105 protein-coding genes and 1 pseudogene (2 of these 106 running past the window's edge) are annotated in these 115,035 nt (G+C 62.6%); 54 read left to right on the forward strand and 52 right to left on the reverse strand.

Annotated features, from left to right (window positions below):
- A protein-coding gene (locus V1294_RS32440) for an alpha/beta fold hydrolase (protein ID WP_334502940.1) crosses the window boundary here: on the forward strand, positions 1–1,053 show its 3' portion. The gene continues 12 nt to the left of window position 1, outside the view; 1,053 of the gene's 1,065 nt are visible here — the last part of the coding sequence; its start codon lies beyond the left edge, outside the window; the stop codon is at positions 1,051–1,053.
- Between the two features lie 42 nt (positions 1,054–1,095).
- Here the strand turns inward: V1294_RS32440 and V1294_RS32445 are convergent, their stop codons facing one another.
- Positions 1,096–1,743, reverse strand: a complete 648-nt coding sequence (locus V1294_RS32445) for a hypothetical protein (protein WP_334502942.1) — start codon at positions 1,741–1,743, stop codon at positions 1,096–1,098.
- A 374-nt stretch (positions 1,744–2,117) separates the two neighbouring features.
- On the opposite strand from V1294_RS32445, the gene V1294_RS32450 reads away from it, so the two are divergent.
- Entirely contained in the window at positions 2,118–2,471 is a 354-nt protein-coding gene (locus V1294_RS32450) for a hypothetical protein (protein ID WP_108518874.1), read from the forward strand.
- Between the two features lie 64 nt (positions 2,472–2,535).
- Complete coding sequence (locus tag V1294_RS32455; RefSeq protein WP_334502944.1) at positions 2,536–3,138, forward strand: MSMEG_1061 family FMN-dependent PPOX-type flavoprotein; 603 nt, start codon at positions 2,536–2,538, stop codon at positions 3,136–3,138.
- A gap of 192 nt (positions 3,139–3,330) precedes the next feature.
- Here the strand turns inward: V1294_RS32455 and bfr are convergent, their stop codons facing one another.
- The 3 genes from bfr to V1294_RS32470 all read right to left on the reverse strand — a co-directional run bounded on the left by bfr (position 3,331) and on the right by V1294_RS32470 (position 4,711).
- Positions 3,331–3,816, reverse strand: coding sequence for a bacterioferritin (gene bfr / locus V1294_RS32460; protein WP_334484493.1), 486 nt, complete (start codon positions 3,814–3,816; stop codon positions 3,331–3,333).
- Positions 3,817–3,955: 139 nt separating this feature from the next.
- Positions 3,956–4,231 (reverse strand): (2Fe-2S)-binding protein, encoded by a 276-nt coding sequence (locus tag V1294_RS32465; protein WP_334484497.1) that lies wholly within the window; start codon positions 4,229–4,231, stop codon positions 3,956–3,958.
- A 183-nt stretch (positions 4,232–4,414) separates the two neighbouring features.
- A complete protein-coding gene (locus V1294_RS32470; protein WP_334502946.1) occupies positions 4,415–4,711 on the reverse strand; it encodes a hypothetical protein in 297 nt (98 codons plus the stop codon).
- A gap of 173 nt (positions 4,712–4,884) precedes the next feature.
- Between V1294_RS32470 and V1294_RS32475 the strand changes: the two genes are divergently transcribed.
- Both V1294_RS32475 and V1294_RS32480 read left to right on the forward strand, forming a co-directional pair.
- A complete protein-coding gene (locus V1294_RS32475; protein ID WP_334484503.1) occupies positions 4,885–5,196 on the forward strand; it encodes a hypothetical protein in 312 nt (103 codons plus the stop codon).
- A gap of 230 nt (positions 5,197–5,426) precedes the next feature.
- Positions 5,427–5,699 (forward strand): hypothetical protein, encoded by a 273-nt coding sequence (locus V1294_RS32480; RefSeq protein WP_057853001.1) that lies wholly within the window; start codon positions 5,427–5,429, stop codon positions 5,697–5,699.
- Positions 5,700–5,781: 82 nt separating this feature from the next.
- On the opposite strand, the gene V1294_RS32485 is transcribed toward V1294_RS32480, so the two are convergent.
- From V1294_RS32485 to ettA, 4 genes are all read right to left on the reverse strand, one after another.
- The gene (locus tag V1294_RS32485) at positions 5,782–6,129 is read right to left on the reverse strand and encodes a YunG family protein (protein WP_334502948.1); all 348 of its coding nucleotides are present in this window, start codon (positions 6,127–6,129) and stop codon (positions 5,782–5,784) included.
- 43 nt (positions 6,130–6,172) lie between these two features.
- Positions 6,173–7,366 carry a lytic murein transglycosylase gene (locus V1294_RS32490; RefSeq protein WP_334489907.1) on the reverse strand — a complete coding sequence of 398 codons (1,194 nt, stop codon included), beginning with the start codon at positions 7,364–7,366 and terminating at the stop codon, positions 6,173–6,175.
- A gap of 73 nt (positions 7,367–7,439) precedes the next feature.
- Positions 7,440–8,030 carry a TIGR00645 family protein gene (locus tag V1294_RS32495; RefSeq protein WP_334441771.1) on the reverse strand — a complete coding sequence of 197 codons (591 nt, stop codon included), beginning with the start codon at positions 8,028–8,030 and terminating at the stop codon, positions 7,440–7,442.
- A 474-nt stretch (positions 8,031–8,504) separates the two neighbouring features.
- A complete protein-coding gene (gene ettA, locus V1294_RS32500; protein WP_334502951.1) occupies positions 8,505–10,154 on the reverse strand; it encodes an energy-dependent translational throttle protein EttA in 1,650 nt (549 codons plus the stop codon).
- A gap of 250 nt (positions 10,155–10,404) precedes the next feature.
- On the opposite strand from ettA, the gene V1294_RS32505 reads away from it, so the two are divergent.
- Positions 10,405–10,599, forward strand: a complete 195-nt coding sequence (locus V1294_RS32505; protein WP_190241936.1) for a hypothetical protein — start codon at positions 10,405–10,407, stop codon at positions 10,597–10,599.
- Positions 10,600–10,724: 125 nt separating this feature from the next.
- Positions 10,725–11,684, forward strand: a complete 960-nt coding sequence (locus V1294_RS32510) for a D-2-hydroxyacid dehydrogenase family protein (RefSeq protein WP_334502953.1) — start codon at positions 10,725–10,727, stop codon at positions 11,682–11,684.
- Between the two features lie 107 nt (positions 11,685–11,791).
- Here the strand turns inward: V1294_RS32510 and V1294_RS32515 are convergent, their stop codons facing one another.
- Both V1294_RS32515 and V1294_RS32520 read right to left on the reverse strand, forming a co-directional pair.
- Positions 11,792–12,757, reverse strand: a complete 966-nt coding sequence (locus V1294_RS32515; protein WP_334502955.1) for an NAD-dependent epimerase/dehydratase family protein — start codon at positions 12,755–12,757, stop codon at positions 11,792–11,794.
- 194 nt (positions 12,758–12,951) lie between these two features.
- A complete protein-coding gene (locus tag V1294_RS32520; RefSeq protein ID WP_334502957.1) occupies positions 12,952–14,250 on the reverse strand; it encodes a L,D-transpeptidase in 1,299 nt (432 codons plus the stop codon).
- A gap of 346 nt (positions 14,251–14,596) precedes the next feature.
- On the opposite strand from V1294_RS32520, the gene V1294_RS32525 reads away from it, so the two are divergent.
- The gene (locus V1294_RS32525) at positions 14,597–15,403 is read left to right on the forward strand and encodes a hypothetical protein (protein ID WP_334502959.1); all 807 of its coding nucleotides are present in this window, start codon (positions 14,597–14,599) and stop codon (positions 15,401–15,403) included.
- A 12-nt stretch (positions 15,404–15,415) separates the two neighbouring features.
- Here the strand turns inward: V1294_RS32525 and sseA are convergent, their stop codons facing one another.
- The 3 genes from sseA to V1294_RS32540 form a co-directional block, all read right to left on the reverse strand.
- The gene (gene sseA / locus V1294_RS32530; protein WP_334502961.1) at positions 15,416–16,270 is read right to left on the reverse strand and encodes a 3-mercaptopyruvate sulfurtransferase; all 855 of its coding nucleotides are present in this window, start codon (positions 16,268–16,270) and stop codon (positions 15,416–15,418) included.
- A 155-nt stretch (positions 16,271–16,425) separates the two neighbouring features.
- The gene (locus V1294_RS32535; protein ID WP_247784199.1) at positions 16,426–16,839 is read right to left on the reverse strand and encodes a rhodanese-like domain-containing protein; all 414 of its coding nucleotides are present in this window, start codon (positions 16,837–16,839) and stop codon (positions 16,426–16,428) included.
- A gap of 148 nt (positions 16,840–16,987) precedes the next feature.
- On the reverse strand, positions 16,988–18,163 hold the full coding sequence (locus tag V1294_RS32540) for a vWA domain-containing protein (RefSeq protein WP_334502964.1): 1,176 nt from the start codon (positions 18,161–18,163) through the stop codon (positions 16,988–16,990).
- A gap of 141 nt (positions 18,164–18,304) precedes the next feature.
- On the opposite strand from V1294_RS32540, the gene V1294_RS32545 reads away from it, so the two are divergent.
- The 3 genes from V1294_RS32545 (at position 18,305) to V1294_RS32555 (ending at position 21,074) form a co-directional block, all read left to right on the forward strand.
- On the forward strand, positions 18,305–18,547 hold the full coding sequence (locus V1294_RS32545; protein ID WP_334484533.1) for a GlsB/YeaQ/YmgE family stress response membrane protein: 243 nt from the start codon (positions 18,305–18,307) through the stop codon (positions 18,545–18,547).
- Positions 18,548–18,646: 99 nt separating this feature from the next.
- Positions 18,647–19,489 (forward strand): AAA family ATPase, encoded by an 843-nt coding sequence (locus V1294_RS32550; RefSeq protein ID WP_334502966.1) that lies wholly within the window; start codon positions 18,647–18,649, stop codon positions 19,487–19,489.
- An 82-nt stretch (positions 19,490–19,571) separates the two neighbouring features.
- Positions 19,572–21,074 (forward strand): flavin-containing monooxygenase, encoded by a 1,503-nt coding sequence (locus V1294_RS32555; protein ID WP_334502967.1) that lies wholly within the window; start codon positions 19,572–19,574, stop codon positions 21,072–21,074.
- 50 nt (positions 21,075–21,124) lie between these two features.
- On the opposite strand, the gene V1294_RS32560 is transcribed toward V1294_RS32555, so the two are convergent.
- A complete protein-coding gene (locus V1294_RS32560; RefSeq protein ID WP_334502968.1) occupies positions 21,125–22,141 on the reverse strand; it encodes a methyltransferase in 1,017 nt (338 codons plus the stop codon).
- Between the two features lie 306 nt (positions 22,142–22,447).
- Between V1294_RS32560 and V1294_RS32565 the strand changes: the two genes are divergently transcribed.
- The 4 genes from V1294_RS32565 to V1294_RS32580 all read left to right on the forward strand — a co-directional run bounded on the left by V1294_RS32565 (position 22,448) and on the right by V1294_RS32580 (position 26,158).
- Positions 22,448–23,497: an aromatic ring-hydroxylating dioxygenase subunit alpha gene (locus V1294_RS32565; RefSeq protein WP_334502969.1), complete on the forward strand. Its 1,050-nt coding sequence runs from the start codon at positions 22,448–22,450 to the stop codon at positions 23,495–23,497.
- Positions 23,498–23,501: 4 nt separating this feature from the next.
- Entirely contained in the window at positions 23,502–24,254 is a 753-nt protein-coding gene (locus V1294_RS32570) for a GntR family transcriptional regulator (RefSeq protein WP_334502970.1), read from the forward strand.
- A gap of 10 nt (positions 24,255–24,264) precedes the next feature.
- Positions 24,265–25,251, forward strand: coding sequence for a PDR/VanB family oxidoreductase (locus V1294_RS32575; protein ID WP_334502973.1), 987 nt, complete (start codon positions 24,265–24,267; stop codon positions 25,249–25,251).
- Positions 25,252–25,663: 412 nt separating this feature from the next.
- Positions 25,664–26,158 carry a septal ring lytic transglycosylase RlpA family protein gene (locus V1294_RS32580; protein WP_334484557.1) on the forward strand — a complete coding sequence of 165 codons (495 nt, stop codon included), beginning with the start codon at positions 25,664–25,666 and terminating at the stop codon, positions 26,156–26,158.
- An 89-nt stretch (positions 26,159–26,247) separates the two neighbouring features.
- On the opposite strand, the gene V1294_RS32585 is transcribed toward V1294_RS32580, so the two are convergent.
- The 3 genes from V1294_RS32585 to V1294_RS32595 form a co-directional block, all read right to left on the reverse strand.
- Entirely contained in the window at positions 26,248–26,607 is a 360-nt protein-coding gene (locus V1294_RS32585) for a hypothetical protein (protein WP_334502975.1), read from the reverse strand.
- A gap of 346 nt (positions 26,608–26,953) precedes the next feature.
- The gene (locus tag V1294_RS32590; protein WP_334502977.1) at positions 26,954–27,250 is read right to left on the reverse strand and encodes an HU family DNA-binding protein; all 297 of its coding nucleotides are present in this window, start codon (positions 27,248–27,250) and stop codon (positions 26,954–26,956) included.
- A gap of 348 nt (positions 27,251–27,598) precedes the next feature.
- Positions 27,599–28,510 carry a LysR family transcriptional regulator gene (locus tag V1294_RS32595; protein WP_334502979.1) on the reverse strand — a complete coding sequence of 304 codons (912 nt, stop codon included), beginning with the start codon at positions 28,508–28,510 and terminating at the stop codon, positions 27,599–27,601.
- A gap of 70 nt (positions 28,511–28,580) precedes the next feature.
- Here V1294_RS32595 and V1294_RS32600 point away from each other — a divergent pair, with 70 nt between their 5' ends.
- From V1294_RS32600 to V1294_RS32615, 4 genes are read left to right on the forward strand one after another with little or no spacing between them, the layout of a single operon-like run.
- Positions 28,581–29,210 (forward strand): HAD-IA family hydrolase, encoded by a 630-nt coding sequence (locus V1294_RS32600; RefSeq protein WP_334443971.1) that lies wholly within the window; start codon positions 28,581–28,583, stop codon positions 29,208–29,210.
- An 8-nt stretch (positions 29,211–29,218) separates the two neighbouring features.
- Positions 29,219–30,181: a tripartite tricarboxylate transporter substrate-binding protein gene (locus tag V1294_RS32605; RefSeq protein ID WP_334502982.1), complete on the forward strand. Its 963-nt coding sequence runs from the start codon at positions 29,219–29,221 to the stop codon at positions 30,179–30,181.
- 2 nt (positions 30,182–30,183) lie between these two features.
- A complete protein-coding gene (locus V1294_RS32610; RefSeq protein ID WP_334373502.1) occupies positions 30,184–31,317 on the forward strand; it encodes a DSD1 family PLP-dependent enzyme in 1,134 nt (377 codons plus the stop codon).
- Complete coding sequence (locus V1294_RS32615; RefSeq protein WP_334373500.1) at positions 31,307–31,699, forward strand: RidA family protein; 393 nt, start codon at positions 31,307–31,309, stop codon at positions 31,697–31,699. Before V1294_RS32610 ends, V1294_RS32615 begins: the two co-directional genes overlap by 11 nt.
- Positions 31,700–31,917: 218 nt before the next feature.
- Here V1294_RS32615 and V1294_RS32620 read toward each other — a convergent pair whose 3' ends face one another.
- The 4 genes from V1294_RS32620 to V1294_RS32635 all read right to left on the reverse strand — a co-directional run bounded on the left by V1294_RS32620 (position 31,918) and on the right by V1294_RS32635 (position 36,204).
- Entirely contained in the window at positions 31,918–33,561 is a 1,644-nt protein-coding gene (locus V1294_RS32620) for a GMC family oxidoreductase (RefSeq protein ID WP_334502984.1), read from the reverse strand.
- Between the two features lie 24 nt (positions 33,562–33,585).
- Positions 33,586–34,179: a GNAT family N-acetyltransferase gene (locus V1294_RS32625; RefSeq protein ID WP_334502986.1), complete on the reverse strand. Its 594-nt coding sequence runs from the start codon at positions 34,177–34,179 to the stop codon at positions 33,586–33,588.
- Between the two features lie 113 nt (positions 34,180–34,292).
- Positions 34,293–35,219, reverse strand: coding sequence for an SMP-30/gluconolactonase/LRE family protein (locus V1294_RS32630; protein WP_334502988.1), 927 nt, complete (start codon positions 35,217–35,219; stop codon positions 34,293–34,295).
- A 148-nt stretch (positions 35,220–35,367) separates the two neighbouring features.
- Positions 35,368–36,204 (reverse strand): AraC family transcriptional regulator, encoded by an 837-nt coding sequence (locus V1294_RS32635; RefSeq protein WP_334502991.1) that lies wholly within the window; start codon positions 36,202–36,204, stop codon positions 35,368–35,370.
- Positions 36,205–36,323: 119 nt separating this feature from the next.
- Here V1294_RS32635 and V1294_RS32640 point away from each other — a divergent pair, with 119 nt between their 5' ends.
- Entirely contained in the window at positions 36,324–37,430 is a 1,107-nt protein-coding gene (locus V1294_RS32640) for a mandelate racemase/muconate lactonizing enzyme family protein (RefSeq protein WP_334502993.1), read from the forward strand.
- A 16-nt stretch (positions 37,431–37,446) separates the two neighbouring features.
- On the opposite strand, the gene V1294_RS32645 is transcribed toward V1294_RS32640, so the two are convergent.
- A complete protein-coding gene (locus V1294_RS32645) occupies positions 37,447–37,839 on the reverse strand; it encodes a hypothetical protein (protein WP_442895400.1) in 393 nt (130 codons plus the stop codon).
- A gap of 181 nt (positions 37,840–38,020) precedes the next feature.
- Between V1294_RS32645 and V1294_RS32650 the strand changes: the two genes are divergently transcribed.
- Positions 38,021–38,236: a hypothetical protein gene (locus tag V1294_RS32650; protein WP_334484585.1), complete on the forward strand. Its 216-nt coding sequence runs from the start codon at positions 38,021–38,023 to the stop codon at positions 38,234–38,236.
- A 103-nt stretch (positions 38,237–38,339) separates the two neighbouring features.
- Here V1294_RS32650 and V1294_RS32655 read toward each other — a convergent pair whose 3' ends face one another.
- The 3 genes from V1294_RS32655 to V1294_RS32665 all read right to left on the reverse strand — a co-directional run bounded on the left by V1294_RS32655 (position 38,340) and on the right by V1294_RS32665 (position 39,878).
- Positions 38,340–38,477 carry a hypothetical protein gene (locus V1294_RS32655; protein ID WP_334484588.1) on the reverse strand — a complete coding sequence of 46 codons (138 nt, stop codon included), beginning with the start codon at positions 38,475–38,477 and terminating at the stop codon, positions 38,340–38,342.
- A gap of 5 nt (positions 38,478–38,482) precedes the next feature.
- Positions 38,483–38,917 (reverse strand): cupin domain-containing protein, encoded by a 435-nt coding sequence (locus V1294_RS32660; RefSeq protein ID WP_108518933.1) that lies wholly within the window; start codon positions 38,915–38,917, stop codon positions 38,483–38,485.
- A gap of 307 nt (positions 38,918–39,224) precedes the next feature.
- Positions 39,225–39,878, reverse strand: coding sequence for a glutathione S-transferase family protein (locus tag V1294_RS32665; RefSeq protein WP_334502995.1), 654 nt, complete (start codon positions 39,876–39,878; stop codon positions 39,225–39,227).
- A 176-nt stretch (positions 39,879–40,054) separates the two neighbouring features.
- Between V1294_RS32665 and V1294_RS32670 the strand changes: the two genes are divergently transcribed.
- Complete coding sequence (locus V1294_RS32670; RefSeq protein ID WP_334502998.1) at positions 40,055–41,278, forward strand: polyhydroxyalkanoate depolymerase; 1,224 nt, start codon at positions 40,055–40,057, stop codon at positions 41,276–41,278.
- Between the two features lie 217 nt (positions 41,279–41,495).
- Positions 41,496–42,290, forward strand: a complete 795-nt coding sequence (locus V1294_RS32675; protein WP_334503001.1) for a substrate-binding domain-containing protein — start codon at positions 41,496–41,498, stop codon at positions 42,288–42,290.
- Positions 42,291–42,383: 93 nt separating this feature from the next.
- On the opposite strand, the gene V1294_RS32680 is transcribed toward V1294_RS32675, so the two are convergent.
- Both V1294_RS32680 and V1294_RS32685 read right to left on the reverse strand, forming a co-directional pair.
- On the reverse strand, positions 42,384–44,120 hold the full coding sequence (locus V1294_RS32680) for a bifunctional protein-serine/threonine kinase/phosphatase (protein ID WP_334503003.1): 1,737 nt from the start codon (positions 44,118–44,120) through the stop codon (positions 42,384–42,386).
- 62 nt (positions 44,121–44,182) lie between these two features.
- Positions 44,183–45,034 carry a formate/nitrite transporter family protein gene (locus V1294_RS32685; RefSeq protein ID WP_108518943.1) on the reverse strand — a complete coding sequence of 284 codons (852 nt, stop codon included), beginning with the start codon at positions 45,032–45,034 and terminating at the stop codon, positions 44,183–44,185.
- 611 nt (positions 45,035–45,645) lie between these two features.
- On the opposite strand from V1294_RS32685, the gene V1294_RS32690 reads away from it, so the two are divergent.
- Positions 45,646–45,999, forward strand: coding sequence for a cupin domain-containing protein (locus tag V1294_RS32690; protein ID WP_334484603.1), 354 nt, complete (start codon positions 45,646–45,648; stop codon positions 45,997–45,999).
- A 477-nt stretch (positions 46,000–46,476) separates the two neighbouring features.
- On the opposite strand, the gene V1294_RS32695 is transcribed toward V1294_RS32690, so the two are convergent.
- The 5 genes from V1294_RS32695 to V1294_RS32715 form a co-directional block, all read right to left on the reverse strand.
- On the reverse strand, positions 46,477–46,866 hold the full coding sequence (locus V1294_RS32695) for a hypothetical protein (protein ID WP_334503005.1): 390 nt from the start codon (positions 46,864–46,866) through the stop codon (positions 46,477–46,479).
- A gap of 640 nt (positions 46,867–47,506) precedes the next feature.
- A complete protein-coding gene (locus V1294_RS32700; RefSeq protein ID WP_334504914.1) occupies positions 47,507–48,253 on the reverse strand; it encodes a transporter substrate-binding domain-containing protein in 747 nt (248 codons plus the stop codon).
- Positions 48,254–48,365: 112 nt separating this feature from the next.
- On the reverse strand, positions 48,366–49,142 hold the full coding sequence (locus V1294_RS32705) for an OmpA family protein (protein ID WP_334503007.1): 777 nt from the start codon (positions 49,140–49,142) through the stop codon (positions 48,366–48,368).
- Complete coding sequence (locus tag V1294_RS32710; protein ID WP_334484613.1) at positions 49,031–49,450, reverse strand: hypothetical protein; 420 nt, start codon at positions 49,448–49,450, stop codon at positions 49,031–49,033. Before V1294_RS32710 ends, V1294_RS32705 begins: the two co-directional genes overlap by 112 nt.
- A 295-nt stretch (positions 49,451–49,745) precedes the next feature.
- Entirely contained in the window at positions 49,746–50,927 is a 1,182-nt protein-coding gene (locus tag V1294_RS32715) for an MFS transporter (protein WP_334503009.1), read from the reverse strand.
- Between the two features lie 68 nt (positions 50,928–50,995).
- Here V1294_RS32715 and V1294_RS32720 point away from each other — a divergent pair, with 68 nt between their 5' ends.
- The 3 genes from V1294_RS32720 to V1294_RS32730 all read left to right on the forward strand — a co-directional run bounded on the left by V1294_RS32720 (position 50,996) and on the right by V1294_RS32730 (position 54,442).
- Positions 50,996–51,796, forward strand: a complete 801-nt coding sequence (locus V1294_RS32720) for an AraC family transcriptional regulator (protein WP_334503012.1) — start codon at positions 50,996–50,998, stop codon at positions 51,794–51,796.
- A 115-nt stretch (positions 51,797–51,911) separates the two neighbouring features.
- Entirely contained in the window at positions 51,912–53,264 is a 1,353-nt protein-coding gene (locus tag V1294_RS32725; protein ID WP_334503015.1) for a malonyl-CoA decarboxylase, read from the forward strand.
- A 44-nt stretch (positions 53,265–53,308) separates the two neighbouring features.
- Positions 53,309–54,442, forward strand: coding sequence for a DUF418 domain-containing protein (locus V1294_RS32730; RefSeq protein ID WP_334503018.1), 1,134 nt, complete (start codon positions 53,309–53,311; stop codon positions 54,440–54,442).
- An 8-nt stretch (positions 54,443–54,450) separates the two neighbouring features.
- On the opposite strand, the gene serA is transcribed toward V1294_RS32730, so the two are convergent.
- From serA to V1294_RS32770, 8 genes are all read right to left on the reverse strand, one after another.
- Positions 54,451–55,710, reverse strand: a complete 1,260-nt coding sequence (gene serA / locus V1294_RS32735; protein ID WP_334503021.1) for a phosphoglycerate dehydrogenase — start codon at positions 55,708–55,710, stop codon at positions 54,451–54,453.
- A gap of 61 nt (positions 55,711–55,771) precedes the next feature.
- A complete protein-coding gene (locus V1294_RS32740; RefSeq protein ID WP_334503024.1) occupies positions 55,772–56,941 on the reverse strand; it encodes a mandelate racemase/muconate lactonizing enzyme family protein in 1,170 nt (389 codons plus the stop codon).
- Positions 56,942–57,100: 159 nt separating this feature from the next.
- Positions 57,101–57,370: a DUF3297 family protein gene (locus V1294_RS32745; protein WP_247784168.1), complete on the reverse strand. Its 270-nt coding sequence runs from the start codon at positions 57,368–57,370 to the stop codon at positions 57,101–57,103.
- On the reverse strand, positions 57,367–57,843 hold the full coding sequence (locus V1294_RS32750) for a glutathione peroxidase (protein ID WP_334503025.1): 477 nt from the start codon (positions 57,841–57,843) through the stop codon (positions 57,367–57,369). Before V1294_RS32750 ends, V1294_RS32745 begins: the two co-directional genes overlap by 4 nt.
- Before the next feature lie 15 nt (positions 57,844–57,858).
- Positions 57,859–59,250: an amidase family protein gene (locus V1294_RS32755; protein WP_334503027.1), complete on the reverse strand. Its 1,392-nt coding sequence runs from the start codon at positions 59,248–59,250 to the stop codon at positions 57,859–57,861.
- A gap of 136 nt (positions 59,251–59,386) precedes the next feature.
- Positions 59,387–59,953, reverse strand: a complete 567-nt coding sequence (locus tag V1294_RS32760) for a c-type cytochrome (RefSeq protein WP_334484639.1) — start codon at positions 59,951–59,953, stop codon at positions 59,387–59,389.
- A 79-nt stretch (positions 59,954–60,032) separates the two neighbouring features.
- Positions 60,033–61,313 carry a PQQ-dependent sugar dehydrogenase gene (locus tag V1294_RS32765; protein ID WP_334503029.1) on the reverse strand — a complete coding sequence of 427 codons (1,281 nt, stop codon included), beginning with the start codon at positions 61,311–61,313 and terminating at the stop codon, positions 60,033–60,035.
- Between the two features lie 177 nt (positions 61,314–61,490).
- A complete protein-coding gene (locus V1294_RS32770) occupies positions 61,491–61,748 on the reverse strand; it encodes a DUF6894 family protein (protein WP_334484643.1) in 258 nt (85 codons plus the stop codon).
- Between the two features lie 308 nt (positions 61,749–62,056).
- Here V1294_RS32770 and pqqA point away from each other — a divergent pair, with 308 nt between their 5' ends.
- From pqqA to V1294_RS32825, 11 genes and pseudogenes are all read left to right on the forward strand, one after another.
- On the forward strand, positions 62,057–62,137 hold the full coding sequence (pqqA, locus tag V1294_RS32775; RefSeq protein WP_035635412.1) for a pyrroloquinoline quinone precursor peptide PqqA: 81 nt from the start codon (positions 62,057–62,059) through the stop codon (positions 62,135–62,137).
- A gap of 146 nt (positions 62,138–62,283) precedes the next feature.
- The gene (pqqB, locus tag V1294_RS32780; RefSeq protein WP_334503032.1) at positions 62,284–63,213 is read left to right on the forward strand and encodes a pyrroloquinoline quinone biosynthesis protein PqqB; all 930 of its coding nucleotides are present in this window, start codon (positions 62,284–62,286) and stop codon (positions 63,211–63,213) included.
- 20 nt (positions 63,214–63,233) lie between these two features.
- A complete protein-coding gene (gene pqqC, locus V1294_RS32785; RefSeq protein WP_108519174.1) occupies positions 63,234–63,989 on the forward strand; it encodes a pyrroloquinoline-quinone synthase PqqC in 756 nt (251 codons plus the stop codon).
- Between the two features lie 6 nt (positions 63,990–63,995).
- The gene (pqqD, locus tag V1294_RS32790) at positions 63,996–64,307 is read left to right on the forward strand and encodes a pyrroloquinoline quinone biosynthesis peptide chaperone PqqD (protein ID WP_334503034.1); all 312 of its coding nucleotides are present in this window, start codon (positions 63,996–63,998) and stop codon (positions 64,305–64,307) included.
- The gene (gene pqqE / locus V1294_RS32795; protein WP_334503036.1) at positions 64,304–65,512 is read left to right on the forward strand and encodes a pyrroloquinoline quinone biosynthesis protein PqqE; all 1,209 of its coding nucleotides are present in this window, start codon (positions 64,304–64,306) and stop codon (positions 65,510–65,512) included. The genes pqqD and pqqE overlap by 4 nt, the downstream gene beginning before the upstream one ends.
- A complete protein-coding gene (gene pip, locus V1294_RS32800) occupies positions 65,502–66,488 on the forward strand; it encodes a prolyl aminopeptidase (protein ID WP_334503038.1) in 987 nt (328 codons plus the stop codon). Before pqqE ends, pip begins: the two co-directional genes overlap by 11 nt.
- An 11-nt stretch (positions 66,489–66,499) precedes the next feature.
- Positions 66,500–67,162 carry a hypothetical protein gene (locus tag V1294_RS32805; protein ID WP_334503040.1) on the forward strand — a complete coding sequence of 221 codons (663 nt, stop codon included), beginning with the start codon at positions 66,500–66,502 and terminating at the stop codon, positions 67,160–67,162.
- 24 nt (positions 67,163–67,186) lie between these two features.
- Positions 67,187–68,386 carry a chromate efflux transporter gene (chrA, locus tag V1294_RS32810; protein WP_334503042.1) on the forward strand — a complete coding sequence of 400 codons (1,200 nt, stop codon included), beginning with the start codon at positions 67,187–67,189 and terminating at the stop codon, positions 68,384–68,386.
- A 287-nt stretch (positions 68,387–68,673) separates the two neighbouring features.
- A complete protein-coding gene (locus tag V1294_RS32815; protein WP_334503044.1) occupies positions 68,674–70,473 on the forward strand; it encodes an FAD-dependent oxidoreductase in 1,800 nt (599 codons plus the stop codon).
- Positions 70,443–72,293 carry a 2-oxoacid:acceptor oxidoreductase subunit alpha gene (locus tag V1294_RS32820; RefSeq protein WP_334484659.1) on the forward strand — a complete coding sequence of 617 codons (1,851 nt, stop codon included), beginning with the start codon at positions 70,443–70,445 and terminating at the stop codon, positions 72,291–72,293. The genes V1294_RS32815 and V1294_RS32820 overlap by 31 nt, the downstream gene beginning before the upstream one ends.
- Positions 72,290–73,346 (forward strand): annotated as a pseudogene (locus V1294_RS32825) (2-oxoacid:ferredoxin oxidoreductase subunit beta). Before V1294_RS32820 ends, V1294_RS32825 begins: the two are co-directional and overlap by 4 nt.
- Before the next feature lie 211 nt (positions 73,347–73,557).
- Here the strand turns inward: V1294_RS32825 and V1294_RS32830 are convergent.
- Genes V1294_RS32830 through V1294_RS32840 form a run of 3 tightly spaced genes read right to left on the reverse strand, consistent with a single transcriptional unit; the run spans position 73,558 to position 78,335 of the window.
- On the reverse strand, positions 73,558–75,102 hold the full coding sequence (locus V1294_RS32830) for a SpoVR family protein (RefSeq protein WP_334503046.1): 1,545 nt from the start codon (positions 75,100–75,102) through the stop codon (positions 73,558–73,560).
- Complete coding sequence (locus V1294_RS32835) at positions 75,099–76,379, reverse strand: YeaH/YhbH family protein (protein WP_334503048.1); 1,281 nt, start codon at positions 76,377–76,379, stop codon at positions 75,099–75,101. Before V1294_RS32835 ends, V1294_RS32830 begins: the two co-directional genes overlap by 4 nt.
- Positions 76,380–76,391: 12 nt before the next feature.
- Positions 76,392–78,335 (reverse strand): PrkA family serine protein kinase, encoded by a 1,944-nt coding sequence (locus tag V1294_RS32840; protein WP_334484671.1) that lies wholly within the window; start codon positions 78,333–78,335, stop codon positions 76,392–76,394.
- 503 nt (positions 78,336–78,838) lie between these two features.
- Between V1294_RS32840 and V1294_RS32845 the strand changes: the two genes are divergently transcribed.
- Both V1294_RS32845 and V1294_RS32850 read left to right on the forward strand, forming a co-directional pair.
- The gene (locus tag V1294_RS32845) at positions 78,839–79,444 is read left to right on the forward strand and encodes a hypothetical protein (RefSeq protein ID WP_334503051.1); all 606 of its coding nucleotides are present in this window, start codon (positions 78,839–78,841) and stop codon (positions 79,442–79,444) included.
- Positions 79,445–79,517: 73 nt separating this feature from the next.
- Complete coding sequence (locus V1294_RS32850; RefSeq protein ID WP_334503052.1) at positions 79,518–79,967, forward strand: DsrE family protein; 450 nt, start codon at positions 79,518–79,520, stop codon at positions 79,965–79,967.
- 51 nt (positions 79,968–80,018) lie between these two features.
- Here V1294_RS32850 and V1294_RS32855 read toward each other — a convergent pair whose 3' ends face one another.
- Positions 80,019–80,282, reverse strand: coding sequence for a hypothetical protein (locus V1294_RS32855; RefSeq protein WP_334503053.1), 264 nt, complete (start codon positions 80,280–80,282; stop codon positions 80,019–80,021).
- A 248-nt stretch (positions 80,283–80,530) separates the two neighbouring features.
- Between V1294_RS32855 and V1294_RS32860 the strand changes: the two genes are divergently transcribed.
- From V1294_RS32860 to V1294_RS32885, 6 genes are read left to right on the forward strand one after another with little or no spacing between them, the layout of a single operon-like run.
- A complete protein-coding gene (locus tag V1294_RS32860) occupies positions 80,531–83,377 on the forward strand; it encodes a bifunctional transaldolase/phosoglucose isomerase (protein ID WP_334503055.1) in 2,847 nt (948 codons plus the stop codon).
- Between the two features lie 12 nt (positions 83,378–83,389).
- Positions 83,390–84,385, forward strand: coding sequence for a phosphogluconate dehydrogenase (NAD(+)-dependent, decarboxylating) (gnd, locus tag V1294_RS32865; RefSeq protein ID WP_334503057.1), 996 nt, complete (start codon positions 83,390–83,392; stop codon positions 84,383–84,385).
- Between the two features lie 6 nt (positions 84,386–84,391).
- Entirely contained in the window at positions 84,392–85,903 is a 1,512-nt protein-coding gene (gene zwf, locus V1294_RS32870) for a glucose-6-phosphate dehydrogenase (protein ID WP_334503059.1), read from the forward strand.
- A gap of 3 nt (positions 85,904–85,906) precedes the next feature.
- Positions 85,907–86,662: a 6-phosphogluconolactonase gene (gene pgl, locus V1294_RS32875; RefSeq protein ID WP_334503061.1), complete on the forward strand. Its 756-nt coding sequence runs from the start codon at positions 85,907–85,909 to the stop codon at positions 86,660–86,662.
- A gap of 22 nt (positions 86,663–86,684) precedes the next feature.
- Positions 86,685–87,173: a gluconokinase gene (locus tag V1294_RS32880; protein WP_334489919.1), complete on the forward strand. Its 489-nt coding sequence runs from the start codon at positions 86,685–86,687 to the stop codon at positions 87,171–87,173.
- A complete protein-coding gene (locus V1294_RS32885) occupies positions 87,170–87,973 on the forward strand; it encodes a Cof-type HAD-IIB family hydrolase (RefSeq protein WP_334503064.1) in 804 nt (267 codons plus the stop codon). Before V1294_RS32880 ends, V1294_RS32885 begins: the two co-directional genes overlap by 4 nt.
- 445 nt (positions 87,974–88,418) lie before the next feature.
- On the opposite strand, the gene V1294_RS32890 is transcribed toward V1294_RS32885, so the two are convergent.
- Entirely contained in the window at positions 88,419–90,218 is a 1,800-nt protein-coding gene (locus V1294_RS32890; protein ID WP_334503066.1) for a glycoside hydrolase family 15 protein, read from the reverse strand.
- Positions 90,219–90,235: 17 nt separating this feature from the next.
- Positions 90,236–92,185 (reverse strand): 4-alpha-glucanotransferase, encoded by a 1,950-nt coding sequence (gene malQ / locus V1294_RS32895; protein WP_334503068.1) that lies wholly within the window; start codon positions 92,183–92,185, stop codon positions 90,236–90,238.
- A gap of 315 nt (positions 92,186–92,500) precedes the next feature.
- On the opposite strand from malQ, the gene treS reads away from it, so the two are divergent.
- Genes treS through treY form a run of 5 tightly spaced genes read left to right on the forward strand, consistent with a single transcriptional unit; the run spans position 92,501 to position 104,547 of the window.
- Positions 92,501–95,776: a maltose alpha-D-glucosyltransferase gene (treS, locus tag V1294_RS32900; RefSeq protein WP_334503070.1), complete on the forward strand. Its 3,276-nt coding sequence runs from the start codon at positions 92,501–92,503 to the stop codon at positions 95,774–95,776.
- Positions 95,773–97,920 carry a 1,4-alpha-glucan branching protein GlgB gene (gene glgB / locus V1294_RS32905; protein WP_334484689.1) on the forward strand — a complete coding sequence of 716 codons (2,148 nt, stop codon included), beginning with the start codon at positions 95,773–95,775 and terminating at the stop codon, positions 97,918–97,920. Before treS ends, glgB begins: the two co-directional genes overlap by 4 nt.
- A 3-nt stretch (positions 97,921–97,923) precedes the next feature.
- A complete protein-coding gene (glgX, locus tag V1294_RS32910) occupies positions 97,924–99,999 on the forward strand; it encodes a glycogen debranching protein GlgX (RefSeq protein WP_334503072.1) in 2,076 nt (691 codons plus the stop codon).
- Positions 99,996–101,753 (forward strand): malto-oligosyltrehalose trehalohydrolase, encoded by a 1,758-nt coding sequence (treZ, locus tag V1294_RS32915; RefSeq protein ID WP_334503074.1) that lies wholly within the window; start codon positions 99,996–99,998, stop codon positions 101,751–101,753. The genes glgX and treZ overlap by 4 nt, the downstream gene beginning before the upstream one ends.
- A gap of 4 nt (positions 101,754–101,757) precedes the next feature.
- Positions 101,758–104,547, forward strand: a complete 2,790-nt coding sequence (gene treY / locus V1294_RS32920; protein ID WP_334503076.1) for a malto-oligosyltrehalose synthase — start codon at positions 101,758–101,760, stop codon at positions 104,545–104,547.
- A 70-nt stretch (positions 104,548–104,617) separates the two neighbouring features.
- Here the strand turns inward: treY and V1294_RS32925 are convergent, their stop codons facing one another.
- The gene (locus V1294_RS32925; RefSeq protein ID WP_212420724.1) at positions 104,618–104,929 is read right to left on the reverse strand and encodes a polyhydroxyalkanoic acid system family protein; all 312 of its coding nucleotides are present in this window, start codon (positions 104,927–104,929) and stop codon (positions 104,618–104,620) included.
- Between the two features lie 165 nt (positions 104,930–105,094).
- Between V1294_RS32925 and V1294_RS32930 the strand changes: the two genes are divergently transcribed.
- Entirely contained in the window at positions 105,095–105,259 is a 165-nt protein-coding gene (locus V1294_RS32930; protein ID WP_082649702.1) for a DUF3309 family protein, read from the forward strand.
- A gap of 106 nt (positions 105,260–105,365) precedes the next feature.
- On the opposite strand, the gene ligD is transcribed toward V1294_RS32930, so the two are convergent.
- Positions 105,366–108,011: a DNA ligase D gene (ligD, locus tag V1294_RS32935; RefSeq protein ID WP_334503080.1), complete on the reverse strand. Its 2,646-nt coding sequence runs from the start codon at positions 108,009–108,011 to the stop codon at positions 105,366–105,368.
- A gap of 101 nt (positions 108,012–108,112) precedes the next feature.
- On the opposite strand from ligD, the gene ku reads away from it, so the two are divergent.
- On the forward strand, positions 108,113–108,997 hold the full coding sequence (ku, locus tag V1294_RS32940; protein ID WP_334503082.1) for a non-homologous end joining protein Ku: 885 nt from the start codon (positions 108,113–108,115) through the stop codon (positions 108,995–108,997).
- 87 nt (positions 108,998–109,084) lie between these two features.
- Here ku and V1294_RS32945 read toward each other — a convergent pair whose 3' ends face one another.
- Positions 109,085–109,294, reverse strand: a complete 210-nt coding sequence (locus V1294_RS32945; protein ID WP_334503083.1) for a DUF6496 domain-containing protein — start codon at positions 109,292–109,294, stop codon at positions 109,085–109,087.
- 177 nt (positions 109,295–109,471) lie between these two features.
- Between V1294_RS32945 and V1294_RS32950 the strand changes: the two genes are divergently transcribed.
- Positions 109,472–111,079 carry an AMP-binding protein gene (locus V1294_RS32950; protein ID WP_334503084.1) on the forward strand — a complete coding sequence of 536 codons (1,608 nt, stop codon included), beginning with the start codon at positions 109,472–109,474 and terminating at the stop codon, positions 111,077–111,079.
- Positions 111,080–111,086: 7 nt separating this feature from the next.
- On the opposite strand, the gene V1294_RS32955 is transcribed toward V1294_RS32950, so the two are convergent.
- From V1294_RS32955 to V1294_RS32965, 3 genes are all read right to left on the reverse strand, one after another.
- A complete protein-coding gene (locus tag V1294_RS32955) occupies positions 111,087–111,692 on the reverse strand; it encodes a pyridoxamine 5'-phosphate oxidase family protein (RefSeq protein WP_334503085.1) in 606 nt (201 codons plus the stop codon).
- A 151-nt stretch (positions 111,693–111,843) separates the two neighbouring features.
- Positions 111,844–112,533: a response regulator gene (locus tag V1294_RS32960; RefSeq protein WP_108519043.1), complete on the reverse strand. Its 690-nt coding sequence runs from the start codon at positions 112,531–112,533 to the stop codon at positions 111,844–111,846.
- Positions 112,530–115,035, reverse strand: the 3' portion of a protein-coding gene (locus tag V1294_RS32965) for a sensor histidine kinase KdpD (RefSeq protein ID WP_334503086.1). It continues 209 nt past the right edge of the window; 2,506 of the gene's 2,715 nt are visible here — the last part of the coding sequence; its start codon lies beyond the right edge, outside the window — the gene reads right to left on this strand; its stop codon occupies positions 112,530–112,532. Before V1294_RS32965 ends, V1294_RS32960 begins: the two co-directional genes overlap by 4 nt.

The following is a 115,035-nucleotide window of genomic DNA, read 5'->3' on the forward strand; positions in this document are numbered from 1 at the left end:
CACGCCGCCTTGTCGGCCGCCGCACTGGCCCTGACCTCCATCACCGCTTTCGCCGCAGACTATCCCGCGCCGAAACAGGGCGAGTGGATCGCCAAGGATTTCAAATTCCACTCCGGCGAGACGATGCCGGAGCTGCGGCTGCACTACACCACGATCGGCGAGCCGACCGGACAGCCGGTGCTGGTGCTGCACGGCTCGGGCGGCTCGGCCGCCAGCATGCTGACACCGGGTTTTGGCGGCGAATTGTTCGGTCCCGGCCAGCCGCTCGATGCCGCGAAATATTACATCATCATTCCTGATGGTCTCGGCCACGGCAAATCGTCAAAGCCCTCCGACGGCATGAAGACCGCATTTCCGAAATACAATTACGAGGACATGGTCGACGCGCAGTATCGCCTGGTCAAGGAAGGTCTCGGCGTCAAACATCTGCGGCTCGTGATCGGAAATTCGATGGGCGGCATGCACACCTGGATCTGGGGCGGCAAATATCCGCAATTCATGGACGCGCTGGTGCCGATGGCGTCGCAGCCGACCGAGATGGCGGCGCGCAACTGGATGCTGCGGCGGATGATGCTGGAGACGATCAAGAACGATCCCGACTACGTCAGCGGCAACTACATCACCCAGCCGCGCATGATGAAATACGCCATCAACGCCTATGGCATCGCGACCGGCGGCGGCACGCTGGCCTATCAGGCGCTGGCGCCGACGGCGGCAAAGGCCGACAAGATGGTCGACGACCGGCTGGCCACCGCCATCACCGCCGATGCCAACGACTTCATCTACCAGTGGGAAGCCTCGCATGATTACAATCCTGCGCCGTCGCTGGAGAAGATCGAGGCCACGCTGCTCTTGATCAATGCCGCCGACGACGAGCGCAACCCGCCGGAAACCGGCGTGACGGATGCCGCGCTGAAGCGCATCAAGAACGGCCGCTTGTTCCTGATCCCTGCCTCGAGCGAAACGCGCGGCCATCTCACGACGGGCAATGCGAAATTCTACAAGAAGCAGGTGGAGGAGCTGCTGCAGACCGCGCCGCAGCGTGCGATGTGAACCGGCACGCGCATTGAAGCGAGCACGCGATCCAATCGTCCGTCATCTCCGAAACTGGGGGCAGCTACCCCATGGGACGTTGCGCGCGAGATTTTTGTCGGGACTACCTTTCAGCCCGGCGTGCAGAACGTTTACTGCCTGCAATTCGTATCGGTCGGTGGCGAGATCATGCGAAAAGATCACGTCAATGGTCGCGTACCACCATATCAGGCAAAGAACACACGCAGGTGCGAACCGAACCTGGGGCAAGAAGTATTTGAAGTAAACGTGCGAAGCGGCGCTACCGATGTCCGGCACTTCTAGAGTATGGACGTATTCAGCGCCCATGCTGCGCATAACGGCATGGCCCGAAGCCAGTTGGCGATTAATGGACGCATCGGGTCCAGCAAGCTCTCTGACATGTGAGAGAAGCTGATCATTTACATTGCTGTTGAAAGATGCCGTCGGGCCCCGAAATCCCGCGTCCGACGGCCAAAATACTCCATTGGACAGACCAGGCCATACCGTCCAGCGTTGCGCGCCGGCTCGCGTCAATATGTTCTGGTATTCATCACCGCTAATCGAACCGATGCTGCATTTCTCCAGCCCGAAGCGTTCGGTAAAGCTGAAAGCCCAGAGCAGGACGGGGAGTGCAAACAGCAATCCCACGGGTGAAAGCAGGCCTATCGCAATCTTCGGGTTCGTGCCCAATACGTTTCCAATCGTGGTGATGACCGTGGAGCGGCTCCTTCCACCAACCACAGGCGGCGAGACCGTAGTTTGGCAGCTTGCTGCGCCTGGTAATCACCACGAATCCACACGCAAGATCGATTCCACGTTCATGCTGCCCTTATTTCAAGGCAGCAATCCGTTCGATACGACTGTTGAGCCAGCCGTGGCTCGCATCAAGCCTCTGTACGGGACGGCCAGCCAGAAGTCCTGATTTCGCACCGCATCAATTTGGGAACGACCCCATCGCATATTATTTGAGCGCGCGTCCGCAAGCGGAGTCCGGTTGAATTGTCCGCGATACGATTCGTGGGTCGCATGCTCGCGAGGACAACGGCAACACAGCGGAGGACCGGATGCGGAGACTCGCGCAGTTCGTTTTGATCGCCTTTCTGCCGATGCTGGCCAGCACAGCGCTCGCCGTCGACCGGGGCCAGTTCGGCCATGTGCCGCCTGATATCCGCGCCTGGTTCAAGAGCGTGATCGCGCCGAACGGCGTGCCCTGCTGCGACGAGTCGGACGGACATCGCACCAGCTACGACGTTCGCGGTGGCGCCTATTGGGTTCCGATCGAGGGCCAATGGATGCAGGTGCCCGAGCGCGCGGTCATTCGCGACCAGGGTAACCCGATCGGCGAAGCCGTGGTGTGGTACGTGCATCACCGCGGCAGCATCATCATCAGCTGCTTCGTGCCGGCGGACGCGGTCTAGATTCTCTCAAGATGACGCCCGCGACGCGGGATGATAATCTCACCGAAAGCCTGAGGAGCCGCCCGTGACCGATTTTTCCGCCAGCGACCTCGCCACGATCTACCCCGCGCCCTCACCGCGCGTCATCGCAAAGGCGCGGCCGGAGATCGACGTCCATGCGAAAAAATTCATCGGCATGTCGCCGTTCTGCGTGCTGGCCACGTCAGGCGCGGACGGCAGCGTCGATGCATCGCCGCGCGGCGGCAATCCCGGCTTCATCCATGTCGCGGGACCGAACCTGCTCTTGATGCCGGATCGCTCGGGCAACAACCGCATCGACAGTTTTCGCAACATCGTCGAGGGAAGTGGCTTCGTGCAGCTGATCTTCTTCGTGCCGGGGATCGACGAGACGCTGCGCGTCGGCGGCAAGGGCAAAGTGTCCGCGGAGGCGGAGCTGATCGCCTCGATGGTGGAGTTCGGCAAACCGCCGCGCGCGGTGCTGCGCATCGAGGTCAGGGAAGCTTACTTCCACTGCGGCAAGGCGCTGATGCGCTCGAAATTGTGGGGAGGTGAGCGGGTCGAGCGATCGGTGATGCCGAGCATCGGCGAAGTGATCCACGACCAGACAGGTCTTGGCGAGCGCGAAAGCCAGGACGTGATTTACGAGCACTACAAGACGCAGCTTTAGAGAAATTGCCGAGATCGAATCACCCTCCCCTGGAGGGGGAGGGTCGACGCTCATGAAATGAGCGGCGGGGTGGGGTGACGGTCTCTCCACATCCAACAGTGCCCGAGTGGAGAGATCACCCCACCCCGTCTCGCATTTCGCTTCGCTCCATACGAGCCGACCCTCCCCCTCCAGGGGAGGGTAAGGAGGAGCTCAGTCCCCGTTCTCCAAGCCGCCGACATGCTTCTGTGTGTAGAGATCAAGCCCGATGCGCTTGATCAAATCGAGTTGGGTTTCGAGGAAATCGATGTGATGTTCCTCATCCTTCATCACGCTCTCGAACAGATCGCGCGAGACGTAATCCTTGACGCCATGGCAATAGGTCGCGGCTTCCTGATAGAGCGTGCGCGCGGTCATCTCGGTTGCAAGATCGCATTCGATGATCTCCTGAACGTTCTGGCCGATGCGCAAGGGATCGAGCACCTGCATGTTGGGGAAGCCGTCGAGGAACAGGATCCGGTCGGTGAACTTGTCGGCGTGCTCCATCTCCTCGATGGATTCCTTGCGCCAGACCTTGGCCATTTCCAAGAGACCCCAATTGTTCAGGAGCCGGTAATGCAGCCAGTATTGGTTAATCGCGGTGAGCTCGCTGCGCAGGCCCTTGTTGAGATAATCGATGACTTTGGGATCGCCCTGCATGGTCCACTCCGGTTTTCCCAGGCCAAACCCGGCCTGACACTGCATTTAGAACGCTTCTAAATGAGTTTAGTGCCGAGAGCAACCGTTCCGCCAAAAAAGCGGTGGGAACGGCGGAAAATCAGTGGATTCGGAGGGGTTTTCAGCAGGCCGCGAGCGCGAAGGCCGGGGCAGTATCCTGCGCGGGCTCGTCATTGGCCGCGTGGCGGCTGTGCGGGCAACCGGAGCAGCATTCCTTGGCGCAGGCGCCGAGGGCTTCGTCGATGATGGCCTTGATCGTGCGCGCGCACCGGCCGCATTCGGCGCTGCAGCCGAGGCAACCGTAAATCTGTTTCGGATTGCGCGGCAGGTCCGAGGATGCACTTACGGCATTACGGACATCGTGGTCGCTCAAAACATTGCAGGAACAGACGATCATGAAACGGAAAGAACCCTAGTGTGATGCGACCTCATCGATATTTAAGAGCGCGACGAGATGCAAAAGGAAAAGCCGCATTTTCAAGCAATTCCAAACTGATGCCGGGGATACACTGGAATGAATCTAAACAGGCGTCGTTGCGGTAGGTCACACTGGCACTGATTTACCGGCAGGTTTTCGGCGTCAATCGCCACCACTGCCACTGCCGCCGCTGCCGCCGCCGTCGCCACCGCCTCCTCCACTGTCGCCGCTGGAATCGCTGGACGAGGTGGAACTATCCGACGAAGAATTGTCGCTGCCGAACCATGAAAGCAGGTTCCAGCCGCCACCGCCGGAACTGTCGCCCGAGCCTATGCCGGAAGCGTCGCCGCCGTGCTCTCGCGCCTGGTTCTTGCGGTTTTGCACCCGACTCATGAGCAAGTAGCAGATCAGCGACGTCCCGCCGACCGCCACCATGAATGCCGTCATTCCGCTCGTCATTGTGTCCTGCGTTCAGGGCTGATGAAGAACCTTTGGTATCTCCGCACCGCGATTTGCCGGTTCGTCCCATTTTCGTCGCCCCGGACGCGCAGGCCGTTCATTGATCATTCAAGCGAAATGTGGAACTTTTGCCGAGACAAAACGTCCTTGCTCCCCACGAGAAAGGTGAGGCCATGAAGAAGACATTGATGGCGCTCGGCGCCGCCGCCGCATTGACCGTTTCGGCCGTAGCGATCCCCGCTCCCGCCCAGGCGCAGCGCGGCGTTGCAGCGGGCGTCGCCGCCGGATTGATCGGTGGCGCCATCGTCGGCGGCGCGATTGCTTCGCAGAACGGCTACTATTACGGCCCGGGCTATTACGGGCCCGGCTACGGCGGCCCGGCCTATGTCGTCGATCCCGGCTACGGCGAATCCTGCATCTGGCAGCGGCAGCGGTTCTGGGATGGTTACGGCTGGCGGGTCCGCAACGTCAGGGTTTGCGATTAGCACCCGTTCATCTTCATTAAATTAGCGCGCCACATCCCGGAACGGCGCCGGTTTCCGGGATGCATGCCGTTTCCGGCCCGAAAAAGACCGCTTTTTCCGGTCACGCTTCAGGCACGTTTACTTTCGATTGACCCATGTGCGCTTTTTTAGCGAAGCGGCAGTTCGAAAACGGCGTGTGAGTCATCCCTAAACCCGGCGCTCGATGGCGCCACCCCAGGAGAGCCCAGGACATGAAGAAGACATTTGCTGCCTTGGTCGCGGTCGCAACGATTGCCGGTTCGCTAGCCTCGACACCCGCAAGCGCACAGCGCGGCGTTGCCGCTGGCGTGGCGGCCGGCTTGCTCGGCGGCGCGATCATCGGTGGCGCGATCGCCTCCAGCCGCCCGGCCTACGGTGGTCCGGTATACGTGGAAGAAGCGCCCTACCCGGCGTGCCGGATGGTTCGCGAGCGCTTCTGGGACGGCTATGACTGGCGCTATCGCCGCGTCGAGGTCTGCAACTGATCTGATCGCTTGGCGCGCAAGCCGCGCGTCTTGATCGAAAGCCCGGCCGATATCTCGGCCGGGCTTTTTCTTTGCCGTGGCGTCAAACGACGCCCGTCACCCTGCTCTTCAGCAACTCGTATTGCTGCTGCGAACAATCGCCCAGCGCCTCGTCCCGGTTGCTCGGGATATCGTCGTAACCAATGGGGCTGTCGAATTGACTCATCGTGAAGTCTACGCGCCTTCCGTCAATCCGGTTGTAGAAATGGCAGGCGCCGTTGACATCGGTTTTCAGGATTTCGCCACCGAGCTTGTCATGCACGACGAGCGCTGTCACGCCGCACTGTCCGCATGCCGGATTGTCCGGCTGCCAGCGGCTGCTGGTCTCGATCGACCACGACCGCCGGAGTTGCTGATAGAAATCGACGAGAAGCGCACTGCCAGCGGTCATCGGCACCTCGAATTCGGTCGCCCTTATTCGTGAATGATACGCCCTAGCGCCCGGCACTCATAGAGCGCAGCACCGCTTCGCTCGGCCAGCAATCGACCTTGAGGCCGGCGGACTTCTGATACGCGCCGAGCGCCGCACGGGTCTGCATGCCCGCCTTGCCGTCGAGCTTGTCCTTGTAGAGGCCGATGCGCGTCAGATGACGCTGCATCGCCTCGACATCGGCGGAGCGCAACTGCGTCGAGGCGGACCATGGTGTGGCGAACGGCTGCGGGCTCGTCATGCGGTCGGCGAGATGGCCGACGAACAGCACATACAAGTCGGAGAAATTATATTCCTTGATGACGAAGTAGTTCTTCGTGGTCAGGAATGCCGGGCCGTAGATGCCCTCCACCTGCAACAGCGAGGCCGGCTGCGCCTGCTCCGCCGCGCTCAGCTTTTGTCCGCGCACCGGCACAAAACCCGCACGCAGCCATTCGGCGATCGGCTTCGTCACCTCGGGCACGCCCATGGTGCAATCGACATTGGCGGGCGCCTTCACCTCATAGGCCCAGCGAACGCCCGGCTGCCAGCCCTTGTTGACGAGCTGCTGCGCGGCTGCGGCCAGCGCGTCCGGCACCGAATGCCAGATGTCGACCCGGCCGTCGCCGTCGAGATCGACGCCGTGCTTGTAGTATTCCGACGGCAGGAACTGGGTGTACCCGGTGGCGCCGGCCCAGGACGAGCGGAAGTCTTTGCGCGCCACTGCGCCCTCGCCGAGAAGCTTCAGCGCCAGGATGAATTCACTCCGGTATTGATCCTTGCGTCGCCCGACATAGGCCTGCGTGGCGACGACGCGCAGCGTGTCGTAAGGCAGACGGTAGCGGCCATAGTCCGTCTCGCGGCCCCAGATCGCGAGCACGATGCTTGAAGGAACGCCGAAACGCTTTTCGATCTCGGTGAGCGCCGCGCGATGCTTCTGCATCAGCTTCTGCCCTTCGGCTGCGAGCCGCGCGATGGAAGCTTCCTTCACGTAATCGGCCGGCACCTGCACGAACTCGGCCTGCGACGGTGCGCCGGTGGCGGGCCGGCCAGGCAGCAAAAGATCGGGCAATTTGTAATCGGGCTCGAGCCCGCGCGTCTCGGCATCGAACGTCGCGCGCGACACGCCGGCCGCCTGCGCCTCCGGCCACAGCGAGGCAATGAACTGGGTAAAATCGGCGTCGGCGGCGCGGGCCGGACGCATCGCGCCTGGCGTCATCGCTGCCAGTATCAGAACCGCGGCTATCAACCTCTGTCGCAAACCGGAATCCTGTCGATCGACACGTCACCCATCAATGCGAGACGGCCTGTTTGGCATGCTCGGTGGAAACATTCGACAATCTGTCGACATAGGCAATGCCGATCGCCGACAGAATGAAAACCGTGTGGATGATGGTCTGCCACATCACCCCGGTTTCGGTGTAGCCGCTCTTGCCCGAGGCCAATCCACCGGCCTCGATGAAGGTACGCAACAGATGGATCGACGAGATGCCGATGATGGCCATCGCGAGCTTGATCTTGAGCACGCTGGCGTTGACGTGGCTGAGCCATTCCGGCTGGTCGGGATGTCCTTCCAGATTGAGACGGGAGACGAAGGTCTCGTAGCCGCCAACGATCACCATCACCAGCAGGTTGGAAATCATCACCACATCGATCAGGCCCAGCACCGCCAGCATGATCTGCTGCTCGCTGAAATCGAAGGCGTGGGCGAACAAGTGCCACAACTCCTTCAGAAACAGCACCACATAGACGCCCTGCGCGACGATCAGGCCAAGATAGAGCGGCAGTTGCAGCCAGCGGGAGCTGAAGATCAGCAGCGGGACCGGACGCAATGCCTTCCTCTGAGCTTTGGGCGGCAAGGGTGTTTCGGGAGTAAGGGACATTCAGGAGGGCTCGCTTGCGGAGGATTCGAATTGCGGAAGGAGGTCTATATCTACGCAATCTGACCGCGCTGTGAAGCGACAACTGGCCGCAGCGCATGTTACAGGATGGTCAGGTTATTCCGAGCTTCAAGGCAAAATAGCGGTCTTGCACGCCCCAGCGCGAAAAGTTTGCCCAAGCCTGATGTCGCGATCGAGAAGCATGCGCTGTCAGCACGGTGAGAGCAACGATCGGCGTCTACCCGGCCCATCCGTTCACAGCTACGTTCAGCGAGAAGCAGGATAGGCTAAGTGCAGGCAGTCTATCAGCAGGTCGTCCCTGCGAACGCAGGGACCCATAGCCACCGAACGCAGATGCGTTAGAAGGCATTAGCAATTGCTGCCATATCGATAGATCACGCGGTATGGGTCCCTGCGTTCGCAGGGACGACACTTGTTACGCCGCCGCAGCCCAAGCGCATCGGCCAATGCCTGAAATCACCGCGTCAGCTTCTTATACTTCACGCGGTGCGGGATGATGCTGTCCTGGCCGAGCCGGCGCATCTTGTCTTTCTCATAGTCCTGGAAGTTGCCCTCGAACCATTCGACATGGCTGTCGCCTTCAAAGGACAGGATGTGCGTCGCGATACGGTCGAGGAACCAGCGGTCATGGCTGATGATGACGGCGCAGCCGGCAAAGTCCTCCAGCGCCTCTTCCAGCGCGCGCAGGGTGTCGACGTCGAGGTCGTTGGTCGGTTCGTCGAGCAGCAGCACGTTGGCGCCGGATTTGAGCATCTTGGCCAGATGCACGCGGTTGCGCTCGCCGCCTGACAACGCGCCCACCTTCTTCTGCTGGTCGGCGCCCTTGAAGTTGAACGAGGAGCAATAGCCGCGCGAGTTCACCTCGCGCTTGCCGAGCAGGATCAATTCGTTGCCGCCGGAAATCTCTTCCCAAACGTTCTTCTTGCCGTCGAGATTATCGCGCGACTGATCGACGTAACCGAGGTGCACGCTCTCGCCGACCGTGATGGTGCCCTGGTCCGGCTTCTCCTGCCCGGTGATCATCCGGAACAGCGTGGTCTTGCCGGCGCCGTTCGGGCCGATCACGCCGACGATGCCGCCCGGCGGCAGCTTGAAAGTGAGATTCTCGATCAGCACGCGATCGCCGAAGCTCTTGTAGAGCCCTTCGAAGTCGACGACGTTCTGGCCCAGGCGCTCGGCGACGGGAATCGTGATCTGCGCGGTCGTGGTCTGCTTCTCGCTCGCCTGCTTCAACAAATCTTCATAGCGCTGATAGCGCGCCTTGGACTTGGCCTGGCGCGCTTTCGGCGAGGACGCGATCCACTCCTGCTCGCGGGCGAGCGTCTTCTGGTGCGCGGCATCCTCGCGGCCTTCCTGCTCGAGGCGCTTCTGCTTCTGCACCAGCCAGGACGAGTAATTGCCCTCGTAGGGAATGCCCTTGCCGCGATCGAGTTCGAGGATCCACCCCGTGACATTGTCGAGGAAGTAGCGGTCGTGGGTCACGATCAGGATCGCGCCGGGATAGTTGCGCAAATGGCCTTCCAGCCACGACACGGATTCGGCGTCGAGATGGTTGGTCGGCTCATCCAGCAGCAACAGCTCCGGCTGGTCGAGCAGCAGCTTGCAGAGCGCGACGCGACGGCGCTCGCCGCCCGAAAGCTTGGTCACATCGGCATCGTCGGGCGGGCAGCGCAGCGCGTCCATCGCCTGGTCGACCTTGCTGTCGAGATCCCAGAGGCCCGCGGCCTCGATCTCATCCTGCAGCTTGGTCATCTCGTCGGCGGTCTCATCCGAATAGTTCATCGCCAGTTCGTTGTAGCGATCGAGGATCGCCTTCTTCTTGGCGACGCCCTCCATGACGTTCTCGCGAACCGACTTGGAAGGATCGAGATGCGGCTCCTGCTCGAGATAGCCGACGCGGGCGCCCTCGGCGACCCAGGCCTCGCCATTATACTCCTTGTCGAGGCCGGCCATGATCTTGAGCAGCGTCGACTTGCCGGAGCCGTTGACGCCGAGCACGCCGATCTTGGCGTCGGGGTAGAACGACAGATGGACGTTATCGAGCACCTTCCGGGTCGGGTAGCTCTTGGTCAGACCTTGCATGAAATAGACGAACTGGCGCGCCATCGAGAGCCCTTAGAATCGTTGGATTTTGCGGAAATTTGCTGCCGCTGATGTAGCGGCGTGGCCCCGAAAGGGCAACCGCGGGAACCCGTTTTCCATCCGTTCACCACGGATGAATACGGGTTGGACACCATGTGGGCCGAGATCCCGACAATTGAAACTATCTTTTAATAAATCAGGCGAAAACTCGTTTTCAGGCGCCGAATAAGGCGTTTACGCGGCCAGCCGCCGCGACTGAAAAAGGGCCCGCGTCATGGCTACGATCAGCTCGGCATCCCTGCACGCCCCGGCGAACAGCCGCGACGGACTGGAAAAACCCTTCGCAGAACTCCGCGCCTTCTTGCGCCAGTTCATCGCCAAAGCGTTCGATCCCTACCGGCCGGAACTGCACTATATGCGCGGCCCGGGCCCGGCCTGGCGCGCCAAGCATCCCGGCCGTTCGAACTGAGCTATCCGGTTATTTGAGGCAGCCCCGCATTTAAGTCCGCTTGCGCCATCTCTGATTGCGCGCAACCATGGCGACTTCCCCGACGGCCGCTTCCGGCCGTCATCCTCGCCACCAACGGACCTCCCATGACGCGGCTGCGCTGTGCAATCCTCGACGACTATCTCAATGTGGCGCTCTCGGTCGCCGACTGGTCCAAAGTATCCGACCGCGTCGACGTCACGGTGTTCAACCAGCCGTTTGCGACCGCCGAAGTCGCGGCCAGTGCACTTAGGGATTTCGAGATCGTCTGCGCGATGCGCGAACGCACGCCGTTTCCGCGCACCATGTTTGCCGCGCTGCCCAACCTGAAACTCCTGATCACCTCCGGCATGCGTAATGCCGCCATCGATATGGAAGCCGCCAAGGACCACAACGTGATGCTATGCGGCACGCAATGGGGCCGTGACCCGACCGCGCCGCTGACCATGGGCCTGATCCTGGAACTGACGCGCAATATCGGCCGCGAAAACGCCCGCATGCATGCCGGCGAGCCCTTGCAGAAATTCGTCGGCATGGAGATCGAGGGCCGGACGCTCGGGGTGATCGGCCTCGGCAAGCTCGGCACCAAGGTGTCGAAACTGGCGCAGGCCTTCGGCATGAACGTGATCGCCTGGAGTCCGAACCTGACACCGGAGAAGTGCCAGGAAGCCGGCGTGACCTACGCCAGCAAGGAAGAGCTGTTCTCGACCGCCGACATCGTCACCATCCATGTGGTGCTGAGCCAGCGCTCGCGCGGGCTGGTCGGGCGTGACGACCTCGCGCGGATGAAGCCGACCGCCTACCTCGTCAACACCGCGCGCGGACCGATCGTCGACGAAGGCGCGCTGCTGGAGGCGCTGACGCAAAGGAAGATCGCGGGCGCCGGCGTCGACGTGTTCTCGGTCGAGCCGCTGCCGGTCGACCATCCGTTCCGCAAGCTCGACAACATGGTGCTGACGCCGCATCTCGGCTACGTCACCGGGGACAGTTTTCGAAACCACTATCAGCAGATGGTCGAGGGCATCGACGCCTGGTTCAAGGGCGAGCCGAAGCAGCGGCTGGCGTAGAGCCTTTCGGTTCTGATTGCATCAGAACCGAGCTCTAGCTTCTTGTTTTGACGCGTTTTCTTGACGCGAACCGGCGTCCACTTCGCTCGAAAACGCTATTGCCGCGCTCAGGCCGCATGTTGCGTGGTGGCCCGGCTCGCGACCTCCGCAAATCCCTGGCGCCACGACGGATGCGCCGGCCGCCAGCCCAGCTCCCGCCTGGCCTTGGCGTTGGAGCCTCCTCGCACCTCGGTCATCATCGAAACCAGGTGCTCGCCGGCGAACAACCGGCCAAGCCAGGCCGGCACGCGTATCGGCGGCCTGGCTCCGACCAGGGTGGCAAGGGCGGGCAGCCATTCGCTGACTTCAGCCGGCTCATCGTCGACGATGTTGTAGATGTTGCCGGGCTCGCCGCGCTCGACGGCGGCAACGGTAGCGGCGGCCGCATCATCGACGTGGATGAACGACCACTGTCCGCCACCGCCGCCGATCAGCGGCACGCGCCGGCGGCGCAACTGGTCGATCATCGCGCGCGAGAGCATCCCGGTGTCCGGGCCGTAGAATGATCCATATCGCAGGACAATCCCCTCAGGGTTCGCCGAGCCGGTGACGGCGTCCTCCAGATGCCGGATCGCTTGCAGGGTGCGGTGCAGCTCCTCCGGCGGATCGGGATCCAGCGCATCGGCCTCCGTCTTGACCTGTTCGCCGCCGCGGCCGTAGGTCCAGCCGCAGAAGCTCTGGGCGATGAAACGTTTCACCCCGGCTTCGCGGGCGGCCGCCAACAGGAAATCGGTGCCTTCCGTGCGCAACCGGTTGGTGGTGGCGAAGGCACGATCGAAATGCCGGATGTCCGTGACATCAGCCAGATCGGTCATCTGGTCGATGATGATGTCGGGCCTCGCCGCGATCACGGTGTCGAGAATGGCCGGCGCGTCGAGCCCATTGGCGATCGCAGGTTCCGCGCCCATCCGTTTGATGATCACGGCCTTCGCCGGCGTTCGCGTTGTGCCGACGACGGAATGACCGGCTGCAATGAGCTGCGGAACGAGCTGAAGGCCGACAGCGCCGGTGGCGCCCGCAACAAGAATTCGCATGGCGTGATCCTCATATTCGTTGCGACCGAGCGGCAGGTAGTCGGAGCGAATGTGAAATCAAGCGTGCGAATGTGGCGGCGGTGTAAATCTGTGCGAGCCGGAACTCAGATCAGCCGGGGCCGATTGCACCTCGTACCCCAACAAAAAAGGCGCGCTCTCGGCGCGCCTCAGATGCTTGTTCGACGACCGCCCGATCAGCGAATCGTGACCGGCGCGGGCAGCGGTGGCACCACCGTCGTCGGCTGCTGCGCGCCGGGAACAGGCGCCAGTTGGGCCTGAGAAGCCGGTCCCGGGGCTGCTGCGGCAGCCGGGCCAGCGGACGGCGACGGGGCGGCCGACGCGCTCGCGGTGTTGGCGGGCGGCGCCCCTCCTGGCATCACCACCACGCGGGTGCCGACCTTGGCGCGCTCGAACAGATCCGAGACGTCCTCGTTCAGCATGCCGATGCAGCCCGAGGAGACGAACTTGCCGATCGTCGAGGGCTGGTTGGTGCCGTGGATGCGGTAAATGGTCGAACCGAGATACATCGCCCGCGCGCCGAGCGGATTGCCGGGGCCGCCGGCCATGAAGCGCGGCAGATAGGGCTGACGCTCGATCATCTCGGTCGGCGGATGCCAATCCGGCCACTCGGCCTTGCGGCTGATCTTCTGCACGCCGTTCCAGGTAAAACCGTCGCGCCCGACGCGGACGCCGTAGCGGATCGCGCGGCCGCCACCAAGCACGTAATAGAGGTGGGTGTTCGAGGTATCGACGACTATGGTGCCCGCGGGCTCCTTGGTCGCAAAGGCCACTTCCTGACGGCGCAGGTGCGCCGGAAGCTGCGCAGGGCCCACTTCCGGCTGCTCTTCCGGCGGCAGCGCAGCGAGCTGCACCGGCCTGCCGTCGGCGCCAACCGAAGGCTGCTGCGGTTGCGGGAGCGCGCCGGTAGCGCCGGGCGCCGGTGCGCCGCCGACCGATCCCGGCGGGCGCAGGCCAGCACGGTCGTCGTTCGGATAGACGATGCCGGCGCCGGGAATGCGGCTGTCGCCGCGATCCGAATAGGCCGGCTGCTGCTGACCGGGCGGGCGGTCCGCATAAATCACCGGCGGCGGACCGGCCGGGCGGCCGTAACGCGGATCGTCGGGCGAAAGGATCGGGCCAGTCGGCGTCGGGGCGCCGCGGTCAGAATAAACAGGCGCGCCGCGGTCCGAATAGACCGGGGCGGCGGCCGGACGGCCATAGCGCGGATCGCTGGGTGACAGCACCGGGCCGGGCGGCGGCAACGCGGCCGCGTTCTGACCGTCCGGCGCGTCGTCATCATCAAGTGCGTCGAAATCGGGTTCGCCGGGGCGGCGGCGTTCATCAGTCGCATAGCCACCGGGAACATACGGTCCCGGAGCCGTCGAATAGACCTGACCTTGGGCGGGATAGCCCTGCTGCGCATGGGCGAGCGAAGTACCCGCCAAGCCAGCGGCCATGGCGGCACAAATCGTCAGAATGCGGTTATTCATCATCGCCTTTTTATAGACCCCAAGCCCCACCGGACGGTTAACGGCAGATGACGGAAGATAGCGGCACATTCAAGACAAGTCCGCGAAATTCGGCCCGTTCCAGTCATTTGTGATCGCCGCCCGGCTGCGGCACAGATGCCTCAGCGCGCCGGAAATCGCCATTGTGGATGGTCAGCGACTTCAGACTGAAGATTTTGCAACAAAAAGCCACCGGGCACTGAGATACTCTCAAATCGGCCTGATTCGCGCGCACGCACGCGCGCATCACGAATCAGGCCACACAGTGGTCACCGCGTTCCCCTGGCAATCAATAACCCTCCAGCGATCAAGGAGGGTGGAACTCGAGTCCATGCTTCCCGGCTTTCGTTTCCTGTTCACCGCCATCGTCCTATCGATGTCGGTCCTGGTTTTTGGGCTTGGCGCCGCCGCCCTGTTGCGCTCCGCGCATGAGGAATTTGCCAACCTTCCCTCGCGGCGGGCGACGCCCGAGCCGATGTTTGCCCGACTGAATGACGGCCCGCCGCCGACGCTGGCGCTGCTGCGGGTCGATCCGCCAGTCGCGGAGAAGCCGGCGGAGAATGTCCCCGCCGCAGTTCCGGCAGCAGCCCCGGACGTCCCGGCGCCGGCCGGACAGGCCCTCGACGCCAGTCCGGCGGAGCCCGAGAAACTGGCAGCCGTGAGTCCGGCTGAGCCGATGCAGGTTGAAGCGGCAAAGCCGGAAGACCAGGCGCAGGAGGCAAGCGCGGAGGCATCGGCAGCTCCGGCCCCTGCGGCGGCCGGAACCGAGGCGCCCGTGGCCAATGCGGAAGTGAAGATCGCCGCCATCGCCGCAACACCGGAACCTGCCGCGGCCACTCCGCCTGCAACTTCGCCGGAGCCGGCAGCGAATATCCCGTCGTTCGAAGGCAGTATCGCCAGGACCCTGATCGCGACGCTCGGCGGTCCCGCCGTCCTCATCGATGAAAAGACATCGACCACGGAAGCGAAGCCGGACCGCAGCGCCGGCCAGAAGAGAGCCGCAGAGCGGGCCCGGGAACGGCGGCGGATTGCTGCAGCACGCCGCGCGCGCATCGCGCGTGAGGCAACGCTGACCCTGCAGCAGCAACAACCCAATCCGTTCTTCCCGCCGCTCCCGGTGACGCGCGCGACAAGGTAGCTTCTGGGTTGGTCAGGCCGGACCGGTCGCGACCGGCGGACCATCCGCCGCGCCCCACTCCGTCCATGAGCCGTCATAGAGCGCCGGGTTCTCGACGCCGAGGCGATAGAGCGCCAGCGTCAGCACGGCGGCGCTGACACCGGAGCCGCAACTGGTCACGATCGGTGCGTCGAGCTTCACGCCGGCGCCCGAGAACGCCGCGCGCAATTCGTCCAGCGATTTCATCGTGCCGGTCGCGGCATCGAACAGGTGGTTGTAGGGCAGGCTGAGACTGCCCGGGATATGCCCGGAGCGAAGGCCCGCCCGCGGCTCGGCCACCTTTCCCTGATAGCGCTCGTTGGCGCGCGCATCGATCACCTGCTCGGCCCGGCTGGCGAGATTGGCGATGAGCTGCTGCATGCTGCGCGTGCGCCGCGCGTCGAACGTCGCCTTGAAGGTCGCGGGCTTCGGCGTCACCTCACCGTTCTCGACCTTGCGGCCCTCGGCGACCCACTTCTTCAGGCCGCCATTGAGTATGCGCACGTCCTTGCCGAACGACAGGAACATCCACCACACCCGGGGTGCGGCGACCCAGCCGCCGGAATCGTAGAGCACAACCGTGTCGTCATTGCCGATCCCGAGTCCGCCGACGTCGCGGCCGAACTGTTCAGCGGAAGGAAACATGTGCGGCAGCGGGTTGGAATGATCGGACACCGCGTCGACGTCGAAGAACACCGCGCCCGGGATATGCGCGGCGAGATAATCGTCTTTCGGCAGCGGCAGCACGCCCGGCATCTTGAACGAGGCGTCGATCACCTTGACGTCGGGATCATTCAGGTGCGCGGCGAGCCATTCGGTGGAGACGAGCGGGTCGGTGGTGGTGGGCATCAGTGCAAATTCCTTGCGGTCATTCCGGGATGGTCCGAAGGACCAGACCTCAGATGCGCAATTGCGCATCGGGGAATCTCGAGATTCTTTGATGTACAATTGTACATCATAGTTCGATGCTGCGCATCGCCCCGGAATGACTGTGGTTGGGGTATTCACCCCTTCTTCTTCGGCTCCCACTTCTCGACCGGGCCGCCGGCGTCGCGCCAGGCGGCGAAACCGCCGCCCATATGGGCGACCGGCTTCAGGCCCATGTCCTGCGCGGTCTTGGCCGCGAGCGCCGAGCGAAGTCCGCCGGCGCAGTGGAAGATGAACTTCTTGTCTTCTTGGAAGATCGGCTTGGCATAGGGGCTTTGCGGATCGATCCAGAATTCAAGCATGCCGCGCGTGCAGGAGAAGGCGCCGGGGATCTTGCCCTCGCGTTCGATCTCGCGGGGGTCGCGGATATCGACGATGACGACGCCCGGGTCCTGCGCGGCCTTGATGGCATCCGCCGCGCTGACGGTCTCGATCGCGGCATTGGCTTCGTCGATCAGGGATTTGATCCCGCGGTGAATGGTCTGGGGCATTGATTGCACCTTTCGTTTTTCTTGCCGTCATTCCGGGGCGATGCGGAGCATCGAACTACGATGTGCAATAGCACATCGGAGAATCTCGATCGAGTGAAGTAACCTCTAGATTCCGGGTCGCTTCGCGCCCCGGAATGACGGCGATGGCCTACCGCACCAACTCCTTCATCGCGCCTTCGAGGCCTTCGATCGTGATCGGGTACATGCGCTCCGAAAGCAGCCGGCGGATGATAGTGGTGGATTCCGAATAGTCCCAGTGCTTCTGCGCCACCGGATTGAGCCACACGGTGTGCGGATAGGTGCGCGTGATGCGCTCCAGCCAGACCGAGCCGGCCTCCTCATTGACGTGCTCGACCGAGCCGCCCGGCACCATGATCTCGTAAGGCGACATCGAGGCGTCACCGACGAACACCACCTTGTAGTCGTGCGGATACTTATGCAGCACGTCCCAGGTCGGCGTGCGGTCGGTGAAGCGGCGCTTGTTCTGCTTCCAGACGCCTTCATAGAGGCAGTTGTGGAAGTAGAAATACTCCATGTGCTTGAATTCGGACTTCGCCGCCGAGAACAGCTCCTCGACCTGCTCGATATGCGAATCCATCGAGCCGCCGATATCGAAGAACACCAAAACCTTCACCGCATTGCGACGCTCGGGGCGCATGTGGACGTCGAGATAGCCGTGGTTGGCGGTCTCCCTGATCGTGGTGTCCAGATCGAGCTCGTCGGGCGCGCCGGTGCGGGCGAACTTGCGCAAGCGCCGCAGCGCGATCTTGATGTTGCGGATGCCGAGCTCGACATTGCCGTCGAGGTCTTTGAACTCGCGCTTGTCCCACACCTTCACGGCGCGGTTGTTGCGGTTCTTCTCCTGCCCGATTCTTACGCCTTCGGGATTGTAGCCATGGGCGCCGAACGGCGAGGTGCCGGCGGTACCGATCCACTTGTTACCGCCCTGGTGGCGGCCCTTCTGTTCCTCAAGGCGCTTGCGAAGCGTTTCCATGAGCTTGTCCCAGCCCATCGCCTCGATCTGCTTCTTCTCTTCCTCGGTGAGGTATTTTTCGGCGAGCTTCTTCAGCCACTCGGCGGGAATGTCCGCCTTCTCCATCGCATCCAGCAGGCTTTCCAGCCCCTTGAACACGGTGCCGAAGACGCGGTCGAACTTGTCGAGGTTACGCTCGTCCTTCACCAGGGCGGCGCGGGAGAGATAGTAGAAATTCTCGACCGTCTGATCGGCGAGGTCGGCGTCGAGCGCCTCCATCAGCGTCAGATATTCACGCAGGGTCACCGGGACCTGCGCGTCGCGCAGCGATGTGAAGAATTGCAGGAACATGGGATACAGATTGCCCGCCGGACCGCACACGTCAAGAGCCGGCGCACGTCAAGGGCCGGCGCATAGCTGTCAGACCTAGACCGGGAGGCTTTTTCAATTACAATTGAGCCATAAACGGCTTATTCCGGCAGGGGAAATTCAATGGGCATCATTGCGGCACTGATCATCGGCGGTATCGCGGGCTGGCTTGCCGGACTGATCGTGCGCGGCGCCGGCTTCGGGCTGATCGGCAATATCGTGGTCGGCATCATCGGCGCGCTGCTGGCGAGCTGGCTGCTGCCGCAACTCGGCGTCAGTCTCGGCGCCGGCTGGGTCCGTGACATCATCAACGCCACCATCGGCGCGGTGATCATTCTGGTCATCCTGTCGCTGATCAGACGCTGAGGATAGCCCCTCAACTCCAATCGCGACCGCCAGACCGGCGGTCGTTTACTGTTCAGGCCGCGAGCGGCCCAAGAACGAAGCAACAAGGCAAACGGATAGATGAAATTTACCGGCACCAAGGACTATGTCGCCACCGACGACCTCAAGGTCGCCGTCAACGCCTCGATCGTGCTCGAGCGCCCGCTGCTGATCAAGGGCGAGCCCGGCACTGGCAAGACCGTGCTGGCGGAGGAAGTCGCCAAAGCGCTCGGCGCACCACTGCTGACCTGGCACATCAAGTCCACCACCAAGGCGCAGCAGGGCCTGTACGAATACGACGCGGTGTCGCGCCTGCGCGACAGCCAACTCGGCGATCCCCGGGTTTCCGACATCTCGAACTACATCAAGCGCGGCAAATTGTGGGACGCCTTCACTCACGAGAAGCGCCCGGTGCTTCTGATCGACGAAATCGACAAGGCCGACATCGAATTTCCCAACGACCTGTTGCTCGAGCTCGATCGCATGGAGTTCTTCGTCTACGAGACCGGCGAGAACATCAAGGCGAGCCTGCGCCCGATCGTGATGATCACCTCGAACAACGAGAAGGAACTGCCGGACGCGTTCCTGCGCCGCTGCTTCTTCCACTACATCAAGTTCCCCGATGCCGACACCATGGGCCGGATCGTCGACGTGCACTTCCCCGGCATCAAGAAGCGCCTGGTGGAAGAGGCGCTGCGGATCTTCTTCGAGGTGCGCGAAGTGCCGGGCCTGAAGAAGAAGCCCTCGACGTCCGAACTGCTCGATTGGCTCAAGCTGCTCTTGAACGAGGACATCACCCCGGAAATGCTCAGGGAGCGCGACCCGCGCAAGCTGATCCCGCCGCTGCATGGCGCCCTGCTCAAGAATGAACAGGACGTGCACCTGTTCGAGCGGCTGGCGTTCCTCAGCCGCCGCGAAGTGTAATTCGCTGACGACTACGGCGCCAGAACCCCAAGGTTCTGGCGTTTTGCTTTCAAAACACAACAAACCAAAAAGAACAGGGAAGATGAACGTTCAAACCCAGATCGACAGGGCTTCGCCCCGCGCCTCAGCGCATTTCGACGTCCTGATCGCCGGCGCCGGGATTTCGGGCGTTGGGGCTGCCTATCACCTCACCACGCAATGCCCGGGAACGAGCTTCGTCGCGCTGGAAGCGCAAAAGACTTTTGGCGGCACCTGGACCACGCATCGCTATCCGGGCATTCGCTCCGACAGCGACCTGCATACGTTCGGCTACCGCTTCAAGCCATGGACATCAGCGCCGATCGCAAGCGCCGCCGAAATCCTGAAATACATGGGCGAGGTGATCGAGGAGAACGATCTCGCGCCTCACATCCGCTATCAGCACACCATCACCTCCGCGAAATGGTCGAGTGAGGAAAACCTCTGGACCATCGAAGCCACCCGCACCGACACCGGCGAGCAGTTGCGCTTCACCACTAATTTCTTCTGGATGTGCCAGGGCTATTACCGCCACACCGAGGGCTACACGCCGGAGTGGAAGGACATGGCCAGGTTCAAGGGCCGCATCGTCCATCCGCAGAAATGGCCTGAAGACCTCGACTACAAGAACAAGCGCATGATCGTGATCGGCTCGGGTGCCACGGCGGCGACGCTGATCCCGGCGCTGGCGGGCGATTGCGCGCATGTCACGATGCTGCAGCGTTCGCCGACCTATTTCCGCACCGGGCGCAATGCGATCGAAATCGCCGAGGAGCTGCGGAAACTGCAGGTCGACGAGACCTGGATCCACGAAATCACGCGGCGAAAAATCCTGTTCGATCAGGACGCCTTCACGCGCAAGACGTTCGCGGAGCCGGAAGCGGCCAAGAAGGATCTGCTGTCGGCGGTCGAAGCCTATCTCGGCAAGGACTACGACATCGCGACCCACTTCACGCCAAAGTACCGGCCGTGGCGGCAGCGCATCGCGTTCATCCCGGACGGCAACCTGTTCCAGGGCATCAAGTCCGGCAAGGCCTCCGTCGTCACCGACGAGATCGACCGCTTCACCGAAAAGGGCATTTTGCTGAAATCCGGCAAGGAGCTTGAAGCCGACATCATCGTGACAGCGACCGGCTTCAACCTCTGCGCCAATGGCGACATCGAATTCGCCATCGACGGCAAGCCGCTCGACTTCGCCGACACCGTGACCTATCGCGGCATGATGTTCACCGGCGTGCCGAACCTGGTCTGGGTGTTCGGCTATTTCCGCGCCAGCTGGACGCTGCGCGTCGACCTGGTCGCCGATTTCGTCTGCCGGCTGCTCACGCACATGAAGGAGACCGGCGCGAAAAAGGTGACGCCGGCGTTGCGTCCCGAAGACCACAACATGCCGCTGTTGCCCTGGATCGATCCGGAGAACTTCAATCCCGGCTACATGATGCGCGGCATGCATCTGCTGCCCAAGCGCGGCGAAAAGCCGGAATGGCAGCACAACCAGGATTACTGGGCCGAGAAGGACGAATTCCCGGCCATTGATCTGAAGGACAAGGCGTTCGTTTACGGCTAGGTACGCCGCCTGACGCCGAGTGACGGGAACAGCCCGTCACTCGGCAGGCCTCAACGAGGACGCGCCTCGATCAGGTTGAAGCGGCCGGCTGAATAAGTCGTGACCAGATCGAAGCCGCTTCGGTCGAGCAATTCGCGATACTGCGCTTTGGTGCGCTCGAGCCCTCCGGGCCCGCGCAGCATGTTCAGATCGCTCAACGCCTGCTCCCTGTCCTCATCCGCCGTGGTGGGCGTCTCCGGCATCAGCCGTTCCACCAGCAGCAGCTTGCCGCTGTCAGGCAGCGCCTTGCGACAGTTTTGCAGGATCGCGACACTGCGCGCATCGTCCCAGTCGTGAATAATGCTCTTGAGGATGATCGCATCTGCGATCGCCGGCACCGCCTCGAAGAAATCGCCGGCGGCGAATTCCGCGCGGTCACCGACGCCGGTCTGCCTGAGATGCTTGCTTGCGGCCTCGGCGCACCTCGGAAGGTCGAAAACAGTTCCGCGCAGTTTCCGGTTTTGCTGTGCGATGGCGCCGAGCAATTCGCCGGATCCGCCGCCGACGTCCATCAGATGGCGTATCCCGCTGAAATCGTAGGCGCGAAGGACATCCGGCGTTACCAGCCGCGTGAGCTCGGTCATCGCAGCATTGAACTTGTCGACGATTTCAGGTGTTCGACCCATCAGCTCGAAAGTGTTGGCAAGGCCCTGCAATTCCGCTGCGGTCTTGCCGGTCATCACGGATTCAAGCATTCCGCTCCAGGCTTTTGAAATCATCTCGCCTTCAAAGATTGCCCAGCCCTTGAACGATTGCTCGGCGGCGCTGTCGAGGCAGGATCCCACTTCCGTCAATGCGTAGCGATCTTCGCCGCTACGCGAGCATATGCCGATGGTAGAGAGTGCGGTCAGCAGACGTCCAAGCGCCCGTTCATCCGCGCCGGTTGCCTTGGCGAGCTTGCCAAGCGTCTGCGGCCCGTCCCGCAGCAACTCGGCGAGCCCGAGCCTGGCCGCGACATAGATCACCGCCGTGACACGGTGCGATTGGATCAAATCGAAAAGCCTGAGGGCCGATACTTGCGATGACATCGTGCCTCCTTTTGCCGTTGCAGATTCGAATGTGATCTCCCCGCGGGATTTGCCGAGCGCTGCCCGGAACTGGATTGGCGCTGCGGCTTTCGCCGGCCATTGCCAGTGCGAGGGCGGGAGTTATTCGCTCCGACGACGCCTTGCACGCTCGGCCGTGGAAGGGTGACGGCTAACCGGAGCTGGCGAAATGAGATAATTCACAGGATATCTGTATACTTTAAAGGTGTTATAGTACATCTACAATGGTAAATTTGCCACTTCTAGCCGGTTACTGTATACATCCTGCACTTAACAGGGAGTGCAGCCATGCCATCCTCGTTCCCGCTCAATGCCTGGTACGCCGCCGCCTGGGACGTCGATCTCAAGCACGCGCTGTTTCCGCGCACGATCTGCGGCAAGCATGTCGTGATGTACCGCCAGTCCGACGGGCGGGTGTGTGCGCTGGAAGACGCCTGCTGGCACCGGCTGGTGCCGCTGTCGAAGGGACGGCTCGACGGCGACACGGTCGTCTGCGGCTATCACGGGCTGAAATTCAACGCGCAGGGCCGCTGCACCTACATGCCCTCGCAGGACACCATCAATCCTTCGGCCTGCGTGCGCGCCTATCCCGTGGTGGAACGGCATCGCTTCATCTGGCTGTGGATGGGCGATCCGGCGCTGGCTGACCCTGCGCTGGTGCCGGACATGCACTGGAACGACGATCCGGCCTGGGCCGGCGACGGCAAGACCATTCATGTGAAATGCGACTACCGTCTCGTGGTCGACAATCTGATGGACCTGACCCACGAGGCTTTCGTGCATGGCTCCAGCATCGGCAATGACCACGTCGCCGAAGCCCCGTTCGACGTGACCCATGGCGACAAGACCGTAACCGTGACGCGCTGGATGCGCGGCATCGACGCGCCGCCGTTCTGGGCGGCGCAACTGGGCAAGCCCGGCCCGGTCGACCGCTGGCAGATCATAAACTTCCAGGCGCCCGGCACCGTCAACATCGACGTCGGCGTGGCCCCCGCCGGCACCGGTGCGCCGGAGGGCGACCGCTCGCAGGGCGTCAACGGCTTTGTGCTCAACACCATGACGCCGGAAACCGACACCACGTGCCACTATTTCTGGGCATTCGTCCGCAATTACCGGACATCAGAGCAGAAGCTGACCACCGAAATCCGCGAGGGCGTTGCCAATATCTTCCACGAGGATGAAATCATCCTCGAAGCGCAGCAGCGCGCGATGGACGAAAATCCGGACCGCACCTTCTACAACCTCAACATCGACGCCGGCGCGATGTGGGCGCGGCGCGTGATCGACCGCATGGTCGCGCGCGAAACCGGACCGCATACCGCGCAAGCCGCGGAGTGAGGTCATGAGCGAACGCGACGCCGAGCGCTCCGTCTCGCAGACCGTGCGCGCGCAACTCGCGCTGCGCGACATGATCCTGTCCGGGCGGCTGCGCCCGGGCGAGCGCATCTCCGAGCTGCAGGCGGTCGAGATCACGGGCGTCTCCCGGACGCCGGTGCGGCTGGCGCTGGTGCGGCTGGAAGACGAAGGCCTGCTGCAGGCGATCCCCTCCGGCGGCTTCATGGTGAAGGCGTTTACCGAACGCGACATTCTGGATTCGATCGAACTGCGCGGTACGCTGGAAGGCCTCGCCGCCCGCTTTGCGGCCGAGCGCGGCGTCAGCGCACGCAGCCTCGAGCCCTTGAAGGAATGCCTGGGCGATCTCGACCAACTGGTGCGGCAGGATCCGATCTCGGTCGAAGCCTTTTCCGCCTATGTGACCATGAACGCGCGCTTTCACGCCCTGCTCAACGAACTCTCCACCAGCGCGCCGCTGATCCGCGAGATCGATCGCGTCTCCGCGCTGCCGTTCGCCTCGCCCAGCGCCTTCGTGATGGCGCAGTCGGCGTTGCCGGAAGCGCATCAGATCCTGCTGCTCGGGCAGGATCATCATCGTATCGTGGTCGACGCCATCGAGAACCGCGAGGGCGCGCGCGCCGAAGCCGTGATGCGCGAGCATTCGCGGCTTGCCGCGCGCAATCTGCGGCTCGCGATCCGAAACCGCACGCATCTCGAACTGATGCCTGCGCTCGCCTTGCTCAAATCGTCAGCCGAATAGGAAAGCGCCCATGCGTTTTGCCGAGCAATGGAGCTGGTGCACCGTCGAAGCCGTCTGCGACGTGACGCCCACGATCCGCGAATTCAGACTGCGCCCCGAGAACGGCCGCGTGCCGCCCTACCCGGCCGGCAGCCATATCGGCGTCACCGTGCTGATCGACGGACAGCCCGCGCGCCGTTCCTATTCGCTGGTGGAGAACAGCGATCCCGGCACCTATCGGATCGCGGTCCGGCTGGCGCCGGACAGCCGCGGCGGCTCACGCGGCATGTGGAATTTGCAAGCCGGCGCGCGGATCGAGACTTCAAATCCGGCGTCGCTGCTCGAAATCGACTGGACGCGGAAGAACTATTGCCTGATCGCCGGCGGCATCGGCATCACGCCGATCACAGGTATCGCCGCCGCCTTACGCCGCCGAAATATTGACGCTCCCCTGCACTACGCCGTCAAATCGCGCGGCGATGCCGCCTTCCTCGACGAACTCTCGGCGCTGCTCGGCGATCGCTTGATCGTGCACGCCTCCGATAAAGGCGCCCGGTTCGACCTCGAAGCCACCTTCCGCGCTTTACCTGACGATGCCATCGCCATCATGTGCGGACCGATGCGGATGCTGGAGGCGGCGCGGCGCGCCTGGAACGACGCGGGACGCGCGCCGGCCGATCTGCGCTACGAGACCTTCGGCTCCAGCGGCCTGAAGCCGACGGCCGAATTCCGCGTGCGGCTGAAGGATACCGATACCGAACTCGTCGTGCCGCAGAACAGCTCGATGCTAGACGCGCTCAATGGCGCCGGCTTCGAGGTGATATCGGACTGCCAGCGCGGCGAATGCGGCGTCTGCGCCGTCGATGTCGTTGCCGTCGAGGGCGAGATCGACCATCGCGACGTCTTCTTCAGCGATCAGCAGAAGCACGACAATCGCAAGATCTGCCCCTGCGTGTCGCGCGCGATCGGCGTCGTCACCATCGACACGCTGTACCGGCCGGAAGCGGCGCATCGTTAAGCGAACATCGTCAGCATGCCGAATGCGCGCCCTGCGCCAGAAGCGGTGATTGAGCCGAAGTCGAATGCCTATCCAAGCCGCGTGGTTGCGTCAGCTCGCTTATCTCCAGGAGAAGGGCGTGAAATTCGACCGATGCATCGACCATTCCGAGCGGTCATCGGTCAGACGCTTACCCCTACTCAGCCCTGGTCAATAGATTCTGTTGTCATGTTGCTGACGCAATCTCTGTCTTAGTCGATGAGAACTAAGAACACCTGTGCGAGGACCACACTGGTTCCCACAACGGTTCCACTGCCAATATTGGAACGAATCCGCAAATAACTGGCGCGAGTTAGTCAACGCATCCGCGTTCGCTTGACCATTTTTTTGCGGCATCGGGAACCCAGCGTTCTAGAAAATCAATCAAGGAGTTATGATGTTGCTTCGCTCGCGCGCCGCAATTTGCGGCGCCGTACTTGCGCTTGCCTTTTCTGTTACCGTTGCTCGAAGTGAAATCGTTGCAGTTCATTCAAGCGCCGTCGTCGATGCCGCTTCTGGGGATGCGATCGTTGGCGCTGCATCCACGTACAATCCGTTCCGGCCCGGATGGCGGGAGGGTGGTCCGAACACAGCCTCCGGCGAGCGCTATGATCCCTCTGTTTGGACGGCTGCCATCAAGACGAGCTTGCGCCAGAAATTTGGCGGGGTCCGATATGGCACGAGGCCGAAGTATGCCCTCGTTGAGGCTGTAGGCAAGAAGGTCATCGTCAAGATAAATGACGTGGGCCCACTAACGCCTGGCCGCATCATTGACCTCAATGAGCGAGCGATGCGCTATTTCGATCCGAGCCTGCAGCTCGGGGTAATTTATAGCGTAATAGTCAGGCCGCTTTCCGGCGACTATTGGGTTCCCGGACCGGTTGGCTGAACATCGCACGTGAAAGAAGCAGAGCAAGACATGAGAGTTTCGGCGAATGTCCGCTCTGCAATCGGATGGCGCACGCGGTCTTCAACAGCTTAGCCGCAATTCCAGATCGGCCCGATCGGCGTCCGCGTCCAGCAAGGGCCGAAGCTGCCGCCATTGTAGCGACCGCCGTAAAAGCCAGGCCGGCCGAAATAGTGCCAGTCGCCATCGTACCCGTAATAACTTGGGGTTGGATCGATATACCAGGGGCGCTGGTTGCGGCGCGCCATGCGCGAAGCCGAAGCCTTCCGGGCGTAAGCTGGAAGGCTGTTATTCGGTGGCTGCTGATAGCCCGGCAGGAAGCCGTATCCATGCCAGCGTGGCGCTGGCCGCTTGTGAGCCGGCGCAGCCGGCGCAACGACCGGCAGCAGCGAAAGGATGATAGCAATCAATGGAAACACGCGGCGCGACATCAGCGCACCATAGACGGCCGGCTGTTGAGAGGCGATTCAAATCTGAGTGCACAGTGCAGCGCAGCTGCTTCCGGTCCGCTTGCGAGACGAGCGCTTTGCGCCGGAAGCGACCGTTCACCCCGGGGATTTCTATCTTTGCGGTCAGACAATAAAGACAAAAAGCCACATAAAGACAAAAAGCCACGCGGGCATTACACCGCATGGCCTTTGCGAGACTGCGCGCCCCTAGGCCCTCAAGAGATTCCGTCTCGGGGCGCATAGTGTGCGGGTGGAGGTGCCTGTCTAGGGTGTGATCGAAGTTGCCACAGTTCCGGCGAACGAATATGCCCCAACCGATCCGCCCGGTTCAAACCGCGTCTTTAGCAACCTTCAGGGGTGACGCCTTGACCGACTTGCTGGCTGGCTTGGCCGCGAACTCCATAGGCTCTTTCGTGAAAGGATTCACACCGCTGCGGGCTTCAGTAGCAGGCTTGTTCACGACCGACTTTTTGACGAAGCCAGGAATGACGAACTCGCCGGATTCATTCAGTTCCTTATAGCCCACGGTCGCCATCTGCTCGATGACGGCCTTTACGTCTCCTTTGGAAACCTGCGTTCCCTCTGCAATTGCATCAATCAACTGATTCTTGGTCATCTTGGCCACAATGGATTCCTTTGTGGAGGCTCAGAACAGGCTAAAGCGCATGAGCTACCGGGGGCACTCTGCTTAAAACGCGGCAAGGCCACGCAGTTCGCTTCTCGTTCATACCTGTGGTTATGAAGTCACCGGGCTTAAAACCTATCGAGATCCAAAACGCAAGGAGCAGCTCGGCGTGTATTCTCACTTCGCTACTATGCGCCAACAACGGACGTTTTCTATGCACCAACAACGGACGTTTTCCCGTGCTCTAGCCATGGCCTCTCACCGTCGCAAAAAGGTCAACTCGCTCGGACCGAGCTGCCGTTAACAAGGCGGCTTCGAGCGCAGTCCGAGTAGCGGATGGTCACGCTGTCAAACACTTCGCCAAGGCGGCTTCGGTTGAAAGCGGGTTTTCAGGCTTTCAACAAAATGCGAAACACGAGCTGAGACCCCGCGACGCGTTGGCACCAAAGCCAGAATGTCGGCGCCTTCGAACTCATATTCAACAAACAGCCGACGCAGTTCGCCACGTTTGACGGATGGTGCTACGTCCCATTCGGACCTGAGTGCGACGCCCAACCCCGCGACGGCCCACTCGCGAACAACCTCGCCATTGTTGCTCGTGAGTGCCGGACTTATTCGAAGCGCCTCTGATCGCCGGGATGATGTGTGGCTATTTTTGTAGCGCCACAGCGTCACGTCCTCTTCGTTTTCGCGAACGGAGAGACAGGCATGCTGCGCCAGCTCTCGAGGGTGTGACGGCGTTCCGCGTCGTCGAAGATAGCTGGGACTGGCGCATACCCAGCGCGCGTTGCGGGCAAGAAGATGAGCAACCCACGAGGAGTCCCGGACTGTTCCAATATGGATGACGACGTCAGCCTCAACATTGCTGTTCCAGGGCGCTTCGGAAAGATCCAACGTCGCGCGCACTTTCGGGTGGTCGCGAATGAATGCCGCCATGACGGGCGCGACATGGATCCTGCCGAAACCAAACGGCGCGACAACCCGCAGGGGGCCGGCAAATACGCCACCGCTGAGACTGTCCGCCAGCCCATCGACACGCGCCAACAGCGACTGGGCTTCGTGGACAAGTTGTTCGCCTTCCGGCGTGAAGCGCAGCCCCCGGGAGTTGCGAACGACAAGGTTGACCCCGAGAACAGCCTCCAGCTTCTTCAATCGCATGGAAAGAGCCGGCGGCGTGACATCGAGCGCCCTAGCCGCCGCGCTTAGCGAGCCGGTTCGGCTCAGGGCCACCACAAACCGCAAATCCTCAAGCGCGATCATTCAATTTTCCTGAAGGGAAGAGATAATCCTACTTAAACACAACTGATCACCGGGATGATAGAGGTTTGGCATGACCATGCCACGCGCCGTTCTTTTCGACCTTCTCACCGCGCTCCTCGATTCCTGGAGCGTCTGGAATGCCTCCGCCGGATCCGAAGCATCGGGCCGAACCTGGAGGGCCGAGTATCTCCGCCTGACATATGGTTGCGGGAGTTATGTCCCGTATGAGGATCTGGTCCGCCAGGCTGCGCGCACCACCGGTCTCGCTCCGTCGGTGGCAGACGCCCTCGAAGCAAATTGGCAGTCCCTCCCGGTCTGGAGCGGCGCGCAGGCTGCGCTCGACCGGTTGGCTGGACGAACGCGCCTGGCAGTCGTCACCAATTGCTCGACGCGCCTTGGACGAATGGCCGCCGCCCGCCTGCGCACGCAATGGGATGTCGTGATCACCGCGGAGGAGGCCGGCTTCTATAAGCCCGATCCCCGCCCCTATCGTCTGGCCCTGGACATGCTGGGCGTGTCGGCCGCGGACGCAGCGTTTGTCGCGGGCTCCGGCTACGACCTCATCGGCACCTCAGCCGTCGGACTGCGCACCTACTGGCACAATCGCGTGGGCCTGGCGCGTCCCGATGGCGCACCGGTAGCCGAGAAAGAGTCTGCGAACCTCGATGACCTCATTCCATGGCTGGAGGACTTTTCGTGATATCTCGCATGTTGGCGACCTTGCTCGCGGTCGGATTGAACATCTCTGCGGCAACGGCTCAGGGGTTTCCCGAGAAGCAATTGACGCTGATCGTTCCGTTTCCCGCCGGTGGCCCGAGCGATGCGCTTGGCCGGGCAGTGGCTCAGGCCATGGCGGCCCACTTGAAGCAATCCATCGTCGTGGAAAATATCGGCGGCGCTAGCGGCACCATCGGCCTGACCAAGTTGCTAAAGGCGCCCGCGGATGGATACTCGCTCGGCTTTGGCACTATCGGCACACATGTCGCGAATGTCGCGCTCTTCAAGCGGCTGCCTTACGATCCCGTCGCCGACTTCGAGCCTGTGGGCCTCGCTGGAATGGCCTCCACGCTTCTTGTCGCGAAGTTGGACTTGCCGGCGTCCAATCTACAGGACTTCGTCACCTATGCCCGTGCCAACCGCGAGAAACTCACCTACGGCAGCGCCGGCGTCGGATCTATTTCGCATTATGCCTGCGTTCTGCTGCTGTCGAACCTGAAACTGAACATCACCCATGTTCCATATCGGGGCGTTGCCCCAGCGATGAACGATCTCATGGGTGGTCACGTCGACTTCATGTGCGACCAGACCACCACCGCGCTGCCTCAAGTGCTCGGCGGAACGGTCAAGGCAATCGCAGCGCTGAGTGATCAGCCCCCGCCGCAGGCGCCTCAAGTATCCACTGCGGCAGCGGCCGGCTATCCGGGCGTGAACCTCCGCTCCTGGAACGCGATTTTCGTGCGGAAGGGAACGCCCGCGCCGGTGCGTCAGAAATTAAATGACGCCTTGCGCGCAGCACTCGCCGACCCGGATGTGACGCGGCAAATGACGGCGGTTGGTGTCGAACTGCCACGGGGAGCGGATCTCGAGCCCGGCGCCGTCAGCGCGCTGATCGCTCAAGGGCTGGAGCACGACGTACCAGTGCTGCGCGCCAAGGGCGAATATCTGGACTAAGCATGACCACATCTCTCTCGGATATCGAAACGCCCGCTGCCGTCATCGACGTCGCGCGCACGCAGCGTAACATCGGCCGCATGCAGGACCGGATGAGCGCCTTGGGCGTCAGTTTCCGTCCCCACGTCAAGACGACCAAATGTGCCGCTGTTGCCGACAGGCAACGCGCCGCAGGCGCAAACGGCATCACTGTCTCGACCCTGCGTGAAGCCGAGGAGTTTTTTGCCGCGGGCTACGACGACATTCTCTACGCGGTCTGCATCGCTCCGCACAGGCTCAGCCGAGCCCAAGGACTGCGTGATCAGGGCTGCCGTCTCAAAATTCTGGTCGACTCGGTCGAGGCTGCGCAAGCAATCGTCGAGGCGCAGTCGTATCGCGATCCTTTCGAAGTCCTGATCGAAGTCGACACTGACGGGCACCGCTCAGGTGTGGGCCCCGAGGATGAGCGTCTCATCGAGATCGGTCGCATTCTTCACACCGGTGGCGCCACACTTTGCGGCGTGCTGACTCATGCCGGAAATTCCTATGAACTCGACGATCCCGAGGCCTTGGAGCACTTGGCGGAGCAGGAGCGTGCCTTGAGCGTACGCGCGGCCGAACGGCTTCGCGCTGCCGGCCTTCCCTGCCCGATAGTGAGCGTCGGATCGACCCCGACAGCACTGTCCGCCCGCGCCTTGGACGGCGTTACGGAAGTGCGATGCGGCGTGTATGTGTTCTTCGACCTGTTCATGACGAATGTCGGCGTCTGCGCGATCGACGATATTGCACTTTCTGTGCTGACGACCGTGGTCGGCCATCAGTCGGAAAAAGGCTGGATCATCGTCGATGCCGGATGGATGGCGATGAGCCGAGACCGCGGCACTGCTCGTCAGCGCCATGATTACGGATACGGGATCGCATGCGACTTAGCGGGGCACCCGCTCAAGGGAGACTTGGTCATGATCGCGGCAAATCAGGAACATGGGATCCTCGCCGCGACGAACGGACGTCTCATCTCTCTTGAAAATCGCTTCCCGATTGGCACACGACTTCGAATACTCCCGAATCACGCCTGTGCAACCGGAGCGCAATTCTCCGAATATCACGCCGCCACGGACAACGGCATTGAAACATGGCGGAGGTTTAATGGCTGGTGACATTGACTACCTGGAACCTCACGGAATGGCGGCTCCCGGCGGGCACTACAGTCATGCTGTGAGAGCTGGTGCTTTTGTTTTTGTGTCTGGACAATTGCCGATCTCCGCCAATGGTGCGAGGCTTGCTGACAAGGACTTTCAGACCCAGGTGCGTCAGGCATTGGCCAATCTCGCGACGGCCTTGGAGGCGGCAAACAGCGCTGTCGACAAGCTCATTCATGTTCGCGTCTACGTCACGGACATCAATGACTGGCCGGTCTTCGACAGCATCTATTCCGAATGGATCGGCGCCGTCCGACCGGCCCGCGCGGTCGTTCCCGTCCCGACGTTGCACTACGGCTTTCGTGTCGAGATCGAAGCAGTGGCGGGCATAGCGCAATAAAAGCGAGATCAGCGCACCGAATGACATTACCGGATTTTTAGCGAGGACCCATACGCGAGGCCTGTCCGCTTTGCGCCAGAAGCGTCCGTTCCGACAGAACGCGATTGCCCCAATACGGACTCAACGTAAGGCTCTTTTTGATCCTTGCGCCGGCTGGCCGGACTAACTTCTGCTTAGGCGTCTCAACTCTCGTATCCAGTACCTAATCTCATCACGGCCTAGGCCGGCACCGGAAACCTCACGGCCTCCAGCGCGGCCTTGCCGCGGATCATGTCGGAGGCCTTGTCGGCGATCATCAGCGTCGAGGCGTTGAGATTGGCCGAGATCATCCGCGGCATGATCGAGGCGTCGACGACGCGCAGTCCCTGCAGCCCGTGGACGCGCAACTGGTCGTCGACTACGGCCCATTTGGCGTCCGCCGGTCCCATGCGGCAGGTGCAGCCGGGATGGAACGTGGTGGTGCCGCGCTCGGTGGCGGCAGCCAAAAATTCATCGTCGCTCTGGACCTTGGGCCCGGGGAAATCCTCATAGGCGTAATAGGGCGCGAGCGGCGCGGACGACAGCAGCCGGCGCGCCAGCTTCATGCCGGCGACGACGACGCGGCGATCGATCTCCTCCACGAGGTAATTGGTCTGGATGATCGGCGGCGCGAATGGATCGGCGGAGCGGATGCGGACATAGCCGCGGCTCTCGGGGCGCTGCTGCCATGAGGCCACCGTCATGCCGGGCTCATCCTCGAGCTGGCCTTGCACGCCTTCCTTGTAGCTCGCCGGTGTAAACGTGAGCTGCAGGTCGGAGCTTTCGGTGGTCTCGCCGGAGTGCCAGAAGCAATAGACCATCGTCGGCGACAGCGAGAGCAGGCCGCGCCGTGTCGTCGCCCATTTCAACGCCTCAACCCACAGGCTCACGCCGCGCCGCAGTTCGTTGATGGTCCTAATGTTCTTGACGCGCGCGACCGAGCGCGGCGCGTAGTGATCCTGCAGGCCTTCGCCTACGCCGGTCAGCGCGTGACGGACCTCGATGCCGTGCGACTGCAACAATTCCGGCGAGCCAACGCCGGACAATTGCAGCACCTGCGGCGAGTTGTAGGTGCCGCCGGAAAGAATGACTTCCTTGCTGGCGCGCACTTCGACGGGCACGCCGCCCTTGCCGCCCTTGAGATAGCGCACGCCGACCGCGCGCTTACCCTCGAAGATGAGGTTGGTGACATGCGCGTGCGTCCGCACGTCGACATTGCCGCGCTTCCGCGCCGGATGCAGGAACGCCTTGGCCGCGCTCATGCGCAGGCCCTTCTCGATGGTGCGCTGGCAGTAGGACACGCCCTCCTGGATCGCGCCGTTGTAGTCGGGGTTGCGCGGAATCCCGAGGCTCATGGCGCCTTCCATGAAGGCCTCGCACAGCGGATCCTGCCAATCCATGGTGGTGACGGTAAGACTGCCGTCGCGCCCGCGATAGGTTTCGTCGCATTCGCCGACCCGCCGCTCCAGCCGCTTGAAATAGGGCAGTATGTCCGGATAGCCCCAGCCGCGGTTGCCGAGCTGCGCCCAGGTGTCGAAATCCTGGCGCTGGCCGCGATTGTAGATATGGCCGTTGATCGACGACGATCCGCCCAGCGTCTTGCCGCGCGGCGCGTAGATGCTGCGGCCGCCGGTCCAAGGGCCCGGCTCCTGCTGATAGCCCCAGTTGACGCTCTTCATGTGGAACGTCTTGATGAAGCCGGCCGGCAGGTGGATGTAGGGATGCCAATCCGTTGGCCCCGCTTCCAGCACGCAGATGCGGCTCGCAGAATCTTCGCTGAGCCGGTTGGCGAGCACGCTGCCTGCGGAGCCCGCGCCGATAATCACGTAATCGAACGTTTCCATCGTATCGTTTCTAGCGCGGCCTGTTCACCGCGTCTTTTCGTTGAGTTGATAGGTGAGATGCGCCTTCACCGTCGGCCATTCGCTGGCGATGATGCTGTAAACCACGGTGTCGCGCAACGTGCCGTTCGGCGCGATCTGGTGGCTTCTCAGGATACCGTCCTGCTTGGCGCCCAGACGCTCGATGCCCCGGCGGCTCTGGTGATTGAAGAAATGCGTGCGGAACTCGACCGCAATGCAATTGAGCTGCTCGAAGGCGTGCGTCAGCAGCAGCAATTTGCACTGCGTATTAAGCGCACTGCGCTGCACGCGCCTGGCGTACCAGGTCGAGCCGATCTCGACGCGGCGGTTGGCGGCATCGACGTTCATATAGGTCGTCATGCCCGCGACCTTGCCTTCGGCGTCGTAGACCGTGAACGGCAGCATCGAGCCCGCCGCGAACAGGCCGAGGCGGCGGTCGATTTCCTTTTTCATGTTTTCGGCGGTCGGGATGGCGGTGTACCAGAGCTTCCACAGTTCGCCGTCGCTCACCGCTTCCACGAGCCCGTCGGCATGATCGTGGGACAACGGCTCGAGCCGGGCGTGCGCGCCTTGCAGGGTAACAGGTTCAAGAAAAGCCATTTAATTCTCCGCTAGCAACCGCGTCATTGCGAGGAGCGCAGCGACGAAGCAATCCATCTATCCCCTTGTGGCGCTATGGATTGCTTCGCTGCGCTCGCAATGACGTGGATGGTTCACTTATTCAAAAAATTCAGCGGCAGTCCAGGCCGCGCCCAGTCCATCGCGATCAGTTCGCCCTTGCCCGAGAGCGTGATGTAGGCCGTCTTCAGATCAGGCCCGCCGAAGGCGATATTGGTGGTGACACGGTCGCCGGTCGGCACCTGCTCCACCAGGGTGCCGTCAGGCGCGATCACCGAGATGCAACCCGACACCAGCGTTGCCACGCAGACATTTCCGTTCGCCTCCACCGCCATCGAATCGAACATCTGGTAGCCGCCGAGGCCCGCGATCGGCTTGCCGCGCTCGCCGCGATAGATCACGTCGCGCGGCTTGATGGTACCGGGCTCGGCGATTTCATAGGCCCACAACCGCGCGGTCGGGGTCTCCGCGATGTAGACCGTCTTCTCGTCGGGCGACAGGCCGATGCCGTTGGCGGGCAGCACGCCGTGCACGGCCTCGACGATCTCCTTCATGCCCGGCTTGAGATAGTAGAACGCGCCGACATCCATCTCGCGGGCGCGGCGCTTGCCGAGATCGGAGAACCACAGCCCGCCATGTTTGTCGAACACCAGGTCGTTGGGGCCGCGCAGCGCGTGCTCGCCGCATCTGTCGACGACGGTCTCGACCTTGCCGCTCTGCAGATCGACCCGCTGGATCGAGCCGCCGAGATAGTCCTCGGGTTGCGGCCCCGGCATGATCATCTTGCCGGTAGGAATCCAGCTGAAGCCGCCATTGTTGCAGATGTACATCTTGCCGTCGGGCCCGAGCGCTGCGCCATTCGGGCCGCCGGGAATCTGCGCAACCACCTCTTTCCGTCCGTCGGGATAAACCCGCGTCAGCCGCTTGCCGCGGATTTCGACCAGCACGACGGAGCCGTCGGGCATGACGACCGGGCCTTCCGGAAACTCCAGATCGGTGGCGAGAACGCGGATATCGGCCATGAATCCTCCCGGCTGGCTTGGCTGCAGGCGGACTTCAGGCTCGACCCCGCACGCGCAACAATTCGTTGCGTCATGTTATGGCAAAGTCGATATCGCTTGCCAAGCAACCGCAGGCAATCCCGCGGCGCAGGGCAGCATTGCGGTGGTGCTATTCCCGCACCGGCACCCAGATCTCCAGCCCGCCATTGCCGGTGGCCGGATCGAATTTTTCGTCGTAGCGCTCGAAGAACGGCGCGTCGGCCGCCTTCATGCCTGATATCGGCAGCCAGTGATTCCAGATCGTGTTGACGGTGCGGCGAATGCTCGAGATGTGTTCGGCGTGGGTGAAGACAGCGTATTTCTGCTCGGGAATCCGCACGCGGGCGAACTCGCGCGGCAGGTCGGAGAAGTCGGACACCTCGACGCCGGCGATGTAATCGAAATTGCCGGAATCGTCGCCATTGCAGCAGACGCCGTAGGCGACCTTGCCGACGCGGTCCGGAATTTCGTCGACCTTCTGGTGGAAGCGCTGCCATTGATTGGGAATACGGGCGCCGCCGTTTTCATGCGTGCAACGTTCGCTGATACCGGCGATGAGCAACGGCTTGGAGGTTTCGAAGCGCGGGGGCTTGAGATTGTCGAGCAGGGTTGAATCCATGATGATGGGCTCCTGAAGCTTGAGACGATCGAGGCACGCTCCAGCGCGGACCGCTTCGGGCGTGATGCCGAAATGGTCTCGGAACGCGCGGGTGAAAGCTTCGTGAGAGCTGTAGTCCGCATCCAGCGCGAGGCTGAGAATGTCGGGCGCGCCGGCCGCGAGTGCCTGCGCGGCCTTGGTCAGCCTGCGGGCACGCACATAGCGCATGACGGAAAACCCGGTGGCGGCGGCAAACGCCCGCACCAGATGGAAGCGCGAAACGCCGCCAACGCCGGCGATCTCATCAAGCGTCAGCGGCTTGGCGAGATGGCTTTCGATGTACCAGAGCGCTTTCTGGGCCGGATTCATGACTGACAGCCTTCATGCGAAGCGTCCGCATTATGATCTGATGCTGCGCGCTTCATTTGACAGTCCTTGCTCTCCGTTCCTGCCGCTGACAATGTATCGGAGCGCGATGGGAGGGAACCATGCTGATCACCAATGTCAGGGCGCACCATATCCGCATCCCCTATGACGCCGGGGTGGCGAGCTTCAGGCAAGGCGCGTCCGCCATATCCGCGCTGGAAATCGTCATGGTCGAGGTTTCCACCGATGCCGGCATCACCGGTTGGGGCGATGCCTTTGCGTATGTCTGTCCACGGACAACATACACTGCCATCGAGGAAATGATCGCGCCGCAGGCGCAGGGCCTCGAGGTTCCCGACGCCGCAGGCATCCCCGCCTTCATGGAACAGATCCAGCGCAACCTGCATCTGTTCGGCCGCTATGGCATCACCATGTTCGCGATATCGGCGTTCGACATCGCGCTGTGGGACCTTGCCGCCAAAGCGAAGGGCGTGCCCTTGCATCGGATGATCGGCGCGGCGAAACGCACCCGGATTCCCGCCTATGCAAGCCTGCTGCGGATCGGCAAACCCGAATTGATCGCAAGCGAATGCGAGACCGCGCTGCGGCGGGGTTACAAGGCAATCAAATTGCATGAGACCACAACGCCTGCGGTATTTGCCGCGCGGCAGGCGATCGGTCCCGGTATTCCGTTGATGGTCGACCTGAACTGCCCGCTGAATGGCGAGGCTGCGATCGCATTCGCGCATTCCTGCCGCAACGCCGCGCCGATGTTCATCGAAGAGCCGGTCTGGCCGCCGGAGGATTTTGCAACGCTTGCCGAAGTGCGAACCAAAGGCGGGCTCAACGTTGCAGCCGGCGAGAACGCCTGCACGGTGCATCAGTTCAGGCAGATGATGCAGGCAGGCGCGGTAAGCCACGCGCAACCCTCCGTCATCAAGGTTGGCGGCATCACCGAATATCTGAAAGTCGTAGCTCTGGCCGACGAACTCGGCGTCAGGCTGGCGCCGCATTCGCCGTATTTCGGGCCGGGCTTGCTGGCGACGCTGCAGCTGATGTCGCTGCGCGACGACGCAAGCTTCGTCGAGGTGTTTTACATGAAGCGCGCCGCATGCCTGTGGCGCGGTCGCATCGACGTCGATGCCAACGGCGATGTCGAGGTCCCCCCGGGGCCCGGGCTCGGTTATGAACCGGACAAGGCCGTCATGGAGCAATACCGGGTGTCCTGACCGCGGGGACGGGACGCTACTTCGTGCCGTCCTTCGTCGGCGCCGCATCCTTCGCAGCCGGCGCCGCATCCTTCGCCACGGGCGGTGCGGCCTTCTTCGCGTCTTCCGCCGCCTTCTGCGCCGACTGCAACTCGCTAACGACCTTCTGCAAGCCAATGACCGCGTTCTTCAGCGCCTCGATCTGCCGGTTACCGGCGTCGATCTTCTGCTGATGGTCCATCGTGAGCTTGTTAATCGTCTTCTGCAGGAAGTCGACATTGCTTTGCAGGCAGGAGGTGCGCCGCTCCATGGTTTTTTCCACAGTGCAGATCTCGATGCCGGGAACGTCCTGCGCGTGAACGGTCGCCGGCCATGAAACCATCAGCAGCGCGAAAGCGGCAAAGTTGATCCTGGCCATCGGAGCAATCATCAAATCCTCATTCAACTGCATCTAGCGCGGGGAACGTCCATCACGGCAATTTGCACGAAGCAAACCGCCCACCCCAGTGATACCATACTGATACCTCATTCAGGCGTTGTGCTTCATCCTGTTAACGGTGGATGGATTTTGCCGCGCGCCTCAAACGGCCGCAGCAATGGAGATTGATTATATGGCAACGCGTGAAAAGCGGCTGGCGCAGTTCGACGGGAACGGGGCTCCGCCGCCCGACCAGCCGGTGGAAGTTCTTTGCGAGGATCACAGCGGAACCTATCAACTGCCCTTCGCCTGCCGCTGGATCGATGGTCAATGGCGCAATGACAGGACCGGCGGCATGGTCGAGGCCACGGTGGTCGGATGGCGGCTGCCACGCTCCAGCGCGATCTGAGCTTTGGCGCAACCGAAAATGGCCCCTCGCATTGTGCCAGAATGCGACGGAACCGCGCGTGATCTTTACGTTCGGAACGGCGATGGAACGAATCGCGCCCGAATCACTGATTTAGCGCCGTACTCCGTTGTTCACGGCTAGATGTCGTCCGCAATCCGAAGCGGCGCACCACATCCAGCACCACAACAATCGGCCGCAGCCAGCGGCCGACGACAAAGGTTAATTCCTCGGGCGACGACATAGCGGTCACTTCCAGGGGGTCGGCGGCGGCACCTTGTCGACGGCCGGCGGCACGTCGACAGTCCTGAAATCGGCCGGGCTGACGATCTCGAGATACTCCATGTCCTCCGAGTAGTCGTACAGGTAGTGCGTGATGCCGGGCCGCTGGTGGACGACGTCGCCGGCCTGCACCAGAGTCGACTTGTCCTCATACATGAAGCGCGCCCAGCCCTTGGTCATGATCACGATCTGGAATTCGCATTCATGCTTGTGCCAGCCGGTACCCTCTTCCGGAGGCAAGTCAGGGTTGGCTTTGACCAGATGGCAGATCACCTGCCCGCCGGTGGCGTCGGCGATGCCGAGATCGCGATACAGGAAGAAGTCGCGCAGACCCCCGCCCTTGAATTCGGTATCGCCGGGTTTGACGTGAGAGAATTTGCTGACGACAGCCTGCTTGTTCATGGAAGCCTCCACGGTTCTTGTTCGCGAGATCGCGACCGGCGAAGGCGTCCAAATTTTCGGCAGCGTCGCATCGTCGCGTTCACGGCTGCATGTTGCTATGCGAAATCCGCGCCACGCGCGCTGCAGTGCGGCGATCGCGCCGGCATCGGTGCACCGAACCGCTTGGCCGCAAGCAGGAATCCGGTTTCAGCCGCCTGCGAATAACGGCCAGGTGGCCGGTCGCGCCGCGCTCACGGCTGGCACCGGCTTGAGCAAGGGCTGCCCGTTGCCTGAGCCCTTCAAGCGGGCAAGGCCGCGCCAGGCCTGCCTAATATTCGACCTCGAGCTCTTCGATGTCGGCGGGCTCCGCCTTGGCGGCCTCGATCCATTCCTGCATCTCGGGCATCGCCATGATGGTGCTGGCGTAGGCCGCAAGCCGTGGTTCGAGCTTCACGTCATAGGTCATGAAGCGGGTGACGACGGGCGCATACATCGCATCCGCCATGGTGCGCTCGCCGAACAGGAACGGCCCGCCGGACTCCGCGAGGCACTCACGCCAGATGGTGCAGACCCGGTCGATATCGGCCTGTGCGCGCGACCAGATCTTGAAGCCCGGGAAATGGCCCTTCAGGTTGACCGGCAGCGAGGCGCGCAGCGTGGTGAAGCCGGAATGGATTTCGCCGCAGATCGAGCGGCAATGCGCACGCTGGATGCGGTCCGCCGGCAACAGGCCGGCGTCCGGCATGACCTCGTTGAGGTATTCCGCAATCGCCAGCGTATCCCAGACAGTGGCGCCGTCATGGCGCAGGCACGGCACCAGGATCGACGACGACAGCAGCAGGATTTCGGCCCGCGCCGACGCATCGTCGGGGGCAGTGACGACCTCCTCGAATTCCAGCCCTGAGAATCTCGCCAACAGCCAGCCGCGCAGCGACCAGGACGAGTAATTCTTGCTGGAAATGGTCAGTGTGGTCTTCGCCATATGGCCTTCCCTCGAACCCTAAAACGCCCCCGCGCAGGCATGGGCAGCCAGCCGCGCCGCCGCCCAATGCCTGTGCGTCAGGCATTTGCGGAGCAAGCCACGTGCCAGTTTTAGAGGCGGACGGGCCGGCTCTGGCGTCGATATTGCATGGTATCACCGGACGGGGGCGGACGTGAATGATGTCAATGATGTACCAAGCCTATCAGAACCACATGGACCTGACGTCGCCGTGGCGGACCGGGGCCGCGGCGGGGCTGAAATATCTCAATCTGGTGCCGCAGGGCGTCTCCGACAGGTTATTTCGCCGGCTCGCCGCTTCGCTCGAATTGATTTCGCGCTCCTCGCTGACCTATGCGCGGCCGGCCTATGGCATCGACAAGATACTGGTCGGCAATCAGGAGCTGGAGGTAACCGAGGAAGTCACCTTCGCCACCCCGTTCGGGTCGCTGCTGCATTTCAAGAAGGAGAACGCGCCGGAGCAGCCGCGGCTGTTGCTGGTGGCGCCGATGTCCGGCCATTTCGCCACCCTGTTGCGCGGCACCGTCAAGACGCTGCTGCAGGACCACGACGTCTACATCACCGACTGGCACAATCCGCGCGACATTCCACTTGGCCACGGCCGCTTCGGGCTGGAGGACTATACCGACCACCTGATCACCTTCCTCGACAAGATCGGTCCGCGCGCGCACATGGTGGCGATCTGCCAGCCGTCGGTATCGGCGCTGGCCGCCGCCGCCGTGATGTCGGAGGACAATCATCCCGCCCGCCCGGCCACGCTGACCCTGATGGCCGGGCCGATCGACACGCGGATCCAGCCGACCAAGGTCAACGGATTCGCCAAGAGCAAGCCGATCAACTGGTTCGAAAAAAACCTGATCAACTACGTGCCGGTGCAATGCAAGGGCGCGTTCCGCAAGGTCTATCCCGGCTTCGTGCAGCTCACGGCCTTCGTATCGATGAATCTGGAGCGCCACATCAAGCAGCACATCGACCTCGCCAATCACCTGGCGAAGGGCGAGAAAGAGAAGGCGGAAATCATCAAGAGCTTCTATGACGAGTATTTCGCCGTAATGGACCTGCCCGCGGAATTCTACATCGAGACCGTGCGCGACGTATTTCAGGAGCACCTGTTGCCGCAGGGAAAGCTGATGCATCGCGGCCGGCCGGTGAACCCGGCCTCGATCAGGCGCATGGGCCTGATGACGGTCGAGGGCGAAAAGGACGACATCTGCTCGATCGGCCAGACGCTGGCGGCGCAGGACCTCTGCACCGGCGTGCGCGCCTATCGCAAGGTGCACCACATGCAGGCCGGCGTCGGCCATTACGGCGTGTTTTCCGGCAGGCGCTGGAACAACGAAATCTATCCGCTGCTGCGGGATTTCGTGCATGTGAATTCGTAAGGCGGCGGGCTGCTCTATCCCCGTCATTGCGAGCGAAGCGAAGCAATCCATCGCTCCGCATGCTCGGAGGGACGGATTGCTTCGTCGCTGCGCTCCCTTGCGCAAACGCTTCGCGTTTGTCGCAGGCAATGACGTGGAGGCTCTAGCCGCCTCCTCCTTCGCACGCTAACATCCTCTCAAGGCCGACCTTCAAGAGTCGTCCCGGGGAGAAACCACCATGCGTCTTTCAATCAACCTTCGCGCCTTCGCGCTCGCCGTTCTCAGCGTACTCCTGCTGACCGTCACGGCCGGCGCTGCCGAGGTGCACGTGATGATCTCGGGCGGACTGTCGGCGGCCTACAAGGCGCTGGTTCCTGAATTTGAGCGTGCGACGGGCCACAAGGTGCTGACCGCCTACGGGCCGTCGATGGGCACGACGACCAACGCCATTCCGGTGCGGCTGGAGCGCGGCGAACCGGCTGACGTCCTGATCATGGTCGGTTATGCGCTCGACGATCTCGCCAGGAAGGGAAAGGCGATCGCCGACAGCAAGGTCGATCTCGTCAAATCGCCGATCGGGGTCGCGGTGAAATCGGGGACGCCTAAGCCGGATATCAGCACACCCGATGCGCTCAAGCGCGCGCTGCTGGCGGTGAAGACCGTCGCCTATTCCGACAGCGCCAGCGGCGTCTATGTCTCGACCGAGATGTTCGGCAAGCTCGGCATCGCCGACGAAATGAAGGACAAGGCCAGGAAGATTCCGGCCACTCCCGTCGGCGAGATCGTCGCGCGCGGCGACGCCGAGATCGGCTTCCAGCAGATGAGCGAATTGAAGCCGGTGGAAGGCATCGACATCGTCGGCCCGCTGCCGGACGAGTTGCAGAAGATCACGGTGTTTTCCGCAAGCATCGCCACCGTCTCCAAGGAGCCCGACGCCGGCAAGGCGCTGATCAAATTCCTCGCCTCGCCCGCCGCCCGCCCTGAGATCGTCAAGAGCGGCATGGACCCGATACCGGCGGGCGCGACGAACTAAGGCACCGCAGGGCCTGGACACAAAATCGCGAAAACAACCCCATGCAAAGTAGGGCTTGCGCCCCACGAAAAGCCAGACGCGGACCGGGGCGCTCTACCGATGCATGCCGTGCTGCATGGCCAGCAGCACGATCACGGCGAGCGCCAGCACGACGGTCGTGCTTTTCCAGAACAGCAGCGGGTTGCGCTCGATCAGCGGCGTCGATGATGTGGCGAGATAGTTCGCATTGGGATGACGCAGGTCGAACAGGAACTCCGAAAAACTGTCATAGCGCTTGTATGGATTGGGATGCACGGCCTTCTCGAGCGTGCCGTCGATCCATTGCGGCACCTCGCGGTCGCCATGCGACGCCGGACGGTAGACCAGCCTGTTGAACTGCGATCGCGTTCGCGCATTCGCGATCTGCGAACCGTAAGGCAGCTTTCCCGTCAACATCTGATAGGTGATGACACCGAGCGAGAACAGGTCGGAGCGGGACGTCGCCGGCTCGCCGAGAAAATATTCGGGTGCGGTGTATTGCTGCGTGCCGAGAATGTCGTCGTGCATGCCGGACGGTTCGGCCTCGACGACGCCGGTGATTTTCGTTGAGCCAAAATCGATGATCTTCACCGTGCCCGTGGTGTCGATCATGATGTTGTCGGGCCTGATGTCCTGGTGCAGCATCTCCTTGCGGTGGAAGGCGCGCAGCCCTTTTGCAATTTGCTCGACGATGCCACGCACGGTTTCCAGCCCTGGTTTTGGATTGTCGATCATCCATTGCGTCAGCGTTTGGCCGTCGATGTATTCGGTCGTGACATAGAGGAAATTGCGCTTGCGCTGCAGCAGGCAGGGTTTCAGGACATGCGGGCTGTCGATCCGCCGCGCCACCCACTCCTCCATCATGAACCGCTTCAAATAGGCGGGATCGTCGCGCAGATCGATCGACGGAATTTTTATGGTAACCACGGCGTCGGTTTCGATATCGACGGCAAGATAGATGTGGCTGCGGCTGGAGCCGTGCAGCTCGCGGACGATCCGGTAGCCGTCGAATACCGCCCGTGCCTCGAGCAGCGGTGGCAGCGGCAACTCATGCGGCTGCGCGAACACTTCGGCCGCGGCGCCGTCCGGCACTTGATCGATGCGGACGATCTGGACAGTGAGATTGTCCTTGCTGCCGGCTTCAAAGGCCTGGTCGACAACCGCCTTGGCGGCCGCGTCGAGATCGGCGCCGCCTTCGTTCACCGCCTTTGCCATGCGGCGTGCGCTGAGATGCTCGTAGATGCCGTCGGTCGCGAGCACAAAGACGTCGCCTGGCTCGAGCCGCAGCATCTGGTAGTCGATCTCGATTTGCGGATTTACACCAAGCGCCCGGCCGAGATAGCTCTGCTGCGAGGAGATGACGATGCGGTGGTCATTGGTCAGTTGCTCCAGCGTGTTGCCGGAGAGACGATAGATGCGGGAATCGCCGATGTGAAAGAGATGTGCTGTGGTCGACTTGATGACGATGGCGGAGAGCGTACAGACGTAACCGCGGTCCTTGTCATAGGCATACTGGCTGCGCGTCTGCGAATGCAGCCAGGAATTGGTCGCCTCCAGCACGCGTTGCGCCGAGGTGCGCACCGACCAGGATTCCGAGGTGCAGTAATAGTCGGTCAAAAACCCCTTGACCGCCGATTCCGCGGCGACCCGGCTGACCTTGCTCGTGCTGATGCCGTCGGCCAGCACGATGGAAATGCCCTTGAGGCTGAGCAGCGGCTCGTCCGGTATCAGGACGCCATGGAAATCCTGGTTGGTTTCCTTGAGGCCCTTATCGGAAAACTGTCCGACTGATATTTTCAGCTCACGCGGCATTCCCGGCTTTCACGACAATGGGCCCCTCCCCTTACGAGGAGAGGCCCATCCTCATCTTAAGATCAAGCGGCAATGCGCGAGGACGGCCGCGAAGATGCCGCAGCCGACGCGCTGCGCGACGGGCCGGTCTTGATGTGGGTCGCGTACAGCGTCAGCCCGGTGAAGGCGAGACCGCCGACGAGGTTACCGATGACGGTCGGGATCTCGTTCCAGAAAATATAATCCCACCAGGTGAACTTGCCGCCGAGCAGCAGGCCGGACGGGAACAGGAACATGTTCACGATGGAATGCTCGAAGGTCATGAAGAAGAACAGCATGATCGGCATCCACATCGCGATCACCTTGCCGCTGACGTGCGTGGAAATCATCGCGCCGACGACGCCGGCGGAAACCATCCAGTTGCAGAGCATGCCGCGGACGAACAGTGTCAGCATGCCGGCCGCGCCATGATTGGCATAGCCGACGGTGCGGCTCTCGCCGATCGTGCCGATCACCTGGCCGACCTTGTCCGGTGGCTGCGACCAGCCGAAGGTGAAAACGATCGCCATCATGACGGCGACCGTGAAGGCGCCGGCGAAATTGCCGATGAAAACGAGGCCCCAGTTGCGCAGCACACCGCCAAGCGTCACGCCAGGGCGCTTGTCGATCAGCGCCAACGGCGCCAGCACGAACACGCCGGTGAGCAAGTCGAAGCCAAGCAGATACAACATGCAGAAGCCGACCGGGAACAGCGCGGCGCCGACGATCGGCACGCCGGTCTGCACGTTGATGGTGATCGCAAACGCCGCGGCGAGCGCGAGGATCGCACCGGCCATGTAGGCGCGGATGACCGTATCGCGCGTCGACATGAAGATCTTGGATTCTCCGGCGTCGACCATCTTGGTCACGAATTCCGAAGGCGCGAGATAGGCCATTCCTGTTCCCCTTTCGAGACAAGTTTAGAGCGCGCCGGATGCTGCGCAGCCGTGCACCGATTGAGTGAAAAATCTTGCCGTCCCCGTGCGCGACGAATCCCGCGCCGCCTCTGAACGGCACGGAACGACGCAGGTCGCGCCCTCTCAGGGACTTGGGATGCGCGAGCTATCGTGAGGTGGTCCCGAAGACTGCTCGAAGCGCCTCACGCGAGGCTGCTTGATCCCAACGCCTTCGGCCAACGCTGGCCTTGGCAATCCGAAAGGACGGCAGTCGTCATTGACTGAGACAGGATTAAGCAATCGATGTGCCAACCCGGATTTCGGCCATAGGTTCAAAAAAGCGCGTATTTCTACGTGGTTATGGCCCTATCGCAGGATATCCCGATTGGGGCTGATGCCTTGTATTTGTGCAGTTGCACAGATGTTGCGCCTGCCGCGCAGCCCGCCCTATCAGTCATTCCGGGGCACGCACGGCGTGGGCCGGAATCGATTTCGGTACGTTCGAGGCTCAATGGATTTGCGCTTCGCTGCTTTGCTTCGCCCCGGAATGACGTAAGGACTATCCTCAGACCTCGACGGTCAGCCGGCCTCAAAGATTGGAAGGTGCAACGATGAGAGACAAGATCAGCCTGACCGACAAGCTGGCCACGTTCAATGAGTATTGGTCGCCAAGAACCGTTGCGCAACTCAATGACTATGACGTCATGGTCGTGAAGGTGAAGGACGAGTTCGTCTGGCACAAACACGATGACACAGATGATTTTTTTCTCGTCCTGAAGGGAGTTCTCGACATCCAGTTGCGCGACCGAACAATCACGATCGGCCCCGGCGAAATGTACATCGTGCCAAAGGGCGTCGAGCATCGCCCAGTTGCCCGCGAGGAAGTACACCTATTGCTCATCGAACCTACCGGAACTCCAAATACCGGCGATGCCAAAACGGCGGCGCCACGCAAGACTGCATAGCGTATCACGTCTCGTTGTGTGAAGGGTTTCGGATGCCGGCTCCATGAAGGTGGTGCCGCGCACATCGGGGCCGGCGTCCGAAAGCCTTCACAGATGGTGCTGTCGGTATTCCCAAACCCGCTGTCCGAGTTCAGAGTTAGCGGTGTACTAAGCCTCAGGCTATTTGCGAGACGCCGGATTAACGGGCGCGAGAGTCACGTATTCCTCTCGAAAAAGGGTGCCTCCAACCCGCACCATGCATCCAGTTTCAAATACCCAAACCGCCTCAAGCCGACGTTGGGACCAGCGATCCCTACATCGCTCGTTCGCGATGTAGGGAATTACTATTGTAATGAGCGCTGCGAATAATCCGAGTCCAATAACCCAGCCGACGATTGTCCAGACGATTCTCATCTATCCCTTCCAACGGCGGCGCCCTGCAACATCGCGGCAATGGGCCGTAGCGCCTGGCCTTACTGCACGTCAGCTATCGGCCTGTCAGATCTCGCCGACAACCTGCCCAAAGATGCTCGAGAATTCTTCGCAAGCGGAAAGCACTCGCCGGCGGCTCAATTCTATGCTTCCCAAGCCGAGCGGGCCGCTAAACCTAACGAAAATCCTGTTTGGGCGTTTTGGACGCAATATGGCATCGGTTGCCCACGACAGATCTCCGATTCGGATTTTAGTGATTTCCTGTCTTTCGCACGTGGTCGCCATCGATGCGAAGAGAGCGCGCACTTCCCCAAGCGAGAGGTTGACCGACGACGGTTCTCCGGCATTGCATCTGAGCTCGAATTTCAGGTCACGAAACCTGAGAAAAAGACCGTAATCGGAGACCGTAAGATGAATCCGCTGATAATTCTCGTCCCCCAACGTCAATCGTTTCATCGTTGCTCGAAGAACTCCAAAGAGCGCTCGAAGAGGGGTTTTCACGCTTAGTGACATCCAACTCATGGCTCGCGAATTTGGTCGAGAGGGAAAGCGAAAAAGGCCCTGTGGTGTGAGCGGCGATATTTTCCGGAACTGCTTCACCGAGGGCCGCTATGTTAGCCGTGTGCTTAGTTCGACAGCCAGCGCAGCCAAGCAGCGATACGAACTTTCACGCGGCCTAGGTAATCGCCCAACCAAAATATGGAGCACCCCAAGCAGAGATAGAATTCTCGACCCGGCGCATCGGGGTCAAACCGCTCTTTGCCACAAAGCATGCAGTGCTGCTTGCCCATCGGTTTTCCAAGCTGGAGGCCGCGTCAGTTAGCAGCCTCTTTCATTTTCACATCCTGCAGTAGAAAGCCAGTACCCTGGCCAGATACGAAGAAACCCGACCTGCTCGTCTAGACTGGTCGGGCTCTCGTAGTAGCGGGGCCTTGACCTCCGGAGCTGGGACAAAGTAGGCTCGCCTCAGTCCGCGGCCTCTTTCATCTTGGGTGCTGGCCTTCGCGACATATTGCGCCGCGCAAGTTTGGTCGCTCACGGGCAATGCGGACATAATTTTCGTCGCGTCACGCCACTAAGTATATGGGTACACGGCCTATTTGGTCTGCGTCCGCACCGGCCGATCCTTCAGGCCGTTATTGTCGTAGGCCTTGCGCAGCGTGCCGTCGGCGATCGCTTCGTTCAGAAACTTTACCGCGAACGCCAGCGACAGCGGATGATTGGGCGGCACCGCGACCGCCGTGACGGTTTGCTTGAAGGTTTCGTCCAGCACACGGGTGCCCGGGATCTGCTTGGCCATCGCATTGAGCTGGTCGCGCGACAGCGCGAACGCGTCGATCTCGCCGGCCTTGAGCAGGCCGAAGATTTCATCGTAGGTCTGGTAGCCCGTGACCTCAGCGTTCTTCAGATGCGCGATCGCGCCGCGCATCGTGGTCGTGTTGTTGACCGCGGCGACCTTGATGCCGGGTTGATCCAGCTTCGCAAAATTCGTCACCGTCGAACCCGGCTTGACGATGTAGGTCGCGTCCGCGACTTCATAGATCGGACCGAACGACATTCGGCCCTCCCGCTCGGGATCTTTCGGCAGGAAGGTGACGTCCCAGGTGCCCTTCGAGGCCGCATCGACGATCTGGCCGGAATTGTTGTGTGCGACATATTCGACGGGGACGCCGAGCTGTGCCGCCATCTCACGGCCGAGATCGACCGGCACGCCGGCATAGCCGGTTTCGGTCTTGGTCGACCAGAACGCGCCACCGGCCGGACTGATCGCAATCGCCACCCGCAGCTTGCCGGTCGGCGCGATCTCGTCCTTCAAGGCATCGGCGGCGGCGGGCGTCATCATCATCACTGTCAATCCCAGCAAGAGACCGGCCACTTTCGGCGAGGGTTGATTGAACATCAGGTGCTCCTTCCCCAGCCGGCGGCTGGCGTCGCGCTCACCCTTTCACGGATGATCAGCGCTTCTTTTTCTTGGCTGCGGCCGCGCCTTTTTGTGCCGCTGCAGGGGGCGTTGCCGGATCGGCCGTTTCAAACTTGCCGATCGCAATGATCTGGACGCGCGCATTGGCAGGCGACGCCGGACGATTGACATCCTGCAACTGTTCTTCGCCGAGTCCAAGGGCCTGCAATCGCTTCGGTGCAACCTTGAAGGTGTTCACCAGCACATCCCGGACCGATTCGGCGCGCCGCTGGCTCAGGATCAGATTGTGGTCGCGTCTTCCGGCAGACTCGACATGATCGACGATCAGATAGCGATAGGGTCGCGTCTTCGGATCCGTGAGCGCGTCGGCGATGCTGCCGATCGTCTGGTAGGAGGCCGGCCGGATCAGGGACGAGTCCTGGTCGAACACGACGTCGAAACGGATTTGCGGCAGTTTGGTCAGTTGGGGCGCGATCGGCGGCCGCTTTTGCGGCTGGGCATCGGCTCTCGCCTTGATGCGGTCGGCAGCCTGCTGGCGCAGGGCCGTCAGATCGATATCCGACTCAGCCTCAACGGCAAGCTTCTCAATGATATCGCCAGTCGACGTCGCCGTTTGCGCGCGTGCGGCCGTCGGCAAGACAAACAGGGCCACGGCGCCCAGCAACAGAGCGATACCGCGCGGCTTCTTTCCCCAAAGCATCAGCGATACCCCGCTGCGCTGATCGCCTTGTTGCAGTTCGGGGTCGCCTTCTTGGTCGACTCCAACAGGCATTGCAGACCCTTGACGGGGTCCTGCCGAACCTCGCCGCACAGGTGTTTCAATTCCCAATTGCACAGTTTTACAAGCGAGGTGCGCGCGGTAATGCGCTGCTGGATCGCCCCGAGGGCCTGGGGATAATCGGCCTTGCACTTCGCCGACACCACGTCCTGGTTGCGGCCCAGGCACTCCTTCAGGCGCGTCGCGTCGAGATTGACGCCGCGGCAATTGTCATCGATGTCCTTGCCGCAGCTCGCGGCCAGCATGGCCGCGGCCTCCTCGAATTTCATGGACTGCTGCGCCGCCGCCAGCGAGGGCACCAATATCGCAATGATGAACAGGAAAAGCCGGATTCGGGTCATGCCCGCACCTCACACAAGGAGGGTGGCGATGGTCAAGTGTTCTGTTTGATATGGCTGCATTACCCCTGAGCTATTGCGCCGCAGCAAATCGTCGCGGGTAGCCCAGGGGCATCAGGCCCCGATATTCCAGTAACGCCATGCCCAGCCGCCGCCACCACGACAGAATGATGACGCCATGTGTTCGACAGCCGGCCGCCGTCGATCGAATCACCTTCTGTTTTGAGCATGATCTCCGCGCAAACGCGTTCCGCGTTTGTCGCGAGGGAAAACCGGTTCCCACTTTCCGGATCATGCTCTACGGCGCGGTCCGCGCCGCCGGCACCTTGATCTCCTGCGGCAGAATGAGCGCCGCCACGATCACCAGCAGGCAGAGCGCGCCGAACGTCTGCAGCATGGTGACGAAGCCGCCCTGCTCGTAGAGCCACGCCACCAGGCCGACGGATGCGCCCGCCGCGGTAAAGCCGATGAAGTAGCGCACCGAATAGGCGCGCGAACGCCATTCCTCGCTGGTGTATTTGCCGACCATGGCGTCGTTGACGGTGACCTGCCCAAATGCGCCCATCACGATGCCGATGGAGGCGATGATCAGCGGCAGGTTCGACAGCGTCGCCGCGAAATACATGAACGGCGCCAGCAAAAACGACAGCGGCAGCATCACGGTCTTCAGCGAATAATGGTCGATCAACTTGCCGATGGTATACTGCGTCATCGCGCCGAAGACATAGACGCCGGCCGCGATGACCCCGAGCAACGCCGGGCTGTCGGTCACGCCGGCCAGCCGCTCAGCGAACAGTTTCGGCATCGCCACGGTAATGGCGTTAAACGTGGTGGATATCGCGATCACCACGATCAGCAAAGCCAGCAACACCCGCCACATGTCCTCTTTCGCCACCCTGGCCTGCGCCGCCGCCTGCCTGCTGCCGGTTCGGTCCTCGTGCACCACCATCAGCGCAAAGGCCACGCCGATCAGCATGGTGACGATGCCCGGGACGATAAAGGCCCAGCGCCAGCCGAGATATTGCCCGATCACCCCGGTGACCAGCGCCGAAGATGCCACGCCGAGATTGCCCCAGACGCCGTTCAGGCCCATCTCCCGGCCGAGCTTGTCGGCATAGGACACGATCATCGCGGTGCCGACAGGATGATAGATCGAGGCGAACAGGCCGATCGCCAGCAGCGCCGCGCCGAGCTGCAGCGGCGTTTGCACAAAGCCGACCGCGACCATCGACGCGCCGATACCCAAAAAGAAGATCACCATCATGTGGCGACGGCTCCAGCGGTCGCCGAGCCAGCCGGTGATCAGCGAGCCCGCGCCAAAGGCGACGAAGCCCGGGGTGGCGTAAGGCAATAGTTCCGAATAGGCCATGCCGAGCGCCGGCCCCATGATGATGACGGCTGCGGCAAAGATCAGCATCGCATAATGGTCGATGAAATGGGCGGCGTTGACGAAAGTGATCACCCGGCTGGGGCTGTTCATGGTCGATTCCCGAATCCCGCAATTTTCTGAAATAGGTTATACGGGGTTGTCCTGACGGGATGTCGCCAATGAATATCGCCGAAAAGCCAATTGCCGCCATTATCGGCCGCCTCACCTCGACCGGCGACGGCATCCACATGATCGCCAACAGCTACAAGAAGGGCGTCCGGCTCGACACCCACATGCACCGCGAGGCGCAACTGGTGTATGCGGCGAAGGGGACGATGCAGGTGACGACGCCGAAAGGCCGCTGGCTGGTGCCGCCGGACCGCGCGGTGTGGGTGCCTGCGCTGTCGGAGCATGCGATCGACGTGCTCGCCGATATCGAGATGCGGACGCTCTATTTCGAACTGGACTGGCTGCAGCGCGAAGCGCGCAGCCACAGCCTGGATGCGGAATTCGTGGTGCGGGTGTCGCCGCTGCTGCATCAGACCATACTCGCACTGTTCGACGATCGCGGCGACCGCGAGCGAACGGAGCTTCTATTGCGGCTCGCAATGATGGAGCTGGACCAGGCGGAGGATTCCGCGACCTTCATCCCGCTGCCGCGCGAGCCGCGCTGCCGGCGCGCCGCCAACATCGTGCTGGCGGACCCGACCGGCGACCACGAGATAGAAACGCTGGCGCAGGAGGTCGGCACCTCGGTGCGGACGCTGTCGCGGCTGTTCTCGTCGGAGACGCAATTGAGCTTCAAGAGCTGGTGCCAGCGCGCCCGCATCGCTGCCGCGATCGAGAAGCTGTCGACGGAGGCGAGCGTCTCGGTCAAGCAGCTTGCCTCGGATCTGGGCTATGCGAGTGTGCCTGCGTTTTCCCATGCCTTCCGGCAGGTTACCGGAAAAACGCCGACGGAATTTGCCGGGAAGGAGTAAACGCCCGACTTAGAGGCATGACATATTTACGTACGCTCCATACGCTTGATTGTGATCGGCACCGTCCTAAATCTCATATAAGATTCCGCAATATCAGCTGGATTCGACCCACCGCATGGCCAACGCCTTTTTTTCCGACCTTCTCTCGACGATATCAGAACGTGGCCGCACGCTGCTTCGGCGGGGCGAGCCGTCAGTCGCCCGCCAGGACGCCTCCGAGCTGCTTGACCTATGCAAGGCGCTGCTGTCCGGCCGCGGCGAAGCGTCCGGCACCGCGATGGCGCGGGACGTGCTCGATCGCTACCACAACCTCGACGCCGCCGGCCGGCTGACCTTCTTCGAAACGCTGGCGCGAGACTTCGGTCCCGACCGCGAAAAACTGTCGCAGGCGATCGAGAGCTGGCGCAGCCAGCCGAACGACAGCGATGCCAGCGACCTTCACTTTGCCTCCGAGCCGCAGCGGCAGGAGCTGATCCGCCGGCTCAACCGCGCGCCCGGCGGCACCAGCGACCTGGTGGCGATGCGCGCTGACCTGCTTGCCCTGATGAAGGGCAACAAGGATCTGGCCGCGCTCGACCGCGACGTGGTGCATTTGCTGTCTTCTTGGTTCAACAGGGGATTTCTCGTGCTGCGCAGGATAGACTGGTCGACGCCAGCAAATATTCTGGAACAGATCATCCGTTATGAGGCGGTGCATGCGATCCGCGACTGGAACGATTTGCGCCGCCGTATCGATCCCGTAGACCGGCGCTGCTACGCCTTCTTCCATCCCCAGCTCAACGACGAACCGCTGATCTTCGTCGAGGTTGCGCTGACCGAGGCAATTCCAACCGCGATCGCGCCGCTGCTCGCCGCCGAGCGTCAGCCGGTGCCGATCGAACGCGCGCGCACCGCCGTGTTTTATTCGATCTCGAATACGCAAAAAGGTCTAGGCGGCATTTCCTTCGGCAGCTTCCTGATCAAGCAGGTGGCCGAGGAATTGCGGCGCGAATTGCCGAAGCTGGATACGTTCATCACGCTGTCGCCGGTGCCGGGCTTCATGCAATGGCTGAAACAGGCCGGCGACGTGCCGGTCAGCGACGAGGAACGGACGCTGCTGGAGGCGCTCGACAGGCCGGACTGGTTCGAGGATGCGGAGCTGACCGCGCAATTGCGCGCCGTGCTGGAGCCGCTGGCCGCGCATTACTTCCTCAAAGCCCGCACGCCAAAAGGCCGGCTGATCGATTCGGTGGCGCGCTTCCACATCGGCAACGGCGCGCGGCTGGAGAAGATCAACTGGCTCGGCGACCTCTCGCCGAAGGGCCTGCGTGAGTCGGCCGGGATCATGGTCAACTATCTCTATCGGCTGGAAGACATTGAGAAGAACCACGAGGCCTACGCCAACCAGGGCGACATCGCCGCTTCCAGCACGGTGAAGAAACTGATCAAGACCGAGGGCCGGCGGCTGCTGGATATGCGGCTGTCGTAGAGCGGGCTGGAACTGGCCGGGGCTCAATTGGAAATCAGTTCGCAATGGCTTGCGATGGCGGCGCATTTCCCCGGCCGACAGGCGCCCAAGAGCGGATCGACGCCATCGACGTGCTGCGGGGTATCGCCCTGCTCGGCGTTCTGGCCATCAATGTCGTCATGGAATTTCGCGTTTCGATCTTTGAGCAATTTCTGGCCAGCAAGCCCCCGGCATCGCCGCTCGATGATGCCATCGAAACGATCCTGACGCTGGCCGTCGAACTGAAGGCGCTTGCGCTGTTTTCGCTGCTGTTCGGCGCTGGCCTTGCCATCCAGTTCGATCGGCTTGCGGACAGCGAACGCCGCACGCCGTTGCTGGTGCGCCGGCTCGCCGTGTTGCTGGCGTTCGGGCTCATTCACCTGTGCCTGATCTGGAACGGCGATATTCTCACTGAATATGCGCTCGCGGGCCTGATTGTCCTGCCGTTCCTGTTCGGCCCGCGCTGGCTGCTGGCTGTCGCCGCGCTGGCGTCTCTTTTGCTGTATCTGGCGATGCAGGCGTTTCCGCCGGCTGGATTGTTTCCGAGCACGGAAACGATCACCCAGCATGTCGCGGATGCTACCCGCATCTATGCGACGGGCGGCTTCCTCGATGTGCTGGCATTCCGGCTCCGCGAGATTCCCCTTATCGCTCCCCTGCACGCGTTTATCTTTCCGCGCACGATCGGGCTGTTTCTTCTCGGCGCGTTCGCCTGGCGCGCCGGCCTTCTGCAAAACGCACCCGGCCGCCTGCTCTGGATCGCCGCTCCCTGTATTGGCCTCGGCGCGGCATTGATCCTTGTCGGCACTGAGGCCCTCGGCACCATTCTCCTGGCGTTGGGTTATGGCGCCGGTATCATCGGTATCGCCAGTCTCAGAAGCGGAAAAGCACTGCTTGGCTGGGCCGCGCCGCTGGGGCGCATGGCGTTCACCAACTACCTCGCGCAATCCCTGATCTTCGGCTGGATCTTTTATGGCTATGGTCTTGGCCTGTTCGGCCGCCTCGGTGTCGCCAGCGCGCTGGCCATCGGCCTCGCCGTCTATGCCGGGCAGGTGCTGTTCAGTGCCTGGTGGCTGCGCCGCTACCGGTACGGCCCGGTCGAATGGCTGTGGCGCACGCTGATGTATGGCGCGGCGCAGCCGATGCGGCAGACGGCGTAGCGCCGGGCTCAGATCCTGTATTCATAGAGCAATCGGGCGCGAATGGTACCCTCCAGAGATCGGATGTCTGCAAGCACACGCTGGCCGTCGGCGGCAGAGGCATCGGCGTCGAGAACCACATAGCCTACCTCGTGGTCGGTCTCGTAGTATTGAGCGGCAATGTTGACGGCGTGGCGCGCGAGCACTTCATTCAGACGTCCCAGCATGCCCGGCAGATTGCGCTGTACCTGAATGAACCGCGTCCCCGATGGCCGCGGCGGTAGCTGGACCTGGGGGAAATTGACCGCGCCCATCGTCGAACCGGAATCGCTGTAATCGACGAGCTTGCGCGCCACTTCGGCACCGATGCGTTCTTGCGCCTCTTCGGTCGAACCGCCGATGTGTGGCGTCAGAATAACATTTTCCAGACCCTGAAGCGGCGATACGAAGCGATCTGCGTTCGAACGCGGCTCGACCGGAAAGACGTCAACCGCGGCGCCACGAAGCCTGCCCTCGCGCAGCGCGTCCGCGAGCGCCTCGAGGTCAACGACCGTACCGCGACTGTTATTGATGAAATACGCGCCGGATTTGATCGCCGCAATCTCCTCGCGCCCGATCATCCCATGCGTGGCAGGCGTTTCCGGCACATGCAACGTCACCACGTCGCTTTGTGCCAGCAGTTCATGCAAGCTCGCGGTCGGCTCGGTGTTGCCGTGACGCAGCCTGTCCGTATGATCGTAGAAAATGACCCTCATCCCCATCGCTTCGGCGAGATTCGAGAGCTGCGAGCCGATATTGCCGTAACCAATGATGCCGAGCGTCTTGCCCCTCACCTCATAGCTGTCGTTTGCGGACTTGTCCCAGCGCCCCTGATGGGCGGCGTTGGAACGCGCGACGATCCGGCGCAGCAGGATGACGATCTCGCCGATCACCAGCTCCGCGACGCTTCGCGTATTGGAAAACGGCGCGTTGAACACGGGAATCCCGCTCCGGCGCGCGGCGTCAACATCCACCTGATTGGTGCCGACGCTGAAGCATCCGATCGCGATGAGCCGGTCCGCGGCCTCAAGAACGTCCGTTGTGATCTGCGTGCGTGAGCGGATGCCCAGCAGGTGCACGCCTTTGATGGCTTCCTTGAGCGCATCGCCCTCAAGTGCCTTGGACAAGCGAACCATGCTGGAATAGCCCGCAGCCTCGATCATCTGCACGGCGCTGTCGTTGACCCCTTCGAGAAGCAAGACCCGGATCTTGTCCTTCGAGAGCGAGAGTTGGGGAAGTTGACTGGGCAAGATCGCGGTATCCTTCAGAGCTCGATGATCGGTAGACTGGCGGCCTGGAAAACCACCATCCTCACGCCGCCAGCGCCTTCATTTCCTTGTATAGATCGGATTTTCCCTCAAATCCGATGCCCGGCAAGTCCGGCATGGTGATGTGCCCGTTCTCGACACGAACACCGTCCGGGAAACCGCCATAGGGCTGGAACAGATCGGGATAGCTCTCATTGCCGCCAAGCCCGAGACCGGCCGCGATATTGAGCGACATCTGGTGGCCACCGTGGGGGATGCAGCGGCTCGGCGACCAGCCGTGGGTCTTCAAGACCGCCAGCGTGCGCTGGTATTCGCACAGGCCATAGGACAGCGCACAATCGAATTGAAGCCAGTCGCGGTCCGGCCGCATGCCTCCATAGCGGATCAGGTTTTTTGCGTCCTGATGGCTGAAGAGATTCTCGCCGGTCGCCATCGGTCCGGGATAGAACTCAGCGAGCGCCGCCTGCAGCGCGAAGTCGAGGGGATCGCCGGCCTCCTCGTACCAGAACAGCGGATACTCCCGCAGCATTTTTGCATAAGCAATCGCCGTCTCGAGATCGAAGCGGCCGTTGGCGTCGACGGCGAGTTGTGTCTGACTGCCGATCTCCTTCAAGACAGCTTCGATGCGCTCGCGATCTTCCGCGATCGGCGCGCCGCCGATCTTCATCTTCACGACGTTGTAGCCGCGGTCGAGATAGCCGCGCATTTCGCCGCGCAGCGCCGACAGGTCCTTGCCGGGATAATAGTAACCACCGGCGGCATACACGAACACACGCGGATCGGCCTTGAGGCCGTGACGCTCGGCGAGCAAACGAAACAGCGGCTTGCCGGCGATCTTCGCCACCGCATCCCACACCGCCATATCGATGGTGCCGACGGCGACCGAGCGCTCGCCGTGGCCGCCCGGCTTCTCGTTCGACATCATGGCGGCCCAGACCTTGTCCGGATCGAGATTGCCGCCATCGGCATCCAGCAGGCTCTTGGGATCGGCCTCTTTCAGCCTCGGCGCAAAGCGTTCGCGGATCAGGCCGCCCTGCCCGTAGCGGCCGTTCGAGTTGAAGCCGTAGCCGACCACGCGCTTGCCGTCGCGCACGACGTCAGTGACGACGGCGACGAGGCTCGTCGTCATTTTGGTGAAGTCGATATAGGCGTTGCGGATCGGCGAGGAGATCGGTTTTGTGATTTCGCAGACGTCGACGATACGGACGGACATGGTGGATGGCTTTCGTGGTGACGCTGCTTCTACACCGTCATTGCGAGCGAAGCGAAGCAATCCATAGCGCCGCAAGAGGAAGAATGGATTGCTTCGTCGCTTCGCTCCCTTGCGCAAACGCTTCGCGTTTGTCGCAGGCAATGACGACGAGAGACCGGGTCAGGATCCCGCCTTATCGCGGAAATACGGCTCGACCGGGCCGTGCACCTTGATCGTCAGCGGGTTGCCATAGCGGTCCTTGGCGTTGCCCGCGGTGACGCGCACCCAGCCCTCGCTGATGCAATACTCCTCGACATTGGTTTTCTCGACGCCCTTGAAACGAATGCCGACGTCGCGCGCGAGGATATCGGCATTGTAATACGGGCTGTTCGGATCGACCGAGAGACGGTCGGGGAATTCGTCGTTCATCGCTTTGTTGGTCTCGCTCACAGCAGTGCCTCGATTTCTCTTCGTAGCCCCTCGGGGGTCACGGTCGGGGCATAGCGCCCGACCACCCTGCCCGACCGGTCGATCAGGAATTTGGTGAAATTCCATTTGATCGACGAACCGAGCAGCCCCGATTTCTCATTCTTCAGATGATTGAACAACGGATGCGCATGGCTGCCATTGACGTTGATCTTGGCGAACATCGGAAACGTCACGTCATATTTGCTCTCACAGAATTGCTCGATCTGCCTTGCGTCGCCCGGCTCCTGTCCGCCGAACTGGTTGCAGGGAAAGCCGAGCACCGCAAAGCCACGCGGCGCGAGTTCGCGTTGCAATTGCTCCAGGCCCTTGTACTGCGGCGTGAACCCGCAGGCGCTCGCGGTGTTGACGATCAGGAGCACCTGACCCTCAAACTGCTTCAGCGGCACCTCTTCGCCGGCGAGCGACTGCGCCGTAAAATCATAAACGCCTGGCATTGTGTTCTTTCGAAATTAGCCCGCCGGATCAATCGCCGCCGACGGCGTTCCGCCGGCTTCGATCGCCTCGCCGGCAGCAAGGCATAAATCCTCGCGGTAACGGCCGGAAACCAGTTGCACGCCAACGGGTACGCGTCCGACCAGCCCTGTCGAAACCGTTAGCCCGGGAAGCCCCATGAAGGGAACGGCGATCTGCGGCAATTGCGCATGCCAGACGCGCGCAAACGACGCCTCGTCCTTGCGGTCGAGCTGATCGGGGAACGGCAATTCGCCGGATACCGGCATCAGCAGTACGGCATAGTTTTCGAAGAACGCCAGCCATTCGCGGGTCAGCGTCAGGCGCCGCGTCAGCGCCTTGGACAGGTCGAACGGATGGACTTTTGCGCGGTTCCCGCGCAGGCAGGCCAGCGCGCCGGGGTCGCCTTCGCGCTCGGCCATCTCCAGCTGCGCCTCATAGCCGTCGCCGAGCCAGAGTTTCGTCTGCAGATCGGCGGCCTCGCGCAGCGGCGGCGTGTTGGCGATTTCCTCGACAATCCAACCGGCACGCTCGAGCCGCTTGCCCGCGTCCGCAACGGCGGCCTTCACTTCAGGCACGGGATCGAGGCCGTCAGGGTTGAGACACATCGCCACGCGCTTGGGCATCGCCGGGCCTTCGAGCGGCGCCGGCACCCACCAGGGATCGCGATAATCTTTCGCCGACATCGCGGCCAGCGCGATCCTGATATCGCCGATGGTGCGCGCCAGCGGACCCGAGACGGCGCTGATCTGCGGCCCGATCGGCCGTTCGGGCAGCGCCGCATTGAACGCCGCGATGCGGCCCATGGTCGGCCGCAGGCCATGCACGCCGCAGGCGTAAGCCGGATAGCGGATCGATCCCGCGATATCAGTGCCGTGTGCGATATGCCCGATGCCGGCCGCGACCGCCGCCCCCGCGCCGCCGGACGAGCCGCCCGGCGTGATGGACGGATCGCGCGGGTTCCTGGTGTCGCCATGAATGAGGTTGGTGGTGAACCAGCGATAGGAGAACGCCGGGCAATTGGTGCGCCCGAGAATGACGGCGCCGGATTTGCGCAGGTTGTCGATCACCGGGTTGTTGCTCTTGGCGATGGCGTCGCGCTGCAGCTTGAGCCCGTTGGTGGTAGCAAAGCCTTCCTGGTCGATATTGACCTTCACCGTGACGGGCACGCCGCCGAGCGGTCCGGCGTCTTCACCGCGCCCGATGGCGGCATCGATGGCGGAAGCCTGCGCCAGCACGTCCTCAGGCCTGTGGTCGACCACGGCGTTGATTTTGGGGTTGACTGCGTCCAGCCGCGCCAGCGCCGCGGTCGCCGCCTCCTTGGCCGAGACTTTCTTCGACCTGATCAGCGAAGCGATTTCCGCGGCCGACAAGCGCCATAGCTCCTGCATGCAAAACTCCATATCGATTGGAGCCCTTTTAGAGCGTTTTCCAGCGAAGTGGAAACCGGTTCGCGCCAAGAAAACGCGTCAAACCAAAAATCCAGCGCCGGGCGCAGGGCAATGCCAGCGGGCCCGCCGCCCAGATTTAGCGCATACGGGCGATGTAATGGGCGAGATCGGCGATCTGCTCTGCTGCGATCGGGGCCATCACGTCCGCCATGCTGGCATCATAGCCGTGGCGGCTGTTGTCCTTGTACTCGGCAAGGGTCTTGGCGAGATAATCCTCGCGCTGGTTGGCGATGCGCGGGACGTTTTCCTTGCCCGACAAATCAGGGTTGTGGCAGGTGTCGCAGCGGTGCTGCTGCACCAGCGCCTGCCCGCGCTGCATCCGCGCTGGATCGCCATTTTCCGCTGGCGGCGCGGGCTTCGGTATCTTGGCGATGAAGTCGGAGAACAGGCGAAGGTCGTCGTCGGTCAGCGGCTTCGCCATCTCGTTCATCAGCTCGAAGACGCGCAGCTTTTCGCGGAACATGAAGAGCTGGATCAGTGTGTAAGGCGCTTGCTGACCGCCGAGCGAAGGGGTGTTCTCGGTTTCCGATTGGCCTTTCTCGCCGTGGCAGGCGAGACACGGCGCGATGCGTTGTTCGATGGTTTCGGCTGATGCGCATGTTGAAATCAACGCAAACGCCAGTGCCGTTATTGTTTTACGCATCAGCCATTCCCGGTACGTCGTCATTCCGGGGCGATGCGAAGCATCGAACCCGGAATGACTGCTATTCGCAAAGGGCGATCTACTTCTCCGCCACCTTCTGCTTGCCGTAGGTGATGCGATAGACCGCGCCGTTCCAGTCGTCGGAGACCAGCAGCGAGCCGTCCTTCATCGGCAGAACGTCGACCGGGCGGCCGATATACTTGTTGTCTTCCAGGAAGCCGGTGAGGAACGGCTCCATCGACTTCATCGAGCCGTCCTTGTTCAGTTTGACGATCACGACGTCACCGCCGACTTTCTTGGTGCGGTTCCATGAACCGTGGCGCGCGATGATGGCCACGTTCTTGTAGGCTTTCGGGAACATATTGCCGGTGTAGAAGCGCATGCCGAGCGCGGCCGAATGCGGGCCCAGCAGGCCGACCGGCGCGGTGAACTCGCTGCAGGATTTACCCCAGCCGAATTCCGGATCGACGATGTTGCCCTGCAGGCAGTAGGGCGCGCCGAAATGTTCGCCGACCTTGGTGATACGGTTGAGCTCGTCCTCGGGCACGTCTTCCGACATCCAGTCGCGGCCGTTGTCGGTGAAGTAGAGCTGCTTGGTCGCTGGATGCCAGTCGAAGCCGACGGTCTGGCGAACGCCCCTGGCGATCACTTCCGCATCTGAGCCGTCCAGGTTCATCCGGCGGATCTGACCGTGGTCGTCGCTATGCAGCAAATTGTTGCCGGGCTGGCCGACCGGAACGTAGAGTTTGTTGTCGGGACCGATGCCGATGAACTTCCAGCCATGGGCCTCGTCCTTTGGCAGCTTGTCATAGATCAGAGTCGGCTTCGGCGGGTTGTCGATGACGTCTTCAACCTTGTCGATCTTTGAGACCTTCGACAGCTCCGCGATGTAGAGCGTGCCATCCTTGAAGGCGAGACCGTTCGGACGGTAGAGGCCGGAGGCCAGCACCTTGACCTCGCGCTTGCCGTCCTTGTTGACGATGGCATAGACCTTGTCGACCAGGCGGCTGCCGACAAACACCGTGCCCTTGTCGCCCACGGCGAGCGAGCGCGCATTCGCCATGCCCGCGGCATAGACCTCGATGTTGAAGCCGGCCGGCACTTTCAGCTTCGCCGTCGGCAATTTGTCCGGCGCCGCGGGTATCGGCGGCGGCGCATTCGGCGCGAGCTTGGCGGCGGCTTCGTTGCCCGCGGGACGTCCGATCAGGGGAGATCCCGGCGGAAGCGCGGGTGCGGCCGCAGGCGGTGCGCCGGCGGCCGGCGGAGCGGCGGGCTGCTGCGCAGCGGCGCCTAGCGTGAATGCACTAAGGAAGGCACCGGCCAGCAACAGGCTGCGCGGCGCCGACGAATGGCGTATCATGGGCGTTCTCCCTTGGTGGAAGCCTGTTCTCTACACGCAGCACACAAGGGTGCTGACGCCGGTGGCTTTCCGAACGGCAATCTCCGATATTTTTCCGTCGTTGCGCAACCGGAAACATGCCTCACGGAAACGGCGGCGGCCGAGTGGTCGGCCGACGCAGACCGGCTTCATCGCGCGTCAATGCTTCGTAACCGAGGCGCCGGGGGCGTCGAGGATCGCTTCGGCGAACGGAAACTCCAGCACGAGCTCGCCGTCGTCGTCGGTCACCTCGATGATCGCGCTCAACAGCGCGCCATCGGCGCCGTCAGTCTTGAGCAGCTCCCGGATCATCGCACGCGCCATTTCCCAGGCGCGATCGGGATCGACAAGTACTTCGCCGTCGGGATCGGGGATCAGCTCGTCGCCGATACGGGTGTTGAAATAATATCGCGGCATCGGCTGAAACCTGGCTCTGTTTGAGGCCCCGCAACCGGAGGCCGCTACTATCTCACAAGGTCTTTATCCGGAGCCGGCTGCGCCCCGTCACACCCAGAATTGCCATTCGTGGCGGTGCAAACAACCGCGAAAGGCTTGATCCCACGCCGTTTTGACCGAGAACCTCCACACAACCCCGTGAAATCCCCTTTGCGGCGCAGCATAAACAAATGGGGTTCCAGGCAAAAGATTTAACTGGCGAACTTTTTGATCCGCAGTACCTTAATCCGGAAGGGCGGAGGTCGTCCGGTAACAAAAGGGAGGCACCAATGGCCTGGAAAGCACCAAAAATCGTCGAAGTATCGGTCGGCATGGAAATCAACATGTATATGTGCGCCACCCGCAAGTAAGCGGCAGCGCATTTCACATCTTACGCAGGTGGACCTCCGGGCCCGACACGTTCCGATAGCGGGACTGTGTCCGACGCCGGTGTCCACTTTGCGGCGTTTGTAATTCAGCTTGTTTCTTCAAGTCTGGAATCTCCAGGAGACGGATCATGCTTCGCGTCGTCGTCCTGGGCGCCGCCGCAGGCGGCGGGATTCCGCAGTGGAACTGCGGATGTCCGGTGTGCCGGATAGCACGAAGTGAAAATTCCGAACTGCGTAGTACCCAAGCCTCGATCGCGGTCAGCGCCGATGGTGCGCACTGGTATCTCATCAACGCTTCGCCCGACCTGCGCCAGCAGGTGATTGCGACGCCGCAGCTTCACCCCAAGGCAGGTCAGCTCAGGCACAGCCCGATCGCAGGCGTGATCCTGACCAATGGCGAGGTCGATGCGGTCGCAGGGCTGCTGTCGATGCGGGAGGGTTCGCCGTTCACGCTCTATGCGCATGAGCGGGTCCTTGCGATTTTGCGATCCAACAGCATCTTTAACGTACTGGGCGACAACAACGTGAAGCGGCGGCCAATCGAGGTCGACAAGGCGTTCGAGCCAGCCCTGCCCGATGGCTCCCCATCCGGCATGGAAATCCTTCCCTTCGCGGTTCCCGGCAAGGGCGCGTGGTATCTCGAAGGCAAGGCGCATCCGGCCGGCGGCGACGGCGCGGGCGATACGCTGGGCTTGCGGATTCTGGACAAGGCAAGCGGCAAGTACTTCTATTTCCTGGCCGCCTGCGCTGACGTGACCGACGATCTCAAATCGCGCCTGGCGGGCGCCGCGCTGGTGTTCTTCGATGGCACCGTGTGGCGCGACGATGAATTGATCGTCCAGGGGCTGGGCACTAAAACGGGCCAAGGGATGGGCCATATTTCAATGTCGGGCACACATGGCGCGATCGAGAGCCTTGCCGGCCTCGATGTCGGCCGCAAAATGTTCCTGCATATCAACAACTCCAACCCCGCGTTGCTCACCGGCTCGGACGAGCGAAAGGAATTGGAACAGGCAGGCTGGCAGATTCCAGCTGACGGAACGGAGATCACGCTGTGAATGTCATGGCCAAGGCGGAAATGACCGCCCTGTCGATCGGCAAGGGCATCACGCTCAACAGCGCCGATGAACTCGAAGCGATGCTCCGCCACATCGGCGCGACGCGCTATCACAATCTGCATCCGTTCCACCGGTTGCTGCATGGCGGCAAGCTCAACAAGGGGCAGGTGCAGGCCTGGGCGCTGAACCGCTATTTTTACCAGAGCACGATCCCGCTCAAGGACGCGATGGTGATCTCCCGGTTCCGCGACCGCGCGACCCGGATCGAATGGCGGCACAGGATCGAGGATCACGACGGCGATATCGGCTCCGAAGGCGGTATCGAGCGCTGGCTGAAGCTGACCGAGGGGCTCGGGCTCGACAGCGCCTATGTGGAATCGACCGAAGGCATCCTGCCCGCGACACGATTTGCGGTGGAGGCCTATGTGCATTTCTGCCGTGACAAGACGCCGCTGGAAGCGATCGCCTCCTCGCTCACGGAACTGTTCGCGCCGAACCTGCATGAGGAACGCATCTCCGGGATGCTGCAGCACTATGATTTCGTCAACCCTGACATCATGAGCTATTTCAGCCGCCGCCTGACACAGGCCCCGCGCGACGCGGGTTTTGCGCTGGAATACGTCAAGGCCAATGCGAAGACGCACGCCGAGCGCGAGGCGGTCTGCAATGCGCTGATCTTCAAGACCAATGTGCTATGGGTTCAGCTCGACGCGCTGTATCATGCCTATGTCGAGGGCCACATACCGCCCGGGGCGTTCGTGCCCAGAGGAGACTAGCGATCGATGGCTGCGAGCCGCAACATCAGTGTCAGCGAGGCGAGCCGGCCGAAATTGCCGCGACATGCGCGGCTGAAATTCGATGAGACGCGGCAGGTCTGGGTGATCCTGGCGCCGGAGCGCGTGCTGGCGCCGGACGAAATCGCCGTGGAAGTGCTGCAGCTCTGCGACGGCGTGCGCAGCGTCGGCGAGATGGCCGACCAGCTCGCCGCCAAATATGCCGCGCCGCGCGAGGCGATCTTAGTCGACGTCATCGGGATGCTGCAGGACCTCGCCGACAAGGGCTTTCTGACCGAAGCGCGTGAGAAGACGTCATGAGCGACATTCTCGCCGATGGTAAAACAGCCGGCGCCGCGCCCAGCGACGGGCTTGCGGTTCTGGAATCGCAACGTTCGACCGCGGAAACGTTCGGCATTCCGCTTGCCGTGCTCGCGGAGCTGACGCACCGCTGCCCGCTGCAGTGCCCCTATTGCTCCAATCCGGTCGAGCTCGACCGTGCTGGCAGTGAGCTGACGACCGACGAATGGAAGAAGGTTTTGAGCGAGCTTGCCGAAATCGGCGTGCTGCAAATCCATTTCTCGGGCGGCGAGCCGACCGCGCGCAAGGATCTGGTGGAGCTGGTGCAGCATGCGACCGACGTCGGGCTGTACAGCAATCTCATCACATCAGCGGTGCTGCTGACCAAGGAAAAACTGTCGGCATTGGCCGATGCGGGGCTCTGCCATGTCCAGATCAGTTTCCAGGGCAACGAGCCCATGGTAGCCGATCGCGTCGCCGGGCTGAAGAACTCCCACGAGAAGAAGATCGAAGCGGCAAGATGGACGCGCGAGCTCGATATGCCGCTGACGGTCAATGCCGTCATGCACCGGCAGAACCTGCACCAGCTCGCAGACATCATTCAGATGGCGGTCGATCTCGACGCCGACAGGCTGGAAGTGGCGAACGTCCAATATTACGGCTGGGCGCTGAAGAACCGCGCCGCCTTGATGCCGACGCTCGAACAGATCGAGGAAACCAGCCGCATCGTCGAGGAAGCCGCCGTGCGGCTGAAGGGCATTCTCGCCATCGACTATGTGGTGCCGGATTACTACGCGCTGCGGCCGAAGAAATGCATGGGCGGCTGGGGCCGGCAGTTCTTCAACATTTCTCCGGCGGGCAAGGTCCTGCCTTGCCACGCGGCGGAGAGCATCACCGGGCTCGAATTCTTGTCCGTGCGCTCAAATCATTCGATTGCCTGGATCTGGCAGAATTCCGAAGCCTTCAACCGCTATCGCGGCACCGGCTGGATGCCCGAGCCATGCAAGAGCTGCGAATTCCGGGAAATCGATTTCGGCGGCTGCCGCTGCCAGGCCTTTGCGCTGACCGGCGATGCCGGCAATACCGACCCGGCGTGCACGCTGTCGCCGATGCACGAGCAGATCTTCAAGCAGGCCGAGCGCGAGGCGGCCGCGCACCAGGACCGCTTCCTCTATCGCAATTTCGCCGGCGGCACGCTGGAGACGGAAGGCAAGCATGGCGCCTGACGCCGACGCCGGCAAATCCGTCAAACGCGCCGATCCGTTTGCCCCGCTGACGTCGGAGCAGCTCGCAGTCAGCGACGGTCACGACATCTACGTCGAAAGCGTCGGTCGCGCCGGTGGCATCCCCGCGGTCTACCTGCATGGCGGGCCCGGCAGCGGCTGCCAGCCGGACCATCGCCGGCTGTTCGATCCCGAGCGTTTCCACGCCGTGCTGTTCGACCAGCGCGGCGCGGGCCGCAGCCGTCCCAAGGGCCGCCGCGAAGCCAACACGTTGCCGCATCTGATCGCCGACATGGAAGCGATCCGCGAGAAATTCGAACTTGAGCGCTGGATGATCGTCGGCGGCTCCTGGGGCGCGACGCTGGCGCTGGCCTATGCGCAAGCCCATCCCGACCGCGTCACCGGCATCGTGCTGCGCGCCACCTTTCTCGGCACATCAGAGGAAATCGAAAACGGTTTTCTCAAGGTAATGCCGCGGTTCTATCCCGGCCTTTACGACGACTTCATGAGCGTGCTGCCGGAAGGCGAACGCGCGCAACCGCTGCATGCCTATTTTCGCCGTATCCTCGATCCCAATCCTGACGTGAATATTCCCGCGGCGCGGGCATGGGGCGAAACCGAGCGCATTCTTTCCGAACACACGCCGAACCGCATACGCCTCGATCTGGCGACGCTTAGTTCATCGCGAGGCCTGCCGGCCACGCCGTTCATGGAAGCGCACTACTTCGCCAATGACTGTTTCATGGAGCCCAACCAGTTGCTGCGCGAAGCGGGCAGGCTCAAAGGCATCCCCGGCATCATCGTGCAGGGCCGATATGACCTACTGTGCCCGCCCGTGACCTCGCATGCGCTTGCGGCGGTGTGGCGCGAGGCCGAGATTCGGTTTGTCGAGGGCGCCGGCCACACGCTGTACGATCCCGGCGTCCGCGATGCCGTGATGAAGGCGATCGCGGACATGGCTTCCAGAACGGGCAAATAGGAATCAAGAAAATGCCGATCGCCGGAAAAGGCATGCTGCTGACGTCGATGAACATCGACGCGAAGGACGAAGCCGAATTCAATCGCTGGTACGACCGCGAACATCTTGAAGAACGCGTCGCGATCGATGGCTTCCTCGAAGCGCGCCGCTATGTCGCCCATGCGGGGAATCCGAAATATCTCAGCCTCTACTCGACCGAAACCTTTGAGGTGCTGGACAGCCCGGCCTATCGCGCCGCGCTTTCGAACCAGACGGCGTGGTCGAAGGCCAACATCGCCCGCTTCCAGAACATGATCCGGGCGGTCGCGCGCATCACGATCAGCCAGGGCACCGGCCGCGGCGCGGCGCTCGGCATCATCCGGCTGCGCCTTTCCGGCGGCGAAGACAAACTGCGCGCCGCGCTCCGCGAGCAACTCGATCCCGCACAACTCGACGGCATCATCTCCATGCATTTGATCGAGAGCGATCCGGCGCTGTCAAAACCGATCACCGACGATCCCTCGACGCCCAATCCCGGCGCCGGCGACTGGTTCGTGCTGATCGATGCAACTGACGTAGGCGCCGTCCCTTCTGCCGCGGCGCGGTTTCTCGACAATGCCGCGCTCAAGCCGCTGGTGATTTCCAGCGGCGTCTACCGGCTGATGTGGGATATCGCCAAAAGCGACCTCGGCTAGGGCTTGGGATCGATGCCCGATGCCATGAATGACCAAAATGCCATGGGCAGTACCGCGGAAGTCTTTACCGCCTTCCTCAAGCTGGGCCTTACATCGTTCGGCGGGCCGATTGCGCATCTCGGCTATTTCAGGACCGAATTCGTCGAGCGGCGGAAATGGCTGAGCGAGAGCAGCTACGCCGACATCGTTGCGCTCTGCCAGTTCTTGCCGGGGCCGGCTTCCAGCCAGGTCGGCTTCACCCTCGGCATCCTGCGCGGCAACGGCCTGCTTGGCGGATTGGCGGCTTGGTTCGCCTTCACGATGCCGTCGGCGATCATTCTGTTCGCCTTTGCGCTCGGCGCAACCGCCCTCACCGGCCCCTTCGCCGAGGGGATTCTTCACGGCCTGAAGCTGGTCGCGGTTGCCGTCGTCGCGCAAGCGATCTGGGGCATGGCCAACAGCCTGACGCCGGACCGGGCGCGGGCGGCGATCGCGCTTGCGGCTGTTGCGATCGTGGTTTTCGTCGGCGGATCGTTCGGGCAGATCGGCGCCATCGCGCTTGGGGCGTTGGCCGGGCTCTGGCTGTGCCGCGGCGACGGGCCGGCGCTGACCGGTCAACTCGGCTTTTCGGTGTCGCGTCAACACGGCGTAATCGCGCTCGTGCTTTTCGCAGTGCTGTTCCTTGTCACGCCACTGGTGACGGCGCGAACCGGCTCGCAAGGCCTTGCGCTGTTCGACGCGTTCTATCGTTCCGGCTCGCTGGTGTTCGGCGGCGGCCATGTCGTGCTGCCGCTGTTGCAGGCGGAAGTGGTGACGCCGGGCTGGGTCAGCAACGAGGATTTCCTCGCCGGCTACGGCATGGCGCAAGCGGTGCCCGGACCGCTCTTCACGTTCGCGGCCTATCTCGGCGCCATTGGTCCCGCTCCCAACGGTTTCGCCGGCGCTGCGATCGCACTGGTCGCGCTGTCTCTGCCGGGGCTACTCCTGGTCTACGGCATGCTGCCGTTCTGGGATGCGCTACGCCTGCGTCCCGCCGCCCAAGCCGCCATGCGCGGCACCAATGCCGCCGTTGTCGGCATCCTTGGGGCGGCGCTCTACAATCCGGTCTGGACCAGCGCCGTGCTTACTCCGCGGGATTTCGCCGTCGCGTTGGCGGGCTTCCTGCTGCTGACAGTGTGGAAATTGCCGCCCTGGATTGTCGTCGTCCTGCTGGCGGCGACAGGAGCCACCCTGCGACTGATTTGAGCACACGTCATCGCATCTGCGTCCATTTTGCCCGACATGCGCGTACTTGCCGTGTTCGAAGTTGAAGCTGCACTGCACATGCTGCACTGCCGCATCGACATGCGACGCTAAGTCCAAGCTCCCATGCAGTTGAAGGCCGAAGATCGCACAAAATTGCCTTGTGCGCGGCGTCTGGAATGGCTCTAATAAGATAAGCCTATGATCCAATTCAAAAACCACAAGAACGCTCGTTAAGCGTTCGAGGCAAAAAAGGCCGCGTTCCCGTAGCTTGCGCGGACAAGGTAGGAATGAAACCGACTGATATCTCGGCGCCAGACTACTTTCACAAAGTGGTCGATTGCCAATGGGCCTGCCCCGCACACACACCGGTTCCCGAGTACATCCGTTTGATTGCCGAAGGGCGTTATAGCGACGCCTACATGATCAATTGGCAATCGAATGTGTTTCCCGGAATTCTGGGACGCACCTGCGATCGTCCATGCGAACCCGCGTGCCGCCGCGGCCGCGTCGAGGAAACTCCGGTTGCGATCTGCCGCCTGAAGCGCGTTGCCGCCGACTTCAAGGACGACGTCAAGCACCGCATGCCGAAGCCGCTGGCCAAAAACGGCAAGCGCATCGCGCTGGTCGGCGGCGGCCCCGCCTCGCTTACAGTGGCGCGCGACCTCGCGCCGCTCGGCTATCACTGCACCGTGTTCGATGCCGATCCCAAGGCGGGCGGCATGATGCGGAGCCAGATTCCGAAGTTCCGCCTGCCGGACAACGTCATCGACGAGGAGACCGATTACATCCTCAACCTCGGCGTCGAGTTCAAGGGCGGGCATCACATCGACAGCCTGAAGAAGCTGCTCGGCGAAAACTACGACGCGATTTTCATCGGCTCCGGTGCCCCGCGTGGCCGCGAGCTCGATATCCCCGGCCGCAAGGAAGCTGCCGCCAATATCCACATCGGCATCGAATGGCTGGCGTCGGTCTCGTTCGGTCATGTCGAGAAGATCGGCAGGCGCGTCATCGTGCTCGGCGGCGGCAACACCGCGATGGATTGCTGCCGCACCGCGCGCCGGCTCGGCGGCGCAGACGTGAAAGTCATCGTCCGCTCCGGCTTCGAGGAAATGAAGGCGAGCCCCTGGGAAAAGGAAGACGCCCTGCACGAGGACATTCCGATCCTCAATTACATGGTGCCGGTGGCATTCAAGCATGTCAGCGGCAAGCTCATCGGCGTCACCTTCCAGAAGGTGAAGGCCGAATACGACGCCAAGGGCCGCCGCAACCTGGTGCCCTCCGGCGAACCCAACCAGACCATCCCCTGCGACGACGTGCTGGTCGCGGTCGGCCAGGAGAATGCGTTCCCCTGGATCGAGCGCGATTGCGGCATCGAGTTTGACAAGTGGAACATGCCGCAGGTCGACGCGAAGACCTTTGTATCGACCAATCCGAAAGTTTTCTTCGGCGGCGACGCCGCGTTCGGCCCGAAGAACATCATCTGGGCGGTCGCGCACGGCCACGACGCCGCGCTGTCGATCCACAAGATGATCTCGGGCGAAGACATCACCGAGCGCCCGCTGCCGGAAGTGCATGTCTCGTCGCAGAAGATGGGCATCCACGAGTGGAGCTACGACAACGATATCTCGGGGGACAAGCGCTACAAGGTGCCGCATCGCGACAAGGTGATCGCGCTGAAGGACATCAAGGCCGAGGTCGAGCTCGGCTATGACGTCAAGCTCGCGCTCGGTGAGGCGCAGCGTTGCCTGAACTGCGACGTGCAGACCGTATTCTCGGCGCCCGCCTGCATCGAATGCGATGCCTGCGTCGACATCTGCCCGATGGACTGCATCACCTTCACAGAGAATGGCGAGGAAGAGGATCTCAGGCAGCGGTTGAAGGCGCCCTCGCCGCACCAGGACCAGGCGCTCTATGTCGCCGAGGGCCTCAAGACCGGCCGCGTCATGGTCAAGGACGAGGACGTCTGCCTGCATTGCGGGCTGTGCGCCGAGCGTTGTCCCACGGGTGCCTGGGACATGCAGAAATACCTCATCGATATGACTCACGCGGGAACAACATGCCAGTCCAAAGCCCGATCAGCAGCGTAAACGACTTCGTCGTCCGTTTCGCCAACGTCAACGGCTCGGGTTCGGCTAGCGCCAACGAGCTGTTCGCCCGCGCGATCCTGCGCCACGGCGTACCGGTGTCTCCGCGCAACATCTTCCCTTCCAACATCCAGGGCCTGCCGACCTGGTACGAGGTGCGGGTCACCGAAGCCGGCCATCTCGGCGCCCGCGGCGGCGTCGACATGATGGTGGCGATGAACCCGCAGACCTGGGACAAGGACGTCGCCTCGATCGAGCCCGGCGGCTATCTGTTCTACGATTCGACCAAGCCGATGCCGACGTCGAAATTCCGCGCGGATATCAACGTGATCGGCGTGCCGCTGACGGCGATCACCAATTCGACCTACACCGATCCGCGCCAGCGCCAACTGTTCAAGAACATCATCTATCTCGGCGCGATGTGCGCCCTGCTCGACATGGACCCGAAGATCGTCGAGCAATTGATTGCCGAACAGTACAAGGGCAAGGAGAAGCTCTTGTCCTCCAACGTCCACGCGCTGCATCTCGGCCGCGACTGGGCGCTGCAGAATTTGAAATGCCCGGTCGGGCTGCGGGTGAAGAAGTCCGATAAGGTCGGCGACCGCATCTTCATGGAAGGCAACAGCGCGGCTGCGCTCGGCGCGGTCTATGGCGGCGCCACCGTCTGCGCCTGGTATCCGATCACGCCGTCGTCGTCGGTGGCGGAGGCCTTCACGAGCCACTGCAAGAAGCTGCGGCATGACCCTGAGACCGGCAAGGCCAAATACGCGATCGTGCAAGGCGAAGATGAGCTCGCATCCATCGGCATCGTGATCGGCGCCTCCTGGAATGGCGCGCGGGCCTTCACCGCGACTTCCGGTCCCGGCATCTCACTGATGACCGAATTCATCGGCCTGTCCTACTTCGCCGAAATTCCGGCCGTAATCATGAACATCCAGCGCGCCGGCCCCTCGACGGGCATGCCAACGCGCACCCAGCAATGCGACATCATCGCCTGTGCCTACGCTTCGCACGGCGACACCAAGCACGTCCTGCTGTTCCCGGAAGATCCGGCCGAAGCGTTCGAGTTCGCGGCGCAGTCGTTCGACCTCGCCGACCGGCTGCAGACCATGATCTTCCTGATGCTCGACCTCGACATCGGCATGAATCACCGGCTGTGCCGCCCGCTGAAATGGGACGACGCCAGGCAATATGACCGCGGCAAGGTGATGACCGCGGAAATGCTCGACGAGCCCGGCCGCGATTTCGGCCGCTATCTCGACGTCGACGGCGACGGCATTCCCTACCGCACCTATCCCGGCACGCATCCGACCAAGGGCTCGTTCTTCACCCGCGGCACTTCGCGCGACCGCTACGCGCGCTATTCGGAAGAAGGCGCGATCTATGCCGACAACATGCAGCGGCTGGTGCGCAAGTTCGAAACGGCGCAGGACATGGTGCCGCGGCCATTGCAGGCCAACGCCGCCAAGCCGACCAAATACGGCGTGATCTATTTCGGCTCGACGGCGCCGGCGATGGACGAGGCGATCGGGCTTTTGGAAGCGCGCGGGCATCAGCTCGACCGCCTGCGCATCCGCGCCTTCCCGTTCCATTCCAGCGTGGCGAGCTTCATCGCCGACCATGATTTCGTGTACGTGGTCGAGCAGAACCGCGACGGCCAGCTTCGCCAGTTGATCGTCAACGAGAACGGTATCGATCCGGTCCGGCTGGTGCCGATCCTGCACTATGACGGCACGCCGATCACCGCGCGCTTCATTGCGAATGCCATCGGCGACCACCAGGACCATCTGAAGGTGACCCCTCTCCGCAAGGCCGTGTCATGACCTACATCGCAAAGCCCAAGTTCCATCATCCCGGCCTGCCCAAGAACGAGCTCGGCTACACTCACCGGGATTACGAAGGAAAAATCTCGACGCTGTGCGCCGGCTGCGGCCACGACTCGATCACCGCCTCGATCATCGAGGCCTGCTATGAACTCTCGATCGAGCCGCACCGGGTGGCAAAAATTTCCGGCATCGGCTGCTCGTCTAAGACGCCGGACTATTTCCTGGGCAATTCGCACGGGTTCAACTCCGTGCACGGCCGCATGCCGTCGGTCCTGACCGGCGCCCAACCTCGCCAACCGCGACCTGATCTATCTCGGCGTTTCCGGCGACGGCGACAGTGCCTCGATCGGCTTCGGCCAGTTCGCGCATTCGATCCGGCGCGCCGTCAACATGACCTACATCGTCGAGAACAACGGCGTGTACGGGCTGACCAAGGGGCAATTTTCGGCGACCGCCGACCGCGGCTCGAAGTCCAAGAAGGGTGTGATGAACACCGACAACGCTATCGACCTGGTGGCGATCGCGCTGCAACTCGGCGCGAGCTTCGTGGCGCGCAGCTTCTCCGGCGACAAGAACCAGCTGGTGCCGCTGATCGCGGCCGCGATCCGGCACAAGGGCGCGTCGTTCATCGATGTCATCAGCCCCTGCATCGCCTTCAACAACCACGCCGGCTCAACCAAGAGCTTTGATTACGTCCGCGAACATAACGACGCGGTGAATCGCCTCGATGTGCTGACCGGCCGCGACCCGATCACGGTCGATTACGCGCCGGGCACGGTGCAGGTAGTCGAACAGCATGACGGTACGAGGCTGGCGCTGCGCAAGATCGACGCCGACTATGACGCCAACGACCGGCTGGCGGCCATGACCTTCCTGCAGAAGCACGCGGCCAAGGGCCAGGTGGTGACCGGACTGCTCTACGTCGATCCGGATTCGGAAGACCTCCACACCCATCTCGACACCGTCGAGACGCCGCTCAATACGCTGGAAGCCAAGGACCTGTGCCCCGGCACATCAGCGCTGGAAAAGATCAACGCCAGCCTGCGGTAGGCGTCAAAACTGTTCAAACCTCTCATCCTCTGAGAAGTTCGTAGCCCGGATGGAGCCACCGGGTCGCGCGAATGCGCGCCCGATGACAGGCTCCGCGTAATCCGGGATTCTTGCGACATTCGGCGGCGGTCCGGGTTTCGCTTCGCTTCACCCGGGCTACGGGCTATCGCGGCTCCTCACCATGAGGGGACTCATCACGCAGTAAACCCGGCTACGCTGCCACGGCGATGTTCCGCGGGTTTGCGACATACTCCTTCATGACCTTGCCGGCCCCGTCGGTCTCGACGAGCGACACGTCATAGCTCCAGAGATCGGCAAGGTGCTGCAGCACGCGCTTGGCGTCGGCTTCGCTGAGCTGGGCGCCCTTCACCACGGTGTGGCGCAACATCAGCCGACGATCGCCGGCGAGGTCGACGTCGACGACTTCGATGTTGGCGTCGATGAAGCCGACGTCGTATTGCCGCGCCAGTTCGCGCCGCAGCCGGCGGTAACCGCGCTCGTTGTGGATGGCGTCGACCAGGATACCGCTGCGCTCCTCCGGATCGTCATGCAGATGGAACAGCCGGAAGTGCCGCATCAGCCTCGGGCTCATGAACTGGCTGATGAAGCTTTCATCGCGATAATTGGCCCAGATGTCGCGCAACACACCCATGGCATCGCCCTTGCCGGCGATATCCGGAAACCACTCGTGATCATCGGCTTCCGGATTGGTCACGATGCGCTCGATGTCCTGCATCATCGCAAATCCCAGCGCATACGGATTGAATCCGGAATAGCGCGGATCGTCGAACTCGGGCTGAAACACGACGTTGGTGTGCGACTGCAGGAATTCGAGGAAGTTGCCGTCCGTCAGTCGTCCCTGCTGGTGCAGCCGGCTCATGATCTGATAGTGAACGTAGGTCGCCGTGCCCTCGTTCATCACTTTGGTCTGGCTTTGCGGATAGAAATACTGCGCGATGTGCCGCACGATCCGCAGTATTTCGCGCTGCCAGGGACGCAGGCGCGGCGCCGTCTTCTCGAGAAAGTACAGCAGGTTTTCCTGCGGCAGGCCGAGCATCTGGCGACGGCGCTCGACGTCCAGTATTGCGTCGCTCTTCACTTTGCCGGCCGGAACGGTGCGCCACAAATCGTTGAAGGCGCTCTCCTCATGAGCACGGCGCCTTCCCGCCCGCTTTTCCTCGGCGCGCAGGTCGAGACTCTTCTTGCCGGGATAGCGATCGATCCCGTGCGACATAAGAGCGTGCGCGGCATCGAGCGTATGCTCGACCGCCAGCCGGCCGTGGCGTTCCTCGCAATGCGCCACATAGCGCTTGGCGAATTCGAGATAATCCAGAATGCCGTCGGCGTCGGTCCATTGCTTGAACAGATAGTTGTTCTTGAAGAAATGATTGTGGCCGAAGGCGGCATGCGCGATCACGAGCGTCTGCATCGTCGCGGTATTTTCTTCCATCAGGTAGGAAATGCACGGCGACGAGTTGATGACGATCTCGTAGGCCAGCCCCATCAGCCCCTTGCGATAGGATGCCTCCTGAAAGGCAAAGTGCTTGCCGAACGACCAATGCTTGTAGAACAGCGGCATGCCGACCGACGAATAGGCGTCCAGCATCTGCTCGGCGGTAATGACCTCGATCTGGTTGGGATAGACATCGAGCCCCAGCTCGTCCCGCGCAACCTGCTCGCAGGCGTCGCAGATCCGCTGCAGCGTCCGGAAGTCCCAGTCGGCGCCCTGAAACAGCAGTTGGTCGGTCGCGGTCATGACGCGTTTCTTTCCTGCTGGCTGCGGCGCTTGAAGAGATCGTGGAACACCGGGAAGATCTCACTGCGCTCGTTGACCTTGCGCATCGACAGCGGCGCGCCGCTCGCACGCAGGCTTTCGTAAAGGGTCCAGAGCGACGAATTGGGCATTTCGTAGCTAAGGCCATTTTCCTGGCCGACTTCCAGATAGGCAAAAAACTGGCTGACCGGCAGGATCTTGTCGGTCAGAAGCCGGCTCGTGACCTCGCCATCCGCGTAGGAATTGTCGCCGTCGGAAGCCTGCGCGGCATAGATATTCCAGTCGTCCGGGCGGAACCGCGACCGAACGATGTCGTGCATCGCCTGCAACGCGCTCGACACCAGCGTGCCACCGGAAGCCGGTCCGTAAAAGAATGTCTGCTCGTCGACCTCCTCGGCCCGATCGGTATGCCGGATGAAAACGATCTCGACGTGGCGATAGCGCCGCTTCAGGAACACGTAGAGCAGCATATAGAACCGCTTGGCGAGATCCTTCATATGCTCGGTCATCGAACCGGAGACGTCCATCAGGCAGAACATGACGGCCTGCGCCACCGGCTTCGGCACCGTCTCGAAACGCCGGTAGCGGATGTCGATCGGATCGATGAACGGGATGCGGCGTATCTTGGCCTTCAGCGCCTCGATCTCGGCCATGAGTTCGGCGCGGCGCGCCTCGTCGCTGCAGTCCTTAAGCTCCGCCTCGAGCGCCGCCAGCACCTCCGGCCTCGGCCGCCGCAGCGCCACGCGCCGCGCCAGGGCGCGACTGACCGTTCGGCTCACCGAAATATTGGCGGGCGAGCCGGAGGTTGTGTAGCCCGCCCGGCGAATGCCCTGGCTTTCGACCTCGGCCAGCTTTCGCTTGGCGAGATCGGGCAATTCGAGGTCGTCCAGGAACAGGTCGACAAACTCGTCGCGGCTGAGAACGAAGCGGAAGGTATCTTCGCTGTCGCCCTCGCCCGCACCCCTCCCCTTGCCGCCGCTCGGGTTCGGCCGCGGGAGAATATCGCCTTCGACGAACTTCTTGTTGCCAGGCAGCACCATGTCGCGCGTGCCGCCCTCACGGCGAAAGCGCGGCTCGTCCATGCCGTCGATCGGGACGCTGACCTCGCCGCCTTCCAGGACATCCTTGATGTCCCGGTCCTGCGACGATTTCTTTACGGCCCCCTGAACCAGCGCCTTGGCCCGACGCAGAAAGCGCTGGCGATTCTCAAGACTCTTGCTACCCGGATTCAGGCGCCGGTCGACAATATGAATAGCCACGTTTCATCCGCCTCAGCCTGCCTGTTTTACGCGCATGTACCACTCGACCAACCGGCGGACTTGCCGCTCGGTGTAGCCTCGCTCGACCATGCGCGCGACGAAGTCGTCATGCTTCTTCTCGGTCTCGCCGTCCTTCTTCGAACCGAAGGATATCACGGGAAGCAGATCCTCGACCTGGGAGAATATCCGTTTTTCGATCACTTCCCGGATCTTCTCGTAGCTGGTCCATGCCGGGTTCTTGCCGCCGTTCTGGGCCCGCGACCGCAGCGAGAACTTCACGACCTCGTTGCGGAAGTCCTTGGGGTTGGCGATGCCGGCCGGCTTTTCGATCTTGGTCAGCTCCTGATTGAGCAGTTCGCGATCGAGCAGTTGTCCGGTGTCGGGATCCTTGAAATCCTGATCCTCAATCCAGGCATCGGCATAGTCGACATAGCGGTCGAACAGGTTCTGGCCGTAGTCCGCATAGGACTCCAGATAGGCCTTCTGGATCTCATGCCCAATGAATTCGGCATAGCGCGGCGCCAGTTCGGCCTTGATGAACTCGATATAACGCTTCTCGACCTCGTCGGGAAGTTGCTCGCGCCGGATCGCCTGCTCCAGCGTGTACATCAGATGGACCGCGTCGGCACCGACCTCATTGGTGTCGTGGTTGAAGGTCGCAGCGAGAACCTTGAAGGCGAAGCGGGTCGAAACGCCGTCCATGCCTTCATCGACGCCGGCGGCATCCCTGTACTCCTGAACGCTGCGGGCCTTCGGATCGGATTCCTTCAGGCTTTCACCGTCGTAGATCCGCATCTTGGCGAACACGGTCGAGTTCTCGTGCCTGTGCAACCGCGACATCACCGAGAACCGCGCCAGCGTTTCCAGCGTGGCCGGCGCGCACGGCGCGGTGGCCAGTTCGGAGCTCTGGATCAGCTTCTCATAGATCTTCTGCTCTTCGGTGACGCGCAGGCTGTACGGCACCTTGATGACGCAAATGCGGTCGATGAAGGCCTCGTTGTTCTTGTTGGCCTTGAAGCTTTGCCATTCCGACTCGTTGGAGTGGGCGAGAACGATACCGGTGAACGGGATCGCGCCGATGTTCTCGGTCCCGATATAGTTACTCTCCTGCGTGGCCGTGAGCAGCGGATGCAGCATCTTGATCGGCGCCTTGAACATCTCGACGAATTCGAGAATGCCCTGGTTGGCGCGATTGAGACCGCCCGAATAGCTGTAGGCGTCAGGATCGTTCTGGGCGAAGGTCTCCAGCTTGCGGATATCGACCTTGCCAACCAGTGACGAGATGTCCTGGTTGTTTTCGTCGCCGGGCTCGGTCTTGGCGATCGCGATCTGGCGCAGCCGCGACGGCTGGATCTTGGCGACGCGGAATTGCGAGATGTCGCCACCGAAGGCTTCGAGACGTTTGTAGCACCACGGGCTCATCAGCCCGCTGAGGCGCCGGCGCGGAATGCCGTACTTTTCCTCGAGCATCGGCCCGAGCGATTCCGGATCGAACAGGCTGAGCGGGCTTTCGAATACCGGGCTGAGTTCGTCACCGGCCTTCAACACGTAAATGGGGTGGACTTCCATCAACGACTTGAGGCGTTCGGCAAGTGACGACTTTCCACCACCGACAGGCCCGAGCAGATAAAGTATCTGCTTGCGCTCTTCGAGGCCCTGCGCCGCGTGGCGGAAGAACCCGACGATGCGCTCGATCGTGTCTTCCATCCCGTAGAAGCCGGCGAAAGCCGGATAGAGCCGCATCGTGCGATTCAAAAAGATACGGCCAAGGCGAGGGTCCTTGGCCGTGTCAATCATCTGAGGCTCACCGATCGCAGCTAGTAGTCGTTCGGTCGCATTGGCATATCGCATCGGATCGCTTCGACACGACTCCAGATATTCGGCCATCGACATGTCGGTCTGGCTTCGAGCTTCGAAGGACCGGGCGAAAGCATTGAACAGAGAATCGTTGTACATGATCCGTCTCTCCATGGTCACCTGTAAATGCCGGACGCACCACTCGGGTTCCAGTGTCGGAGCGCCACAGCTTCCGTTCGCGAATCACAATCAGCACATGGGTCGATTGGACACGCGAGCGACTTCACAATGCAATGCAATAGTCGTGCTAACGGCCTCCTCCTCGTAAAGATACGGTGCCATTTCGCTCGCGTTGTAGCCGTGCTGCAACATTTTTTACCGGGGAAGTACTGAGCACGCCGTAAGGGATTTTTTAAGGAATCTGAGCGGTCACGCGGCTCGAATCTGCATCCGCCTGGCAAACCCCGAACAGCCAAACAGAGCACTTCGGGGCTCTGAAACGGCCCGGACGCGCGATAACCGCGCCTTTTGTGACCTTCGGGCGGCCGGTTAGCGGCAAATAAGGCCAAGATTAACACGCGTTCATCGCGGACGGGGTGTTGAACGCACCCGGCGCCAACTGCAACTAAAGTAACATGCCGCGCGTTTAGCCCGAGTCTGCCATGAAATACGCCTGCATCGCCGCCGCCGCTGCCTCCGTCATCGGAGCCCATGCCTGTCACGCCCAGGAAGGCGTCGACAAAGCCAAAGCCGCCGCCTTCCATACTCAGATGTTCGGCGGCCCGCTCAGCCACAAGACCTATGCCTGCTTCGTGCGTCGTTATGACGCCAGCCATCTGGCGGAGCATCCGAAGCAGAAGGTCAGCGCAATGAAGCTGTTGATGACGGCCGAACACGCGCCGGAAGACAAGACCGTCAATTATTCGTTCCGCCTCGGCTTCAAATATCGCCACCGCGCCGGCAATTTCGATTCCAGCGGCTACTGCAATCACATTGTCGCCGAAAACACCGGTGGTGAAATTCGACTTGGCTGCGGCGTCGATTGCGAAGGCGGCGGCATTAACGTGGCGATGAAGGACGACAAATCCGCGCTGATCCGGCTGGAGCGGATTAGGATCTGGGAGCGTAACAAGCCCGACGACGACGCCAGCAATGATCTGTTTGCCGGCGCCGACGACAAGATCTTCCGCGTTGATCGCGCCGATCTGCACGAATGCTCCGAGTTGGTGACGGATCGCGAGGAGCTTGCGGCACTCCGGCACAAATGAGCCATACTACCTAGGTTGGTACGCCTCACTACTTTGGTCTGTGACCCACACCACTTTGGCCGGAAAGATTTTCATGCATCGACGCAATATCCTGTGGGGCGCGATTTCGGCTTTCGGCGCAGCCCTTGCCGCCTCTCGCGCCAGCGCGGCTGGGGAGGCAGCACCTTCGGCAAAATTGAAAGTGGCCTACCACCTCAACGACCTCGACAAGGTCAGCTTCGTGCTGGGCAACATCCAGAACCATCTCGACGGCGTCGGCGGTCCCGACCATGTCACGATGGCGCTGGTGGTTCACGGCCAGGCGTTGCGCGCGTTTCACTCGGCTTCCGCCAACCCCGATCTTTCGAAACGCGTCGGTCAATTCGCCAAGGCCGGTCTCGAACTCGCCGCCTGCGGCAACACCATGAAGTCCCACAATGTCGCGCTGAAGGATTTGCTGCCGGGCTTCATCGCCGCCGAGCAGGGCGGCGTGGTGCGGATCGCCGAGCTGCAATCGCAAGGTTATCTTTACCTCCGACCTTGAGGCCTAGTCCTTTGGATCTTGCGATTGACGTGAACCTTTCACGTCGATCGCTCATTTGCGCGATTTGATCGCCGCACTTTCGCCCGCTGTATCGAGCTGAATACTTCTTCTGTTCGGATGCAGTCGCGACGCCGCCTGCGCGCCCGCTCCCGCGCCGACATGCGGATTGTGTCCCCCTGCAACCGCCCGCGGAATGTTTTGCGCATGAACCCTCAGATGCACGCCGATGCCGGCCGCTTCCGCCGCGGTCGCACCAAGCGCGATCACGCCGCACCAAGGCACGACGCAGGCGGGGGCCGAGATACGACTGTCCATGACGGCCTCCTTCACGACTTCGTGCTTGTGCCCGTTGGTGTCACAATTTCGGGAAGCCGGTTCGATCGATCCGCTGGGATCCAGGCTGGCAAGACCAGCCATTTTCGGGATCGAACCGGTGCCAATGGCGTTATCGTCCCGGACCGCTCCATTCCATCAGGCTGCATGCCCAACCAAATATTGACTTTCCGGCCCTGCCCCCGAAAGCTGCCGGAAGCCCGGAAAACCGACTGAACAGAACAGGCACCATGAATCCCGTCAAAGCACTCGAAAACCACGGCCAGGCAATCTGGTTGGACTTCCTCGCCCGCGGCTTCGTCGCCAAGGGCGACCTCAAGGCGCTGATCGATACCGATGGCGTCAAGGGTGTGACGTCGAACCCCTCGATCTTCGAAAAGGCGATCGGGAGTTCGGACGAATATGACGGCGCGATCGGCCACGCCCTGAAGGCGGGCGACCGCCCCGTCGCCGACCTGTTCGAGGTGCTCGCCGTCGAGGACATCCAGAACGCCGCCGACGTGCTGCGTCCGGTTTACGACCGCTTGAACGGCACCGACGGTTTCGTCAGCCTCGAGGTCTCGCCCTATCTGGCGATGGATACCAAGGGGACCATTGCGGAAGCCGGACGGCTCTGGAAGGACGTCAAGCGGCAGAATTTGATGGTCAAGGTCCCGGCCACGCCGGAAGGGCTGCCTGCGATCGAACATCTGATCGGCGAAGGCATCAGCATCAACATCACGCTGCTGTTCGCGCAAGAGGTCTATCGCGAGGTGGCGGAGGCCTATATCGCCGGCCTTGAAAAACTCGTCGCCAATGGCGGCGATCCCGCGCCTGTCGCCAGCGTCGCCTCCTTCTTCGTCAGCCGCATCGATACCGCGGTCGACAAGCAGCTCGACGACAAGATCGCGAAGGCTAACGATCCCAGCGAAAAGGAGCGGCTGAGCGCGCTGAAGGGCAAGGTCGCCATCGCCAACGCCAAGCTTGCCTACCAGGACTACAAGCGGCTGTTCGCGGGCCCCCGTTGGGAGAAGCTCGCGGCCAAGGGTGCCAAGCCGCAGCGTCTGCTGTGGGCATCCACCGGCACCAAGAACAAGGACTATAGCGACGTGCTGTATGTCGAGGAGCTGATCGGCCCCAACACCGTCAACACCGTGCCGCCGGCAACGCTCGATGCATTCCGCGACCATGGCCTAGTTAGGGACAGCCTCGAGGAAAATATCGAGGACGCAAGGCGCGTGCTGGACGAGCTCGAAAAATCCGGCATCTCGCTCGACGCCATCACGGAAGAACTGGTCAAAGACGGCGTCAAGCTGTTTGCGGATTCCGCTGACAAGCTCTATGGCGCGGTTGCGCAGAAACGCGCAGCTTCGCTCGGCGGCGGCATCGACCGCCAGCAACTCGTGCTCGGCGACGGCATCAAGAAAGCCGTGGCAAAGAGCACCGAGGACTGGCGCGCGTCGGCGACAATCCGCCGCCTGTGGCAGAAGGACAAATCGGTCTGGACCGATGACGACGAGAACAAATGGCTGGGCTGGCTGAACAGCCCTGCAGCCGCCGACGTCGCCGATTACGAGGATTTTGCACGACGCGTGAAGGGACAGAATTTCAGCGACGCCGTGGTGCTCGGCATGGGCGGATCGAGCCTCGGGCCGGAAGTGCTGGCGGAAACGTTTGCCAGGAAATCCGGCTTCCCAAAACTGCATGTGCTCGATTCCACCGATCCCGCGCAGGTGCGCGCGATGGAGGAGACGGTCGATCTGGCCCACACGCTGTTCATTGTCTCCAGCAAATCGGGCGGCACTACCGAGCCGAACGTGATGAAGGATTACTTCTTCGATCGCGTCTCCAAAACCATCGGCAAGGACAAAGCCGGCCATCGCTTCATCGCGGTGACCGATCCCGGCTCGTCGCTGGAGAAGGGCGCGATCAGCCAAGGCTTTGCCCGCATCTTCCATGGCGATCCCGCGATCGGCGGACGCTATTCCGTGCTGTCGCCGTTCGGACTGGTGCCGGCGGCCGCCGCCGGCATCGACGTTCGCAGCCTGATCACGCACGCGCTGGCGATGGTGCGCTCCTGCGGAGCCGACGTGCCGCCGCATGAAAACCCGGGCGTGCAGCTCGGCCTGGCGATGGGTCTCGCCGGCCTCGAAGGCCGCGACAAGGTGACGATCACCTCGTCGGAGAAGGTCGCCGATTTCGGCGCCTGGGCCGAACAACTGATTGCCGAATCCACCGGCAAGGACGGCAAGGGCCTGATCCCGATCGACGGCGAGCCGCTCGGCGATCCCTCGCTTTACGGCAACGACCGCTTCTTCATCGATATCCGCACCGAAGGCGAGGACGACGCCTCGCATGACGACCGGCTCAAGGCGCTTGAGGAGGCGGGTCACCCCGTGGCCCGCATCGTGATGAAATCGATCGACCATATCGGCCAGGAGTTTTTCCGGTTTGAGATGGCCACCGCCGTGGCGGGCGCGATCCTCGGCATCAACCCGTTCAACCAGCCCGATGTGGAAGCAGCCAAGATCAAGACCCGCGAACTGACTAGCGCGTTCGAGAAGACCGGCGCGCTGCCTGCGGAGAAGCCGGTGATCTCGACCGATGAAGCCGATCTCTACACCGACGCGCACAACGCGGCCGAACTGCGCAAGGCCGGCGCCGATGGCACGCTCGGCTCGTGGATCAGGGCGCATCTGTCGCGTTCGGACGACGGCGACTATGTCGCCCTGCTCGCCTATATTGCGCGAGACCCCGGCACGATCGGTTCGCTGCAGAAGATGCGGCTTGCGGTGCGCGACACGCGTCACGTCGCGAGTTGCGCCGAGTTCGGCCCGCGCTTCCTGCATTCCACCGGCCAAGCCTACAAGGGCGGCCCCGACAGCGGCGTGTTCCTGCAGATCACGGCCGACGACGCCGAGGATTTACCGGTGCCCGGCCAGAAGGCGAGTTTCGGCATCATCAAGGCGGCGCAGGCGCGCGGCGATTTCGACGTGCTCACCGAACGAGGGCGGCGCGCGCTGCGCGTCCATCTCAAGGGCGATCTCGGATCGGGACTGTCCGCACTCGATGCCGCGATTGCGGAAGCGCTCAGCTAGGAAAGTCAGGATATGCAACTCGGCATGATCGGGCTCGGCCGGATGGGCGGCAATATCGTCCGCCGGCTGATGAACAACGGCCACACCGCCGTGGTCTACGACAAGGACGCAAGGGCGGTCGCCGGCCTCGCCGGCGAAGGCGCAACCGGCGCCGATACGCTGGAAGATTTCGTGGCCAAACTCGACAAGCCGCGGACCGCCTGGGTGATGCTGCCGGCAGGCAAGATCACCGAGGCGACCATCGAGGCATTGGCAAAGCTGATGCAGCCCGGCGACGTCATCATCGATGGCGGCAACACGTTCTGGCAGGACGATGTTCGCCGCGGCGCGGCGCTGAAGGCCAAGGGCCTGCATTATCTCGATGTCGGCACCAGCGGCGGCGTCTGGGGCATCGAGCGCGGCTATTGCATGATGATCGGCGGTGACAAGGCGGTGGTTGACCGGCTCGACCCGATCTTCAAGACGTTGGCGCCGGGCGTTGGCGACATCCCGCCCACATCCGGCCGCGAGGGCCGCGACCCGCGCGTTGAGCAGGGCTACATTCACGCCGGCCCGTCGGGCGCCGGACACTTCGTCAAGATGATCCACAACGGCATCGAATACGGCCTGATGCAGGCCTATGCCGAGGGCTTTGATATTCTGAAGAACGCCAATATCGAAGCGCTGCCGCCGGAGCACCGCTTCGCGTTCGACATCGCCGACATCGCCGAAGTGTGGCGGCGCGGCAGCGTGATCCCGTCCTGGCTGCTCGATCTCACATCCTCCGCGCTCGCGGAAAACCAGACGCTGGAGAATTACTCCGGCTTCGTGGAGGATTCCGGCGAAGGCCGCTGGACCGTGAATGCCGCGATCGACGAGGCCGTGCCGGCGGAAGTACTGACGGCGGCGCTCTATGCACGCTTCCGTTCCCGCAAGGATCACACCCTTGCGGAAAAGATCCTGTCCGCGATGCGGGCCGGTTTCGGCGGCCACAAGGAGCCGCCGAAAAAACCTGACACGAAGGCCTGAACGGACATGGCGGTCGGCCAGACAGCACAGAAAAAACCCGATCCCTGCTCGTTCGTCATTTTGGGCGTGACCGGCGATCTCGCGCACCGGCTGGTCGTGCCCGCGCTTTATAACCTCGCCGCCAGCGATCTGTTACCGGAGAGGTTCTGCCTGGTCGGCGTCGCTCGCAAGGGCATGACGGACGACAAACTGCGCGACAGCCTGATGAAAGGCCTGCGCGAGTTCGCGACCCAGCCGGTGGACGACGCGGTTTCGCTGCGACTGCTGCAATGCCTCACCTGCATCGAGGCCGATCCGAAAGATCCGCCGTCGTTCGATGCGATGAGCAAGCAGCTCGCCGAACTGGAAGCCGCGCGAAACACCGGCGGCAACCGGCTGTTCTATCTGGCGACCCCGCCCAACGCGTTCCTGCCGATCAGCCGCGAGCTTGGCCGCACCGGCATGCTGGCCGAGAACGGCGCGTGGCGGCGGCTGGTGGTGGAAAAGCCGTTCGGCACCGATCTCGTTTCGGCACGGGCGCTGAACAGCGAACTGCTCAAACTCGTCGATGAGCACGAGATCTACCGGATCGATCACTATCTCGGCAAGGAGACGGTGCAGAACATTTTGGTGCTGCGTTTCGCCAACGGCATGTTCGAGCCGATCTGGAACCGCAACCACATCGACCATGTTCAGATCACGGTCAATGAACAGCTCGCCGTCGGTCACCGCGGTAGTTTCTACGACCAGACCGGCGCGCTGCGCGACATGGTGCCGAACCACCTGTTTCAGTTGCTGTCGCTGGTCGCGATGGAGCCGCCGATCCGGTTCGACGCGCATTCGGTGCGCGCGGAAAAGGCCGATGTGCTCTCTGCGATCCAGGCCCAGAGCGAGGCAGAGGCGCTGCGGAATTCGGTGCGCGGCCAGTATCTGGCCGGCCGGATCGGCGATAGCCAGATCGAGGACTACCGGAAGATCGAGGACGTCGCAGCCGGCAGCACCACCGAAACCTATGCGGCGCTGAAGCTGATCATCGACAACTGGCGCTGGGCCGGCGTTCCCTTCTACCTGCGCACCGGCAAGGCGCTCGGCGTCAAGCGCACCGAAGTCGCGATCAAATTCAAGCAGGCTCCGTTCGCGATGTTCAACTGCACGCCGGTGGAAGCACTGGCGCAGAACTACCTCGTTATCGGCGTCGCGCCGAACGAGGGAATTGCGCTGCAGTTCAACACCAAGGTGCCCGGACCCTCGATCCTGATCGACGGTGTCGAGATGAAGTTTCGCTACAAGGATTATTTCAAGGCGGAGCCCTCGACCGGCTACGAGACGCTGATCTATGACTGCATGATCGGCGACAATATCCTGTTCCAGCGCGCCGACAGCGTCGAGGCAGGCTGGAAGGCGGTGCAGCCGTTCATCGACGCCTGGAAGAAGGCGGGCGCCGAGGGCTTGCAGACCTACAAGGCCGGCAGCGAAGGGCCGGAGGACGCGAACGAACTGTTGAGACGCGACGGCCGAAGCTGGCGAAAGCTCGGGTGAACGATGGCCGCGAACGACAACCGCCACGTAATCACGGTCACCGATCCAGCGGCGCTGGCGGCAACCGCCGCCGAACATCTGCTGGCCAGAACAGCCGCCAACAGCGGTCGCGTGGCGATCTGCCTGACTGGCGGATCGAGCCCGAAGCAGCTCTATCATTTGCTTGCGACCGACGCCTATCGAAGCCGGATCCCGTGGCAGCGCGTGCACTGGTTCATCGGCGACGAACGCTTCGTGCCGGCGGATGACCCGCTCAACAACATGGGCATGGCGCGAACGGCCTTCCTGGACCGATGCGCACCGGCGGCAAACATCCATCCGATTCCGACCGCGACCGCCGACCCAACCGACCCCGATCGGGGCGCCGCGCTTTACGAACAGGAGCTGCAATCGTTTTATGGCGCAGACACGCTTGATCGCGCCAGGCCCCTGTTCGATCTTGTGCTGATGGGCGTCGGTCCCGACGGCCACACCGCGTCGCTGTTTCCCGGCGATGGCGCACTCGATGAGACCGCGCGCTGGGTCGTCGGCATAGCCAAAGCGAATGTCGAGCCGTTCGTGCCGCGGGTTACCCTCACGCTGCCCACCCTCGCCTCCTCCCGCGAAATGCTGTTCGAGGTTGCGGGCGCGGATAAGCGTGCGATCTTGACGCGGCTCTTCGCAGCCGAGAACCTGCCCGCCAACCGCGCGCGATCCACCGGCGAGACGGTCTGGCTGGTGGACCGGGCCGCGTTTCCGGAGAATTTTGGTGGGCAGTAACACGCTTTGCGCGCTGGTGGTGATGGGCGTCTCCGGCTCGGGCAAGAGCACCATCGCCGATCATCTCGCTGGACGCCTAGGCTGGCGCTACGAGGACGGCGACAGGTTTCACCCGGCAAGCAACGTCGAGAAGATGAGCGCCGGCCATCCGCTGACGGACGAAGACCGCTGGCCGTGGCTGCAGGCAATTGCCGACGAGATCGACCGCCTCTCGGCCGCCGGTGAGCGCGCCGTCATCGCCTGCTCGGCGCTGAAGCGCGCCTATCGCGACGTCCTCGTGCACGGCCGCGACGATGTCCGCATCGTCTTTCTCGACGGAACGCAGGATCTGATCGCCGCCCGCCTTGCCAGCCGCCAGGGCCACTTCATGCCGCCGGGCCTGCTTGCCAGCCAGTTCAAGACACTGGAGCGGCCGGGCGCCGACGAGCGGCCGATCACGGTATCGATCGATGCGCCGGTCGAGCGAATCGTGGATGACATCGTCACTCAATTGAACCTGGTTCCCCAATGACCCGCATTGCACTCGTTGTTTCCGACGTCGACGGCACCCTGTTGACGAAGGACAAGATCCTGACCGATGCCGCAAAGGCGGCCGTGCGCAAGCTGCATGCGGCTGGCGTCGGCTTCACCATCGTCTCCAGCCGGCCGACCATCGGCATGGGTTTTCTGATCGAGCCGCTTTCGATCACGCTTCCCGTCGGCGCCTTCAACGGCAGCTCGATCGTCGACGACAAGCTCAGGCCGATCGAGCAGCATCTGATCGCCCCCGACGTGGCGCAGCGCAGCCTCGACGTGCTCGATGCGTTCGGCGTCGATATCTGGCTCTTCACCAACGAACGTTGGTACACGCGCAATCCCGACGGCGAATACGTCCCGCACGAAAAGCGGGCGATCAAGGCCGATCCTACCATTATCCCGGATTTCACGCCGCATCTCGCCAGCGTCTGCAAGATCGTCGGCGCCAGTTCGGACGCGGCGCTGCTTAAGCGTTGCGAGGTGGCGATGCGGGAAGCCGTCGGGACGGAGGCGACCGCGGTCCGCTCGCAGACCTATTATCTCGACATCACGCCGCCCGGTCACGACAAGGGCACCTTCGTGGACGCGATAAGCAGGCGGCTCGGCATCCCGGCCGCGGCGGTGGCGACCATCGGCGACATGGAGAATGATCTGCCGATGTTTGCCAAAAGCGGCGTTTCATTTGCAATGGGCAATGCGGCCGACGGCATCAAGCAGCACGCGACGCATGTGACCGAGAGCAACGAGCGCGATGGATTTGCGGCTGCGATCGAGATGGTGCTGCAGCTCGGATAGGATCTTTTTTGAAGCGTTTTCTGTGCAGATAAGTCTACGCAATCTGCGTAAACTTGATTGCTATGCGAACCGGCATCCACCCCGAATCACGTCCGGGGCGGGCTTTCGCTCGAAAACGCCATGCTCCGCCGTATCAAGCCGGCGTGAAGGATAAATCGAGGAGTTCTCAAAGTCTTCGCGCGGCGGATCCGCTTCTGTTGGCCGGCACGATCGGCAAGCGCGAGCCGGTGTCCGACCGCCACCTCCTCCCATGAAGGCAGGTTCACCCCAGCCCGGGCCTGCCGCGGCGAAGTCGGGTGCCGGCTCGCGCGACTCGTCGAACATTTTCAAACAGCCGTAGGCTGGGCAAAGCGAAGCGTGCCCACCATCAAAAAGCACGATCGGTGATAAATGACGGGCACGGCGCTACGCGCCTTTGCCCACCCTACAGGCTGCGGGTCTACCGCTACTTCGAGCGTTGCTTCGCCGGCTTCTCGGTCGAGAGCTTCGTTGCACTCAAATTATGCGCGGTATTGATCAGCGCGATGTGCGTCAGCGCCTGCGGGAAATTTCCGGTCTGGCGGCCGGCGGCCGTATCGTACTCCTCGGCCAGGAGGCCGAGATCGTTGGCGACCGCGACCACGCGGGTAAACAGCTCTTGCGCGCGAGCGAACTCGCCCGCCAGCACATAGGCGTCCGCCAGCCATAGCGTGCAGGCGAGGAACGCGCCTTCGGCCGGTTGCTGCTCCACTTCACGGGGATCATGCCGCAGCACAAATCCGTCGCGCATCAGGTGCTGTTCGACCGCGGCGAGCGTGCCGCGCACGCGGGGATCTTCCGGCGGCAGGAAACCGACCGACGGCAGCAACAGGATAGAGGCGTCGAGCATCTTTGAGCCATAGGACTCGACGAAGGAGTTTAGTTCGGGATCAAAACCCCTGGCGCAGACGTCGTGATGAATGGCGTCGCGCAGCACACGCCACTTCACAAGCGGCGCCTTGAAGCCGAAAGTCTCCGCGCTCTTGATGCCGCGGTCGAACGCGACCCAGGTCATCACTTTCGAAGAGACATAGTGCTTGCCCGCGCCGCGGCGCTCCCAGATGCCGTGATCCGGCTGGTCCCACCGTCCGGCAAGGTGCTGCAGCACGGCGCATTCCATCGCCCAGCTGGTTTCATCCAGTTCGAGTTTTGCCACGCGCCACTGGTGAAAGGCGTCGATCAGTTCGCCGTAGACGTCGAGCTGCAGTTGCGCATGCGCGGCGTTGCCGACCCGCACCGGCTTTGCGCCTTCGTAGCCGGGCAGCCATGTGGCCTCCCATTCCAGCAGGCGGCGCTGGCCCATGATGCCGTACATGATCTGCATGTTGGCAGGAGATCCCGCCGCCGCCCGCAACAGCCAGCGATGCCAGGCGGAAGCTTCCTCCGTGTAGCCAGAGTTCATCAGCGCCAGCAGCGTGAAGGTGGCGTCGCGCAGCCAGCAGAAGCGATAGTCCCAGTTGCGCTGTCCCCCAAGCTTCTCCGGCAGCGACGTCGTCGGCGCGGCGACAATGCCGCCGGTCGGCGCATAGGTCTGCGCCTTCAGCGTGATCAAGGAGCGCATCACCAGGTCGCGGTACTCGCCCTCATAGGTGCAACGGCTGCCCCATTCGGTCCAGAACGCTTCGGTATCCTGCAAGGCATAGGCAGGATCGATCGGCTTGGGCACCGGTAGATGCGAAGGGCCGTAGGTGAGAACGAAGGGCACAGTGTCGCCCTCGCCGACCTCAAAATCGGCGACCGTCGTCAGGTCCTCACCGCGCGTTTCCACCGGGGTGCGCAACACCGTCATGTCCTGCCCGCAGATCGCGAGCAGCGCGGAGCCGTCCTCGCTCTTCTTGACCCAGGGAATGTCGATGCCGAAGCCGAAGCGGATCACAAGCTGCATGTGCATCCTGACCCGCCCGCGCACGCCGCGCACCAGCCGCACTACGTCGGAAGCGTTGCCGCGCGGCGGCATGAAGTCGACCAGCTCAACCGCGCCATTCGCGGTCTCGAACCGCGTCTGCAGGATCAGGGTGTCGCCCCAATAGTTACGCGAGGTGCCGGTGACCTCCTCCACCGGCGCGATCAGCCAGCGGCCGTGCTTGTGCGTGCCGAGAAGGGCTGCAAAGCAGGCATCGGAATCGAAGGCCGGCCAGCACAGCCAGTCGATCGACCCGTCACGGCCGACCAGCGCCGCGGTCTCGCAATCGCCGATCAGCCCATAATCTTCGATCCGGCACGACAAGGTGTTTCACCGCCTGATCAGAGCGCCGCGCGCGACCGCTCATGTGTTGCCGCCTTGAGCGCGGTGACGTCGACCGTCGATGTCATATCCTCGAGCGGCACCGGAAGCCGCCGCCGCCAGTTCGGATGCTCGTTGACGGTGCCGGGGATGTTGGGCTGGTCGACCACCCCGAGCAGGTCCTCCAGCGAGACCGCGAGCAGCCGCGACTTGGTTCGCGCCAGGAAATTCGCCACCGAATAGAGATCGTTGCGGTCTATGGCGTGATGACGCAGCACGTCGTCCAGCATCGCAAGCGCATGCCAGCGCGCATCGTCGCTCTCGCCCGGATCGATGCCGAGCGAGCGCTTCAGCTTCAGATCGCCGAACGAGCGCCAGCCGGCATAGGTCGAGAGGTCGTGGGTGTTGAAGGTGACGAGCGCGTTGGTCAGGTAATGATCGATGTTGCGGAACGAGCCGGCATCGTCGCGCTCGAACATCATCACGAGATACGACCAGATGCCCCAATCGGCCATCTGGTCGCGAAAGCCTTCCGGCACGGTGCCGAGGTCTTCGCCGATCACGACGCAGCGATTCGCAACGCTTTCCAGCGCGGTCGCCGCCAGCAGCGCTTCGAACGGCATCTGCACATAGACGCCGTCGCGTGCGCTGAAGCCTTGCGGCACCAGATAGAGCCGCTTCAACCCGAGCACGTGATCGAGACGGATGGCGCCGGCGTGGCGCATCGCGGCGCGCAGCATGTCGCGGTACGGCGCAAAGGACTCAAGCTCAAGCCCAACGGCGTTGAACCCGGCGAGACCCCAGGTCTGCCCGGCGGTGTTGAGCGGATCGGGCGGCGCGCCGACGCCGAGATGGCGTGAGATTGCGACCTGCTCGTTCCAGGCGTCGAACCCGTCGGCCTGCACGCCGACCGCGACGTCGAGATAGAGCCCGACCTTCAAACCGAGCCGCTTCGCCAGATCGGCGGCGGCCCCCAACTGCCGGTCGGCGGTCCATTGCACGAATTCGACGAACTCGATTTCGCCGGCGTCCTCACCCTGGCGCAACGTGTCGCATCCGGCGTCGTCCGGTTGCCGCCACTCTACCGGCCATTCCCACCACGGCTTGCCGAATTTGTGCCGGAGCACCTCGAAGCAGGCAAAGTGCGACAGCAAGGTGCCGCGTTCGGCGCGGAATTTGTCAAAATCCTGTTGGCGGGCCGGCTTGGCGTTGGCCTTGAAGGCAGCGAAGGCCCTGCGCAGCGCCCGCCACTTGAGGCCGGCGACGCTGACGTAATCGACGGCATCGCCTGCCCGCAATGGCGCCAGCGCCTCGCTTGTTTCTGAATCGGGCTGAAATTCGGGCAGCTTTTCGACGTCGATATAGAGCGCGTTGAGAAACAGCCGGCTGTTCGGCGAATACGGGCTGCAATCGCCCGGGCGATCGTCGAACAGGGTGTGCAGCGGATTGAGGCCGACACCGTCGGCGCCGAGATGATCGGCAAGCTCGATCAGGCTGGCGAGGTCGGTGAAGTCGCCCATGCCCCAGTTGCGCGCGGAGCGGACGCCGTAAAGCTGGACCGCGAGCAGCCAGCAGCGGTCGAACTCGCCGCCAAACGCCCTTTCCGGCGCCGAAATCAGCGGCACGTCCTCGGCGGTCGAGGCGTCGCTCACCTGAAGCCGGTAGGCGCCAGGCGGCAGGTCCCTGGGCCAGTCGATGGCATGATCGGAGCTCTCGCCCCTGGCGATAACACCCGATTCCGCAACGATTTTCCACTCCACCGGAAGCTTGGCGGTAGCCGGGAGCTCGGTTCGCGACGGCCGCCCGGACCGGACCACCACGGGGTGGCCGAGCAGCGGTCCCGGCGCCTGCGGCGGCAGGGCATCCAGGATAATTTTGAGCGCGGCGGCGTCCGTCACACGGCGATGACCCTGACCGTCCAGGAACTCGGTCTGGATTCCCTGGGCTTTGGCTTGAGCAAAAAGGTCCATTCGGCACGTACTTTGCACGCAAACATCAAACCGATGTCGCGAAATTGTCCAATTAGGGGAAGGAGATAGACGGTGTCTAACGCTCGGGCCCACCAACGGTTCCGAGGGAACCAAAGTGAGTCGAGCGGCTTTTTATCTATGTCCGGAACGTCTCCCTTTCTGCAAACGAAACGGGGACGTCATTTCCATGGCAGTGGCATCACCGTGAACAAAAAAGCGCAAACCGCCGAGAGCTCCAACGCCGGCGTCTCCCTTTCTATCGACAGTGCCTATCCGCTGAATCCGGATAGCAGCCCTGTGGTCGAAGCAAAGGGGGTGCCAGCCACTGAGACCGTCACCGACGAGCTCTGGTACAAGGACGCGATCATCTACCAGCTCCACGTCAAGGCCTTCGCCGACAGCAACAATGACGGCATCGGCGACTTTGCCGGGCTGACCGAGAAACTGGGGTATCTGCAGGATCTCGGCGTCACCACGCTGTGGCTTTTGCCGTTCTACCCCTCTCCCGGCCGCGACGACGGCTATGACATCGCCGATTACGGCGACATCAACCCCGATTTCGGGACGATGAAGGATTTCCGCCGCTTCATCCAGGAAGCCAAGAAGCGCGGCCTGCGGGTCATCACCGAGCTCGTCATCAACCACACCTCCGACCAGCACGACTGGTTCAAGCGCGCCCGCCGCTCGGACCCGAATTCCTCTGCCCGCAACTGGTATGTCTGGAGCGATACCGACCAGAAATATCCGGGCACGCGGATCATCTTCACCGACACCGAGAAATCGAACTGGACCTGGGATCCGGAAGCCGGCCAGTTTTACTGGCACCGCTTCTTCTCGCACCAGCCGGACCTCAATTTCGATAATCCGCGCGTGGTGAGCGCGCTGGTGCAGGTGATGAAGCGCTGGCTCGACACCGGCGTCGACGGTTTCCGCCTCGACGCCATTCCCTATCTCTGTGAGCGCGACGGCACCAACAACGAGAACCTGCCCGAGACGCATGCCGTCATCAAAGGGCTGCGCCGCGAGCTCGACAATTACGCCAAAGGCAAGGTGCTGCTGGCCGAAGCCAATCAATGGCCGGAGGACGTGCAGGAATATTTCGGCCGCGGCGACGAATGCCACATGGCCTATCATTTCCCGCTGATGCCGCGCATCTACATGGCGATCGCGCAGGAAGACCGCTTTCCGATCACCGACATCCTGCGCCAGACGCCGGATATCCCGGGCAACTGCCAGTGGGCGCTGTTCCTGCGCAATCACGACGAGCTGACGCTGGAAATGGTCACCGATGTCGAGCGCGATTATTTGTGGTCGACCTACGCCAACGATCCGCGCGCCCGCATCAATGTCGGCATCCGCCGCCGCCTGGCGCCGCTGATGGACAATGACCGGCGCAAGATCGAATTGATGAACTCGCTGCTGCTATCGTTCCCGGGCACGCCGATTATCTATTACGGCGACGAGATCGGCATGGGCGACAACATCTATCTCGGCGACCGCAACGGCGTCCGCACGCCGATGCAATGGACGCCGGACCGCAATGGCGGCTTCTCCCGCGCCGACCCCGCCAGGCTCTACGCGCCGACCATCATGGACCCGGTCTATGGCTATGAGTCCGTCAATGTCGAGGCGCAGTCGCGCAGCCTGTCCTCGCTGCTCTCAGCCACCAAGCGGCTGATCGCGGTCCGCAAATCCACGCTCGCCTTTGGCCGCGGCACCATGACGTTCATCCGTCCGGAGAACCGCTCGGTGCTGTGCTATGTGCGCCAGTACCAGGGCGAAGTCATCCTGTGCGTGGCCAACCTGTCGCGATCGGCGCAGGCGACCGAACTCGATCTTTCCGCCTTCAAGGACCGTATCCCGCTGGAAATGCTCGGCCGTACCCGCTTCCCGGCGATCGGCGAACTGCCCTACATGATCACGCTGGCGCCTTACGGCTTCTACTGGTTCGAACTGCAGGAGCGCGACAAATCGGCGCCGGTGGTGCAGCGCGCCGTGCCCGAGTTCGAAACGCTTGTGGTGCCGCTGAACGCGACCTGGGTGTCGCTGGCGCGCGAACGCGGCGTGTTCGAGCGCGACGTGCTTCCGGGACATCTGGCGCGCAGCCGCTGGTATCCGGAACGATCGCCCAAGGCGATCCGTCCGACGCTTACTTCGGCCATTCCGTTCTGCGACATCGGCGACAACCGGCCGTGGCTCGCCTTTTTCGAAACGACGCAGCGCGGCGTCAGCACGCGCTACGTGCTGCCGATGCAGATCGAATGGGTGCGCTTCGACCGCGAGCGCTACAACCCGCATGCGCTGGCCGCCGTTCGGCAAGGCGCCCGCGAAGGCACCCTGCTCGACGTCGCCACCGACCAGATCTTCATCTCGCTGCTGTTGCGCAACCTGCAGCAATCGCTGACGGTCGACGAGAGCGAACAGGGCTTGCGGCTCGAATTCCGGCCGACCAAGCGTTTCAGCGACAAGCCGATCCGGCAGCCCGAACACATCCGCACCATCGACTCCGATCAGCCCCGCAGCACCGCTCTGGTGGATAACGACCATGTGGTCAAGATCTACCGGACGCTTCAGCCCGGCCCCAATCCCGAGATCGAGATCGGGCGCTTCCTCACCGATATTGCCAACTTTCCCAACATGCCGGCGCTGCTCGGCAGCGTCGAGCTGGTCGAGGGCAACGAGAAGAGCGCGATCGGCGTCGTTCACGCCTTCGTCGCCAATCAGGGCGACCTCTGGACCGTGAGTGCGGCCTATCTCGATCGCTTCGTCGAGGAGCAACGCCTGCTGGCGGCAAGCATGCACGCCGGCGAGCGCGACGAAGAGACCCCCTATCTGCGTTACATGTCGCAGGCCGGGCGGCGCGTGGCCGAGCTGCATGTGGCGCTCGCCGGCAACAGCGAGATTGCCGAATTCGCGCCGGAGCCGACCGGCCGCGACGACGTGCAGCGCTGGATCGACGATCTGGTGCTATGCGCCGGCCGCGTCTTCGATGCGCTCCGGCAGCGGCGGGAAACGCTGAGGGAAGCCGACCGCCCGCTGGCCGACCGGGTGCTGGCGTTGCAGCCGGCGCTACCGGATTTGCTGGAAACGCTGCTGCTGCGCGAGGCCGATGCCGCCAACATCCGCTGCCATGGCGACCTCGATCTCAGCCAGTTGCTGATCGTCAAAGACGATATCTTCATCGTCGACTTCGAAGGCGCGCCGCGGCGCAGTATCGCCGAACGCCGGCGCAAGGCGCCCGCGGCGCGCGACATCGCCAGCCTGGTCCGATCGATCGATTATTCGGCAACCGCAGCCCTTGAGCGCGCGCTCAAAGTGGCCCACGATGAGCACGGCAAGCTCGGCGCGGCGCTTGGCGAGTGGCGCGACCGGGCGACAGCCGCATTTCTCGCCGCCTACCACGAAGCCATGACCGATCAGCGGCTGTGGCCGTCCGATCCGAATGCGGCAGACGGCTTGCTGACCTTCTTCCTGCTCGAGAAGGCCTTGAACGAAATCGAACACGAACTGTCGTTCCGGCCGGAATGGCTGCGCGTGCCCCTGATCGGAATCATCAGAATGTTGTCGCAACCATCCTTCGAGGCCTCATGACCAAGCTACCCGCCGAGGCCTACGCGATCATCGAAGGCAAGCATTCCGATCCGTTTCGTTATCTCGGCTTGCACAGCGAAGGCGGCCACAGCGTGGTGCGTGCTTTCATCCCCGAAGCTTCCGATGTGGAAGCGATCGGCGAGCATGGCGAAACGGCGCCGCTTGAACGAATTCACGATGCCGGGCTGTTCGCAGGCGCGCTGCCGAACGGCTCCAAGCGCTACCAGCTCCGCGCCCGCTTCGGCGAAAACGTCGTCGATCTCGACGATCCCTATCGCTTCCCGCCCGTGCTCGGCGACTTCGATCTCTATCTCCTGGGCGAAGGCACCCACCGGCGGATCTACGACAAGCTCGGCGCGCATCCGATGACGCTCGATGGCGTCGACGGCGTGGCGTTCGTGGTGCTGGCGCCGAATGCCAAGGCCGTCAGCGTGGTCGGCGACTTCAATTTCTGGAACGCGCTGCGGCACCCGATGCGGGTGCGCGGCGTCGGCTATTGGGAATTGTTCGTGCCGCATGCCCGCGCCGGCGACCGCTACAAGTTCGACGTCACCGGACCCGACGGGCGGCATCTGCCGCTGAAATCCGATCCGGTGGCCTTTGCGGCGGAGATCCGGCCTTCAACGGCCTCGATCGTCGTCGACGAAAGCAGAATCCCGCATCCGCGCGCGGCGCCGGCGGGCATCAACGCGCTGGGCGCGCCGATCTCGATCTACGAGGTGCATCTCGGCTCGTGGCGGCGCAAGAACGGCAATGAATGGCTGAACTATCGCGACCTCGCCGAACAGCTCCCGGCCTATGCAAAGGACATGGGCTTTACCCATCTCGAGTTTCTGCCCGTCAGCGAGCATCCGTTCGACGGCTCATGGGGCTATCAGCCGACCGGCCTGTACGCGCCGACCAGCCGGTTCGGCACGCCGGAAGACTTTTCCGCTCTCGTCGATGCCTGCCATCGCGAGGGGCTCGGCGTATGGCTCGACTGGGTGCCCGGACATTTCCCCGACGATCCGCATGGGCTCGGCTATTTCGACGGCACCGCGCTCTACGAGCACGCCAATCCGCTGCAGGGCCGCCACCTCGACTGGGGCACGCTGATCTACAATTACGGCCGCACCGAAGTGGTCAACTTCCTGGTCTCCAACGCGCTGTTCTGGTTCGATCGCTACGGCGTCGACGGCCTGCGCGTCGATGCCGTTGCCTCGATGCTCTACCTCGACTACAGCCGGCCCGCCGGCGAGTGGATTCCGAACCGGCATGGCGGCCGGGAAAACCTCGAAGCCATCGAATTCCTGCGCCGCTTCAACATCGAACTGTTCGGGCATTTTCCGGAGGCCACCACGGCGGCGGAGGAATCCACCGCATGGCCGCAGGTCTCGCAGCCGGTCGAATATGGCGGGCTCGGCTTCGGCTTCAAATGGAACATGGGCTGGATGCACGACACGCTGAAATATATCGGCAAGGATCCGGTGTACCGGAAGCACCATCACGGCGACATCCTGTTCGGCCTGCATTACGCGTTTTCGGAAAATTTCATCCTGCCGCTGTCGCATGACGAAGTCGTGCACGGCAAGCGCTCGATCCTCGGCCGCATGCCGGGCGACGAGTGGCAGCGGTTTGCGAACCTGCGCGCCTATTACAGTTTCATGTTCGGCCATCCCGGCAAGAAGCTTTTATTCATGGGCTGCGAATTCGGTCAGGAGCGCGAGTGGAATCACGATCAGTCGCTCGACTGGCACCTCTTGGGGCAGCAGCGGCACGCCGGCATCCAGAACCTGATCCGCGACCTCAACCGGCTCTATCGCAACGTACCGGCGCTGCACGAGATGGACTGCAACCAGGCGGGATTTGAATGGGTGATCACGCATGATTCCGGCAACAACATCTTTGCCTGGCTGCGCAAGGGTTTCGACGCGCACGCGCGCTGTCTCGTGGTCGTGAACTTCTCGCCGAACGTCTATCAAAACTATCGCGTCCGGGTGCCGTTCGCCGGCAAGTGGAAGGAAGCGCTCAATTCCGACTCCGCGCATTATGGCGGCAGCAATGTCGGCAATGTCGGCGAAGTCCGTACCCTGGAAGGCAGCATCCCCGAGCTCTCACTGACCATTCCGCCGCTGGCCGCGATCTTTCTCGTACCGGAAAGCTGACGCATGCGATTGTCCGCGGGAAGCGCCGCCCGCCTCGGAGCAAGCTGGGACGGACGGGGCACCAACTTTGCGCTGTTCTCGGCCAATGCGGAAAAGGTCGAGCTTTGCCTGTTCGACGGCCAGGGCCGCCGCGAGCTCGAACGGATCGAACTGCCCGAGCGCAGCGAGGACGTCTGGCACGGCTATCTCAACGACGTCTCGCCCGGGCAGCTCTACGGCTATCGCGTCCATGGCCCCTATGCGCCCGAGCGCGGGCACCGCTTCAACGCCAACAAGCTGCTGCTCGATCCCTACGCCAAGCGGCTCGCCGGCCGGCTGGTGTGGAGCGATGCGCATTTCGGCTATCGCACCGGCAGCGCGCGCGAGGATCTTTCCTTCGACCGCCGCGACAATGCGCGCGGGATGCCGAAGGCGGTCGTGGTCGACGAGACCTTCAACTGGGGCCGCCGCGAGATACGGCCGAACGTCGCCTGGGAAGACACCATCATCTACGAGGCCCACGTCAAGGGCCTGACGCAAAGGCGCCACGACGTCTCGCCGGGCTGGCGCGGCACCTATGGCGGGCTGTGCGCGCCGGCGATGATCGATCACCTCAAAAAGCTCGGCGTCACCACCATCGAATTGCTGCCGATCCACGGGCTGATCGACGACCGCGTGCTGGTGGAAAGGAAGCTTGCCAACTACTGGGGTTACAACACGCTGGCCTTCTTCGCGCCGGAGCCGCGCTATGCGCAAGACAACGCGCTCGATGCATTCCGCACCACGGTGGCGCGGCTGCACGATGCCGGCATCGAGGTGATGCTTGACGTGGTCTATAATCACACCGCCGAAGGCAATCACCTCGGCCCGACGCTGAGTTTCCGCGGCATCGACAACGCGTCCTATTACTGGCTCAACAAGGACAACCCGCGCTACTACGACGACTTCACCGGCTGCGGCAGCTCGGTCAACCTCAGCCATCCGCGTGTGCTGCAGATGGTGATGGATTCGCTGCGCTACTGGGTCGAGGTCTGTCACGTCGACGGCTTCCGCTTCGACCTCGCTACCACGCTGGCGCGCGGGCCGAATGGATACGACCGCAATGCCGCCTTCCTGACCGCGGTGCGGCAGGACCCGGTGCTGGCAACCGTCAAGCTCGTCGCCGAGCCGTGGGATCTCGGCATGGGCGGCTATCAGGTCGGCGCGTTTCCCTCGCAATGGTCGGAATGGAACGACCGCTATCGCAGCGCGATGCGGCGTTACTGGAGCGGCGAAGGCAGCCTGATCGGCGAAGTCTCGCGCCGCATGACCGCCTCATCCGACCTGTTTCGTCACGACAACCGCGCGACCCGCGCCAGCGTCAATCACATCACCGTCCATGATGGTTTCACGCTGGCCGACCTGTTCAGCTATAACGACAAGCACAACGAGGCCAACGGCGAGGACAATCGCGACGGCTCCAACGACAACCACAGCAACAATTGCGGCCATGAGGGCCCGACCAGCGACGCCGCGATCGTTGCGCTGCGCCGGCAGCTCCGCAAGAACCAGCTCGCCTGCCTGTTCCTCGCGCAAGGCACGCCCCTGCTGCTGGCCGGCGACGAGGTCGGCAATTCGCAGAACGGCAACAATAACGCCTATTGCCAGGACAACGAGACCGGCTGGGTGAACTGGGACAATCTTGGCAAGCAGGGCGACGACCTCACCGATTTCGTCAGCCACATGACCGCGCTGCGCCGGCGCTTCGCCCAACTGCGCTGCCAGCGCTGGCTCTCCGGGCGGCGCAAGGATGGCTCCTATGGCGTGCTGTGGCTGACGCCGGCGGCCGAGGAGATGCAGGAAGCCGACTGGAATTTTCCGGAGGGACGATTCCTCGCCTTTGTACTGGGGCCGATGGAACAAGGTCAGCCGCCGATCTTTATCGTCCTGAATGCCGCGCCTGAAGAGATCGCTTTCAAATTGCCCGAAATGCCCGAGTACAAAAACTGGCAGCAGGTGCTGAACACGACCGAGGCCGTGCAGAGCCCGACCAGACTGGCTTCGGGCGCCGCGACCAGCGCGCCGCCGCGGTCGGTGCGTGCCTTTGCGGGCACGGCATGAACGACCGGCAATTCGGCCCGTGTCTGGCAAACTACGGCACGCGGTTTCGGCTGTGGGCGCCCGCGGCGAAACGCGTCGATGTCATGCTGGAGCAGCCTCACGCGATGAAGCGCGGCGAGGACGGCTGGTTCACGGCCGACATCGCCGGCGTGAAGGCCGGCGCGCGCTACAAATTCCGCATCGATGACGAGATCGACGTGCCGGATCCGGCGTCGGCGTTTCAGCCCAATGATGTCTTCGGCCCGAGCGAAGTGATCGATCATCAAGCCTATCCATGGCAAGCCGCAGCCTGGCGCGGCCGGCCGTGGCAGGAGGCGGTAATCGTCGAGACCCATGTCGGGACTTTCACTAGGGAAGGCAGCTATCGCGCGATGATCGACAGGCTCGATCATCTCGCAGAGACCGGCATCACTGCGCTGGAATTGATGCCGCTGGCGGATTTCGCGGGTGCGCGCAACTGGGGCTATGACGGTGTGCTGTGGTACGCGCCCGACAGCGCCTATGGGCGACCCGAAGATCTCAAGGCGCTGATCGACGCGGCGCATCTGCGCGGGCTGATGGTGATGCTCGACGTGGTCTATAACCATTTCGGCCCCGAAGGAAATTATCTCGGCCGCTATGCGCCCACCTTCTTCACCGAAGCGCACACACCCTGGGGCAGCGCGATCGATTATCGCGTGAAGGAAGTCCGTGCGTTTGCGATCGAGAATGCGCTGTCCTGGCTGCGCGACTATCGCTTCGACGGGCTGCGGCTCGATGCCGTCAACTCGATCGTCGAGCCGGGCGGGTTGTCGCTGCTGCACGATCTCAGTGCCGCCGCCGGCAAGCTCGCCGCGGAAACCGGCCGGCACATTCACCTCGTGCTGGAAAACGGCGACAACCGCGCCAGCATTCTGGACGCCGCGCAAGACCCGCCGCAGGGCAAATACCGCGCGCAGTGGAACGACGATTATCACCACGCCTGGCGCGTGCTGATGACCGGCGAGAAGCAGGGCTATTATGGCGACTACCAGCGCTCGCCGATCTCGGATATTGCCCGCTCGCTGTCATCCGGCTTCGTCTATCAGGGAGAACCGTCGGCGTTTCGCGGCGGCAAGCGCGGTGAGCCGAGCGGCCATCTGGCACCGACAGCCTTCATCAACTTCCTGCAGAACCACGACCAGATCGGCAATCGCGCGCTGGGCGACCGGCTCGAAAGCTATACGGATGCGCAAGCGATCGAAGCCGCGCTCGCCGTGCTGCTGTTGGCGCCATCCATTCCCATGCTGTTCATGGGCGAAGAATGGGGCTCGAAGGCGCCCTTCCCGTTTTTTTGCGATTTCGGCGGCGACCTCGCCGATGCCGTCCGCAAGGGCCGCCGCAGCGAATATGCCTGGGCCTATTCGGAATTCGGCGACGAGGTGCCGGACGCACTCGATCCATCGACGCGCGATTCCGCCGTGCTGGACTGGAAAGAGCGCGACGCGCCGGCAGCACGGAAACGGCTGACGCTGGTGCGGGAGCTGCTAAAAGTCCGCCAGCAGCAGATTGTCCTGCGGCTCGCGGGCGCGGAATTCGGCGAGGCGCACGCGGGCGACAACCACCTGCTGACGGCCAATTGGCAGATGGGCGATGGCGTCACGCTTCACCTGCTCGCCAACCTGTCGGACCGGGCCATCAGCCATGCGCCCGGAATGCCCACGGGAACCCTGATCTGGGGCAGCGAGTTGGGCGACAGCGTCCCGCCATGGACGGTGCTCTGGCGCATCGGATAGGACAATGCCCCCGGCGATCCCGATCGCGACCTATCGCCTGCAACTATCGGCGGATTTCGATTTCGACGCCGCCGCGTCCGTGGTGCCCTACCTGAAGGCGCTCGGCATCACCCATCTCTATGCCTCGCCCTTCATGCGGGCCCGCAAGGGTAGCGCGCATGGCTATGACGTCACCGACCACGCCCAGTTCAATCCGGAGCTCGGCGGCGAGGAAGGCTTCGAGCGGCTGAGCGCCGTGCTGCGGCAACACAATCTCGGGCTGATCCTCGACTTCGTGCCCAACCATGTCGGCGTGCACTACGACGATAATCCCTGGTGGCTTGACGTGCTGGAGTGGGGTCCGGCCTCGCCGCACGCAGCCTCCTTCGACATCGACTGGGAGCAGTTGCCGTATCGTGCACGCGGCGGCGTGCTGCTGCCGATCATCGGCTCGTCCTACGGACAGGCGCTGGAAAACGGCGAGATCGAACTGCGCTACGATCCCGCCGAAGGCAGTTTCTCAGCCTGGTATTTCGAGCACCGGCTGCCGATCGCGCCGGAACGTTACGGCGAAATCCTGCGCATGATCGTCAAGGACGCTGGTGCGGAAGAGAGCGCGCCCGGCAAAGCCATGCTTGCGCTGGCCTCCCGTTATCAGGGGCCGCGACGCCCCAACCGCAAGGAAGCGCCTTCCTTCAAGACTGAACTGAAAGGCATCGCTGATGCCGCCGACATCATCGCGCGTGGGCTATCGGCCTATCGCGCCGGGCCGGATCGCACCACGTCGACGCTTTCACTGCACCATCTGCTCGAGCGCCAGCATTACAAGCTCGGCCACTGGCGGCTCGCGTCCAGCGACATCAACTACCGGCGCTTCTTCGACATCAATACGCTGGCGGGCTTGCGCGTCGAGGACGCCGGCACCTTCGAGGCGATCCATCGGCTGGTCAAACGGCTGATTGCGGAGGGAAAGCTTCACGGGTTGCGGCTCGACCACATCGATGGCCTGCGCGATCCCGCGCAGTATTTCCAGCGCCTGCGCCGGCTGGTCCGCGACGCGCATGGCGGCCGCAGCAGGCCCTTCTATGTGGTGATCGAGAAAATTCTCGGCGAACACGAAAAGCTGCCGTCATTCGCCGGCGTTCACGGCACCACCGGCTATGAGTGGATGAACGTCATCACCCTTGTGCTGACCGACGGAAGCGGCCTGGAGCCGCTCGATGAGATCTGGCGGCAGGTCAGCAACCAGTCGCCAAAACTCGAACCGATCCTGCGGGATGCAAAACGCCGCGTGCTGGAAACGCTGCTGACCAGCGAGTTTACGGTGCTGACACGCCTCCTGGCGCGGATTGCCAGCGGACATTACTCCACCCGCGACTATTCCGCCGACAGCCTGCGACAGGCGCTCGAGCTCTACGTGCTGCACTTCCCGGTGTACCGCACCTACCTGACATCCTCAGGGCTATCAGCGCATGATCGCGAGTTGATATCAGGGACGATCGAACGGGCGCGCGCCGATTGGTTTGCCGCCGACGACGGCATTTTTGATTTCCTGCGCGACACCCTGACGATGGACCTGATCAAGCCCGGGAGCGCGCACCACAGCGCGCCGCGCGTCAGACGTTTCGCATTGAAGGTGCAGCAGTTCACCGGCCCCATGATGGCGAAGTCGCTGGAGGACACGACGTTCTACCGCTACCACCGCCTGCTCGCCCTCAATGAGGTCGGCGGCGACCCAGCGGCAAGAGCGCTTTCCGCCGCCGAGTTTCATCGGATGATGCGGGCCCGCGCCGGCGAATGGCCGCACGGCATGACGGCGACTGCGACGCATGACACCAAGCGCGGCGAAGATGCGCGGGCACGCATCATGGCGCTTTCGGAAATTCCGGGCGAATGGACCAGCGCCGTGGCCCGATGGAAGCTGCTCAACGCGCCGCAACTGCTCGTCGATGGCGATTTTCGCGCGCCGTCGGCAACATTCGAATACATGCTGTATCAGGCGCTGCTCGGGGCATGGCAGCCGGACGACGCTTCGTTTCCGCAGCGGATGCAGGAATATGCGCTGAAGGCTGCGCGCGAGGGCAAGCAGGAAACGAGCTGGCTCAATCCTCACGCAGCCTATGAGGAGGGCGTAAAAAGCTTCGTCGAAAAAATTCTCGATCCTTCACTCTCAGGCGAATTCCTGAACTCGCTGCAGACGCTGGCGCAGCGGTTATCGCTGCTGGGCGTACTGAACTCGCTCAGTCAGATCACGCTGAAGGCCATGATGCCGGGCGTGCCGGATTTCTATCAGGGCACGGAGCTCTGGGATTATTCACTGGTCGATCCCGACAACCGGCGGCCGGTCGACTTTGCCGAACGCGCAGGGCGGCTCGACGCGCTGGAGAAACCGGATTGGGACCGACTGGTCGAGAAGTGGCCGAGCGGCCATCTGAAGTTGGCCTGGACACGGCACCTGCTCAAGCTTCGAACCGGGCTCGCCGATATATTCACCGGCGGAGAGTACGCGCCTTTGGAAGTGAGCGGGCCGCATCGCGACCATTTCATCGCGTTCGCCCGACGGCGCGGCCGCGAGGCCGCGATCACCGTGGTCACGCGGTGGTTTGCGCCGTTGACCGACGGCGGCCGACATTGGCCTGGTCCGGAGAACTACGATGCCGCGCTAAACGTCGAAGGCTATGCGGTCGAAGGCTTTGCCGATGCCGATGCCAGACAATTGCGCCTGTCCGACCTGCTGACGCATCTGCCGGTCGCCGTGCTGAAAGCAAGATTCACCGGCGTGGTAAAGCCGGCGCGCGAACGCGCGCACACCTAGCGACTCATGTTTTGACGCGTTTTCTTGACGCGAACCGGTATCCACTTCGCTCGAAAACGCTATGGCGACGTCAGCTTTTCTTGGTCAGCAACAGCTTGCCGCGGTTCTGGATTGCAGCCTGGGCCACCTCGGCAAAACGCTGCAACAGCCACGGGAGCACGACTTCCACTTGCACATGATCTTCCGCGACGTCGACATGGCCGGCCGCGGCCTGCCCGAGGGCGCGCACGCGGAAGATCATGCGGTTGTCTTCCCATCGCTCCTCATCGACGCTCAGCACCGGCACGCTGGAAGCGGCGCGCGAAAGCCCCGTCTTCAGGCGGCGCATGGCTTCCTCGCGTCCGAGGCTATGCGGGATCGAAACCACCAGCGGCTTGGTCATGGCAAAAATCTCTCTGTTATCCAACTGCATGTAATTACACGCGCTTCGAAAAGAAGGGCCGCGCGCAATATCGCGGCGCAAAACGGAACTTAGGTGACTCCCGGTTGTTGTTCCCTGTGATGGGCAGAACATGCAGAACGCCCCGCTCGGGCTGAGGAGAAGTTTATGTCTATCGGCACAATCATTCTGATCATTCTTATTATCGCCCTGCTCGGCGGCTTCAGCGGCGTCGGCGGTGGACCGTTCTACGGCACGGGCTATTACGGCGGCGGCGGTCTTGGTCTTGTGATCGTGATCCTGCTGATCCTGCTGCTGCTCGGGAAGCTTTAGGGAGCGCGGCGGCGAAACGTAGGGTGGGCAAAGGCGCTCTTGCACCATGCCCACCTGTTCTTTTGCTATCGAATGGTGGGCACGCTTCGCTTTGTCCACCCTACTTCTACAGCTTCCCAGCCAGCTTCTTCATCGCCGCCTTGATCGACGCTGCCGCATCGTCGTAGCCGTCCCATGCCTTGGTCTTCGCCAGCAGCGCCGGCACGGTGCGCACTGTATACTTCTTCGGATCGAGATCGCCGCGTACCTGGGGCCAAGTCAGCGGCATCGAGACGGTGGCGCCGTCGCGCGCACGCGGCGACAACACGGCAACCGCTGTCGACAGCCGGTCGTTGCGGAGGTAGTCGAGGAAGATCTTTCCCTTGCGCAGCTTCTTCGACATGTTGAGCAGATAGCGCTCGGGGTCATCGTTCGCCATCCACTGGCAAATGTCTTGCGCAAACGCCTTGGCCTCCTTCCAGGTAACCTTGTCCCTTGAGCCGTGGAGCAGCGGCGTCACGATATGCATGCCCTTGCCGCCGGTGGTCTTGCAGAAGCTTTCAAGGCCGACCACCGTCAGCCGCTGCCGCATATCCTTGGCAGCCTCGATCACCTCCGAAAATTCAACGTTGGGTGCGGGATCGAGATCGAACACCAGCCGCCCCGGCGTGTCGTAATCATCGGGCGCGCAATTCCAGGGATGCAGCTCCAGCCCACCGATCTGCGCCACCGCCGCCAATCCCTCGACCTGATCGATCTGCAAATAGGGTTTGCGGTCGCCCGCGACCTTGGCAAGCTTCAGGAGATCGGAGCCGCCCTGCATGGCGTGACGCTGGAAGAATTTTTCGCCGTTGATGCCGTCGGGCGCGCGGAGAATCGAGCACGGACGGCCCTTGAGGTGGGCGATCATCCACACACCGACCGCCTCGAAATATTGCGCGAGGTCGAGCTTGGTGACGCCCTCGCCGTCGCCGCCATCGGGCCACAACGCCTTGTCGGGTTTTGAGATCGTAACACCCATCACCTCGGCCGATTTGACCGATGATTTCGCGGACCGCGTTACGGGCTTTGCAATTTGGGTCATGGCAGGCCTCTCCGCGCGTATCTCCTTCGCCGGCTTGTCCTGACGCAGCCCCTTGAACGCGGCCTGCCTGATGTTGCCGCCATCGGTCCAGCCCGCGAACTCGACCTCGGCGACCAATTCAGGCCTCAGCCAGTGCACGTCACGGGTCTTCTTCGGCGCATCCTTGCCGCCGAACGGGCTCTTGTCCGAGGCTGCCGCCTTCAACGCCGGCGTGATGCGCCGAACGACGTCCTGCCCGAAGCCGGTGCCGACGAGGCCGACGAACACCAGATGACCGCCGCGATAGACGCCCGCCATCAGCGAACGGAATTTGCCGTTGGTCGTCTTCCAGCCACCGAGCACGACCTCCTGCCCGCCGCGAATCTTGGCCTTGGTCCAGCTCTCGGTGCGTCCCGAGCGGTAGGGCGCATCCAGCTTCTTGGAGACGATGCCTTCCAGTTCCAGTTTCTTTGCCGATTCCAGTACGGCAGCACCGCGGTCCTCGAAATGATCGACGTAGCGGATCAGCTTTTCTGTTCCGCTCCGTCGCTCCAGTAGGCGCTTCAAGCGTTCCTTGCGTTCTCGCAGCGGCAGCGCGCGCAAATCCTCACCTTTGGCAAACAGGAGATCGAACGCAAAGAAAATGAGGTTACCGGTCTTGTTGTCGGCGATCGCTGCCTGCAGCGGCGAAAAGCTGGGCACGCCGTTGTGGTCCAGCGCGACAATTTCGCCGTCGATCAGCGCATCGGGCAGCGCCTTGGCTGCTTTCGCGATGGCGCCGAACTTGTCGGTCCAGTCCAGCCCCTTGCGGGTCAACAACGCTACGTCGCCATCCTCGATCCGCAGTTGCACGCGGTAGCCGTCGAACTTGACTTCATGGCACCAGCCGTCCGCGTTCGGCGGCCGCTCGACGGAGGCGCAGAGCTGCGGCGCGACGAAATCCGGCATCGCGGAAACCTTCTTCGGCTTGGCGCTTTGCACCGGTGCGCGGGTCCTGGTCTCCGGCGTCGCCCGCAGGGCTGCTGTTTTCCTGCTGGGGCGCGCGTCAGCCACTTCGCCCCGGTTCGAATGCCAGACCGCATCGGCCTTCGCCTTGCCCTTGGCCAGCATGAATGGCTTTGGTGCCTTGCCCTTGCCTTCGGCGATCTGCGCCATCGATCGCCCGGAGGCGACGGAGCGGTCCTCTTCCAGAATATCGTTGGCCTCGCCTTCTCGTGCGAATTCGTCGCGATGCTTGATCAGGAGCCAGTTGGTGCGCTTGCCGCCGTAGCGGTCGCCCTTCATCCGGACCAGCACCCAGCTGCCGTGCAGCTTGTCGCCGTGCAGGGTGAACTTCAGATCCCCCTTCTTGAATCCGCGCTCGGGATCATCGGATTCCCAGTAGCCGCGATCCCAAAGCTGAACGGTACCGCCGCCATATTCGCTTTCGGGAATGGTGCCTTCGAAGTCGCCGTAATCGAGCGGATGGTCCTCGACCTCGACCGCCAGCCGCTTGTCGTGCGGATCAAGCGACGGACCCTTGGTGACTGCCCAGGACTTGAAGACGCCGTCGAACTCTAGCCGGAGATCGTAATGCAGGCGGGTTGCGTCATGCTTCTGGATCACGAATCGCCATTGCTTCGCCGGCGCGACCTTGACGTCGCCGGAGGGCTCGGCGGTCTTGCCGAAATCGCGCTTCTTCCGGTACGTGCTGAGTTTCTTCAACGCCACGGGCAAACCTCGACCTTCAAGAGCGCCCCGCTGCAATACCGGAACGAAAACCCATACTAACCGTTGAAGTTCCCAAACCCAACCCGCGCCCGGAGATTGAAATGGCCCCCCGCGCCTACTGGAAAGGCTCGCTGAAACTCTCCCTGGTGTCGTGCCCGGTAGTGCTCTATCCGGCCTCGACTTCCGCCGAGAAGACCCGCTTCCATATGATCAACCGGGAGACCGGCAACCGGCTGAAGCAGCAGATGGTCGATGCCGAGACCGGCGATGTCGTCGAAGGCGACCAGAAGGGCCGCGGCTATGAGCTGAGCAAGGGCAAATATGTCGAGGTCGAAAAGGAAGAACTCGAAGCCGTCCAGATCGAGAGTAACCACACCATCGACATCGACAGCTTTGTGCCGAGGGATGAGATCGACAAGCGCTATCTCGATAACCCCTATTATATCGCCCCCGACGGCAAGGCCGCGGTCGACGCCTTCGCCGTGGTCCGCGACGCCATGAAGGATGAGGAACGGGTCGCGCTGGCGCGCATCGTGCTGACCAACCGCGAGCACGTCATGGCGATCGAGCCGCTCGGCAAGGGCCTGCTCGGCACCACGCTGCGCTATCCTTACGAGCTGCGCGACGAGGAGGACTATTTCGACGGCATCAAGACCCCGAAGATCACCAAGGACATGATCGAGCTCGCGGGCCACATCCTGCACACCAAGGCGGCGCATTTCGATCCCTCGAAGTTCAGGGATGAATACGAGGACGCGCTGAAGGCGCTGGTGCGGCGGAAAGCCTCCGGCAAGCCGATCAAGGTCACGGAGCGCGAGGAAAAGCCTGATAACGTCATCAACCTGATGGACGCACTCAAGGCGAGCCTGAAGGGCAAGTCGGCGGCGAAACGGCGCGCGCATGCCCCGGCGCAGCGGCGGACGCCGACACGCCGCACGCCGAGGAAGGCTCACCGCTCCGCGGCGAGGCACCGAAAGGCGGGGTAGTACCGTCATTGCGAGAAGCAAAGCGACGAAGCAATCCAGAGCCCCGCCGGGATTCTGGATTGCTTCGCTTCGCTCGCAATGACGGTGCTACCGCCGCTTCTTCGCCTTCCGCTTCTTGGCTGCTTTCTTCGGCACCTTCTTGCCCTTGGCCCTCGCCTCCGACAGTCCGATCGCGATCGCCTGTTTGCGGCTCTTGACCGTCCTGCCGGAGCGGCCGCTCTTCAGCGTGCCTACCTTGCGCTTCTTCATCGCGCGCCCGACATCGGTCGACGCCGTCTTCGAATATCTTGGTGCCATCGCTTTTCCTCCGGCTTTCCTCCGTTTGGCGAAAAAGTAATCACCAGTGGCATGCAAAGTTCCTCACACGTCATAGTCCGCTTGCATTGCCCGGCGACGGAAGGCATTTTGGCTGCCGGGGAACGACTGAAACGCCGGCAGCAAGAACGGCGCCGTCCCCGGACCGGGGAGGAATTGATGACATTGACGAAGTCGCACGTCGCAGGCCCAAAGACGCCTGCGGTACGGGAGATGACGTTCGGCGATCTCTTGCGCAAGGCGGCTGAGGCGGCGCCCGACCGCCTGGCCCTGATTGCGGGCGTCCCCGATCCAAAACTGCGGCGACAATGGACCTACGCGCAGCTTTATCGTGAGGCCGAGCGCACCGCCCGCGCGTTGCTGTCGCGCTTCAAACCGGGCGAGCGCATTGCAGTCTGGGCGCAGAACATCCCGGAATGGGTGATGCTCGAATTCGGCGCCGGCATGGCGGGCATGATCCTCGTCACCGTGAACCCGGCCTTTCGCGCGCGCGAGGTGGAGTATGTGCTGAAGCAGTCGCGCTCGGCCGGCATCTTCGTCGTCAACGGTTTTCGTGGCAACCCGATGCTGGAGACCGTTCAGGCAGTGGCGCCGAACTGCCCCGAACTGCGCGAGATCATCTGCTTCGATGATTGGGATGCGTTCATCGCGGCAGGCGACGACGAGAGCGTCATACTGCCGGCCGTCAGTCCCGACGATCCCGTCATGATCCAGTACACCTCGGGCACCACGGGCTTTCCGAAGGGCGCCCTGCTCCGCCATCGCGGACTTCTCAACAACGGCGCCGACACCGCCGACCGGATGGGCGTCGATCCCGGCGACGTCTTCGTCACCACGATGCCGCTGTTTCATACCGGCGGCTGCGTCTGCTGCGTGATCGGCGCGGTATCGAAAGCCTCAACGCAAGTGCTGATCGAGGCTTTCGAACCTGGGTTGGTGCTGGAAATGCTCGGGACCTATCGCGGCAATGCGATGCTCGGCGTTCCCACCATGCTGGTTGCGATGCTGGAGCATCCGACATTCCCGACAACCGACCTCTCATCGGTCAAGGCAATCTGCTCGGGCGGCTCCACAGTGCCGGCCGCGCTGGTGCGGCTATTGGAGGAAAAGCTCGGCGCGCCCTTCACGATTGTTTTCGGCCAGACCGAATGCTCCCCGGTCGCGGCGCAAACCCGCACCACCGACAGCGTCGAGGACAAGGCCAACACGATCGGCCTGCCGCTTCCCAATATGGAAAACAAGATCATCGACCCCAACACCGGCGAGACCGTTCCGGTGGGCACGATCGGCGAGTTCTGCACCCGCGGATACCACGTGATGCTCGGCTACTTCGAAATGCCTGATGCGACCGCCGCCGCGATCGATGCCGACGGCTGGCTGCATAGCGGCGATCTCTGCGCGATGGACGCCCGCGGCTATTGCACGGTGGAAGGCCGCCTCAAGGACATGATCATCCGCGGCGGCGAGAACATCTATCCGCGCGAACTGGAGGAGCTTCTGTTCAAGCATCCCAAGGTCGGCGAAGTCGCCGTGATCGGCGTTCCCCACGAGAAGTGGGGTGAAGAGGTTGCCGCCTTCATCCGCCCGGCGCCCGGCGCAACAATCGAAAAGGAAGAACTGATCGACTACATGCGCGCCTTGCTCGCCCCGCACAAGACGCCGAAGCACTGGTTTATCGTGGACGCGTTCCCGCTGACGGGATCGGGCAAGATCCAGAAATTCAAGCTGCGCGAAGCCTGGAGCAAAGGTGAGATGGCGGCGATCTAGGTCGCCGCTAATCCTTGAATGTCGGCTGCCGTGGATGAATGCAGTCCTTGAAGTCCGCAAAGCCCTTCCACGCCGGCTCCGGCGCGTCCTGTCCGGCAACGGGTACATATATCGACGGTTCGATCGAACTCATTGTTGGAATATAGCGCGGACAATTCGGAAAGATCGCGCGCGCGGTGACACGAACGACAAGCTGCGCGCCGACGGTCTCCGCAAGCAGCGGATCGCGGTCACTCACGCGTGCGCTGCCGTTGACCCGCAGGCGCCGCGGCTTGTCGTGCATGGCGATAAACAGCAGGCCGACATCGGCATTGGCGACGATGTTGCCGAGACTCTTGAACATGCCGTTGCCGTCATAGTCGGGAAATGCGATCTCGGAAGGTCCGGTGATGCGCACAAAGCCCGGCGCCCCGCCCTTGAACGAGCAATCGGGCCGCCCCTCGGTGTCGGCCGTCGCCAGGAAGAAATACGGCAGGCCTTCGATGAACTGCTTGTCGTCAGCCGAAAACTCCGTGCGCATCAGCTTCTGCTCCAGCCGATCGGAAATCCGGCGGCTGTCAAACTGATCCTGCAGTTGCCGATTGCCTTCGTGGTACATGACGCTCTCAGCCATGGCCATACGTCCTCCTCTGCTTCACCCGGCGGGCGTGGTCAGCCCGGGACAGATCCCTACGGGGAGCATATCACTTTATGGCAACACCGGATGCGGCAAGCCGACCCGCATGACAAGTCAAGTGCAGGGATCGCCGCCATCGGAGGCATGATCAATCCGGCGCGCGCAACCGGTAGCCGATGCCGGTCTCGGTCAGCACGAATTGCGGACGCTCCGGATCGGCCTCGATCTTCTGGCGGAGCTGGCGGACATAGACGCGCAGATATTGCGCGTCCGTTAGTTCGTCCCAGAGCTCTTTGAGCAGGAAGCGATGGGTCAGCACCTTGCCGGCGTGCTGCACCAGCACGCGCAGCAGATCGTATTCCTTCGGCGAGAGTTTCACCTCGCGCTCGCCGGTCTTGACGATGCGGCGGACCAGATCGACGGAGAGATCGCCGGCGCGAAACACCGGCCGCTCGCCCTGCACCTGCAACTGGTGCCGCAAGGCCGCGCGCATCCGTGCCAGCAGTTCATCCATGCCGAACGGCTTTGTCAGGTAATCATCGGCGCCGAGGTCGAGCGCCTGCACCTTGCCGGCCTCGTCGCCACGGCTCGACAGCACCACGATCGGCACGCTCTCGTTGCGGCCGCGGATCATGCGCAGCAGGTCATGTCCCTGGATGTCGGGCAGGCCCAGATCGAGGATGATCAGCGCCGGCCCCTCGGCCAGCTTCTCCAGCGCGATCTTGCCGTTGGAGGCTTCGAGGATGTCGTAGCCCTGCGTGCTCAGCCCCATCCGCAACAGCTTGCGGATCGGCGGCTCGTCGTCGATGACCAGGACCTTGATCGCTGCGGCGTTCATGCGGCGGTATCCAGGGCGTTACTTGCGACCGGTATCGGCAGCCGAATGGTTATTACCGCGCCGCGGCGATCGACGCGGTTGGCGGCCGAGATCGTGCCGTGCATAGCCTCGACAAAGCCACGGGAGATCGCCAGGCCAAGACCCGTTCCCGGACGGACATGGTCGCCCTTCTGCGCGCGATAGAACTTGTCGAACACGCTCTCCAGCTCTTCCGGCGGGATGCCGCTGCCCTCGTCGAGGATCTGCAGCAAGACCCTTCCCTGATCGCGCGCTCCCCGGATCGATATCGTCGTGCCGGGTGGTGCGTATTTGGCGGCATTGTCGAGCAGGTTGAACAGCACCTGTTCGAACAACACGGCATCGAGCTCCAGCATCGGCAGATTGGGGCCGAGCTCCAGCGACACCTTGTGATGCACGAGGATCTTCCCGGCACGGCGTAAGGCGCTGCCGACGATCTCGCCGATATCGTGCCGCGCGGTGTTGGGAACGACGGCGCCGGATTCGAGCTTGGTCATGTCGAGCAGGTTGGCGATGAAGCGGTTGAGCCGCTCGGATTCGTCGATCATGGTGGCGAGCAGTTCGTTTTTCTGGGCGTCGTTGAGGCCGGTGCCGAGATCGCGCAGGGTACTGGCGGCGCCGAGCACCGAGGCCAGCGGCGTCTTCAGGTCGTGCGAGATCGAGGTCAGGAGCGCGCCGCGCAGGCGGTCGGATTCCACTGTGCGCTTGACCCGGTCCATGTCCTCGACCAGCAACACCCGCTCGATCGCGAGCGCGCCCTGGTCGACCAGCGCATCCAGCAGGCGGCGCTGATCCGGCGTCAGCAAGGGACCCGTGCGATCGTCGTCGATGCCGATGACGCCGATCGCGCCGCGCCCGGTCCGCATCGGCAGGAACAGCCGTTTTGCCCCCGGCAGCGTGTCCGAGCCGCGGCCGGCGGGACGGTCGTTGCTCCACGCCCAGTTGGCGGCGGCGAGATCGGCCTGGTCGAGCTGGTCTTCCGGCGGATAGCCCGACTTCACGGTGAGCATGCCCTCCTCCGGCAACAGCAACACCACCCGCACTTTCAGCATCAACGCGGTCTGATAGGCGGTTGCCCATAGCACGTCATCCAGCGTCGCAGTGCCGGCCAGCTTGCGACTGAAGGCGTAGAGCAATTCGGTGGTACGCACCCGGCCGATCGCAGTATCGGCCTGCGAGCGCACCCTCGCCGCGACATTGGAAACCAACACCGCAACCAACATGAAGAGGAAAAAGGCCGCAATATTGGTCGGGTCGGCGATGGTGAAGGTATAGACCGGTGGCATGAAGAAGAAATTGTAGCATAGCGATGCCGCGACGCTTGCCAGCAGCGACGGCCACAGGCCGAACCGCGCGGCAACGCTGACCACGGCGGTGAGAAATACCAGATCGACATTCTCGATGCCGAACAGCGGATGGATCAGTTCTGCAGCACCGAGACCGATCGCGACGAACAGCAGCGCCATCAGGTAAGGCCGCGGATTGAAAGCTTCCTGCCGCGCCGCGGTCTGCACCGCCGGCTTTGCCACCCCCTCTTCGTCGCCCGCTATGACGTGGACGCTGATATTGCCGGCGCGCCGCACCAGATCGTGCACGACAGAACCGCGCGTCAACTCGAACCACCACGAGCGCGTCGACTTGCCGATGATGATCTGCGTAACGTTGTTGGCATGCGCGAAATGGATGACATCGTCGGCGATGCGGCGGCCGACACCGGGAATGGTCAGCACCTCGCCGCCGAGCGCTTCCGCCAGCCGCATGGTGTCGGCCAGCCGGTCGCGCTGCTCGTCGGTCAGTTGCAGGCTGCGCCGCGTCTCGATGCTGATCGCCGTCCATTGCGCGTGCAACCGATCGGCCAGCCGCTTGGTGTAGCGCACCAGCCCTGCCGCGCGCGGGTCCTCGCTGACGCAGACCAGGATGCGCTCACCGGCGGCCCACGGTCCGTCGATGGCGTTGGCCTGCATATGGGTGAGCAACTGCTCGTCGACCCGCTCGGCGGTACGCCGTAGCGCCAGTTCGCGTAGCGCGGTCAGGTTGCCCGGCGAGAAATAATGCTCCAGCGCACGCTCGGCCTGCTTGGGGACATAGACCTTGCCCTCCTTCAGCCGCTGGATCAAATCGTCGGGCGTCAGGTCGATCAGTTCGATGGCGTCGGCGCGGTCGAAAATCTTGTCCGGCACGGTCTCGCGCACCCGCACATGCGTGATCTGCGCAACCACATCGTTAAGGCTTTCGATGTGCTGGATGTTGACGGCGGTGTAGACGTCGATGCCATGGGACAGCAATTCCTCGACGTCGAGATAGCGCTTGGGATGGCGGCTGCCCGGGGCGTTGGTGTGGGCAAGTTCGTCGACCAGCGCAATTTGCGGCCGCCGCGCAATCAGCGCGTCGAGGTCCATCTCCTCGAGCGTCTGCTCCTTGTAGGCGAGCCGCCTGCGCGGCAGCACTTCGAGGCCTTTGAGCAACGCTTCGGTTTCCGCCCGG

The organism is Bradyrhizobium sp. AZCC 1678 (assembly GCF_036924765.1).
Taxonomy (GTDB): domain Bacteria; phylum Pseudomonadota; class Alphaproteobacteria; order Rhizobiales; family Xanthobacteraceae; genus Bradyrhizobium; species Bradyrhizobium algeriense.

Bases quoted from the DNA above. Each gene is read 5' to 3' on its own strand.
- V1294_RS32815 (WP_334503044.1), top strand. From the start codon at position 68,674: ATGAAACCGACTGATATCTCGGCGCCAGACTACTTTCACAAAGTGGTC.
- ku (WP_334503082.1), top strand. From the start codon at position 108,113: ATGGCCCCCCGCGCCTACTGGAAAGGCTCGCTGAAACTCTCCCTGGTG.
- pqqB (WP_334503032.1), top strand. From the start codon at position 62,284: ATGCTTCGCGTCGTCGTCCTGGGCGCCGCCGCAGGCGGCGGGATTCCG.
- V1294_RS32645 (WP_442895400.1), bottom strand. From the start codon at position 37,839: ATGATTGCTCCGATGGCCAGGATCAACTTTGCCGCTTTCGCGCTGCTG.
- V1294_RS32695 (WP_334503005.1), bottom strand. From the start codon at position 46,866: ATGAAACGATTGACGTTGGGGGACGAGAATTATCAGCGGATTCATCTT.
- V1294_RS32720 (WP_334503012.1), top strand. From the start codon at position 50,996: ATGAATATCGCCGAAAAGCCAATTGCCGCCATTATCGGCCGCCTCACC.
- treY (WP_334503076.1), top strand. From the start codon at position 101,758: ATGCCCCCGGCGATCCCGATCGCGACCTATCGCCTGCAACTATCGGCG.
- V1294_RS32700 (WP_334504914.1), bottom strand. From the start codon at position 48,253: ATGATGACGCCCGCCGCCGCCGATGCCTTGAAGGACGAGATCGCGCCG.
- V1294_RS32950 (WP_334503084.1), top strand. From the start codon at position 109,472: ATGACATTGACGAAGTCGCACGTCGCAGGCCCAAAGACGCCTGCGGTA.
- V1294_RS32585 (WP_334502975.1), bottom strand. From the start codon at position 26,607: ATGTCGCGCCGCGTGTTTCCATTGATTGCTATCATCCTTTCGCTGCTG.
- V1294_RS32580 (WP_334484557.1), top strand. From the start codon at position 25,664: ATGATGTTGCTTCGCTCGCGCGCCGCAATTTGCGGCGCCGTACTTGCG.
- pqqD (WP_334503034.1), top strand. From the start codon at position 63,996: ATGGCTGCGAGCCGCAACATCAGTGTCAGCGAGGCGAGCCGGCCGAAA.
- V1294_RS32750 (WP_334503025.1), bottom strand. From the start codon at position 57,843: ATGCCAGGCGTTTATGATTTTACGGCGCAGTCGCTCGCCGGCGAAGAG.
- V1294_RS32465 (WP_334484497.1), bottom strand. From the start codon at position 4,231: ATGATCGTCTGTTCCTGCAATGTTTTGAGCGACCACGATGTCCGTAAT.
- V1294_RS32880 (WP_334489919.1), top strand. From the start codon at position 86,685: ATGGGCGTCTCCGGCTCGGGCAAGAGCACCATCGCCGATCATCTCGCT.
- V1294_RS32535 (WP_247784199.1), bottom strand. From the start codon at position 16,839: ATGCCCCAGACCATTCACCGCGGGATCAAATCCCTGATCGACGAAGCC.
- treZ (WP_334503074.1), top strand. From the start codon at position 99,996: ATGAACGACCGGCAATTCGGCCCGTGTCTGGCAAACTACGGCACGCGG.
- V1294_RS32470 (WP_334502946.1), bottom strand. From the start codon at position 4,711: ATGACGAGCGGAATGACGGCATTCATGGTGGCGGTCGGCGGGACGTCG.
- V1294_RS32715 (WP_334503009.1), bottom strand. From the start codon at position 50,927: ATGAACAGCCCCAGCCGGGTGATCACTTTCGTCAACGCCGCCCATTTC.
- V1294_RS32710 (WP_334484613.1), bottom strand. From the start codon at position 49,450: ATGACCCGAATCCGGCTTTTCCTGTTCATCATTGCGATATTGGTGCCC.
- V1294_RS32525 (WP_334502959.1), top strand. From the start codon at position 14,597: ATGCTTCCCGGCTTTCGTTTCCTGTTCACCGCCATCGTCCTATCGATG.
- ettA (WP_334502951.1), bottom strand. From the start codon at position 10,154: ATGGCGCGCCAGTTCGTCTATTTCATGCAAGGTCTGACCAAGAGCTAC.
- V1294_RS32730 (WP_334503018.1), top strand. From the start codon at position 53,309: ATGGCTTGCGATGGCGGCGCATTTCCCCGGCCGACAGGCGCCCAAGAG.
- V1294_RS32550 (WP_334502966.1), top strand. From the start codon at position 18,647: ATGAAATTTACCGGCACCAAGGACTATGTCGCCACCGACGACCTCAAG.
- V1294_RS32740 (WP_334503024.1), bottom strand. From the start codon at position 56,941: ATGTCCGTCCGTATCGTCGACGTCTGCGAAATCACAAAACCGATCTCC.
- V1294_RS32650 (WP_334484585.1), top strand. From the start codon at position 38,021: ATGGCAACGCGTGAAAAGCGGCTGGCGCAGTTCGACGGGAACGGGGCT.
- gnd (WP_334503057.1), top strand. From the start codon at position 83,390: ATGCAACTCGGCATGATCGGGCTCGGCCGGATGGGCGGCAATATCGTC.
- V1294_RS32610 (WP_334373502.1), top strand. From the start codon at position 30,184: ATGACCACATCTCTCTCGGATATCGAAACGCCCGCTGCCGTCATCGAC.
- V1294_RS32925 (WP_212420724.1), bottom strand. From the start codon at position 104,929: ATGACCAAGCCGCTGGTGGTTTCGATCCCGCATAGCCTCGGACGCGAG.
- malQ (WP_334503068.1), bottom strand. From the start codon at position 92,185: ATGGACCTTTTTGCTCAAGCCAAAGCCCAGGGAATCCAGACCGAGTTC.
- bfr (WP_334484493.1), bottom strand. From the start codon at position 3,816: ATGCAGGGCGATCCCAAAGTCATCGATTATCTCAACAAGGGCCTGCGC.
- V1294_RS32575 (WP_334502973.1), top strand. From the start codon at position 24,265: ATGCGTTTTGCCGAGCAATGGAGCTGGTGCACCGTCGAAGCCGTCTGC.
- V1294_RS32495 (WP_334441771.1), bottom strand. From the start codon at position 8,030: ATGTCCCTTACTCCCGAAACACCCTTGCCGCCCAAAGCTCAGAGGAAG.
- V1294_RS32640 (WP_334502993.1), top strand. From the start codon at position 36,324: ATGCTGATCACCAATGTCAGGGCGCACCATATCCGCATCCCCTATGAC.
- V1294_RS32515 (WP_334502955.1), bottom strand. From the start codon at position 12,757: ATGCGAATTCTTGTTGCGGGCGCCACCGGCGCTGTCGGCCTTCAGCTC.
- V1294_RS32855 (WP_334503053.1), bottom strand. From the start codon at position 80,282: ATGGACAGTCGTATCTCGGCCCCCGCCTGCGTCGTGCCTTGGTGCGGC.
- V1294_RS32690 (WP_334484603.1), top strand. From the start codon at position 45,646: ATGAGAGACAAGATCAGCCTGACCGACAAGCTGGCCACGTTCAATGAG.
- glgX (WP_334503072.1), top strand. From the start codon at position 97,924: ATGCGATTGTCCGCGGGAAGCGCCGCCCGCCTCGGAGCAAGCTGGGAC.
- V1294_RS32475 (WP_334484503.1), top strand. From the start codon at position 4,885: ATGAAGAAGACATTGATGGCGCTCGGCGCCGCCGCCGCATTGACCGTT.
- V1294_RS32670 (WP_334502998.1), top strand. From the start codon at position 40,055: ATGATGTCAATGATGTACCAAGCCTATCAGAACCACATGGACCTGACG.
- pgl (WP_334503061.1), top strand. From the start codon at position 85,907: ATGGCCGCGAACGACAACCGCCACGTAATCACGGTCACCGATCCAGCG.
- V1294_RS32955 (WP_334503085.1), bottom strand. From the start codon at position 111,692: ATGGCTGAGAGCGTCATGTACCACGAAGGCAATCGGCAACTGCAGGAT.
- V1294_RS32930 (WP_082649702.1), top strand. From the start codon at position 105,095: ATGTCTATCGGCACAATCATTCTGATCATTCTTATTATCGCCCTGCTC.
- V1294_RS32960 (WP_108519043.1), bottom strand. From the start codon at position 112,533: ATGAACGCCGCAGCGATCAAGGTCCTGGTCATCGACGACGAGCCGCCG.
- V1294_RS32885 (WP_334503064.1), top strand. From the start codon at position 87,170: ATGACCCGCATTGCACTCGTTGTTTCCGACGTCGACGGCACCCTGTTG.
- V1294_RS32615 (WP_334373500.1), top strand. From the start codon at position 31,307: ATGGCTGGTGACATTGACTACCTGGAACCTCACGGAATGGCGGCTCCC.
- V1294_RS32860 (WP_334503055.1), top strand. From the start codon at position 80,531: ATGAATCCCGTCAAAGCACTCGAAAACCACGGCCAGGCAATCTGGTTG.
- V1294_RS32620 (WP_334502984.1), bottom strand. From the start codon at position 33,561: ATGGAAACGTTCGATTACGTGATTATCGGCGCGGGCTCCGCAGGCAGC.
- V1294_RS32520 (WP_334502957.1), bottom strand. From the start codon at position 14,250: ATGATGAATAACCGCATTCTGACGATTTGTGCCGCCATGGCCGCTGGC.
- V1294_RS32510 (WP_334502953.1), top strand. From the start codon at position 10,725: ATGACGCGGCTGCGCTGTGCAATCCTCGACGACTATCTCAATGTGGCG.
- V1294_RS32560 (WP_334502968.1), bottom strand. From the start codon at position 22,141: ATGTCATCGCAAGTATCGGCCCTCAGGCTTTTCGATTTGATCCAATCG.
- V1294_RS32485 (WP_334502948.1), bottom strand. From the start codon at position 6,129: ATGACCGCTGGCAGTGCGCTTCTCGTCGATTTCTATCAGCAACTCCGG.
- V1294_RS32630 (WP_334502988.1), bottom strand. From the start codon at position 35,219: ATGGCCGATATCCGCGTTCTCGCCACCGATCTGGAGTTTCCGGAAGGC.
- V1294_RS32725 (WP_334503015.1), top strand. From the start codon at position 51,912: ATGGCCAACGCCTTTTTTTCCGACCTTCTCTCGACGATATCAGAACGT.
- V1294_RS32635 (WP_334502991.1), bottom strand. From the start codon at position 36,204: ATGAATCCGGCCCAGAAAGCGCTCTGGTACATCGAAAGCCATCTCGCC.
- V1294_RS32600 (WP_334443971.1), top strand. From the start codon at position 28,581: ATGACCATGCCACGCGCCGTTCTTTTCGACCTTCTCACCGCGCTCCTC.
- pqqC (WP_108519174.1), top strand. From the start codon at position 63,234: ATGACCGCCCTGTCGATCGGCAAGGGCATCACGCTCAACAGCGCCGAT.
- V1294_RS32595 (WP_334502979.1), bottom strand. From the start codon at position 28,510: ATGATCGCGCTTGAGGATTTGCGGTTTGTGGTGGCCCTGAGCCGAACC.
- V1294_RS32540 (WP_334502964.1), bottom strand. From the start codon at position 18,163: ATGTTCCTGCAATTCTTCACATCGCTGCGCGACGCGCAGGTCCCGGTG.
- V1294_RS32625 (WP_334502986.1), bottom strand. From the start codon at position 34,179: ATGGCTTTTCTTGAACCTGTTACCCTGCAAGGCGCGCACGCCCGGCTC.
- V1294_RS32675 (WP_334503001.1), top strand. From the start codon at position 41,496: ATGCGTCTTTCAATCAACCTTCGCGCCTTCGCGCTCGCCGTTCTCAGC.
- V1294_RS32760 (WP_334484639.1), bottom strand. From the start codon at position 59,953: ATGCGTAAAACAATAACGGCACTGGCGTTTGCGTTGATTTCAACATGC.
- V1294_RS32605 (WP_334502982.1), top strand. From the start codon at position 29,219: ATGTTGGCGACCTTGCTCGCGGTCGGATTGAACATCTCTGCGGCAACG.
- pqqA (WP_035635412.1), top strand. From the start codon at position 62,057: ATGGCCTGGAAAGCACCAAAAATCGTCGAAGTATCGGTCGGCATGGAA.
- V1294_RS32660 (WP_108518933.1), bottom strand. From the start codon at position 38,917: ATGAACAAGCAGGCTGTCGTCAGCAAATTCTCTCACGTCAAACCCGGC.
- zwf (WP_334503059.1), top strand. From the start codon at position 84,392: ATGGCGGTCGGCCAGACAGCACAGAAAAAACCCGATCCCTGCTCGTTC.
- sseA (WP_334502961.1), bottom strand. From the start codon at position 16,270: ATGCCCACCACCACCGACCCGCTCGTCTCCACCGAATGGCTCGCCGCG.
- V1294_RS32850 (WP_334503052.1), top strand. From the start codon at position 79,518: ATGCATCGACGCAATATCCTGTGGGGCGCGATTTCGGCTTTCGGCGCA.
- V1294_RS32945 (WP_334503083.1), bottom strand. From the start codon at position 109,294: ATGGCACCAAGATATTCGAAGACGGCGTCGACCGATGTCGGGCGCGCG.
- V1294_RS32805 (WP_334503040.1), top strand. From the start codon at position 66,500: ATGCCGATCGCCGGAAAAGGCATGCTGCTGACGTCGATGAACATCGAC.
- V1294_RS32565 (WP_334502969.1), top strand. From the start codon at position 22,448: ATGCCATCCTCGTTCCCGCTCAATGCCTGGTACGCCGCCGCCTGGGAC.
- pqqE (WP_334503036.1), top strand. From the start codon at position 64,304: ATGAGCGACATTCTCGCCGATGGTAAAACAGCCGGCGCCGCGCCCAGC.
- V1294_RS32480 (WP_057853001.1), top strand. From the start codon at position 5,427: ATGAAGAAGACATTTGCTGCCTTGGTCGCGGTCGCAACGATTGCCGGT.
- V1294_RS32765 (WP_334503029.1), bottom strand. From the start codon at position 61,313: ATGATACGCCATTCGTCGGCGCCGCGCAGCCTGTTGCTGGCCGGTGCC.
- V1294_RS32770 (WP_334484643.1), bottom strand. From the start codon at position 61,748: ATGCCGCGATATTATTTCAACACCCGTATCGGCGACGAGCTGATCCCC.
- chrA (WP_334503042.1), top strand. From the start codon at position 67,187: ATGAATGACCAAAATGCCATGGGCAGTACCGCGGAAGTCTTTACCGCC.
- V1294_RS32840 (WP_334484671.1), bottom strand. From the start codon at position 78,335: ATGTACAACGATTCTCTGTTCAATGCTTTCGCCCGGTCCTTCGAAGCT.
- V1294_RS32490 (WP_334489907.1), bottom strand. From the start codon at position 7,366: ATGACGCCAGGCGCGATGCGTCCGGCCCGCGCCGCCGACGCCGATTTT.
- V1294_RS32505 (WP_190241936.1), top strand. From the start codon at position 10,405: ATGGCTACGATCAGCTCGGCATCCCTGCACGCCCCGGCGAACAGCCGC.
- V1294_RS32655 (WP_334484588.1), bottom strand. From the start codon at position 38,477: ATGTCGTCGCCCGAGGAATTAACCTTTGTCGTCGGCCGCTGGCTGCGG.
- V1294_RS32685 (WP_108518943.1), bottom strand. From the start codon at position 45,034: ATGGCCTATCTCGCGCCTTCGGAATTCGTGACCAAGATGGTCGACGCC.
- V1294_RS32845 (WP_334503051.1), top strand. From the start codon at position 78,839: ATGAAATACGCCTGCATCGCCGCCGCCGCTGCCTCCGTCATCGGAGCC.
- V1294_RS32680 (WP_334503003.1), bottom strand. From the start codon at position 44,120: ATGCCGCGTGAGCTGAAAATATCAGTCGGACAGTTTTCCGATAAGGGC.
- V1294_RS32545 (WP_334484533.1), top strand. From the start codon at position 18,305: ATGGGCATCATTGCGGCACTGATCATCGGCGGTATCGCGGGCTGGCTT.
- glgB (WP_334484689.1), top strand. From the start codon at position 95,773: ATGACCAAGCTACCCGCCGAGGCCTACGCGATCATCGAAGGCAAGCAT.
- V1294_RS32570 (WP_334502970.1), top strand. From the start codon at position 23,502: ATGAGCGAACGCGACGCCGAGCGCTCCGTCTCGCAGACCGTGCGCGCG.
- V1294_RS32830 (WP_334503046.1), bottom strand. From the start codon at position 75,102: ATGACCGCGACCGACCAACTGCTGTTTCAGGGCGCCGACTGGGACTTC.
- V1294_RS32555 (WP_334502967.1), top strand. From the start codon at position 19,572: ATGAACGTTCAAACCCAGATCGACAGGGCTTCGCCCCGCGCCTCAGCG.
- pip (WP_334503038.1), top strand. From the start codon at position 65,502: ATGGCGCCTGACGCCGACGCCGGCAAATCCGTCAAACGCGCCGATCCG.
- V1294_RS32450 (WP_108518874.1), top strand. From the start codon at position 2,118: ATGCGGAGACTCGCGCAGTTCGTTTTGATCGCCTTTCTGCCGATGCTG.
- V1294_RS32820 (WP_334484659.1), top strand. From the start codon at position 70,443: ATGCCAGTCCAAAGCCCGATCAGCAGCGTAAACGACTTCGTCGTCCGT.
- V1294_RS32755 (WP_334503027.1), bottom strand. From the start codon at position 59,250: ATGCAGGAGCTATGGCGCTTGTCGGCCGCGGAAATCGCTTCGCTGATC.
- V1294_RS32665 (WP_334502995.1), bottom strand. From the start codon at position 39,878: ATGGCGAAGACCACACTGACCATTTCCAGCAAGAATTACTCGTCCTGG.